The organism is Rhodoferax ferrireducens T118, from assembly GCF_000013605.1.
Classification (GTDB): domain Bacteria; phylum Pseudomonadota; class Gammaproteobacteria; order Burkholderiales; family Burkholderiaceae_C; genus Rhodoferax; species Rhodoferax ferrireducens.
Genome location: NC_007908.1, coordinates 166,740 through 280,289, shown reverse-complemented (window position 1 = coordinate 280,289; position 113,550 = coordinate 166,740). Strand labels below are relative to the sequence as shown.

General features: G+C 60.4%; 111 protein-coding genes, 1 tRNA gene and 2 pseudogenes (2 of these 114 running past the window's edge). 56 read left to right on the top strand and 58 right to left on the bottom strand.

Annotation, left to right across the window (positions count from 1 at the left end):
* Positions 1–35 carry the beginning of a 4-hydroxyphenyl-beta-ketoacyl-CoA hydrolase gene (locus tag RFER_RS01385; RefSeq protein ID WP_011462605.1) on the bottom strand. Its footprint begins 829 nt before the window's first position, so only the first 35 of its 864 coding nucleotides appear in the window; its start codon is at positions 33–35; the stop codon falls past the left edge of the window.
* Between the two features lie 113 nt (positions 36–148).
* On the opposite strand from RFER_RS01385, the gene RFER_RS01380 reads away from it, so the two are divergent.
* The 14 genes from RFER_RS01380 to RFER_RS01315 all read left to right on the top strand — a co-directional run bounded on the left by RFER_RS01380 (position 149) and on the right by RFER_RS01315 (position 19,815).
* Positions 149–931 carry a crotonase/enoyl-CoA hydratase family protein gene (locus tag RFER_RS01380; RefSeq protein ID WP_011462604.1) on the top strand — a complete coding sequence of 261 codons (783 nt, stop codon included), beginning with the start codon at positions 149–151 and terminating at the stop codon, positions 929–931.
* Positions 932–1,013: 82 nt separating this feature from the next.
* Entirely contained in the window at positions 1,014–2,873 is a 1,860-nt protein-coding gene (locus RFER_RS01375) for a feruloyl-CoA synthase (protein ID WP_011462603.1), read from the top strand.
* Positions 2,874–2,886: 13 nt separating this feature from the next.
* On the top strand, positions 2,887–4,137 hold the full coding sequence (locus RFER_RS01370) for a thiolase family protein (RefSeq protein WP_011462602.1): 1,251 nt from the start codon (positions 2,887–2,889) through the stop codon (positions 4,135–4,137).
* A 101-nt stretch (positions 4,138–4,238) separates the two neighbouring features.
* Positions 4,239–5,003 (top strand): SDR family NAD(P)-dependent oxidoreductase, encoded by a 765-nt coding sequence (locus RFER_RS01365; protein WP_011462601.1) that lies wholly within the window; start codon positions 4,239–4,241, stop codon positions 5,001–5,003.
* 9 nt (positions 5,004–5,012) lie between these two features.
* Positions 5,013–5,429: an acyl-CoA thioesterase gene (locus RFER_RS01360; RefSeq protein WP_011462600.1), complete on the top strand. Its 417-nt coding sequence runs from the start codon at positions 5,013–5,015 to the stop codon at positions 5,427–5,429.
* 67 nt (positions 5,430–5,496) lie between these two features.
* Positions 5,497–6,630 (top strand): ABC transporter substrate-binding protein, encoded by a 1,134-nt coding sequence (locus RFER_RS01355; protein WP_011462599.1) that lies wholly within the window; start codon positions 5,497–5,499, stop codon positions 6,628–6,630.
* 89 nt (positions 6,631–6,719) lie between these two features.
* Positions 6,720–7,757, top strand: coding sequence for a branched-chain amino acid ABC transporter permease (locus tag RFER_RS01350; protein ID WP_011462598.1), 1,038 nt, complete (start codon positions 6,720–6,722; stop codon positions 7,755–7,757).
* Position 7,758: 1 nt separating this feature from the next.
* Positions 7,759–9,555 carry a branched-chain amino acid ABC transporter ATP-binding protein/permease gene (locus RFER_RS01345; protein ID WP_011462597.1) on the top strand — a complete coding sequence of 599 codons (1,797 nt, stop codon included), beginning with the start codon at positions 7,759–7,761 and terminating at the stop codon, positions 9,553–9,555.
* Position 9,556: 1 nt separating this feature from the next.
* Positions 9,557–10,306 (top strand): ABC transporter ATP-binding protein, encoded by a 750-nt coding sequence (locus RFER_RS01340; RefSeq protein WP_011462596.1) that lies wholly within the window; start codon positions 9,557–9,559, stop codon positions 10,304–10,306.
* Between the two features lie 129 nt (positions 10,307–10,435).
* A complete protein-coding gene (locus RFER_RS01335; protein WP_011462595.1) occupies positions 10,436–11,557 on the top strand; it encodes a porin in 1,122 nt (373 codons plus the stop codon).
* A gap of 17 nt (positions 11,558–11,574) precedes the next feature.
* Positions 11,575–13,284, top strand: coding sequence for an acyl-CoA dehydrogenase family protein (locus tag RFER_RS01330; RefSeq protein ID WP_011462594.1), 1,710 nt, complete (start codon positions 11,575–11,577; stop codon positions 13,282–13,284).
* 115 nt (positions 13,285–13,399) lie between these two features.
* Positions 13,400–13,855: a MarR family winged helix-turn-helix transcriptional regulator gene (locus RFER_RS01325; RefSeq protein WP_011462593.1), complete on the top strand. Its 456-nt coding sequence runs from the start codon at positions 13,400–13,402 to the stop codon at positions 13,853–13,855.
* 256 nt (positions 13,856–14,111) lie between these two features.
* On the top strand, positions 14,112–16,163 hold the full coding sequence (pta, locus tag RFER_RS01320) for a phosphate acetyltransferase (RefSeq protein ID WP_011462592.1): 2,052 nt from the start codon (positions 14,112–14,114) through the stop codon (positions 16,161–16,163).
* Positions 16,164–16,380: 217 nt separating this feature from the next.
* Positions 16,381–19,815, top strand: a complete 3,435-nt coding sequence (locus RFER_RS01315) for a DUF748 domain-containing protein (protein WP_011462591.1) — start codon at positions 16,381–16,383, stop codon at positions 19,813–19,815.
* Positions 19,816–19,924: 109 nt separating this feature from the next.
* Here RFER_RS01315 and RFER_RS23835 read toward each other — a convergent pair whose 3' ends face one another.
* The 9 genes from RFER_RS23835 to RFER_RS01270 all read right to left on the bottom strand — a co-directional run bounded on the left by RFER_RS23835 (position 19,925) and on the right by RFER_RS01270 (position 30,594).
* Positions 19,925–20,563: a cytochrome c3 family protein gene (locus RFER_RS23835; protein ID WP_011462590.1), complete on the bottom strand. Its 639-nt coding sequence runs from the start codon at positions 20,561–20,563 to the stop codon at positions 19,925–19,927.
* A gap of 88 nt (positions 20,564–20,651) precedes the next feature.
* Complete coding sequence (locus RFER_RS22865; protein ID WP_049765595.1) at positions 20,652–22,409, bottom strand: cytochrome c3 family protein; 1,758 nt, start codon at positions 22,407–22,409, stop codon at positions 20,652–20,654.
* Positions 22,406–23,437 (bottom strand): 6-bladed beta-propeller, encoded by a 1,032-nt coding sequence (locus RFER_RS01300; RefSeq protein ID WP_011462588.1) that lies wholly within the window; start codon positions 23,435–23,437, stop codon positions 22,406–22,408. Before RFER_RS01300 ends, RFER_RS22865 begins: the two co-directional genes overlap by 4 nt.
* A 2-nt stretch (positions 23,438–23,439) precedes the next feature.
* Positions 23,440–25,497 carry a hypothetical protein gene (locus RFER_RS01295; RefSeq protein WP_011462587.1) on the bottom strand — a complete coding sequence of 686 codons (2,058 nt, stop codon included), beginning with the start codon at positions 25,495–25,497 and terminating at the stop codon, positions 23,440–23,442.
* Between the two features lie 58 nt (positions 25,498–25,555).
* Positions 25,556–26,710: an NHL repeat-containing protein gene (locus RFER_RS01290; protein ID WP_011462586.1), complete on the bottom strand. Its 1,155-nt coding sequence runs from the start codon at positions 26,708–26,710 to the stop codon at positions 25,556–25,558.
* Between the two features lie 267 nt (positions 26,711–26,977).
* Entirely contained in the window at positions 26,978–27,667 is a 690-nt protein-coding gene (locus tag RFER_RS23255) for a cytochrome c3 family protein (protein WP_011462585.1), read from the bottom strand.
* Between the two features lie 285 nt (positions 27,668–27,952).
* Positions 27,953–28,765, bottom strand: coding sequence for a tetratricopeptide repeat protein (locus tag RFER_RS01280; RefSeq protein WP_011462584.1), 813 nt, complete (start codon positions 28,763–28,765; stop codon positions 27,953–27,955).
* Positions 28,766–28,767: 2 nt separating this feature from the next.
* Positions 28,768–29,769, bottom strand: coding sequence for a cytochrome c3 family protein (locus RFER_RS01275; RefSeq protein WP_166485626.1), 1,002 nt, complete (start codon positions 29,767–29,769; stop codon positions 28,768–28,770).
* Positions 29,770–29,925: 156 nt separating this feature from the next.
* Positions 29,926–30,594 (bottom strand): cytochrome c3 family protein, encoded by a 669-nt coding sequence (locus tag RFER_RS01270; RefSeq protein WP_166485625.1) that lies wholly within the window; start codon positions 30,592–30,594, stop codon positions 29,926–29,928.
* Positions 30,595–31,029: 435 nt separating this feature from the next.
* Here RFER_RS01270 and RFER_RS01265 point away from each other — a divergent pair, with 435 nt between their 5' ends.
* From RFER_RS01265 to RFER_RS01250, 3 genes are read left to right on the top strand one after another with little or no spacing between them, the layout of a single operon-like run.
* A complete protein-coding gene (locus RFER_RS01265) occupies positions 31,030–31,575 on the top strand; it encodes a hypothetical protein (protein ID WP_011462581.1) in 546 nt (181 codons plus the stop codon).
* Entirely contained in the window at positions 31,562–32,353 is a 792-nt protein-coding gene (locus tag RFER_RS23250) for a cytochrome c3 family protein (protein WP_084795413.1), read from the top strand. Before RFER_RS01265 ends, RFER_RS23250 begins: the two co-directional genes overlap by 14 nt.
* Positions 32,350–32,910, top strand: a complete 561-nt coding sequence (locus RFER_RS01250) for a hypothetical protein (protein ID WP_011462579.1) — start codon at positions 32,350–32,352, stop codon at positions 32,908–32,910. The genes RFER_RS23250 and RFER_RS01250 overlap by 4 nt, the downstream gene beginning before the upstream one ends.
* Positions 32,911–32,941: 31 nt before the next feature.
* Here the strand turns inward: RFER_RS01250 and RFER_RS01245 are convergent, their stop codons facing one another.
* The 4 genes from RFER_RS01245 to RFER_RS01230 form a co-directional block, all read right to left on the bottom strand.
* A complete protein-coding gene (locus RFER_RS01245) occupies positions 32,942–33,949 on the bottom strand; it encodes a Vgb family protein (RefSeq protein WP_011462578.1) in 1,008 nt (335 codons plus the stop codon).
* 22 nt (positions 33,950–33,971) lie between these two features.
* Entirely contained in the window at positions 33,972–35,375 is a 1,404-nt protein-coding gene (locus RFER_RS01240; RefSeq protein WP_011462577.1) for a sigma-54-dependent transcriptional regulator, read from the bottom strand.
* Between the two features lie 6 nt (positions 35,376–35,381).
* Positions 35,382–36,842 (bottom strand): sensor histidine kinase, encoded by a 1,461-nt coding sequence (locus tag RFER_RS01235; protein WP_049765592.1) that lies wholly within the window; start codon positions 36,840–36,842, stop codon positions 35,382–35,384.
* A gap of 69 nt (positions 36,843–36,911) precedes the next feature.
* A complete protein-coding gene (locus tag RFER_RS01230; RefSeq protein WP_049765591.1) occupies positions 36,912–37,676 on the bottom strand; it encodes a Tll0287-like domain-containing protein in 765 nt (254 codons plus the stop codon).
* Positions 37,677–38,004: 328 nt separating this feature from the next.
* On the opposite strand from RFER_RS01230, the gene RFER_RS01225 reads away from it, so the two are divergent.
* Positions 38,005–38,790, top strand: a complete 786-nt coding sequence (locus tag RFER_RS01225; protein ID WP_011462574.1) for a cytochrome c3 family protein — start codon at positions 38,005–38,007, stop codon at positions 38,788–38,790.
* Between the two features lie 161 nt (positions 38,791–38,951).
* The gene (locus RFER_RS01220; protein ID WP_011462573.1) at positions 38,952–39,230 is read left to right on the top strand and encodes a hypothetical protein; all 279 of its coding nucleotides are present in this window, start codon (positions 38,952–38,954) and stop codon (positions 39,228–39,230) included.
* A gap of 120 nt (positions 39,231–39,350) precedes the next feature.
* Here the strand turns inward: RFER_RS01220 and RFER_RS01215 are convergent, their stop codons facing one another.
* Positions 39,351–40,541, bottom strand: a complete 1,191-nt coding sequence (locus RFER_RS01215) for an amylo-alpha-1,6-glucosidase (RefSeq protein ID WP_041789993.1) — start codon at positions 40,539–40,541, stop codon at positions 39,351–39,353.
* Here RFER_RS01215 and RFER_RS23830 point away from each other — a divergent pair.
* A complete protein-coding gene (locus RFER_RS23830) occupies positions 40,540–40,683 on the top strand; it encodes a hypothetical protein (protein WP_166485624.1) in 144 nt (47 codons plus the stop codon). The genes RFER_RS01215 and RFER_RS23830 overlap by 2 nt on opposite strands.
* 11 nt (positions 40,684–40,694) lie before the next feature.
* Here the strand turns inward: RFER_RS23830 and RFER_RS01210 are convergent, their stop codons facing one another.
* From RFER_RS01210 to RFER_RS01160, 11 genes are all read right to left on the bottom strand, one after another.
* Positions 40,695–41,408 (bottom strand): aspartate/glutamate racemase family protein, encoded by a 714-nt coding sequence (locus tag RFER_RS01210; protein WP_011462571.1) that lies wholly within the window; start codon positions 41,406–41,408, stop codon positions 40,695–40,697.
* A 43-nt stretch (positions 41,409–41,451) separates the two neighbouring features.
* On the bottom strand, positions 41,452–42,729 hold the full coding sequence (locus RFER_RS01205; protein WP_011462570.1) for an NAD(P)/FAD-dependent oxidoreductase: 1,278 nt from the start codon (positions 42,727–42,729) through the stop codon (positions 41,452–41,454).
* A 48-nt stretch (positions 42,730–42,777) separates the two neighbouring features.
* Positions 42,778–43,503 (bottom strand): amino acid ABC transporter ATP-binding protein, encoded by a 726-nt coding sequence (locus RFER_RS01200; RefSeq protein WP_011462569.1) that lies wholly within the window; start codon positions 43,501–43,503, stop codon positions 42,778–42,780.
* Between the two features lie 71 nt (positions 43,504–43,574).
* Positions 43,575–44,219: an amino acid ABC transporter permease gene (locus RFER_RS01195; protein ID WP_041789991.1), complete on the bottom strand. Its 645-nt coding sequence runs from the start codon at positions 44,217–44,219 to the stop codon at positions 43,575–43,577.
* A 16-nt stretch (positions 44,220–44,235) separates the two neighbouring features.
* Positions 44,236–44,904, bottom strand: coding sequence for an amino acid ABC transporter permease (locus RFER_RS01190; protein ID WP_011462567.1), 669 nt, complete (start codon positions 44,902–44,904; stop codon positions 44,236–44,238).
* A gap of 82 nt (positions 44,905–44,986) precedes the next feature.
* Entirely contained in the window at positions 44,987–45,781 is a 795-nt protein-coding gene (locus RFER_RS01185; protein ID WP_279587714.1) for an ABC transporter substrate-binding protein, read from the bottom strand.
* A gap of 69 nt (positions 45,782–45,850) precedes the next feature.
* Positions 45,851–46,381 carry an Lrp/AsnC family transcriptional regulator gene (locus RFER_RS01180; RefSeq protein ID WP_011462565.1) on the bottom strand — a complete coding sequence of 177 codons (531 nt, stop codon included), beginning with the start codon at positions 46,379–46,381 and terminating at the stop codon, positions 45,851–45,853.
* A gap of 261 nt (positions 46,382–46,642) precedes the next feature.
* Positions 46,643–47,374: an amino acid ABC transporter ATP-binding protein gene (locus RFER_RS01175; RefSeq protein ID WP_011462564.1), complete on the bottom strand. Its 732-nt coding sequence runs from the start codon at positions 47,372–47,374 to the stop codon at positions 46,643–46,645.
* Positions 47,374–48,027, bottom strand: a complete 654-nt coding sequence (locus RFER_RS01170) for an amino acid ABC transporter permease (protein WP_011462563.1) — start codon at positions 48,025–48,027, stop codon at positions 47,374–47,376. The genes RFER_RS01175 and RFER_RS01170 overlap by 1 nt, the downstream gene beginning before the upstream one ends.
* Before the next feature lie 20 nt (positions 48,028–48,047).
* The gene (locus RFER_RS01165) at positions 48,048–48,794 is read right to left on the bottom strand and encodes an ABC transporter substrate-binding protein (protein ID WP_011462562.1); all 747 of its coding nucleotides are present in this window, start codon (positions 48,792–48,794) and stop codon (positions 48,048–48,050) included.
* Between the two features lie 52 nt (positions 48,795–48,846).
* Positions 48,847–50,130 (bottom strand): NAD(P)/FAD-dependent oxidoreductase, encoded by a 1,284-nt coding sequence (locus RFER_RS01160; RefSeq protein ID WP_011462561.1) that lies wholly within the window; start codon positions 50,128–50,130, stop codon positions 48,847–48,849.
* Positions 50,131–50,276: 146 nt separating this feature from the next.
* Here RFER_RS01160 and RFER_RS01155 point away from each other — a divergent pair, with 146 nt between their 5' ends.
* From RFER_RS01155 to RFER_RS01145, 4 genes are all read left to right on the top strand, one after another.
* A complete protein-coding gene (locus tag RFER_RS01155; RefSeq protein WP_011462560.1) occupies positions 50,277–50,870 on the top strand; it encodes a helix-turn-helix domain-containing protein in 594 nt (197 codons plus the stop codon).
* A 226-nt stretch (positions 50,871–51,096) separates the two neighbouring features.
* Positions 51,097–51,333, top strand: a complete 237-nt coding sequence (locus RFER_RS23825) for a hypothetical protein (protein ID WP_166485623.1) — start codon at positions 51,097–51,099, stop codon at positions 51,331–51,333.
* 129 nt (positions 51,334–51,462) lie between these two features.
* Positions 51,463–52,965, top strand: a complete 1,503-nt coding sequence (gene boxB / locus RFER_RS01150) for a benzoyl-CoA 2,3-epoxidase subunit BoxB (protein WP_011462558.1) — start codon at positions 51,463–51,465, stop codon at positions 52,963–52,965.
* A gap of 142 nt (positions 52,966–53,107) precedes the next feature.
* Complete coding sequence (locus tag RFER_RS01145; RefSeq protein ID WP_011462557.1) at positions 53,108–53,689, top strand: hemerythrin domain-containing protein; 582 nt, start codon at positions 53,108–53,110, stop codon at positions 53,687–53,689.
* A 12-nt stretch (positions 53,690–53,701) separates the two neighbouring features.
* Here RFER_RS01145 and pcaF read toward each other — a convergent pair whose 3' ends face one another.
* From pcaF to RFER_RS01105, 8 genes are all read right to left on the bottom strand, one after another.
* Positions 53,702–54,904, bottom strand: a complete 1,203-nt coding sequence (gene pcaF / locus RFER_RS01140) for a 3-oxoadipyl-CoA thiolase (protein WP_011462556.1) — start codon at positions 54,902–54,904, stop codon at positions 53,702–53,704.
* Positions 54,901–55,356, bottom strand: a complete 456-nt coding sequence (locus RFER_RS01135) for a MaoC family dehydratase (protein ID WP_011462555.1) — start codon at positions 55,354–55,356, stop codon at positions 54,901–54,903. The genes pcaF and RFER_RS01135 overlap by 4 nt, the downstream gene beginning before the upstream one ends.
* A complete protein-coding gene (locus RFER_RS01130; protein WP_041789989.1) occupies positions 55,353–56,861 on the bottom strand; it encodes a 3-hydroxyacyl-CoA dehydrogenase in 1,509 nt (502 codons plus the stop codon). Before RFER_RS01130 ends, RFER_RS01135 begins: the two co-directional genes overlap by 4 nt.
* Positions 56,858–57,655, bottom strand: coding sequence for an enoyl-CoA hydratase-related protein (locus tag RFER_RS01125; protein ID WP_011462553.1), 798 nt, complete (start codon positions 57,653–57,655; stop codon positions 56,858–56,860). The genes RFER_RS01130 and RFER_RS01125 overlap by 4 nt, the downstream gene beginning before the upstream one ends.
* Positions 57,655–58,926, bottom strand: coding sequence for a benzoyl-CoA 2,3-epoxidase subunit BoxA (boxA, locus tag RFER_RS01120; protein WP_011462552.1), 1,272 nt, complete (start codon positions 58,924–58,926; stop codon positions 57,655–57,657). Before boxA ends, RFER_RS01125 begins: the two co-directional genes overlap by 1 nt.
* 14 nt (positions 58,927–58,940) lie before the next feature.
* Positions 58,941–60,368, bottom strand: coding sequence for a benzoyl-CoA 2,3-epoxidase subunit BoxB (gene boxB, locus RFER_RS01115; protein WP_011462551.1), 1,428 nt, complete (start codon positions 60,366–60,368; stop codon positions 58,941–58,943).
* Between the two features lie 72 nt (positions 60,369–60,440).
* Positions 60,441–62,099: a 2,3-epoxybenzoyl-CoA dihydrolase gene (gene boxC / locus RFER_RS01110; RefSeq protein ID WP_041789987.1), complete on the bottom strand. Its 1,659-nt coding sequence runs from the start codon at positions 62,097–62,099 to the stop codon at positions 60,441–60,443.
* A gap of 116 nt (positions 62,100–62,215) precedes the next feature.
* Positions 62,216–63,190 carry a helix-turn-helix transcriptional regulator gene (locus RFER_RS01105; protein WP_011462549.1) on the bottom strand — a complete coding sequence of 325 codons (975 nt, stop codon included), beginning with the start codon at positions 63,188–63,190 and terminating at the stop codon, positions 62,216–62,218.
* A gap of 89 nt (positions 63,191–63,279) precedes the next feature.
* Between RFER_RS01105 and RFER_RS01100 the strand changes: the two genes are divergently transcribed.
* The 10 genes and pseudogenes from RFER_RS01100 to RFER_RS25050 form a co-directional block, all read left to right on the top strand.
* Positions 63,280–63,744, top strand: a complete 465-nt coding sequence (locus RFER_RS01100) for a DUF4863 family protein (RefSeq protein ID WP_011462548.1) — start codon at positions 63,280–63,282, stop codon at positions 63,742–63,744.
* Positions 63,745–63,749: 5 nt separating this feature from the next.
* The gene (locus tag RFER_RS01095; protein WP_011462547.1) at positions 63,750–65,312 is read left to right on the top strand and encodes a 3,4-dehydroadipyl-CoA semialdehyde dehydrogenase; all 1,563 of its coding nucleotides are present in this window, start codon (positions 63,750–63,752) and stop codon (positions 65,310–65,312) included.
* Positions 65,313–65,360: 48 nt separating this feature from the next.
* Positions 65,361–66,959 carry a benzoate-CoA ligase family protein gene (locus RFER_RS01090; RefSeq protein WP_011462546.1) on the top strand — a complete coding sequence of 533 codons (1,599 nt, stop codon included), beginning with the start codon at positions 65,361–65,363 and terminating at the stop codon, positions 66,957–66,959.
* A complete protein-coding gene (locus tag RFER_RS01085) occupies positions 66,956–67,771 on the top strand; it encodes an alpha/beta fold hydrolase (protein ID WP_011462545.1) in 816 nt (271 codons plus the stop codon). Before RFER_RS01090 ends, RFER_RS01085 begins: the two co-directional genes overlap by 4 nt.
* Positions 67,768–68,949: an ABC transporter substrate-binding protein gene (locus RFER_RS01080; protein WP_011462544.1), complete on the top strand. Its 1,182-nt coding sequence runs from the start codon at positions 67,768–67,770 to the stop codon at positions 68,947–68,949. The genes RFER_RS01085 and RFER_RS01080 overlap by 4 nt, the downstream gene beginning before the upstream one ends.
* Before the next feature lie 12 nt (positions 68,950–68,961).
* The gene (locus tag RFER_RS01075) at positions 68,962–69,843 is read left to right on the top strand and encodes a branched-chain amino acid ABC transporter permease (protein WP_011462543.1); all 882 of its coding nucleotides are present in this window, start codon (positions 68,962–68,964) and stop codon (positions 69,841–69,843) included.
* 14 nt (positions 69,844–69,857) lie between these two features.
* The gene (locus tag RFER_RS01070) at positions 69,858–70,871 is read left to right on the top strand and encodes a branched-chain amino acid ABC transporter permease (protein ID WP_011462542.1); all 1,014 of its coding nucleotides are present in this window, start codon (positions 69,858–69,860) and stop codon (positions 70,869–70,871) included.
* Positions 70,858–71,610, top strand: coding sequence for an ABC transporter ATP-binding protein (locus tag RFER_RS01065; protein ID WP_041789986.1), 753 nt, complete (start codon positions 70,858–70,860; stop codon positions 71,608–71,610). Before RFER_RS01070 ends, RFER_RS01065 begins: the two co-directional genes overlap by 14 nt.
* A gap of 1 nt (position 71,611) precedes the next feature.
* Positions 71,612–72,325 carry an ABC transporter ATP-binding protein gene (locus RFER_RS01060; RefSeq protein WP_011462540.1) on the top strand — a complete coding sequence of 238 codons (714 nt, stop codon included), beginning with the start codon at positions 71,612–71,614 and terminating at the stop codon, positions 72,323–72,325.
* A 131-nt stretch (positions 72,326–72,456) separates the two neighbouring features.
* Positions 72,457–72,583 (top strand): annotated as a pseudogene (locus tag RFER_RS25050) (IS30 family transposase); the annotation flags it as partial.
* Between the two features lie 172 nt (positions 72,584–72,755).
* Here RFER_RS25050 and RFER_RS01055 read toward each other — a convergent pair.
* A tRNA-Arg gene (locus RFER_RS01055) sits at positions 72,756–72,831 on the bottom strand.
* Positions 72,832–72,922: 91 nt separating this feature from the next.
* Between RFER_RS01055 and RFER_RS01050 the strand changes: the two genes are divergently transcribed.
* From RFER_RS01050 to pyk, 4 genes are all read left to right on the top strand, one after another.
* Positions 72,923–73,465: a c-type cytochrome gene (locus RFER_RS01050; RefSeq protein ID WP_011462539.1), complete on the top strand. Its 543-nt coding sequence runs from the start codon at positions 72,923–72,925 to the stop codon at positions 73,463–73,465.
* Positions 73,466–73,600: 135 nt separating this feature from the next.
* On the top strand, positions 73,601–74,383 hold the full coding sequence (locus tag RFER_RS01045; protein WP_011462538.1) for a 16S rRNA (uracil(1498)-N(3))-methyltransferase: 783 nt from the start codon (positions 73,601–73,603) through the stop codon (positions 74,381–74,383).
* Between the two features lie 240 nt (positions 74,384–74,623).
* Entirely contained in the window at positions 74,624–75,277 is a 654-nt protein-coding gene (locus RFER_RS01040; RefSeq protein ID WP_011462537.1) for an OmpA family protein, read from the top strand.
* 112 nt (positions 75,278–75,389) lie between these two features.
* Complete coding sequence (gene pyk / locus RFER_RS01035) at positions 75,390–76,820, top strand: pyruvate kinase (RefSeq protein ID WP_011462536.1); 1,431 nt, start codon at positions 75,390–75,392, stop codon at positions 76,818–76,820.
* On the opposite strand, the gene RFER_RS23820 is transcribed toward pyk, so the two are convergent.
* Positions 76,817–76,966, bottom strand: a complete 150-nt coding sequence (locus tag RFER_RS23820) for a hypothetical protein (protein WP_166485622.1) — start codon at positions 76,964–76,966, stop codon at positions 76,817–76,819. The two genes, pyk and RFER_RS23820, sit on opposite strands and share 4 nt — an antisense overlap.
* Positions 76,967–77,125: 159 nt before the next feature.
* On the opposite strand from RFER_RS23820, the gene fba reads away from it, so the two are divergent.
* From fba to RFER_RS01005, 6 genes are all read left to right on the top strand, one after another.
* Positions 77,126–78,190, top strand: coding sequence for a class II fructose-bisphosphate aldolase (gene fba / locus RFER_RS01030; RefSeq protein WP_011462535.1), 1,065 nt, complete (start codon positions 77,126–77,128; stop codon positions 78,188–78,190).
* A 255-nt stretch (positions 78,191–78,445) separates the two neighbouring features.
* Positions 78,446–79,363 (top strand): phosphoribosylaminoimidazolesuccinocarboxamide synthase, encoded by a 918-nt coding sequence (locus RFER_RS01025; protein ID WP_011462534.1) that lies wholly within the window; start codon positions 78,446–78,448, stop codon positions 79,361–79,363.
* Positions 79,364–79,415: 52 nt separating this feature from the next.
* Positions 79,416–80,189, top strand: coding sequence for a FadR/GntR family transcriptional regulator (locus tag RFER_RS01020; protein WP_011462533.1), 774 nt, complete (start codon positions 79,416–79,418; stop codon positions 80,187–80,189).
* A gap of 150 nt (positions 80,190–80,339) precedes the next feature.
* Positions 80,340–81,143: a (Fe-S)-binding protein gene (locus tag RFER_RS01015; RefSeq protein ID WP_011462532.1), complete on the top strand. Its 804-nt coding sequence runs from the start codon at positions 80,340–80,342 to the stop codon at positions 81,141–81,143.
* Positions 81,140–81,814, top strand: coding sequence for a LutC/YkgG family protein (locus RFER_RS01010; RefSeq protein ID WP_011462531.1), 675 nt, complete (start codon positions 81,140–81,142; stop codon positions 81,812–81,814). The genes RFER_RS01015 and RFER_RS01010 overlap by 4 nt, the downstream gene beginning before the upstream one ends.
* On the top strand, positions 81,811–83,244 hold the full coding sequence (locus RFER_RS01005; protein ID WP_011462530.1) for a LutB/LldF family L-lactate oxidation iron-sulfur protein: 1,434 nt from the start codon (positions 81,811–81,813) through the stop codon (positions 83,242–83,244). Before RFER_RS01010 ends, RFER_RS01005 begins: the two co-directional genes overlap by 4 nt.
* A gap of 28 nt (positions 83,245–83,272) precedes the next feature.
* Here the strand turns inward: RFER_RS01005 and trxA are convergent, their stop codons facing one another.
* Entirely contained in the window at positions 83,273–84,181 is a 909-nt protein-coding gene (trxA, locus tag RFER_RS01000) for a thioredoxin (protein WP_041791193.1), read from the bottom strand.
* A 106-nt stretch (positions 84,182–84,287) separates the two neighbouring features.
* Between trxA and purE the strand changes: the two genes are divergently transcribed.
* The 3 genes from purE to RFER_RS00985 are packed head-to-tail and all read left to right on the top strand — an operon-like array spanning position 84,288 to position 87,174.
* Positions 84,288–84,779, top strand: coding sequence for a 5-(carboxyamino)imidazole ribonucleotide mutase (purE, locus tag RFER_RS00995; protein WP_041789984.1), 492 nt, complete (start codon positions 84,288–84,290; stop codon positions 84,777–84,779).
* The gene (locus tag RFER_RS00990) at positions 84,776–85,990 is read left to right on the top strand and encodes a 5-(carboxyamino)imidazole ribonucleotide synthase (RefSeq protein WP_011462527.1); all 1,215 of its coding nucleotides are present in this window, start codon (positions 84,776–84,778) and stop codon (positions 85,988–85,990) included. Before purE ends, RFER_RS00990 begins: the two co-directional genes overlap by 4 nt.
* 14 nt (positions 85,991–86,004) lie before the next feature.
* A complete protein-coding gene (locus RFER_RS00985) occupies positions 86,005–87,174 on the top strand; it encodes an L-threonylcarbamoyladenylate synthase (protein WP_011462526.1) in 1,170 nt (389 codons plus the stop codon).
* 57 nt (positions 87,175–87,231) lie between these two features.
* On the opposite strand, the gene RFER_RS00980 is transcribed toward RFER_RS00985, so the two are convergent.
* From RFER_RS00980 to dacB, 4 genes are all read right to left on the bottom strand, one after another.
* The gene (locus tag RFER_RS00980; RefSeq protein ID WP_011462525.1) at positions 87,232–87,915 is read right to left on the bottom strand and encodes an OmpW/AlkL family protein; all 684 of its coding nucleotides are present in this window, start codon (positions 87,913–87,915) and stop codon (positions 87,232–87,234) included.
* A 26-nt stretch (positions 87,916–87,941) separates the two neighbouring features.
* The gene (locus RFER_RS22855; RefSeq protein WP_011462524.1) at positions 87,942–89,933 is read right to left on the bottom strand and encodes an SGNH/GDSL hydrolase family protein; all 1,992 of its coding nucleotides are present in this window, start codon (positions 89,931–89,933) and stop codon (positions 87,942–87,944) included.
* 153 nt (positions 89,934–90,086) lie between these two features.
* The gene (locus RFER_RS00965; protein WP_011462523.1) at positions 90,087–90,341 is read right to left on the bottom strand and encodes a SemiSWEET transporter; all 255 of its coding nucleotides are present in this window, start codon (positions 90,339–90,341) and stop codon (positions 90,087–90,089) included.
* Positions 90,328–91,797, bottom strand: a complete 1,470-nt coding sequence (gene dacB, locus RFER_RS00960; RefSeq protein WP_041789980.1) for a D-alanyl-D-alanine carboxypeptidase/D-alanyl-D-alanine endopeptidase — start codon at positions 91,795–91,797, stop codon at positions 90,328–90,330. The genes RFER_RS00965 and dacB overlap by 14 nt, the downstream gene beginning before the upstream one ends.
* A gap of 43 nt (positions 91,798–91,840) precedes the next feature.
* Between dacB and RFER_RS00955 the strand changes: the two genes are divergently transcribed.
* From RFER_RS00955 to RFER_RS00940, 4 genes are all read left to right on the top strand, one after another.
* Entirely contained in the window at positions 91,841–92,872 is a 1,032-nt protein-coding gene (locus RFER_RS00955; protein WP_041791184.1) for a DMT family transporter, read from the top strand.
* Between the two features lie 87 nt (positions 92,873–92,959).
* Positions 92,960–93,679, top strand: a complete 720-nt coding sequence (tsaB, locus tag RFER_RS00950) for a tRNA (adenosine(37)-N6)-threonylcarbamoyltransferase complex dimerization subunit type 1 TsaB (protein WP_011462520.1) — start codon at positions 92,960–92,962, stop codon at positions 93,677–93,679.
* On the top strand, positions 93,676–94,143 hold the full coding sequence (gene rimI / locus RFER_RS00945) for a ribosomal protein S18-alanine N-acetyltransferase (RefSeq protein ID WP_011462519.1): 468 nt from the start codon (positions 93,676–93,678) through the stop codon (positions 94,141–94,143). Before tsaB ends, rimI begins: the two co-directional genes overlap by 4 nt.
* A 41-nt stretch (positions 94,144–94,184) precedes the next feature.
* Positions 94,185–95,075, top strand: coding sequence for a uracil-DNA glycosylase (locus RFER_RS00940; RefSeq protein ID WP_011462518.1), 891 nt, complete (start codon positions 94,185–94,187; stop codon positions 95,073–95,075).
* Here the strand turns inward: RFER_RS00940 and RFER_RS00935 are convergent.
* On the bottom strand, positions 95,072–96,241 hold the full coding sequence (locus RFER_RS00935; protein WP_041789978.1) for an MFS transporter: 1,170 nt from the start codon (positions 96,239–96,241) through the stop codon (positions 95,072–95,074). The two genes, RFER_RS00940 and RFER_RS00935, sit on opposite strands and share 4 nt — an antisense overlap.
* 152 nt (positions 96,242–96,393) lie before the next feature.
* On the opposite strand from RFER_RS00935, the gene phnC reads away from it, so the two are divergent.
* The 3 genes from phnC to phnE are packed head-to-tail and all read left to right on the top strand — an operon-like array spanning position 96,394 to position 99,088.
* On the top strand, positions 96,394–97,275 hold the full coding sequence (gene phnC / locus RFER_RS00930; RefSeq protein ID WP_011462516.1) for a phosphonate ABC transporter ATP-binding protein: 882 nt from the start codon (positions 96,394–96,396) through the stop codon (positions 97,273–97,275).
* A 41-nt stretch (positions 97,276–97,316) separates the two neighbouring features.
* Entirely contained in the window at positions 97,317–98,285 is a 969-nt protein-coding gene (gene phnD / locus RFER_RS00925) for a phosphonate ABC transporter substrate-binding protein (protein WP_011462515.1), read from the top strand.
* Positions 98,285–99,088 carry a phosphonate ABC transporter, permease protein PhnE gene (gene phnE / locus RFER_RS00920; protein WP_011462514.1) on the top strand — a complete coding sequence of 268 codons (804 nt, stop codon included), beginning with the start codon at positions 98,285–98,287 and terminating at the stop codon, positions 99,086–99,088. Before phnD ends, phnE begins: the two co-directional genes overlap by 1 nt.
* 13 nt (positions 99,089–99,101) lie before the next feature.
* On the opposite strand, the gene RFER_RS00915 is transcribed toward phnE, so the two are convergent.
* Positions 99,102–99,308, bottom strand: coding sequence for a hypothetical protein (locus RFER_RS00915; RefSeq protein ID WP_011462513.1), 207 nt, complete (start codon positions 99,306–99,308; stop codon positions 99,102–99,104).
* Between the two features lie 211 nt (positions 99,309–99,519).
* Here RFER_RS00915 and RFER_RS00910 point away from each other — a divergent pair, with 211 nt between their 5' ends.
* Positions 99,520–100,962: a dihydrolipoyl dehydrogenase gene (locus tag RFER_RS00910; protein ID WP_041791182.1), complete on the top strand. Its 1,443-nt coding sequence runs from the start codon at positions 99,520–99,522 to the stop codon at positions 100,960–100,962.
* An 85-nt stretch (positions 100,963–101,047) separates the two neighbouring features.
* Here RFER_RS00910 and RFER_RS00905 read toward each other — a convergent pair whose 3' ends face one another.
* The 9 genes and pseudogenes from RFER_RS00905 to RFER_RS00870 form a co-directional block, all read right to left on the bottom strand.
* Complete coding sequence (locus RFER_RS00905; protein WP_011462511.1) at positions 101,048–101,383, bottom strand: type II toxin-antitoxin system HicB family antitoxin; 336 nt, start codon at positions 101,381–101,383, stop codon at positions 101,048–101,050.
* On the bottom strand, positions 101,380–101,673 hold the full coding sequence (locus tag RFER_RS00900; protein WP_011462510.1) for a type II toxin-antitoxin system HicA family toxin: 294 nt from the start codon (positions 101,671–101,673) through the stop codon (positions 101,380–101,382). Before RFER_RS00900 ends, RFER_RS00905 begins: the two co-directional genes overlap by 4 nt.
* Before the next feature lie 229 nt (positions 101,674–101,902).
* Positions 101,903–102,379, bottom strand: coding sequence for a MarR family winged helix-turn-helix transcriptional regulator (locus RFER_RS00895; protein ID WP_011462509.1), 477 nt, complete (start codon positions 102,377–102,379; stop codon positions 101,903–101,905).
* Entirely contained in the window at positions 102,372–102,890 is a 519-nt protein-coding gene (locus tag RFER_RS00890; protein ID WP_011462508.1) for an AAA family ATPase, read from the bottom strand. The genes RFER_RS00895 and RFER_RS00890 overlap by 8 nt, the downstream gene beginning before the upstream one ends.
* 306 nt (positions 102,891–103,196) lie before the next feature.
* A pseudogene (locus RFER_RS24785) lies at positions 103,197–103,307 on the bottom strand (tautomerase family protein); the annotation flags it as partial.
* A gap of 32 nt (positions 103,308–103,339) precedes the next feature.
* On the bottom strand, positions 103,340–103,591 hold the full coding sequence (locus tag RFER_RS00885) for a hypothetical protein (RefSeq protein WP_166485621.1): 252 nt from the start codon (positions 103,589–103,591) through the stop codon (positions 103,340–103,342).
* Positions 103,592–103,613: 22 nt separating this feature from the next.
* Positions 103,614–104,213, bottom strand: coding sequence for a DUF2953 domain-containing protein (locus RFER_RS00880; RefSeq protein ID WP_166485620.1), 600 nt, complete (start codon positions 104,211–104,213; stop codon positions 103,614–103,616).
* A 21-nt stretch (positions 104,214–104,234) separates the two neighbouring features.
* Positions 104,235–104,591 carry a GerW family sporulation protein gene (locus RFER_RS00875; RefSeq protein ID WP_011462505.1) on the bottom strand — a complete coding sequence of 119 codons (357 nt, stop codon included), beginning with the start codon at positions 104,589–104,591 and terminating at the stop codon, positions 104,235–104,237.
* 153 nt (positions 104,592–104,744) lie between these two features.
* Positions 104,745–105,266: a hypothetical protein gene (locus RFER_RS00870; RefSeq protein ID WP_041789974.1), complete on the bottom strand. Its 522-nt coding sequence runs from the start codon at positions 105,264–105,266 to the stop codon at positions 104,745–104,747.
* Between RFER_RS00870 and RFER_RS23815 the strand changes: the two genes are divergently transcribed.
* Positions 105,253–105,423, top strand: a complete 171-nt coding sequence (locus tag RFER_RS23815) for a hypothetical protein (RefSeq protein ID WP_166485619.1) — start codon at positions 105,253–105,255, stop codon at positions 105,421–105,423. The genes RFER_RS00870 and RFER_RS23815 overlap by 14 nt on opposite strands.
* Positions 105,424–105,450: 27 nt before the next feature.
* Here the strand turns inward: RFER_RS23815 and RFER_RS00865 are convergent, their stop codons facing one another.
* The 6 genes from RFER_RS00865 to RFER_RS00840 form a co-directional block, all read right to left on the bottom strand.
* Entirely contained in the window at positions 105,451–106,578 is a 1,128-nt protein-coding gene (locus tag RFER_RS00865; protein WP_011462503.1) for an ABC transporter permease, read from the bottom strand.
* A 1-nt stretch (position 106,579) separates the two neighbouring features.
* Positions 106,580–109,372 (bottom strand): ribosome-associated ATPase/putative transporter RbbA, encoded by a 2,793-nt coding sequence (gene rbbA, locus RFER_RS00860; protein ID WP_011462502.1) that lies wholly within the window; start codon positions 109,370–109,372, stop codon positions 106,580–106,582.
* Positions 109,369–110,445 (bottom strand): HlyD family secretion protein, encoded by a 1,077-nt coding sequence (locus RFER_RS00855; protein ID WP_041789972.1) that lies wholly within the window; start codon positions 110,443–110,445, stop codon positions 109,369–109,371. Before RFER_RS00855 ends, rbbA begins: the two co-directional genes overlap by 4 nt.
* A 446-nt stretch (positions 110,446–110,891) precedes the next feature.
* Positions 110,892–112,208 (bottom strand): enoyl ACP reductase FabMG family protein, encoded by a 1,317-nt coding sequence (locus RFER_RS00850; RefSeq protein ID WP_011462500.1) that lies wholly within the window; start codon positions 112,206–112,208, stop codon positions 110,892–110,894.
* Positions 112,209–112,319: 111 nt separating this feature from the next.
* On the bottom strand, positions 112,320–112,958 hold the full coding sequence (locus RFER_RS00845; protein ID WP_011462499.1) for an MBL fold metallo-hydrolase: 639 nt from the start codon (positions 112,956–112,958) through the stop codon (positions 112,320–112,322).
* 138 nt (positions 112,959–113,096) lie between these two features.
* Positions 113,097–113,550, bottom strand: the 3' end of a protein-coding gene (locus RFER_RS00840) for a M20 family metallopeptidase (RefSeq protein ID WP_011462498.1). Its footprint extends 770 nt past the window's final position; only the last 454 of its 1,224 coding nucleotides appear in the window; its start codon lies beyond the right edge, outside the window; its stop codon occupies positions 113,097–113,099.

Sequence of the window (113,550 nt, the reverse complement as noted above, 5' to 3'; positions counted from 1 at the left end):
TGAATATCGATGGCGACAAGGTTTTTAACGTCCATGAAAGTCTCCTGTGATTTTGGTTGGCTAGGGAAAACACTTAGTAAATTGACCGGCTTCGGGCTTGATTGTAGTTATTAAATATAACCATAATTAGACCCAGAAGGAACCCATCATGGACAAAAAACACATCCACTTTGAACTCTACGGCGAGCAACAGGAAGTCGCCATCATCCGCCTGACTCGTGGCAGCAAGCGCAACGCCTTGAACGACGGCCTGATTCTGGCCCTGCGCGGTCTGTTTGAAAAAATGCCCGCCAGCGTGCGTGCTGCTGTCATCGACGGCGAGGGTGAACACTTCTGCGCCGGGCTTGATTTGAGCGAACTGCAAGAGCGTGATGCCAGCCAGGGCGTGTTCCACTCCCGCATGTGGCATGCCGCCCTGGAACACGTGCAATACGGCCCGGTGCCCGTCATTGCGGCGCTGCACGGCGCGGTGGTGGGTGGTGGCCTGGAGCTGGCCAGTGCCTGCCACATCCGCGTGGCCGACGACACCACCTTCTATGCCCTGCCCGAAGGCTCGCGCGGCATCTTTGTCGGCGGCGGTGGTGCGGTGCGCATCCCGCGCCTGATCGGTACCGCGCGCATGACCGACATGATGCTGACCGGACGCGTGTTCAATGCGCAAGATGGCGAACGCATCGGCCTGGCGCAATACCTGGTACCCGCTGGCACGGCCTTTGACAAGGCTTGTGAACTGGCGGTGCGCATTGCCGGCAACGCCCCCATGACCAACTACGCGCTGACCCACGTGCTGCCGCGCATTGCCGATCAACCCGCTGACCAGGGCTTCATGACCGAAGCCATGATGGCCGCCATTGCCCAAAGCGCACCGGCCGCCAAGGAGCGCGTGCGCGCCTTTCTGGAAGGCCGGGCCGACAAGGTCCGAATAGCCTGAGAGAGTTGCCCCGGAGGGGGCGGCACGGGCTGGAATTGCCGTGACAAGCCAAGCAAAAAAATACATCCGTTGGAGACAAACGATGACAGAGCCGAAATTTCGACCGTTGACCTTTGGGGTGACCCGCGTTGACTTACGCGACGGCGCACCCGGCGTGCATTACCTAAAAGCCGAGCAAGCCTTGCAAGACTACCCCGAGCGCATAACCGACCGGCTGGCACACTGGGCTGCCACGGCGCCTGACCGCATCTACATCGCGCAACGTGAAAAACTGCCGGATGGCAGCAAGGGCGAGTGGAAGTGCATCACCTATGGCCAGGCCTGGCGCCACGCACGGTGTATTGCGCAGGCGCTGATTCACCGCGGCTTGAGCACCAAAAACCCGGTGGTTATCCTGTCTGAAAACGACTTGGAACACGCCCTGTTGGCGCTGGGATGCCTGGTGGCTGGTGTGCCATTTGTGCCGACTTCACCCGCCTATTCGCTGGTCAGCGTTGACTATGACAAGCTGCGTCACGTGATCAAAACCGTCACGCCCGGCCTGGTGTTTGCGGCGGATGCCACGCGATACGCAAAGGCCATCAACGCAGCCCTGCCTGCTGATATTGAAGTCGTGCTGACCCAAGGCCAGATTGATGGCCGCGACCACACGACCTTTGCCGACCTTCTGAACACGCCTGTCACACCCGCGGTTGATGCGGCCATGCAAGCGACCGGTCCAGACACCATCGTCAAATTTTTGTTCACCAGCGGTTCCACCAGCCTGCCCAAGGCGGTGATCAACACCCAGCGCATGTGGTGCGCCAACCAGCAGCAGATGGCCCAATCCATGCCGGTGCTGGCGCAGGAACCCTTGGTGCTGGTGGATTGGCTGCCCTGGAACCACACTTTCGGCGGCAACCACAACTTTGGCATGGTGCTTTACCACGGTGGCACGCTCTACATCGACGACGGCAAACCCACCCCCGCCCTCATGGCGGAAACCCTGCGCAACCTGCGCGAGATCGCACCCACGGTGTACTTCAACGTGCCCACCGGTTTTGAGGCGATTGCCGCCGCCATGCAGACCGATGACGTACTGCGCAAAAACCTGCTCTCGCGCGTCAAGATGTTTTTCTACGCTGGTGCCGCCATGGCTCAGCCGATCTGGGACAGCTTGTTTGAATCCGAAGAAAGAGAAATCGGCGAGCGCATTGTGATGAGCACCGGCCTGGGCATGACCGAGTCCGGTCCGTTCGCGATTTTTGTCACCAACCCCAACGTCAAGGCGGGCGATCTGGGCGTGCCCACACCGGGCATGGACCTGAAACTGGTTGATGTGGATGGCAAGACCGAGGTCCGCTACCGCGGCCCCAACATCACGCCCGGCTACTGGCGCGCCCCCAATGAGACCGCCAAACACTTTGACGAAGAAGGTTATTTCTGCTCAGGTGACGCGGTGAAATGGATCGATGAGACCGATGTGCACCAGGGCCTCAAATTTGATGGTCGTATTGCCGAAGACTTCAAACTGGCCACTGGCACCTTTGTGAGTGTCGGGCCGCTGCGCGCCAAGATCATTGCCGCCGGTGCCCCCTACATTCAGGACGTGGTGCTGACCGGCATCAACTTGAAGGAGGTGGGTGCCATGGTGTTCCCTACCCAGGCGGTACGGGCCTTGAGTGGCCTGCCTGCCAGCACGCCGATGGCCGATGTGCTGACCCGTGCGCCGGTGTTGGATCAGTTCCAGAAGGTGATGAACGAGCTGAACAAGATTGCCACCGGCAGTGCCAGCCGGATTGCCCGCATGTGCCTGCTGGCCGAACCGCCCACACTGGACCGCGGCGAGGTGACCGACAAGGGCTCGATCAACCAGCGGGCGGTGCTGACCCACCGCGCCGAGACCGTGGCGGCGCTGCACGATGACTCGCTGGCTTCGATTTTGAAACCCCAGTCGCTCTGAAAGACACAACACCATGGCAAGCAAAGGATTTTTCAACGCGTTTGATGACATCTGGATGTTGGATGGCATGCGCACCCCCCTGGTGGACTACTGTGGTGCGCTGGGTCACATCTCGCCGACTGACCTGGGCATCAAGGCAGCCCGTGCGGCGCTGGAGCGCGCAGCTGTGCCCGCAGCACACATCAATTCGGTGCTGACCGGCAACATGGCCCCGGGCGACTTTGAGCAATTCATGTTGCCGCGTCACATCGGCCTGTACGCCGGTGTGCCACAAGACGTGCCCGCGCTGATGGCGCAGCGCATCTGCGGCACCGGATTTGAGCTGTTTCGCCAGGCCGGTGAACAAATCGAAAGCAGCTGCGCTGACGTGACGCTGGTGGTGGGCACCGAGTCGATGACACGCAACCCGATTGCCGCCTTTGAGCACCGCACCGGCTTCAAGCTGGGTGCACCGGTCGGCTTCAAGGACTACATGTGGGAAGCGCTGAATGACTCGGCAGCGGGCATCAACATGATCCAGACCGCCGAAAACCTGGCCAAGCAATACGGCATCACCCGCGAGGAGGTGGATGCCTTTGCCTCCAGCTCCTTTGCCAAGGCAGTGGCTGCGCAACAAAGCGGCTTTCACGCCGGTGAAATCGTGCCCGTGGTCAGTGAAAATTTCGCGCTTGAAGGCTACGCCACCCGCGCCATCAAGTTACAGGGCAAAAGCAGCGAAGTGGCGCTTGACACCCATGCCCGCATCTCGCCGGTCGAGGTCTTGGCCAAGCTGCGCAGCGTCTACCCCGGTGGCGTGCAGACCGGTGGCAACAGCGCCGCGCTGGTCGACGCTGCTGCGGCGGTCGTCGTCGCCTCAGGCGGCTATGTCCGCGCTGAAGGCAAGAAACCGCTGGCCCGCGTGGTGGCCGCTGCCGTGGTGGGTGTGCCGCCCGAGATCATGGGCATTGGCCCGGCACCCGCTATCCGCCTGCTGCTGGAGCGCGCCGGGCTGACGCTGGACCAGATCGGCCGCTTCGAAATCAATGAGGCCCAAGGCGCGCAAACCCTGTCGGTGGGGCGTGAACTGGGCCTGGACCTGTCCAAACTCAATGTCAACGGCGGCGCCATTGCGCTGGGCCATCCGCTGGCCTGCACCGGTGTGCGCCTGACGCTGACACTGGCACGCGAGATGCAGCGCAGCCATGTGCGCTACGGCGTGTCCAGCGCCTGCATCGGCGGTGGCCAGGGCATTGCCCTGCTGCTGGAAAACCCGCTGACGGTCTGATCCCGTCTTTATATAAGAAACTGGCCTCTAGCCCTTATAAAACAAGCGCAAGCAGCTATATATTTAATAGCATTCAACTCTAACCCACAAAAGCATTCAACATGAACATTCAAGGACAAGCAGCTCTGGTCACCGGTGGTGGCTCCGGCTTGGGCGAAGCCACCGCCCGCGAACTGGCCCGCCTGGGTGCCAAGGTGGCGATTCTGGACGTGAACCTGGCCAACGCCGAAAAGGTGGCCGCCGAAATTGGCGGCGTGGCCTGCCAGTGTGACGTGACCAGCCCGGACAGCGTGCAAGCCGCCATCGACACCGCCACCGCCGCCCATGGCCCAGCCCGCATCCTGATGCAGATTGCCGGCATCGGCAGCGCCAAGCGGGTCGTCGGCAAGGACGGCAACGCCGCCCCGCTGGAAGACTTTGTGCGCGTGGTCAACGTCAACCTGATCGGCACCTACAACGTGGCGCGCCTGTTCGCCGCCGCCTGCGCCAAGCTTGAACCCATGGAAGACGGCGAGCGCGGTGCCATGGTGTTCACCGCCTCCGTGGCCGCGTTTGACGGCCAGGTCGGCCAGCAGGCCTACAGCGCCTCCAAGGCCGGTGTGGCCGGCATGACGCTGCCCATGGCGCGTGATCTGGCGCAGCACGGCATTCGCGTCTGCACCATTGCGCCCGGCCTGTTCGCCACGCCGCTGATGAAGACCTTGCCTGAAGCCGTGCAGGTGTCGCTGGCAGCCAGCATTCCGTTCCCGCAGCGTCTGGGCAAGCCCGAGGAGTTTGCGCAGTTGGCCGCACACATTGTCAGCAACTGTCACCTCAACGGCGAGGTGATCCGCCTTGATGGCGCACTGCGCATGGCTCCGCGTTAAAGGCACTCCATGAGTAAAACGGTTGTTTATGAAGTGAACGTGATGTTTGGCGACTGCGACCCGGCCGGCATCGTGTTCTTTCCGAACTTTGCCAAGTGGATGGATGCCTCGTCACTGAACTTCTTCATTCAGAGCGGCGTGCCGCCCTGGCGTGAGCTGGTCAAGACCACCGGCATCATCGGCACGCCGCTGCTGGAGATCAACACCAAATTCCTGCGCCCGGCCACCTACGGCGAAACGCTGCAGATTCACACCAGCATCGAGGAGTGGCGCGACAAGGTGTTTGTGCACCGCCACCTGATCAAACGCGGCGATGAGCTGCTGTGCGAAGGCACCGAGGTGCGCGCCTTTTGCATGCGCTTGCCCGACTCAGACCGCATCAAGGCCATCCCCGTGCCCGCTGACATCAAGGCCTTGTGCTGTTGACCCCGTTTAATTGTTTTCCCTTTTTTCCCGCGCTTGCCCTTTTATAAAACCACTTGGAGACAACACCATGAAAGCTTTCAAAACCCTCATCGCCACCGCCGCTGCGGCTCTGGTCACTGGCTCGGCGCTGGCCGACATCACCATCGGCATCAGCCTGCCTTTGAGCGGCCCGGCATCAGGCCTGGGCATTCCGATGGGCAACCAGATCAAGCTCTGGCCTACATCCATCGCCGGAGAAAAACTCAAGGTCATCGTGCTGGACGATGCCACCGATCCGACCAACGGCGTCAAGAACGCCAAACGTTTTGTGACCGAAGACAAGGCCGACATCATCATGGGCTCAGCCGCCACACCGGTGGCCATCCCGATGGCCGCCGTGGCCGCTGAAGCCGAAACCGTGCAGATAGCGTTCTCCCCCGCCGTACTGCCCCCCGGCAAAGATGCCTGGACCTTTCGTCTGCCGCAATCGAACGATGTGATGGCCCACGCCATGGTGGCGTTGATGAAAAAGCAAGGTGTCAAAACCGTGGGCTTTCTGGGCTACACCGATGCCTATGGCGAAAGCTGGCTCAAGGAGTTCACCGCTCAAGCCAATGCCAACGGCATCAAGCTGATTGGCACCGAGCGTTTTGCCCGCTCTGACACCAGCGTCACCGCCCAGGCCCTCAAGCTGGTGGCCGCCAACCCGGACGCCATGTTGATTGTGGCCTCGGGCAGCGGCGCTGCCATGCCCCACATGGCGGTGGTGGATCGTGGCTACAAGGGCAAGATCTACCAGACCCATGCAGCAGCGTCGCGTGACCTGATGCGTGTCGGTGGCAAAGCCGTGGAAGGTGCTTATGTGGTGTCCGGCCCGGCGGTAATTGCCGAGCAGTTGCCCGACAGCCACCCGTCCAAGAAAGTTGCCATCGACTTCGTGCAGCAATACGAAAAGGCCTATGGCCCGGGGTCACGCAACCAGTTCGCCGGCCACAGTTACGACGCGGTGCTGATACTGGAAAAAGTCGTTCCCGTGGCGCTGAAAAAAGGCAAACCCGGCACCAAGGAATTCCGCGCCGCCCTGCGTGACGCCATGGAAACCATGGGCCGCACCGTGGTGTCGCATGGCGTGCTGAACTGGACCCATGACAACCACTGGGGCTTCACCAACGAAACCGGTGTGATGCTCAAGGTGGTCAACGGCGACTGGAAGGTCGAGTAAGCGGCCTCTCGCTCACACCTCCGTTGGTCTGAGGTCAAGGGCAGCCTGGGGCTGCCCTTGGGGCAATCTCTATTTTTTCTGGGCCCATCATGGACTTTTCAATTGCCAGCATTTTGCTGCTCGATGGCATCACCAACGGGGCGGTGTACGCCCTGCTGGGCTTGGCCACGGTGCTCGTGTTTTCCGTAACGCGGGTGATCTTTATCCCGCAAGGTGAATTTGTCGCCTACGGCGCGTTGACTCTGGCCATTTTTCAAACCGGCAAGGTGCCGGGCACGGTCTGGTTGCTGCTGATCATGGCAGTGCTGGCGGCGCTGATGGATGCGCGTTTGAGTTGGCAGCATACCGGTGATGCCAAGCGCGCGCTCAAGGCGGGTTTGAGCGCCCTGGCGGCACCGTTGGTGGTATCCCTCTTGTCGATCTGGGCCGCACCGCACCAATTGCCCTTGCTGGTGCAGGCGCTGCTGACGGTGGCCATCGTCACCGCGTTTGGCCCGCTGGTCTACCGGCTGGCCTACCAGTCGCTGGCCGATGCCAGCTCGCTGGTGCTGCTGATTGTGTCGGTGGGTGTGCACTTTGCCATGACCGGCCTGGGCTTGCTGTTCTTTGGCGCAGAAGGCTTTCGTAACCCCTCGTTCTGGGACGAGCGCCTGAACCTGGGGCCGCTGGCCATCACCGGACAGGCCATCATCATCGTGCTGACATCGCTGGCGATGATTGTGTTGCTGTGGCAATTTTTCAACCGCACCTTATACGGCAAAGCCTTGCAAGCCACGGCGGTGAACCGCCTGGGCGCCCGGCTGATGGGCATCTCCACCCACGGCGCCGGGCAAGCCACGTTTGCCATGGCCGCGCTGATTGGTGCGCTGTCGGGGCTGTTGATCGGCCCGACCACCACGGTGTTTTACGACTCCGGCTTTCTGATTGGCCTCAAGGGTTTTGTGGCGGCGGTGATGGGTGGTCTGCACAGCTACCCGCTGGCGGCGCTGGGGGCGCTGTTTGTCGGCCTGGTCGAGTCCTTTGGCTCGTTCTGGGCCAGCGCCTTCAAAGAGGTGATTGTGTTCACCCTGGTGCTGCCCATTCTGCTCTGGCGCTCGGTCGCAGGCGGAAATGAGGAGGAGCATTGAGATGAGCTTCACCACACAACTTCAACATTGGGCGCACAACGCCAAAATCCAGCGCGTGGTGGTCGTGGCCTGCATGCTGCTGTACGCCGTGTCCCCCGTGCCCGAGTTCTGGATCACCCAGCTCAACTACATCGCACTCTACAGTCTGGTGATTCTGGGGCTGGTGCTGCTCACCGGCATCGGCGGGCTGACTTCATTCGGGCAGGCCGCGTTTGTCGGCATCGGGGCTTACACCAGCGCGTATCTGACGGTTCACATGGGCTGGTCACCCTGGCTCACCGTGTTTGCCGGGCTGTTCATCACCGGCATCAGCGCGCTGGTGGTGGGCTGGATCACGCTGCGCATGTCGGGCCACTACCTGCCGCTGGCCACCATTGCCTGGGGCTTGTCGCTGTATTACCTGATGGGCAACCTGGATGCGCTGGGCAAGTACGACGGTATTCTGGGTGTGCCCGCGCTGACCGTGTGGGGCTGGGACATCAGCCAGGGCCGCAGCTTCTTTGTGCTGGCCTGGGGCATGGTGCTGTTTGCTGCGTTTGCACTGTTGAACCTGATGGATTCACGCACCGGCCGCGCCATCAAAGCCATGCGCGCCAGCACCCTGATGGCCGAGGCCATGGGGGTGGACACGCTGCGCCACAAGGTCGGCATCTTTTTGATCGCGGCCCTGTTTGCCAGTCTCTCGGGCTGGTTGTTTGCGCACTTTCAGCGCACCGTCAACCCGTCTCCCTTTGGCCTGAAGATGGGTATTGAGTACCTGTTCATGACCGTGCTCGGTGGGGCCGGTTATGTGTGGGGTGCCATCAGCGGCGCGGTGATGACCAAGCTGCTGGAGGACGAACTGCAGGTGCTCCTGCCCAAATTGCTGGGCACCAGCGGCAGCTACGAGGTGATTGTGTTTGGCATTGTGCTGGTGCTGGTGCTGAAGTACCTGCCCGATGGCGTGTGGTCGCTGGTGGGGCGTTTTCTTCCCAAGCCCAACCGGGTCGAAGACTGGCACGCTGCTGCTGCCTTGCCTGAGCGCGCCAAACCCGCGCTGGGTGACACCGTGCTGGAGGTGAAAGACATCCGCAAACAGTTTGGCGGGCTGACCGCAGTGAACAACATCGGGTTTTCCATCCAGGCGGGGCAAATCGTTGGCCTGATCGGCCCCAATGGTGCTGGCAAGTCCACCACCTTCAACCTGATCACCGGCGTGCTGGGCCTGAGCTCGGGCGAGGTGAAGTTTCGCGGCCAAACCATCAGCGGCCTGCCTTCGCGCGAGATTGCCCGGCGCGGCATGAGCCGCACCTTCCAGCACGTCAAGATGATCCCGGAGATGACGGTGCTGGAAAACGTGGCACTGGGTGCACAGTTGCGGGGCAGCAAGGGCGCGCTTTCCAGCATGTTGCGCCTGGACCGTGCCGAAGAACAAAGCCTGCTGCGCGAAGCGGCACGTCAGCTGGAGCGCATCGGCATGGGCCATGCGATGCACGAACTGGCCGGCAACCTGGCCATGGGCCCGCAGCGCCTGCTGGAAATTGCCCGCGCCCTGTGCAGCGACCCAGCCCTGCTGCTGCTGGACGAACCCGCCGCCGGTCTGCGCCACAAAGAAAAGCAAGCCCTGGCCGCGGTGTTGCGCCAGCTGCGCAGTGAAGGCATGAGCATTTTGCTGGTGGAGCACGACATGGACCTGGTGATGGACGTGACCGACCACATCGTGGTGATGGAGTTTGGCACCCTGCTGATGCAGGGCACGCCCGAAGAAGTGCAGCAAAGCCCGAAAGTACGTGCCGCCTACCTTGGCGTGGAGCATTGATATGAAACCACCTGTTTTAACCGTCAAAGGTCTGCGCGCCGGTTATGGCCGCGCCGAGGTGCTGCATGGCATTGACTTGCAAGCTTTTCAGGGCAGCGTGATCACCGTGATTGGCCCCAACGGGGCCGGCAAGTCCACCTTTTTGAACGCCTTGATGGGCGTGCTGCCAGCTCAGGGCCAGATCGAGTTTGAGGGCCAGCCGATCAACACCTTGTCGCTGGAAGAGCGCGTCATGCTGGGCATTGCCCTGGTGCCGGAAAAGCGCGAGCTGTTTGGCAGCATGTCGGTGGAAGACAACCTGGTACTGGGCGCGTTTCGCCAGGTGCGCCTGCGCAACCCCAAGTGGCGTGAGCAGATGGACGTGGTGTTTGACTTGTTCCCGCGCCTGAAAGAGCGGCGCACGCAGGCCGCAGGCACCTTGTCCGGTGGCGAGCGCCAGATGCTGGCCGTGGGCCGCGCCATGATGTCACGCCCGACGCTGTTGATGCTGGACGAACCCAGCCTGGGCCTGGCCCCGCTGGTGGTGAAGGAAATCTTTCGCACCATCGACACCTTGCGCAAAACCGGGGTCACCACGCTGCTGGTGGAGCAAAACGCCCGCGCCGCGCTGGAGGCGGCTGATGACGGCTACGTGCTGGAGATGGGTGAAATTGCCCTGCACGGCCCGGCCCAAGACCTGGCCACCGACCCGCGGGTGATCGACACCTACCTGGGCGCGGCGCGCAAAAAAGACACGGCCACCCGGCCCTGATTTCAGCAGCAAACAGACAACCACGCACCAGGAATCGACGAACCCGCTGAAAGGTTCGCTGCCCATCAGGCCGCACGGTTCCCCGAATGGGGTTGTCCATAACTTAGTAAAACCACCTTGGAGACTCTTATGAAAATTTCATCACTCATCACCCTGTCGGGCTTGCTCGCCACGGGCGCGGTGCAAGCGCAAACCCAAAGCGCCACCCTGTACGGCATGATCGACACGGGCGTGGAGGCTGTCAGCAACGTGTCCGGCGCGGGCACCCTCACCCGCATGCCTTCTACCACGGGCATTCTTCCATCGCGCCTGGGCTTTCGTGGCAAGGAAGACCTGGGCGGTGGCTTGAGCGCCGTTTACACGCTGGAAATGGGCTTTGCCCCGGACACCGGCGCGTCCGGGCAGGGCGGTCGCCTGTTTGGTCGCCAGTCCACGGTCGGCTTCAGCGGCGATTGGGGTGCCGTCACACTGGGTCGCCAATGGACGATGCTGTTCTGGTCAATTCTGGACTCCGACATCGTCGGCCCCGCCGTTTATGGACTGGGCTCATTGGACAGCTACATCCCCAACTCGCGTATTGACAACTCGCTGGCCTACAAAGGCAAGTTTGGCAATGTGACGGTGGGCGGCACCTACAGCCTGGGGCGTGACACAGTCAATGCGGGTCCTTCACCTGCGGGCACCAATTGCGCGGGCGAGAGTGGCGCAGACACACAGGCGTGCCGCGAATGGTCTGCCCTGGTGAAGTACGACACCGCGAGCTGGGGTGCCGCTGTGGCTTACGACTCCCTGAACGGACGCACCCCGGCCAGCGGCACTGACGTGGTGTTGCCAGCGGGCCTGACCAGCAGCGCCAAATCCGATGCGCGCTTGATGCTGAACGGCTATGTGAAGTTCTCTGACGTGAAGCTCGCAGGCGGTGTGATTCGCCGCACCAACGACGGCAGTGCCACCAAGCCCAAGAGTGACCTCTGGTACGTGGGTGCGTCTTACCCGCTGTCACCTGCATGGACGATTGACGGAACTTACGCCAAACTGAGCTACAAGGACATTGCCAATTTCGACTCATCCCTGCTGGTGGTGAGGTCGCTTTACAAGATGTCCAAACGCACCACTTTGTACGTTCAACTGGGTGGAATCAGCAATGACAGTTTGGCCAATGTGTCCGTCAGCGGTGGGGCACCCGGTAGCAACCCCGCCTTGGGTGATTCACAAACCGGCGTGATGCTGGGTATGAACCACGCGTTCTAGACAGTTCACTCCTGACCATGCGCTACGAGCCACCTCTTCAAGACATCCAATTTATTCTGCATGAGGTGCTCAACGCGCCTGCTTGTCTGCAGTCCCTGCCCACCTTTGCCGAGGTGGATGCCGACCTGATGCACCAGGTGCTGGACGAAGCCGGCAAATTTGTCGGCGAAGTCATCGCACCCCTGAACCGCAGCGGAGACGAAGTGGGCTGCCAGTTTGCCAACGGTCAGGTCACCACGCCGCCCGGCTTCAAGGCCGCCTACCAGGCCTTCTGGCAGGCGGGCTGGCCCGCGCTGGCCTGTGCTGTGGAGGATGGTGGCCAGGGCTTGCCCGGGTTGCTGGAAGCCGTGTTGTACGAGATGCTCAGTGCTGCCAACCACGGCTGGACCATGGCACCGGGCCTGTTGCATGGCGCTTACGAGTGCGTCAAACACCACGCCAGTGACGAGCTTAAAACGCGTTACCTGGGAAAAATTGCCACCGGCGAATGGTTGGCCACCATGTGCCTGACCGAACCACAGGCGGGCAGTGACCTGGGCCTGGTACGAACCAAGGCTCAGCCACAGGCGGACGGCAGCTGCCGACTTAGCGGCACCAAAATTTTCATTTCCGGCGGCGAACATGACCTGACGGACAACATCGTCCACCTGGTGCTGGCCCGCTTGCCCGATGCGCCGCCCGGCCCCAAGGGCCTGTCACTGTTTCTTTCACCGAAGTTCATGCCAGACGGCGCACGCAACCCGGTGCACTGCGAGCGCATCGAAGAGAAAATGGGCCTGCACGGCAGCGCCACCTGCGTCATGCGTTTTGACGAGGCCACCGGCTGGATCGTGGGCGAGCCAGGGCGCGGTTTGAACGCCATGTTTGTCATGATGAACGCCGCGCGGCTGCATGTGGGCTTGCAAGGCATTGGGCTGTTGGATGCCGCCTGGCAAAAGGCCGATGCCTACGCCAAAGAACGCCGCCAGATGCGCGCACCAGTGCGTGGCACCTCAGCCGCTGAGGCTGACCTGATCGTGGAGCACCCCGCCATGCGGCGCATTCTGGACACCCAGCGCGCCTGGATCGACGGAGGCCGCGTGCTGGCCTACAAAACTGCGCTGGAGCTTGATGTCATCAAACACCACCCCAACAGTAAACGCAAGGCCGAGGCCGAGCGCTGGTGCAGCCTGGTGACACCGGTGCTCAAAGCGGCCTGGACGGCACAGGCGTTCAACGGTGCGAGCGATTGCCTGCAGGTGTTTGGCGGCCACGGCTACGTGCGTGAATGGGGCATTGAGCAGATCGTGCGGGATTCGCGCGTGGCCATGATTTATGAAGGTACCAACGAGATTCAGGCGATTGACCTGCTGGTGCGCAAGGTGTTGCCCGATGGTGGAGCGGGGCTGACCGCGTTGCTGCAGCAACTGTCCGACGACCTGGTTTGCTCTGAGGTTGCAGACAAGGCATTCCAGACGCAGGTCACGGTGCTGTGCGATCTGACGCGCCAGCTGGTTGCGGCCAGTGCGCTGGATCGGCAGTTGCCTTATTGGGTAGCCGATGACTATTTGCACGCCGTGGCCATGACTCTATTGGCTTGGGCCTGGTCGCAAATCAGGCCGGCCGTTCCAGCCGATGTGCAGGGCTCCGATGCTGCACGCTGGTTGCTTCCCGCGGCAGCGTTGCAACTCTGGATCCTACCGGGGTTCGCCATGCGCGTGCAGATAGTCGCAGACAGGCTCCCCTAGTTCGGCATGCTTGGCCAGTCACTGGATACATCTGGAATATGAGACACGTCTGCGCCCAGTCAAGGCGCGAATGGAATAGTTCGGTATCCTCTTCAGTTTTTTGCCGTTGAAATTCATGGACGAGATTACAAAGATATCTTTTGTAGAAGAAGTAGACACCAGTTATCTTGAAACCCTCATGGGCTACAACTCGCGCCGGGCGGCGTTGGCAATCATTGGCGTGTTTTTGGAGCGCATGGCCAAGTATGAATTGCGGCCAGTTGATTTTTCCGTGTTGTCACTTGTTAGCCACAACCCCGGGATCACCTCGCGCCAATTGTGCAATGCACTGGGTGTTTTAGCACCCAATTTGGTGGGCATGGTGACGGCACTTGAGAAAAGAGGCTTGATTACCCGCTGTCCTCATCCGCACGACGGTCGGGCTATGGGCCTGCATCTGACCGAAGACGGAAAGACCTTGCTCAAGGCAGCGGAAGAAACAGCCAGCAAGCTGGAGTTTGACTGCACCCCAAATTTAAGTTCCGCCGAGCGGAAAACCCTGATACGGTTACTGAAAAAAATTTACAAATAGACGACTTGTGCCATGAACGGCTTGTGAGTTTGACCTCTTAAACTTGACGCCAAATCACCCGTTTTTCGGCTTTCCCCGCCGCTAGGCCAATAAATAAGGCCCCTCATTCCGTTTCCAAATCATTTGCGCCTACAAAAATTGAATGTAATTTGGCTCCATGTCAATAAGGTAAATCCCTTAAGCAATTATGATGCATGGCACAAATCCTTTTCTATTTAACCGGGAGGGATGGTGATCAAAAGCGGAGTTTCCCCCTATGCGTACGTATTTCCTGGCGCCGACACAACCTAACGTCGGCCTGACCTCGGTTTCACTCGGTCTCTTGCGGGCGCTGCAGCGGCGCGGACTGAAAGTGGCGTTTGTCAAGCCGATCACCAAGCGCACGGCCGACACCGAACCTTCGGTCCTGTTCGCACGCAGCATCTGTCATCTTCAGAACACGCCCGACCCCTTGCCCATGAGTCTGGTGACACAACGCGTCAGCAGCGGCCAGACGGATGAGCTGCTTGAAGAGATAGTCAGCCTTGCCATGTCCTGCACCAAGGAGGCCGATGTGCTGCTGGTCGAAGGTATTCATGCGGATCCGAGCAGGATATTCATTCCGCGCCTGTCGGGTCAGATCGCCCGAAGCCTGCAGGCCGATGTGGTCCTGGTGGCCAGCGCCGCGGACGCGCAGGGCATCGCCGAGACCAACTACCTGATTGCCCAGATCCGCAATGTCGGTCGCAACGTGGTGGGAGTCATCTTCAACCGTGCTCCTGCGGACTTCGATGAAGCCGCCGCCGCCATGCAATTGGACGGCGTGCCGATCTGGGGCGTCGTCAAAAACAATCCGGCGCTGTCGGCGCCGCGCATGATCGACGTGGCCCGCCATCTGGGCGCTGAAGTCATGATTGAGGGCGACATCGCGACCCGGCGCATGCTTGAAACAGTCCTCTGCGGGCGCTCCGTGGCCGAAGTCATTCCGCGCCTCAAACCCGGCACACTGGTGGTCACTGCCGGCGACCGCGACGATGTGATACTGGCCACTGCGCTGGCGGCCAGCAACGGCGTTGAGCTGGCCGGCCTGATGCTGACCCACCACAGCGCCATCAGCCCGCGGATCGAACGCTTTGCCTCACTCGCCTTTCACAGCGGCCTGCCGGTGTTGCGCACCGACGGCGACAGCTATGAAACCGCCGCCAGTATCAGCCGCTTGCCCCTGGCGGTACCGCAGGACGATCTGGCCCGGATGGATAACGTGATCGAAAGCGTGGCCGAACAGCTTGATGGCAATATGATTTTTGCCGGACTGGAGCGTGCCGCACCGGCGCGCGTGTCGCCACCGGCCTTCCGCCACCAGTTGATTCAGAAGGCTCGGGCCGCCAACAAACGCATCGTGCTGCCAGAAGGCGACGAACCCCGCACGATCCGTGCAGCCGTTATTTGCACCGAGAAAGGTATCGCGCGCTGCGTTTTGCTGGGCAAGCGCAAAGTGATCCATTCGGTGGCTGACGCGCTGGGGATCGAGCTGCCAAAAGGGCTTGAGATACTGGAACCCAGTGAGATCGCCGAACGCTATGTGGCGCCCATGGTGGAACTGCGCAAGAGCAAAGGACTGACGCCCGGGCAAGCCCTGGTTGCATTGGAAGACACCGTCGTACTCGGCACCATGATGCTGGCAGTCGGCGAAGTTGATGGCTTGGTCAGCGGCGCGGTGCACACGACGGCCAGCACGGTGCGCCCTGCGTTGCAGTTGATCAAGACGGCGCCGGGTTCGTCGATCGTATCGTCCTGCTTCTTCATGTTGATGCCCGAGCAGGTCCTGGTTTACGCCGACTGCGCGATCAACCCCAATCCGACGGCCCAGGAGCTTGCCGATATCGCCAAGCAGAGCGCCGACAGCGCACTGGCCTTCGGCATCGAACCCAAGGTCGCGATGATCAGCTACAGCACCGGGGAATCCGGATCGGGTGACGATGTCGAGAAGGTCCGCACGGCCACCGCGCTGGCGCATGCCCGCTGGCCGGAGTTGGTGCTCGACGGCCCGATGCAATACGACGCTGCCGCCGTGCGTGAAGTCGGCGAGCAGAAGGCGCCGGGCAGCGCGGTTGCGGGGCAGGCGACGGTTTTTATATTCCCCGATCTGAATACGGGCAATACCACCTACAAAGCGGTTCAGCGTTCAGCGAAAGTCGTGTCGGTCGGTCCGATGCTGCAGGGCTTGCGCAAGCCGGTGAATGATTTATCTCGCGGCGCATTGGTCGATGACATTGTGTTTACGATCGCGCTCACAGCCATCCAGGCAGAGGCGATGGCTCGGCAATGAGGTGGCTCATCTTGAGCACGGCAAAAAAATCCATTCTCGCTTGACGCTGCATTGGCACAGGGCACCCGCGATGGGTCGATGGGTCTTCCTGTCGCTCATGCGATTGACTCGCGCTCTGGTCCTTCCGTCTGCTTCCAGTTCAGCCGCCAAAGGGGCATACTCACAGCGGCGGCGCTGATTTCCGCCCTCCAGAACAAGAGGCGATCAAGGGGTAACAATGGCCAGACAGAGCTTGCAGTGGACAAACATTCGGTGGAAGCGGTGGGTGGCGGGCGCGGCGGGCCTGCTTGCTGCCTATACGGTGGCCGGGTTTTGGCTGGTTCCGCCGCTGATCAAGCATCAGGTCCCCCAGTTTGGGCAGACCGAACTGGCGCGCCAGGCGACGATCGGCGAGGTTCGTTTCAATCCCTTCACTTTGCGCCTGGAGGCGCAGGATTTGCGCCTGGCCGAGGCCGATGGCACGCCGCTGTTCGCGGTCGGCAAACTCGCCGTGGCACTGCAATGGAAATCCCTGATCCGGCGTGCCTGGAGTTTTTCCGACATCCGCATCACCGCACCGAGCGCGAACCTGGCGATCGCGCCCGACGGCAAATTCAATCTCGCCGAGCTGCTGGCCACGCTTGAGCGTCGACCGCACGAAGCGTCCACCGACGCCAGCCTGCCACGCGTGATCGTCGAGCAACTCGCGCTGGAACAGGGCACGGTGGACATGCACGACCGGCGGGCCGGTTACGACAACACCTTTGCGCCGATCGATTTTTCGCTGAGCAATTTCAGCACCTTGCCGGAGCAGAACGACGCCCATACTTTCACGGCCCAGTCCGCGCGCGGCGGCAAGATGCGCTGGAAGGGCACTGCGTCGGTGAACCCGATCCGCGCCAGCGGCGAAGTGACCCTCGAAAACGCCTCGCTGCCGGAGCTGGCGGTTTATCTCAAGTCGTACACCCGTGCAAGGGTGGCAGCCGGGCAGCTTTCCGCCACCTTGCCGTACAGCCTGTCCTACGCGGACGGCAAGTTTGAAGCCAGCCTGGAAGGCGCCAAGGTGTCGCTGCGCGATCTGGCGCTGGCGCGCGAAGGCGTTACCGATTCCTTCGCCGCGCTGACGCGCCTGGACATCAACGACGTCAACGCCGATCTGGCACGCCGGCAGGTGACGGTGGGCGAGGTGCGCGCCGACGGCGGCAAGCTCAGTGTCAAACGCGACGCCAAGGGCGAACTCGATCTGACGAACCTCATGATCGCCAGCGCGGGTCCGGCGGCCTCGGGGCCGGCTGCCGCGGTGGCTGTCAACAACTGGAAGCTGGCGGTCAAGCAAGTGCTATTCGATCAGATGGCGGTCAGCGCGGTGGACGAAACGGCCAAACCACCGCTGAAGTTGAACGCGGGCAAAGTGCGGCTGCAGCTGCAAGTTGCCGCCGAGCAGGCAGGCGCCAACTTCCAGCTGAAGCTCTCGCAGGCTGCCCTTTCACTCGCTGGCCTGACGCTGGCCAGCGGGGCGCAAGCGCCGTTCAAGCTGGCGCAGCTGGGTTTCTCGGACGGCATGCTTGACCTCGCTGCCCGGCAGGCCAGCATCGGGCGCCTCTATGCCGAGGGCGGGCAACTGCAGCTCGTGCGCGCACGGGACGGAAAACTCAATCTCATGGAGTTATTGCCCCGATCCAGCGCGATCGGACCGCAGGCTGCGGCGGCAGCCGGCAAGCCATGGGTCGCCGTGGCCAAGACCGTGGAATTAAGCAAGTTCGGCGCCGATGTTGCGGATGAGGGCGCCGGCGTCAAGGTTCAGGTCACCGACCTTGCGCTGAAACTCGAAGGCGCCAGCAGCGATCTCAAGCAGACGGTCAAGTTCAACACCGACCTGAAGCTGCGCGAAGGGGGGCAGTTCACGGCACAAGGCAGCGTGGTCCCGGCCAACGGTGAAGTGCAGGCCGATGTGCGTCTCAAGCAGCTCGCGCTGGCGCCCTTGCAGCCCCTCCTGGCCCACTATCTGAAGTTGAAAATCGCCCGCGGCAATGTCTCCGCGCAAGGGCTGCTCACCACCGGCGCGGGCACAGCCAAGAGCCCGAGCCTGCGTTACGTCGGCGCGCTCAACGTTGCCGGGCTGACGCTCAACGAGGAGGACGGTGGCCTGTTCGCCGCGTGGAAGAACGCCAGCGCCGACAAGTTCACGGCCAGCCTCAACCCCAACCGGCTCGACGTCCCGGAATTGCGTATCGTCGAGCCCAACGCCACGCTGATCATCGAAGACGATCGCAGCTTCAATGCGGCCCGCTTGCTGGTGCAGCCCAATGCAGGCGCAAAAGTCGAGGTGCCGACTCAGGCCAAGGCTAAGGCCGACGACGACCCGTTCCCGGTTCGAATCCGGCGCCTGCGCCTGCAGAACGCCAAGCTGGACTTCACCGATCTCAGTTTGCGGCCGCAGTTCAGCGCCAAGATCTACGAGCTCAACGGCGTGATCAACGGACTCTCGTCGAACCGCGAGGCGCGCAGCCAGATCGAGCTTGACGGCCGAGTCGACGAGTTCGGCCTGGCGCGCATCCGCGGCGAGCTCAACCCGTTCGCGCCGCGCAACAACACCGACATCAACGTCGTGTTCAAGAATGTCGACATGGTGCCGGCCTCACCCTACAGCATGAAGTTCGCCGGCTACAAGGTCGCCGAGGGCAAGATTTCGCTGGACCTGCAATACAAAATACGCGACAGCCAGCTGGAAGGCGCCAACCAGATCGTCATCGACAAACTGACCCTGGGCGAGCGGGTCGACAGCCCCGATGCGCTCAAGCTGCCGCTGCAACTGGCAATCGCCATCCTCAAGGACAGCGAGGGCCGCATCGACCTCGGCCTGCCAATCTCGGGCAACCTCAGTGACCCGCAGTTCAGCTACGGCGCCATCATCTGGAAGGCCATCGGGAACCTGCTGACCAGGATCGTCACCGCGCCGTTCCGCGCGTTGGGCAGCCTGCTGGGCGTCAGCGGCGAGAAGCTGGAGTCGATCGACTTCGATGCCGGCAGCGACAGGCTGCTGCCCCCGGAGCGCGAAAAGCTCAAGCAGGTGGCTCAGATTCTGGGCAAGCGCGCGCAACTGAAACTCTCGGTGCCCGCACAGTACAGCGAAACAGCCGATGGCGCCGCCTTGCGGGCGGGCGCAGTGCGGGTCGAGATCGCCCGCCGTGCCGGCATCAAGCTCCAGGCAGGCGAAGAGCCCGGTCCGTTGAACCTGAGCGATCGCGCGGTGCGCGGCGCGATGCGCGACCTGTATGCCGAGCGCTTCGGCGAGGCGGAACTCGACAAGCAGAAAAAGGCAGCGGAAGGCGGCGGCGCTCCCGCTGCTGCGGCGAGTATGCCGGACACCAAGACCGCAGCGGCCCAGGCGAAATTGCCGCTCTGGCAGCGCGTCGGCAAGATGATCCAGGGCGAACCGCAGGTGGCCGATGCCAGTGCCTTCTACAACCAGTTGCAGGAGCGCCTGAACCAGAACCAGCCGCTGGCCGCCGATGCCCTGGCCAAGCTGGGTGCGCAGCGAGCCGAAGCGATTCTGGCAGCGCTCAAGGAAGCCGGCGTCGACCCCGCCCGCGCCGACGCGGCGGCGCCTGAGAAGGTCGAATCCGACATTGGCAAGCCGGTGCCGCTCAAACTGGGGCTGGTGGCGAAGTAACGCTGTGAACTTTTCCCAAGTCTCTGGTGAAAAGCGGCGCGCGCTCCGAGGCCTGCACAGCCATCGCTCACTTTTCATCAGACGCTCCGTCGGAGCCTATTCGTGCGCATCACTTCTCGTGGCATTTCTGGCAGGCAACCATGCCCAAGCCGAAGCGGTTGAGCTTGGGACGTTCCGAGCTGTGGGGCTCGTGACAACTGCCGCAATAGAATTTCTTGCCCGAGCGTAGCGGATCCTTCGCCTCTTTCTTTTCATCGCCCAGAGGATGCCCGGATCGCGTAAATCCGGCGACGACGTGGGGACCCTTCTTGATGTCGGGATGGCAGTCCAGGCACAGCGTCGCAGGCTCTTTCTTCAGGAGTCCAAGGTTGTCCGATGCATGGGGGTCGTGGCAGTCATTGCACTCGCCCGCCGCAATTGGAGCGTGAACTACTTTTCCTTCAAACAACTTCTTGTCATGGCAATTGGCGCACATCGCGGCGTTCTCGGCCGAGCGCTCTTTTGCGGTCTTGCTTCTGGACTTGTGCGGCACTGTGTTCAATTCGACTTCATTATGGCAACTGTTGCAGCCCATATGAACCGCCGCATGCACCACCTTCTTCTGTGCGACGGCGGCGTGACACTCAAGGCATGCTTTGTCTTTGTCTTTGTCCTTGTCCCGGTTCTGAGCCAGGACCGGCAATGCGAAAGTAAAGGTCAGAGCCAACGCCCATGCCAGGCTTGCCTTGAGACTAGGTGTATTTTTCATTCATTTTTCCGACTCGTGATCCTTCAATTACCCGCTATGCCTTTGTGCGCCCCTTGCTTCACGTTGGATGTTCCTGCTTTGTCACACTTTAATAAGACAAGCCGTTGTGGTCTTTCCCATGACAGGACAGGTAGCAGCGACCGCCGGTCGTGCCCACACGCTCCCAGCGAATGGCCTGCGCGCCACTCTTGGTTACAACACCAGTTTGGAAATTGATTAATCGGCTGTTGCTCAGAGCCGTGCCCTGGGTACTGCTGATGCCGTGCGGGTCATGGCAGACGTTGCAAGAGGTCGTCTCGCCAACAATGTGTTTGTTGTGTTCCTTGAAGCTACCCGCGCCAGTGCCAATAATGGCGGTCCGGCTGTGGCATTTGTAGCAAAGCGCATAGTTAGCGGCGCTTTCTGTCGCCGGATCGGTCACCACGTAGGAACGCTCCAGCAACAGTGGATTGGTGGAGCCGTGCGGGCCGTTGGGACCAGTGCCCCCGGTGTTTGGCCCCGCGTTGTTGTTGTGGCAGTCGCTGCAATTCATCACACTCGTTGTCGTCCAGGGCGCAATCAGGCTGGGGACCGTCTTGCCGGTTACCCCGGTCGCCTTACCAACGCCGGCAATCGGATGGTAGGACGGATTGGCAGTATCGAATTCCAGCCGCGTGTTGGTTTGCACGATCACGCGCGCGGTGCGCGATGCCGGCGTCCTGCTGGTGCTGTCACCATGGCAGCGCAAACAAATCTGGTACTCGGCCGTGACTGGGCTAACCGCCGCACCGCTGATGGTGATGCCGCGCACGTTGCTGAGTGAGCCCGGCAACGCAATCGGCGTGGTGCCAGGTGCAGAGCCGGCTGTGCTATTGGCAGAATGAGGGTTATGGCAGTCCTGGCATTCGACGTGAGCGGTCGTCATCAAGTTGGCTTCGCCCGCATCGTGCACATTCAGATAGGCGCCCACGCTGTGTTGGGAAGTTTTATTCAACTCAATCTGGATATTCTTGGCCGATGTCGCCACCGTGCCGCTGTGGCATACCAGGCAATTCGTTTCTTCCGTTGCACTGTTCAGCAGTTGCTGTCTGCCCGGCGCCGTGTGCGGCCGGTGGCAGCTCTCGCAGGCGTTGTTGGTGACGTTTTGGGGCGTATTCGTTGTGTGCAGCCAGGGATTGGTCCCCACGCCATTCCAGGTCTTGGTCGAGGTCTGGTGATCGCTGGCCGCCCAGTAGCTCTTGTTGTGGCAGTTGGTGCACAGTCCCGACTTGATGTTGCTCACCACCAGAAACTTGCCGTTGGCATTGTCGTGCGGACTGTGGCAGGAGGTGCACTGCATCTGCCCGCTGGCGTCGAGCTTCACGGCGCCGGTCGGGGTGCGCAGCTCTGTATTGCTGAGCACGCTCGAATAAAGAAAAGACACCGGATGGTCGTCTGACAAGTCAGTGCCGATGTAGCTTTGATCACCGAGGAGGAAATTATTTTTGCCGCCAGCTATGGCGATGTTGGCGGTGCGGCTGCTGACCTTGCCTAGCGCGATGGTTCCGTCATGGCAGCTCAGGCACAAGAGTGAAGCACCAGTCGGCTGGCCGGGGGCGGAGATTTTGCGTGTGCTGCTGGTGTAGGGCGTGTAGGAGCCGACCGGCTGGTCGCGGTTCCACAGCGGACCGGTGGCCCGTGAATTGTGTGGCACGTGGCAAAACACACAGACTTCGCCTTCAGATGTGGCCTTGATCGTGCCCGGACCCGTAGCCGACAGATTGTGCTTGTTGGCAACTATGCTCGCCGATTGAGCGGGTGCACCCGCCCAGAGCAGCAGGACCATTGTTGCCGCAGCGGCAAGCGCTGCGAACTGGTGCTTGATCACGACGGTCCTCCAATATAGCGAAATACCTGGACCCGCTGGTTGTACGAGTCGGCAATGTAAATCAGGTCGTTTTCATCTATGAAAATTCCGGCAGGCAGCCAGAACTCACCGCGATCATTGCCTATTGAGCCGACCGAGAGAAGGTATCTGCCTAGCACATCGAAAATTTGCAGCGCATTGTGCAACGCGTCGACGACGTAGACGTGCCCATGGCTGTCGGTGGCGACACTCTTCGGGCGTATGTTGTCACCCAAACCGTCACCCACTTGCCCAAAGCCACTCAGGTACTTGCCGTTACGGCTGAACATCTGAATGCGAAAATTGAGAGAATCAGTCACGTACAAGCGTCCGCCGCGATCAAACCAAATCATCGTCGGGTAATTGAACTGCCCGGCACCATCGCCGCGCGCACCGAAACTGAAGACCAAGGTGCCATCCGGCTTAAACACATTGACGCGATGTGCACCAGTATCGACAACATAGAGATTGCCATTGCTCTTGTCAAACGCGATTCCAGTGGGTTGAGCCATGTCCGGCAGCGCCAGCGGCGTCGCCATTGCGGCCCCGGGCTGAATCACCAGCACTTGGGCGCGGTTGGAATCGGTCAAGTACACCTCGCCCGCACTACCCAGTGCCAGGGCCACAGGCGAAGGCAAGGCCTGGCCGCCTTCACCGACGATCAGATCGTAGCGCGCCTTCGTCTGATCGAAACGGTGCACACCATTGGCACCAGGATCGGCGACAAACACCACACCGTTGTTCGTGACCACCGCCAAGGGTCGGATCAGCCGCTCTCCACGGGCACCGAAGAGCAGATCTCCCAGACGTTGGAAAAAACCCTTGCCAATGCTGAAATCATCCGGCTTGGAAAATTGCCTGACGAAGGTAATGCGCGGTGGATTGGGAAGGTCCGGCCACGCCAACGGCGCCTGATCCGCTGGCTTGGGCGGGAGCGGCGCGCAAGCGCCCAACACGCCTAGCGCAAGCAGCAGTCCCAGTGCCATGGCAAAGCGATAAGCGCGCGTCATGATCAAAAGTCTCTCCTTAATAACAGCTGTCCATAGGTGCGCGTTCTTTCGGCCAAGCCCTGGGCATCATGCACACGGGTCAGGTCGAGTGTCCAAAGCAGCTTGCGCTGGCGCCACTGTGCCCTGACCGATGCCGCCGAGCCTTCCCGCAGCTCCGGCGCGCCGGTATCACGGTGGCGACTCGCTTCGGCGGATAGATCGATGCCATAGCCGATGCGCGCCCATAGACGAATATCTACGGCTGTCAGCTTCACCGCTTGCAACGGGCTGTCTTCGTAGTTCACTTGCATTTGCCGAGCGCCTATGTGGATATTGCCGCTTCTGACCAGGGGCAAATCCGTCTGAACATACGCCTCAAGATTGGCGCGTCTGTAGGACGAGATGGTTTCGCGTCGAACTTCGCGCTCGGCACTGCCACCCAGCAGGAATTCCTGCGTTAGCAGCGATAGCGGAATGTCGGTGCGCGCACCGTAGAACGTGCTATTGACCGAGTTGAGCGGCGAAGTCGGCGAGCCGGACTCGAGTCGCGGTGTCGAAGCAAGGTGGCGCACGAAGAAGTTGAGGTAACTCTTGTACGACCAGCTCAGGCTGAGCGTGTTGTCAAGCTGGCTCGCCGCGTAACTGCCGCCACTTGAATAGTCATAGTCGATCAAGACCTCTTGTCCATCGAGAATATTGCCGCCTATCAGCCGCTGAATGCGCAACTCAAGGCCGATTTGGGACAGCAAATAATCGCCGCCTTCGACAAAGGTCTGTGTACGCGTCAGATTGGTGACTACCACTGTGCTGGCTATGATTTGCGGCTTGCTCAATGAAACGAAGCTTGTACTGCCCAAGGTCACATGCTCGCCGAGCATCTTTGTTTGCAGCGATGTTGCCTGCTGGTCGCGTTGACTATAGGAGACGTTGTAGCCCGCAGTCGCCTGGCCCAGTGGCAGCGTTTGCCGGTATTGGGCGGAGCCGTCAATCGCGTAGAAGGTCGAGCTTAGCTGGCTCGCTCTATTGACCTCGCCGCGCACTGCGAGTGCGCCAGACAGGTCGGGATTGACGCGATAGCTGAGCCCGGCGCTCGCCGCATTCAGGGTCATCGACTGACCATCCTGCCGACTGGCATTGACGTTGTATCGCCCGTAGGTCTGCAACTCCTCGGAGTGCCTTCCGCGCAGGTCGAGCCCGAAACTGGCGTCCTTCTGATTCGCCAGCGAGCCTTGGCCGCCCGTAAAGCTGCTCCGATTCAGCGCGACCGCATTGCTGAGCTCGTATTCGTTCGTCGACCCAAACTTCAGGCGCGTATCCAGGTTCGCCCTGTCGCTGGCGGAACGGCTGGCCTGAATCGGCAGGCCGGAGCTGCCGCTGGCAGAGTCCTGGCGCGTACCCACGAATTGAAACGTTGACCCACCCAACTTGCTTATGGTGGCATCCATCTTGATTCGTAACTGATCGATACGGTCATCCATGACCTGTTCAGCTCCTTTTCCCTGGCTCGTGGAGCGGGTGAGTTCCACTTGCATTGGCACCGGGGTAACCGGACTGAGCAGCGAAAAGGTTGCACCATACCTGGTATTTTCGTTGAACATCTGCTGTGCTGGACCCATGCTCTGGGTCTGGTTACTGCGGTCGTAAAAAAATGCTCCGGTATAAGGCTTGTCACGCAGGAATGTTGCACGCCCATTGAGGTTGAACATTTGCCGTCTTGCACTCGTTCCTACCCCGTCACCGCCGTCCTGGCTCTTGTCAATGATCGGGCCACCACCCAGATCGAGCAGCAGCAGGCTGGGGTGATAGATGTAGCTGTGCGTCATGAGGTAAATCTCCTCGCTCAGGTTCGACTGCGTGGCGCGCACCGGCGTGCCGCCGGCTGCCCCAACGCTGCTACTGTCATCGGTCAAATAGCGCGCCTTGACGTAGCCGTCTATCCCTATGATTCGAAACGGCGCAATCTCCGATGCGCTTTTGAGCCGCAAAGGCGCGCTGGCCTGGGCCCAGCAACTGCTCACTACGGGTAACAAGGCGACGCCGATCGCCAGGCGGGTAATGAGGCAGGCTGCCCGGTTGGGCATAGACTGATTCACGTTTGCGACCCGTATTGCGCGGCTGCGGTTCAGGTGGCAGGCGCCGTCACGGGACCGGTTTGGATTCGAGCTTCTCGTCCTGGGGATAGTCAACACCGGCCATTTTTCCGAAACCGAAGACGTCAACCTGGTTGGGCCCAAATTGACTCACGACCAGAATCAGGTGCTCGATGGAAAATTTGGGGTCTGCGAGGCTGCGAAACAGCGCCACGTTGTCGTAATCGATGGCAACACCTGCTGGCAGGTTGAGACCGGGCAAATCCCCCCCTGGCTGCCCGAAAGCCATGAGCACACGCCCCTGACCGTCGAAGATCTGCACATTCTGGAATGCCGCATCGCTGACGTACATGCGACCGGAGCGGTCCATCGCGATCCCCTTGGGCCGTGCAAACTGCCCCGGCGCCTGACCCGCTTCGCCGTAATGGCGCACGAACTTACCCTCGGGCGTGAAACGCGCAACGCGGAAGTTTCCGGTTTCGACAACATAGATGTCCCCGTCGCGGCCAACGGCAAGATTGGTCGGTTGATGCAATGACTTCTCTTTATCAACATCGGACTTGCCAAATTTGAACTGTAGTTTCCCCGATCGCTTGTCCAGCACCTGGACTTCATGGTGCTCGATGTCCACCACATACAGCCGATCGCCGGCAATCGCGACATCGACCGGCTTGAACTCATCCTTGCCGCCATAGGCTGCAAGATAACGGTCGCCCTTGTCATAGACCAGTACCTGATTACGCGCGGTGTCAGTCACGTACTTGGTATCGTCTGCGTCGATGGCTACATTGATGGGGCGCTGCATGCGTCCAGCACCCGACCCCGACATGAGTGAAAATTTTCTGGTTTTGAGGTCAAAAACCGCCAAGCCGGGGCCTCGACTATCGGCGACGTAGATCTTGCTATCGGACATCGCCACGCCGTAAGGACGCACCAAGGCGTCCTCGACTTTTTCTTCGCCGAGCAGAAAATCCTTGAGCCCACCACTTTCTTTGGCGGTTTCCAGATCGCGCGCGCTGGCAAAAGTGGCCAGATGCTGCACGCGCGGCGCATCCGGCGCTCGCGGGTAGAACACGGCCTCTTTTTGCAGCGGTGCTTTGGTAGGCTGCGTGACGCAGCCGGACAGCAGCATAAGCGCGCCGAGCAGTGCACTGAAAAATCGTAGTCGAGTAGGCAGGAACATGGTCGTTGATGAGTTGGGCATGAGCAGATTTATTGGCGGTGTATTCTGAACAAAGCGTGGGCATGCAAAGGAGGCAACATCAGAGGAGTCAAGGTCAAGGGTATGGAAAAGGCAACTAAGGAAGTCCCAAAAAAACCTCTCTTGCGGGGACTGTCAAGCGCTTGGGTAGCGTGTTGCTAGCCTCCCTCAACAGAAGGTTTTGATATCTACCCAACTGCACGGCCTGAGCGGCTTGTTCCGCCTTGGCCGTGCGAGCCGGGTCTAAACGCTTCGCGAGCCGCCTGTTTACTACTTGATGTGGCAAGTTGTGCAGAGCGCGCTACCCACTGTGGTAACTTTCAGCAGCTTGGCTTGCACTGCGGTTCCCGAGGTGCTGTTATGCACATCATGGCAGGAAGCGCACTCCACGGTGGCTGCCCCTGAGGCCCCGAACAGCATCTTGCTTTCAATCGTACCCACATTACCGGTGCCGATGGTTGCGGCAGTGCTAACGGCGCGCAAACCAGGGTCAGCCGTTACGAGTGCAGCGTTATATGGGAACCCGATTGGGTGGTCGTTGCTGAGGTCGGTGCCGAGCAAAGGTGCGCCCGTGACCATTTTGCTTCCGGTGGCGCCGCCAAAACTGTCGATCGCAACGGTGCCGTCATGGCAGGACAGGCAGAGCTTGGAAACGGCACCCGGTTGCCCCGTTGTGGCGTTCATTGTGGAACTGACTGTGGAGCTATATAGAGAGTAGGTTGCACCATTAGTAGCACGATTCCACAATAGCGTAGAACCGGTATTGTGGGGCGCGTGGCAATAGATGCAAACCTGAGTACTTGTGCCTTTGTAGGTCGCGTTGGGGCCTGTGGTGGAGAAATCGTGCACTGAACCAACGATGGTTCCGATGGCCGCCTGCGCCGATGTCGCGCCAAGCGTCAATAGCAGCGATGCGGCTGCCAGCCCGGCCCATTTCAAACATCTCAATTGGGATTTCATTTTGTGTTCCTTTTCCTTTGATCAAAAGTTGTTTCGACTATTTCCGTGGTATCCACTGTCTCCAACGCATAAGCCATGCCAGTAGCCCGCGTATCGGTTGAGCCATATCAACTTCTTCTCGGGATGGGGGACAACTGTTTGCAAATCAATAACTTACAAAGAATCGGAGGTGCAAGCGCGGGAACTAGTCTGATTGCCATGGCACAGGCCAGCTAGTGCCAGCCCCCGTTTTTCCAGGTTTTGGAAACATGGTGAGCTGCTTTCCCGATTTCGGGAACATGCGCGTCAGCGCGCCGACTTGCAGCGTTCCAGGCCGTCCCTGGCAACTGTGCTGGCGCCGTCAAGCAGCAGCGCCTGATTGAATGCGGGGACCGCGTCGGCACAGTTGCCCTGAGCCAGCAGAATCTGGCCCAGCAGGGCATGTGCGGGTGCCAGCAGGGGGTCTTTGGCGAGGCCCTTGCGCACGCTGACGAGTGCTTTGTCGTAATCCTTGTTCTTGAACTGGACCTCGGCAAACGCGCGATAGCGCCGTGCGACCTGTTCGTTGCCGCCCTGCGTAGCCTTGGGTGGATCGAGCACGGCACCCAATTCAGCGTCGGAGATTTCACGCAGCACATGGCGGATACGCGCGCTGATGACGGTGCAATAGTCCAATACCCGAAACGGCTCAAATGCAGCCAGTTTTTGATCGCGACCAACAATAACCACCACTGGATGCAGGTCCAAGCCCAGACTGCCGTAAAGCGCATCCCCATTGTCCAGCAGCACCGGAGCTGCGAAGCTGGTGTCGCGCATCAATGTCATCACGCCTGGCAACGATGCGGAACTGGGGACTACCGCCACCCAACGCACGGACTTGCCAGCGAAATCCTTCTGGCAGCGCGCCAACTCCCGCAGCGCGCCCGCCGAGCGCGGCTGATCCGGGCGAAAGAACACCAGCACGTTGGCCTCGACGTTTCCCATTACCTGGGCTTTCCCACCCTCCAGGGTGGGCATCTCGGTGCTCGCAACCGGGGTTCCGATCGCGGCATGCGCCGCACTGGCCGGTTGGAAGACCGCCACCAGCCCAACCAGCACCAGCAGGGCCGCGATATTCATTGCTAAGGCGCCGTCCGATTGGCGTAGCTTTTCTCCGCGTGACAGGTCTTTTCGCACGAGCCGCCGGTTGCCGTCTTCTTGTAGTTCAGCTTGAGTATCCAGCCGCCCGATCCGTAAGGCACGCCGTCGCGGATAAGGTGATCCTGCTTGGCTGCGTGCACCTCATGGCAGGCACGGCAGGTACGCCCACGACCAGATTGCTGCAGATGAAGGTAATGCAGGTTGGTGGCGCCATTGCGAAAACTGGTGAGCGTGGCCGTCTGCGCGGTAGAGAACGCTTTTTCCCTGTGACAGCCAAAGCACAACCCGTAATTTTTGGCGTCGTATGGGGCATAAAACTCTGGCGGATAGTCTTGGTTGATCAGGCGGAAGAGATCACCTCCGTGGGGCTCGTGACAATCGTTACAGTCCTTGGAAGCCACCGGCCCGTGCTGCTTCGGGTTGTCAAGCAGCCAAGCCTTGATGTTTTGCAGCTTCTTGCCATTGGCATCAGCCATGGTATCGACGCTGTGGCAGTTAACGCACAGGTCAAAAGGCAATTGAATCAGTAGCTTCTCTACCGTGCTGCCATGCGGGTTGTGGCAATTGCTGCAGTATTTACCAGTAGTGAGCGCTTTATGCGGCACTTTGGCACTGTCGTGAAGTTTTCCGATCTTCTCGTGGCAACTGACGCACAGAGCCCGTGGCTCCAGATGTAACAGCTTGGAGAACACCGAATTGTGTGGGTTATGACAGCTAGTACAGTCGGTGCGTGCCGGCGCATGCGTGTGCGCTCGCTTCATCACGCCATTGAATTCCTCATGGCAATCCAGGCACAGGGCCGGCCCCTTTTTAAACACTGGACCAGGGTGCTTGGGGTCTGCGTTCTGATGGCAGATCTTGCAGTCGCCCGCCTCGAACGGCGCGTGGCTTGAAGTCGGTGCCGGTTTGGCCGGCAGCGGCACCAGTGATCGGGGTGCGGACGCACGTCCCGCTGGCGCAGCAGCGGCTTTTTCGGCCAACACGTCGGCACTCGCCGCGCTTGACTTGGGCTGAGTGGTTTGCGCGAAGAGGCCGGTTGAAACCGCCAACGCGAACGAGAACAAAACGGCAAAAGCACCGCGTGTAGGGGTCATTGAACTTCCTTGAGTGAAACGCATGTGGCAGCGGGCTCGCGCTGCTTACTTGGCATGGCAGGTGGTGCACAGAGCACTTGCCGCATTGGACTTGCGCAGGAACGGCGCAAAGTCGTTGCTATGCACATTGTGGCAAGAGCCGCACTCGACCGCCCCGGCGTAAAGCTTCACTTCATTGGGCGATGTTCCGCCCCAGCCTTTCTGGGCGTCGGTGGGTGCTTTGAATGCGGAATCCTGAGCCGCAGTGGGGTAGTCGATGGAGATTGGGTGATCGTTGCTCAGGTCGGTACCAAGCACCAGCGTTCGCTTCTTGCCGCCGTACATATCCGAGTGACACCGTTCACAGTTGGGTTCCGAAGTCATATCGGGGGCGGGGTGGCCTGGCGGTTTCACGAGGTCGTGTTTCGTGCTTACGCTGTTGCCATGAACCACGGTGCTGGCATTCACGCCGTCATGGCAACTCAGGCACAAGCGCGAAGCCACGCGGGGCTGCCCGACAGCGACATTCATTGTCGGACTACCGTACAGCGTAAACACCTGCGTCGTTTCGGCGCGGTTCCACAATGGGGCCTGAAGGTTGGTGTTCGCGCCGTGCGGCGTGTGACAAAACTCGCACACCTGCGGCGTACCTGCTGTGCTCAGGTCATGGCGCGTACCGATGACGCTGCCACCGTATAGGGCTGGCGATAGCAGCAACATGTAGACAATTGCCATCAACCACTTCATAGCGACGTCTCCAGCATATTTTCGGAACGAACGCAATAGCAGTGGATTCGGCCGAACGCAGGAAGAATAGAAGACATTGCTTGCTCATGACTATGACAATAAATGGTTTCAAGCACGATATATGCCAATACAAGCGCGTGTTTCTGGATGCCGTGAGCGTTCCGCTTCAGGTGTGACGCCCGTGGGATTGAGGCGTCATCCGAGATGTCGCCATTCTCAAATACGGGAAAATCGCTCTCAAGAACTGGAAAATCAACATGCAGCTTTGGTACAGCACCAGAGTAGACACATGCGCTGGCAAGGTATTTGCTTTAGCTACACGATGCTCGATCGCATGGAGTTACTTTGAGACTCCTAGCCTCTGTACCCGGTACTGATCCACATTAATCCACGCTTCACGAAAACTGTAAAAAATAATTAGATATGCGCAAGAGCCACCACGTCCATGTTGCGCCAGATGTCAGGATGGTCGCCAAAATCGGTCTACGCGTGGCAGTCGCATCCTTTCTGGGATTGTTGCTAGTGCTTATTTTGGTTAGTGACGGCAAAGCGAGCGGCTATAGGCAAATCATCAGTGCCTTTGCCCTGAGCAAGGTGAGTTTGGGTCCGGCGATGTTGGTCTTCGGCTTCGCGCTGGTCAGTTTCGCAGGTATCACCGCATGGCTATTTTCTATCTACGCCAGCTTTCGCATTGCCGGCCCCTTGTACCGGATATCACGCAATCTGGAACTTCTAATCAATCATGGACTGGTCGCACCGCTGCCAATTCGACATACCGACAGCCTGCAGCGGGAATGGGAAGAGTTCGAAGCCAGCGTTTCGGCTCTGCGCGCGCAACACGAAGAACTGAAACAAGCACTCGGCGAGGTCGAGAATGCATTGGCGCCCATTAGCGAAGCCGAAGACTCAACAGCGTTAGCAACGGGGATTGCCCGCCTGAAAAAAGCAGAACAGCTTGTCAACTTATAAATGGTTCATCGCCGGTTTCGGCGTCGCTGCTTTGGGCATGGCAGCGTTGCTGCATGCGGATGTAGGCCGCGGGAACGGACATCCAGCCAGAACAGACTGTGGCGTCTGTCATCTTGCCGGACCCAATGTCGACCAGGACCAGGCGTCGAAGCTGGTCTCATCCCAAGAGCTACTTTGTGCAAGGTGCCACGCGCGGGCGATTGAGGTCAGCCACCCCAGCGGCTTTGCGCCAAAGAGAAGCCTGCCCGCTGAGTATCCGCTCGATTGGAAAGGAGATCTGACCTGCAGCACCTGCCATTTGCCACACGGCAGGGAGCCTGGCCTGCTGCGTGGCAAAAAACATGGCAAGGATTTCTGCTTGACCTGTCATGATCAAGCATTTTTCCGTAGCATGAAAGATGCAGGAACTTCAATGGTAATTTCGGGACATTTGGATGTGAGTCGCGGGCGCAGCACCATCGACATCGATGTGCATTCCTTGCATTGCCTGGGATGCCACGCAGGCAGTCATTCGGATGGCGGATCAGTCAGCATCGGCAGCAGCGGCGTCCTGCGTCATGCCAGCGGTGCGGCTCCTCACCCAATCGGGCGCAGCTACCGTGACGCGAGCAAGAGAGGCGGCTTCCAACCGGAGAATCAGTTGGCACAAAAGAAAATTTTGTTGTCAGATGGAAGAATCAGCTGCATTTCCTGCCATGAGGCTTATAAGAAAGAACATGGCAAGCTGGTCGTCTCCAATGAGCGTTCGGCGCTCTGTCTAGCCTGCCACGCCAAATGATACCTGTCGCTGCCAGCACCTCCTCTCGGCCCGCTTACCGGCGTCAAATAAATTACGTTGATAAATCCATCCAGCGGTCACTGCTGATCGCTCTGGTGGTTCTTGAGGTAGCTCTGGTGTGCGTGTCGACATGGGTCACATACTGGCACCTCAACAACTTGCTTGAGGAGAGCCTGTATCGAGTTCATCTCGTGCAGACGGAGCCCATTCTGACGCGCCTCGTGACAGAAGGTTTCGCGGTGCTGGGCGTGTTCGCTCTGGTCAACCTGACTGCGCTGATGGTTGCTCAAAAAATTTGGAGCCGCCACGAAAATCTGGTCTTGAAAGATTTCACAAAGCTGATCGCTAAGACACGCAAACTCGATTTTTCAAGCGATCCTTCAAGTCACCCGCAAACTGAAGTGCTGGCGCTTGCCATGGCCTGGAGAGCGCAAGAACGCACTCGTTTCACTGCCATACGCAATCAAGTGGCCAAACTGGAGGCCTCCGTGTCGGCTGGTAAATCGCCGCAGACCTTGCTGCTCGCCGTGGAAGACTTGAATAAACTCTTGTCCTGAAGCGCCTACGCGGCCTTCAGTCGTCAGCTTTTTATTCAATGACACCCAGCTTACCCGCCTGGCTGCCCACATACCAGTAATGCCCCTCGGAATCAATGGCAGCATTGCGTATCCCGGTATTCTTTGTCGGTAGCTTGAAAATCTGAATATCCTCGCTGCGGGGATCGAGCATGATCACGCTGTCGGTTTGGATCTCGCTGACCCAAATGCGTCCGTTTGCGTCTGCGTTTACGGCATAGGGGCCAGCATTCGGCCCGCCTGGAAGCGCATATTCTTTGATCACTCGGCATACGGTGGGATCAATTTTTACCAGCTTACCCGTGCCATAGAGAGAGACCCACAGCATACCGTCCGGCGCCACCGCAGTCCGTCGTGGATGCGATCCTGAACCCAGTAACAACTCAGTGACCTTGCCGGTCTTTGGCTCCAAGCGCACTATCCGGTCGGCGGCCATGCGTGTGACCCAAACATTGCCGCTTTGATCCAATGCCACTGAGTATGGCTTGTCGCCAATCGGGTATTCTGTGATTTTGCCGCTAGCGCGCTCAAGCCTCGCCACTTTGCCGACTTTTCGCAGCGTGAACCAAATGTTGTCCTCACCATCCAATACCAGCGTATAAGGATTGCTGTCAACGGACGGGATAAGGTATATTTTTATCTTGCCGGTGGATGGATCGAGTTCGCCGACGGTGCCGTTGCCGAAACCGCCAAAGAGTACTTTGCCATCGCGCGCCACAACCACGCCCAGCGGCTGCGTTCCAACAGGTACGTTCCAATCTTGGAAGATCTTCAACTTTGGGTCGAAGCGGGCAATTTGGTCACCCGAGCGCACTGCGAAATAAACATTTCCGTCGCGCCCGATAGCCGGATCACGCGCAAATTTCGGCACTGGCACCTGCCACTCGGTTATTTTCCCCGCAACCACCCGCGTGCCCAGTGTCACGCTGGCGTCTGAGCCTACCGCCAGCGACTCAAAAGTAACGATAGCAGTCAGGGCAAGCAGCCCCCATTTCAATACATGTATCAGTTTGAAGTCCATTTTTAGTTCTGGCTCGCCAGGCTTAGGATGGGTGCACTGGCGCAGCGTCTCCGCTGCTCAATGCATCGGGCTGAAACTCGTCGAACTTGCGGTACAGGCTAGACAAGCCGATTCCTAATTTCTGTGCGGCCAGCTTGCGATCGCCCCCCGCACCTTCGATCGCACGCTGCAGGATTTCAAGTTCCAATTTTCGCATCTGATCGCGAAGGGAGCCATTGGAGCCTATCGCCGCACCGGCCAATGTCTTTGGTAAGTTTGTCTGGATAATCGTCGCGGGCAGGTCAGCGACCGAAATGCGGTTGTCTTCCGCCAGGATGCACGCGCGGGTGATTACGTTTTCAAGTTCTCGCACGTTTCCTGGCCATCTATGAGCCAGCAGAATTTCTTCTGCCAAAGGATCAATTTCCATTGTTCCCAATCCGCTCGGGCACAGGTTGTGAAGCAAAAAACGGATCAGTCCGGGCATGTCCGTCTGCCGCTCGTTCAATGGTGGTATCTGAATCTGGAACATGCTGAGCCGAAAATACAGGTCTTCGCGAAATTTACCCTCTTTCACCAGGTTCACAAGATCGGCATTCGTCGCCGCGATGATGCGCGTATCGACATGGCGCACTTGCTCGCTTCCTAGCGCCCTGACCTCCTTGTCCTCGACCATGTGCAGCAGTTTGGTCTGCATGTGCAAGGGTAGTTCGCCAATCTCGTCAAGGAACAAGGTGCCACCGTTGGCCTGCAAAAAAAGCCCCTTGCGGGCATGATCGGCACCGGTAAACGCGCCTTTGGTATGTCCGAAAAACTCGCTCTCCAGCAGGTGTTCGGGCACCGCGCTGCAATTGACCTGCAAAAACGGGCCAGTGCGCCGCTTGCTCTGATCGTTGATCAGTCGCGCCACCACGCCCTTGCCGGTGCCGCTTTCTCCGGTGATCAGGACCGTGCAGTCAGTGGGCGCTACTTTTCCCGCTAGTCTCTCTACTTCGAGCATTCCGGGCGAGGTGAATCGGTACAATTTGGGTGAGCTATCGCTTACAACCTTGCGCAAGGCCTTATTTTCTTCGCGCAAGCCGCGCAACGCGTCGATTTGAGAAAGTCTGTGCGCCACCTCTTCATAGCGTACTGGCTTGGTGATGTAATCCGACGCCCCGGCCTGCAGCGCTTCGACAGCCGTTTCGATCGAAGCAAATCCCGTAACCATGATAAACGTCGTTTCGATACCGGCGGCACGGCAATTGCGTACCAGTTCGATACCGTTGCCGTCGGGCATCTTGATATCGCATAGTGCCACATCGAAGTCCCCGCGGGAAAGCATCGTCGCGGCCTGTTTTACGCCGTTGGCCTGTTCCACCGAATAGCCAGCTTTGATCACTGCGGCAGCAAGAATCTGGCGCAATGCCGGTTCGTCGTCAACAACTAAAACGTTCAGAGATGGCATGCTTGCTTAGGCTCCGGGATGCGACGCCAGCGTGAGACGGACTCGCACTGAAGTGCCAACCCCGAGCGTCGATTCTAGCTCGATGCGATTGCCGCAGCTCTCGAGCAGGGACTTGCACAAAAACAGGCCAAGGCCGCGGCCCTTGTTGGGCGGCTTCGTCGTATAGGCTTCATCGAATGCGTGCGCCAGCACGGAACTGTCCATCCCCTTGCCGTTGTCGCTTACCGTCAATAGCAGCTCACTTTTTGTCGCCAACGTCGCCACCCATATCGTCGGACTGCGCTGATGGACATCCTCCAGCGCGTCAGCCGCATTGATCAATAAGTTCATCAGCACTTGCGTCAGATGATCGGCGATGGCGTTGATTGCGGGTATCTGGGAATCAAGATTAAGAGCCATTTCTATCTTGTCAAAGCGCTTGTCGTAAGCAATGAAATTGCATGTATTGCGCACCAGCGAATTCAGATCGAGCAACTCGTGCTCTGGTGAGTGCGGTGCGGTGAGCTCGGCGATCTGTCGCGAAATGGCAGTGATGCGTTTGGCCTGTTCCAGTATCAGGTCGGATGGATCGATACCGAACTCTGCACACGACGCGTGTCGGCCGGAGTCTTTCAGCGATTGGGCGATTCCCGCTATCGCTGCAATCGGGTTGTTGATCTCGTGCGCAACGGCTGCGGCTAGCGAGCCGATGGCCGCCATCTTTTCCTTGTGAAAGCGCTGTTCGCGCGAAATTTCCAGCTGCCGCTCGCGCAGTCGTAATTCGGATTGCATGCGGTTGATCGCCTTCATCAAATCGCCTACCTCGTCGTCACGCGTGACCTCTACCGGGGGTCCCCGATAGCCGACCACAATATCCAACGCACGCGTTGCAAGCCTCCTGATATCGGATGCCAGTCGCGTGAGAAACAGCGCAATCAGTGCGCCGAAAATTAGCGCGCCTACGAGAGTCATAACTGCCGCAGTGAACGACATGATGTCATACTCGTTGCGGTAGCGTTGCCACAGCAGGCTCTTGCGCTCACGCAATTCCCTGGTAATCTGGTCCAGTTCACTGCTTAGTTCCTTTCCGTGCTCTCGCAGCGAGACCATGCTGCCATGCGAGGGTTCGGTACGCAGTCTGGCCATATCCTGGTCCAGGCGATCATTCCTCTTTTTAAGCCACGGGTAATAGTCCTGCAATCCCATCAGACCCGCCTGGATCAGTTCCACATCGAGCGCAATATGCTCTTCAAACGCTGGGGGCAGGCTGTCATTGGAAAAGAACCTTTCCTCTAACTTGAGCATGGAATGGGAGACGGCATAAGTAGTCTTTCCGAGCGCGCTTTCCGTTGTATAGATACGCTCCATTTCTGAGAAGTAGAGCAACAGATTCGAGCGCTCTTGCGACAGGATGAGATCACCTGCTCCTACGTAAGCCACCAATGCCATGAAAGCCAAGATGCCTTTGGCTCGCAGCGTGAGCTTCACTTTGGTCTGGGCAGGGCAAGACCCTGCTGAAATGGACTCATGTTCACTCTTTTAAAACGAGGCGTTCGATCAAACGCCTCGCTTGATTGAGACGATGCCATATACCTGGCCTATCCTGAAGTCGACGGCCTGGTCAAACGGATAGTCGGTGGCCAATTGTGCCTTTACCGAGTCGGGTCGCTGGTCGCTCGAACCGTGGCATTGCAGGCACAGACGCTCCACCATCATCGCCTTGGCGTAGCGGAAATACCTGCCCTGCGGCTCGCTCACGATTTCGACAAATTCAAGCGTCTCCCCTTTTTCGCCTTTAGCTACACGGCGATCGAAGTCGGCAATCACTTTCTGCTCCCATGCATCGGCCATGCCCAGCGCCGAATTTCGTGGCTTCAGGCTTACCGCTGCCACTCTCCAGCCGGTCTTGCGCGACTGCATGGAAAGAATCTCGGGGCAAGTGTATTTGCACGCCACGAGCGAGCGTAGCGGGCCACTCAACTGCATTTCCCTGATCAGTTGGGTTCTTAAGTCCTGCGACACCTGGAGAGCAACCTTGCGGCTGTCCTGAACCGATCTACTTTCAGTACTCTCTTGTGAATGTGCGGCCGGGGAAAAGCCTGCCATGCTCACCGTTGTCAAGACTCCGGCCAGAAACCGAATTGTCAAAAACAGCAAGATGCCAGTCGTCAGCGGACGTCGATTCTTAGCCCTGTTTTGTACCTCCTTACCGAATTTCCTCGTCTGCAAGGCTCCCCATTTCCTGATTTTTCGAAGCGGCTGCAAAACCGCTTCCAGAGTCTGGAATACCTCGAACGGTGTGAAAGGTTTCAGTTTTTGCATGTTGGGTTACGCCGAGCAAGGTGAATCGTCTGCTTTGTGTCATGCCAGCAAAAGCATAAAAATTGGGCAACATGAAGGGCCGCATTCGGCTTTCTTTCAATTGGTCTTTTTGAAACCTTCATTTGTCGTGGATCGTACCTGCAATATGCTGCCAAAGCTCATCCACTCAGGGCGATTTAATTGGCGCCAGCACCCCGTTACAGCAAAGTGTTTTCCTTGAAACGGGAATGTCGTCAGCCGTTTTTCCATGCTTTGAGAATTCTAGTAAACCGCTTCGCAGCTAACAACTGCCTGGCGCGTAGTTATTCGACCCAAATCACTTTTCTGGATGAACCACAACATCGTGGCGCGAAAAATGCTTTTGCCCTGCGAAAGTAAATGTTGGTTACGGTTATGCGTGGAGATATTTTTTGGGAGAACTGAGTTGATTGATCCAATAAGAATGTTGGTCGGGGCGATGCTGTTTCTGATCTTGGGAGTGGCTACTGCCCAGACTGCAGGCGCGGGGATCAAAGGCACGGCACATGATCCCGGCATTTGGTCTTTTGGGTTTGAGCAACAGGTATGCGTCATGTGTCACGCGCCGCACAATACAAACACGCAAGGCCCGCTTTGGAACCGCGCGGCAAACAACACCAGTTACACGTTGTACGCATCATCCACGATGAATGCAACGCCTGGCCAACCGGGTTCAGTCTCCAAACTCTGTTTGTCCTGTCACGACGGCACGGTAGGGGTCCTTGATTACGGCGGTGCTACAGGCGGTATGACGCTTGCTGAAGCAAGCAGCTGTACCAACCCTCTGGGATGCAGCGGTGTCCTCGGCACCAATCTGTCTAATGACCATCCGATTGGGATCACTTATGACGCCGCCTTGGCGACTGCAGACAAGGGACTGAATGACCCGTCAACAAAGACCGTGACTATTGGCTCCACGGCCAGCAGGTCCGGCACCATCGCCACGATGATGCTGTCCGGCGGTAAAGTGGAGTGCTCTTCCTGCCACGATGTCCACAACATTTATACGGTGGCAGGCAGCACTGGAACTAGCAAGGGTCTGGTGAAGGTAGGCATGGCGGGAAGTTCGCTCTGCCTCCAGTGTCATACGAAATAACTAGGCTGTCCTTGACAGGGTGGCGCTACAAATACTGAAGCATAGTCCATAGGACTATTCTCGAGTGCACCACCTAGTTTGGCGGGGGCTATAGCCTTGTCCCACTTGCTGCTCCCGGTCACCTGCCATGGTGGCCGCGCTGCTGGTGCTCCCAGACGAAATTGCCGCTCTGGCAGCGCGTCGGCAAGATAATCCAGGGCGAACCGCAGGTGGCCGATGCCAGTGCCTTCTACAACCAGTTGCAGGAGCGCCTGAACCAGAACCAGCCGCTGGCCGCCGATGCCCTGGCCAAGCTGGGTGCGCAGCGAACCGAAGCGATTCTGGCAGCGCTCAAGGAAGCCGGCGTCGACCCCGCCCGCGCCGCCGCGGCGGCGCCTGAGAAGGTCGAATCCGATGTCGGTAAGCCGGTGCCGCTTAAACTGGGGCTGGTGGCGAAGTGACGCGGCGAAATTGCCCAAGTCTCTGTGAAGAACGACGCGCGCTCCGAGGGCTGCATCGACAAGATGCATGGGCTAGTCCATTCGCGTCAAACAGCCAGTGCTGGCTTGGTGTGCCAACCGTTATGGCGCTGAAAACGAAGAGACCCCAAGAACCGCGCGCCGCGCGAGTAGAAAGGCAGCCGCATTCCAACTCTGTCCTGCCATTCCCATGGGCTGGAGCGAATGGCCGTGAAACCATTCGGTAAACCGCCAGTCGTCGAGCTCGTTCACACTGGAGAGCCGTGTGAGCTCTTGCCAGGCCAGTTCCCGCAGGCCAAGGCGAACCAGCGCCATGACCCAAAAGCCGCCCACGAACGGCCATATGCCTCCGTTGTGGTACTGGTGCATCAGGTTCTGCTGGTGACGTGCCATGTACGGACGCCAAAGCTCGTGCTGGCGCGACAGCGGATGAAGCACCACCCGAATCGGGTAGGGTTGACTTGCGTTCGCTGCGATGATGGTCTTGACAATGCGATGGCCGGTTGATTCGCTGGCCAAGCCGCACAGGATGGCCAGCAGATTTCCAAAGACATCGCCCTCATTGCCAGCAAAAGAGAGGTTGACGAAACTCAGGTACAGCCCCGGATCACGCTGACCGCGGCGGGCATAGTGCTGCAACAGGCGAGCCCGGTGGTACTCGGGCAAATCGCGCTGGAAGGGATTGAATAGATGGTTGAAGTGGTGATGCGTCGTCTGGATGCTGGTCAGGCCGTAGCGCCGTTTTACTTCGTACCACAGGGCATTGGAGTACAGCACGTAGCCAGAGCGCGGCATGATGTCGGCCCAGTCGCTGGCCTCATTTTGTTGCAACAGCCTGAAGTGCTGGTGCTCCTGGGCCAGCAGCCAGGCGATCGCCCGTTGAACTTCGACCTGCCAGCGCTCGGGATCGATGACGCCCTGACGGTGGACATGGTCTACCGCAATCAGCCACCATAGCGTGGAGTCTATGCACCCCAGGTACCAAAAATCGGCATCCTGGCCCTCGGGGTCCACATATTTTGGAATCTGCCCGTTTCCCGCCTGCTGAGTGGCCAAAACGTCCAGGCTGTCCACCGCGCCCTGCTCCAGCAACTCGTCTCCACTGCCGCACATTGCCAGTACGCAAATGGCTGCATCTCGCGCGAATATACGCGTGTATCTTCGTGCTATTGCGGCCTCGGTCCGGCTGGCCGCGAGAATACCGTGCGGTGTGAGGTTGTGCTGCAGCAGCGCCAACGAGGCTTGCGCGCATGCCTCAATTTTCGCCAGCCCATCTCCGATGAGGTTTGTCATGTTCCTCCGCATAAGCGCCAATGAGCGCGGCAACCGGGAATTCTCGCAGAACCTGAGTCAACCGCATCGCGCCGCCGGCCTGCGCATGGGCTTTGTCAGGCAAGAGCGTCAAGCACATGCCAACCCGATGCGCCCACTATGAGGTCGGCAGAGTCAGAGGGTTGAATGCAGGTAATTGACCATGGTGATGAAATCAAATACCGGCAGGCCGGACTGGCTTCGAATCGCCGCCGAATAAGGTGGCAGATCCGTGCATTCAAGAGCAAAGGCCCGAATGCCGGGATGCTCATCGAGCGCTCGACGCGCCGTGCCGAGAACTTCTTGTTCAATGACGTCGAGATCGATCTCGGCATCTGGTTCGGCGAACATCCTGTTCCACTCCGCACATTGTTCGAGACCCAGGATATGCAAGCCATCCGTGCCTGCAATACCGACCGAGGTCAGGTGCTCCGAGCGCAGAGCCCCCGCGTTGGCAGTGATGATACAAATTTCGCTCTGCAGGCCGCAAATCCGCCTTGCCAAGGGTACTTGCAGGAGACTCGACGTAAATACCGGCACACCAACGGATTCGACCAGTTCCCGCTGGAAGATGGCATTGAATCCACAACTCGTGGTGATGGCCTTGATACCCTCCGATACCATCGTCCTGGCGTCGGCGATCATCGTGCCGAGCACGGTTTGATCCGGGTTTTCAAGTATCGTGTGGACATTGGCACCGCGCACGGGATGGAGCCTGACCGGGTAACCATACGACGCGGGATTGGTGCTGTTGCCACGCAAGGATTCAAGTTGCTGCAGGCCTCTGGGCACCTGCCCTGTTTCCCAGCACAAGATGCCGATCTTTGCGGACTCGGTTTCATTGATCATGATTCACTCCAGCAGGCGCGTTCATTTTTCATCGTGCGGCGGCTCAGAACCTGTCGATTCGATAGGGTGACAGGTCAAAGGGATCTGGACGGCCACTGACCATACCGGCAATCAATTGGGCCGTGATCGCTGCCAAGGTGAGTCCCAAGTGTCCGTGACCAAAAGCATAGAACACGTTCCTGCAGCTTGGCGAGCGCCCAATCACAGGCAAGGAATCCGGCGTTGACGGGCGATAGCCCATCCATTCACGCTGAATCGTCTGCTCGGCAAGGCCAGGTAGCACGCTACGGGCAAAGGGTGCCAGCGCGCGTATGCGTCGGTAGTCTGGCGGCGCGGTCAACCCCGCCAGTTCATCCCCACTGACCAGGGAAATGCCATCATGCATCGGTGACAAAACACAATGTTTTTCAGGGAAACCGACTGGGCGGCGTAACAACTCGTCACCCGTCGAGCCAAACGAAATGTGGTAACCACGCTCCGTGTCGAGGCTGACGCTGTCACCAATTTGTTTCGCAAATTTCTTTGACCACGCTCCCGCAGCGACGACCACGGAATCAAACCGTCGGGAGGTTTTATCCGTCTTGATAGAGATGCCACCACCCTCGCTGGGGCGGACTTCCAGGACGCACTCCTGAATGTATTGCGCCTGACGTTGTCGCGCGCCTTCAAAGTAGGCTTGTGTCAAACCCATGGGGTAGTTGACGAAGCCGCTATCGGGTTGGAACAGGCCACGTGTGTATGAATTTTTGTTGAGCTTGGGTTCAAGATCGGCGACCTCGTCGGCAGTGAGGACGGAAAAATTAACGCCATGTCGCGTCATCAATTCGCGCTCAAGTTCAGTTTCTGAAAACCCGGCATCTGATCCGTAGACTTTCAGCCAACCCACGGGCCGGATGAGATCACGGCTACCGCTCACATCGGCCAATGCAAGGTGCGATTGCATGGCCTTGGAGACGAGCGGATCAAGTGCCCTGGCGATCGTCGAAACGCGTGTCGGGCGACCCGCTTCAATAAAGCGAAGCAGCCAAGGAAGCACCTGAAAGAAGTACGATGGACGCAACACAGCCGCACCGTGCGGGTCAAGGATATACGATGGAATTGATCGAAGAACGCCCGGTGTGGCGGTTGGCGTCACGGCTCCCGTGACGATGCCACCGGCGTTGCCGGAGCTCGTGCCAGCGCCAATTTCGCCATGATCAAAGACCGTGACCAAGTAGCCCTCGGCCGCTAGAGCCAAGGCTGACGCCGCACCGACAACGCCGGCCCCGATGATGGCAATCGAACGTTTGCTCTCTGTCCCAGTGTTACCCGTGTGACTCATCAAATATCTTTCTGAAGTTCTTGTAATTTTCTGGAACGGCTGTGAGACCTAATGCTGAAGAATCTTCCCCAGGAATTCACGCGTTCGCTCATTCTTTGGCGCAGTGAAAAAGGCCTCGGGTTCGGCAACTTCAACAATGACACCCTTGTCGATGAACACCACGCGATCGGCCACCTTGCGGGCAAAACCCATTTCGTGCGTGACAACAATCATCGTCATACCGTCTTTCGCCAGGGACACCATCACATCCAGAACCTCGTTGATCATTTCGGGATCAAGCGCGGAGGTCGGCTCGTCAAAAAGCATGACCTTGGGTTGCATGCACAGGCTGCGGGCGATGGCGACCCGTTGTTGTTGCCCCCCCGACAACTGCTGGGGGTAAGCATCGAATTTGTCGCCCAAACCGACTTTTTCCAATATCTCGCGCCCGCGGCTGATGGCTTCTTTCCTGGGTAACTTTCGAACATGTATCGGCGCAAGTGTCACATTTTCAAGTGCTGTCTTGTGGGGATATAAATTGAATTGCTGGAAGACAAAGCCCAGTTCCATCCGAAGCTGCCTCAGATTTGCCTCGTTGGCGACGCTCAGGCCATCGACGATCAAAGTGCCGCTTTGAAATTTCTCCAGGCCGTTGACACAACGGATGAGAGTGCTTTTCCCAGACCCGCTCGGCCCGCAAACGACCACGACTTCTCCTTTGGCAACCTCAAGATTGATGTTTTGCAGAACGTGATGCGCGCCGTACCATTTGTTGAGCTCGTTGAACTTAATCATGCTGGATATTCCTCGTCGTCTTCGCTGTCGCCATGAGTGGGTCTGATGTGTTTTGAAGGGATGCTGACAGGTCAGGTCTTTTCCATTCGCCGAGACAAATGAAGCAGCGGATAACAGATCAGGAAATACCCGATGCCCACCACAGAAAAAACCAGCATTCCATTGGGGACACTCTGCACGATGATCCAGCCGGACCGCGTCAGATCGAGAAGCCCGATCGCGGAGACAACCGAAGAGTCCTTGACCAGCAAAACGAATTGCCCGACCAGCGAAGGAACAATCATTCTGGTGGCTTGCGGCATCACCACCAGCCTGAGTTGCTGCAAGCGGGTGAGGCCGGCGGATGCGGCTGCCTCTACCTGCCCGATGGGCACCGCCCTGATCCCGGATGCCACTATTTCAGAGATAAAGCAAGCCGCTATATTGGACAGCGCCAGCGCACCCGCAGTGAATGAGTCAAGCTCAATACCCGCTTCAGGAAGTATAAAAAAAACGACAAAGACCTGGACCAGCACCGGTGTGCCGCGAAAAATATCGGTGTAGGCGCCGACTACAAGCGATAGCAACTTGTGGGAACTGGCCCGGCCTATGCCCAGCACGAAACCGATGAGAGTCCCCGCAACAATGCCAATGAACGACAGCGCCAGGGTCACACCAATGCCCTTCAATATCACCGGATAGTACTGGGCGATGCCGTGTATTTGCTCCAAGAACATAGTCATGGTGTGACCCTCAGTGGCGCTCGGATGGATGATTGATGCGCATCCATGCGGCTGCCATCAATTTCAGTCCAAAATAAATGATCAGGTAGCCCACCGCAGTGGTTGCCAAGCCTTCCACCGGCATGAACCGGTCATTGGCCAAGGTCTGCCCGGCACGTGTCAACTCCAAGACTGAAATCAGCGACAGCAACGATGAGTCCTTGACCAGCACGATCGCCTGCCCGATCAGAGGCGACACCATGGGGCGCAGCGCCTGCGGGAGAATGATGAGGCGCATTTGCTGCCAATAGTTCATGCCCGAACTGGCACTCGCTTCAACCTGCCCATGAGGAATCGACATGATTCCGGAGCGGATGATTTCGCTGACATAGGCGCCACTGTTGATCGAAAGTGCGATGATGCCAATCACGGTTTCGGGCATGATCACGCCGAAACTTGGCAAGCCGAAATACAGGAAATAGAGCTGCGCCAGCAAGGGGGTGGCCCGTATGACATCCACATAGGCGACCGCTGGTGCCCGAACCAACCGGGAGGGCTGGATGCTCATCGCACAAGCGATGATGCCAATGGCAATCGCACCGGCAAAAGCAGTCAATGAAATTGACAAGGTGGACACGAAACCCACCCAGAACTCTGGAAGGGTTTCTCCGATGACCCGAAAGTTCAGATTCAATAACATGCAACAGCCAATGATTGAAGGAATTGGGGCATTGGAATCGGCGCGGTGATCACGACGCCGATTCCACGCTCACAGCAGACGCCTAGTGCGCCTCTTTCCATTTCGCCGAGTTGACCCAGTAATCAAGATTTTGTTGAAGGCGACCGTCCAGCGTGGTCTGGTCGATGAACAAATTGATCCAAGTCAAAAGGTCAAGGGAGTCGTAACGGGTTGCATAGGCCAGAGGTTCCTTGGCCAGCAGTTCCGGCATGACTTTGAAGGTTCCCGCGGGATAGCCGGCCGCCTGGCCCGCCACTGCCGAGCTGTCATTGAGCAAGCAGTCTGCCTGTCCATTCTTCACAGCGTCGAGCAGCAAGGTTCCGCCGCCCTTGTAACTCTTGATTTCACCCTTTTCAAAAACGGTTTTTGCCAGCTTCTCGCCGGTGCTGCCAAATAGAACCGCGATTTTTGTACCGGGCGCCTTGCAGGCGGCCGTGGAAGTGAATTTACTCCCTGCCTTTGCCGCAACAACAGGTCCAATGTAAATGAATGGCTTGGTGAAAGCGACCTTGGTGGCGCGCGCCAGTGTGGGCGTCATGTCGGCAGCCAACAAATCGGCTTTACCAGAAATGAGGGCCGGCAAAAGCCCGTCCCAGTCGAGGTCAAGAAAGACCGCCTTGACACCCATCTCCTTGGCCATCAATTTGGCAAGTTCCACCGAACTGCCGGTACGCTCTCCGTTTTTGTCGATCATTGAAAACGGAGGCCCCTGTGTTTGAACTGCAATTCTCAGTTCGCCACGTTTTTGAATGTCATCCAGGGTAGAGGCATGGGCGGTGGCCGCAACGCCCGCAAAGCCTGCGCACGCCAGCAGTATCGCGGGCAAAAAATTCGACATCTTCATTTGCTAACTCCTTTAATAATCTCCACAGAGGACCATCCTCCAGGAGAGAACTCATAAAACCGTTCATCGCTTTTTGGGTTTCGATAAGGTGGTCAGCTGCTCCTCATTGCCACCCTGCTCCCAGCATCCACGCGGGAGGTTGATCCATTTGTTATGCGACTTCATCACCACAAACGTTTCACTGCGGCTGACAACCCCGGGGCCAGCAACCTTGGGCAGAAGTTCGCTCGTGACCCGGTAAAGATCCTGCACATCTCCGGCCACCAGTACCTCCACAATCAAGTCGAAACGACCGGTAACGAGACTCACGGAAGTTACAAATGGCAGTTCTGCGATCTTCTTCATGAGGTCGTCCATGTGCCCCTGCGCATTGGCATTGATGCCCACAACGGCAGCGATCAACTCGGGCCGTTCCGACAGGTTTAGCAAGCCCACGATCTTCAGAACATTTTTCTCGATCAAAGACCTCAAGCGTGTCCGGACCGTTGGCGGACTCAGCTGCAATTTGTCCGCCAGTTGGTTCACGCTGTCCTGCGCGTCGCTGGAAAGCAGCTTGGCTAGGCGCCGATCGGTGGGGTCAATAAATTCACGCACAGGAGTCCAATTGGAAAAAATCAGTTATTAATATTTTCTAAAATAGAAATCATCATGGCAATTTATTCTATTTGGAAAAAAATGACACTCTATCGGTGTTTACACCTACACGTGACAGGCGCACCAGAATGATCTCCCGTGTGACGAGCAGATAGTCCCATCGGGGCGGCGCCCGCGCGAAGCGCGCCAGGGCATCACTTCGAGGGCCTCGTTGGTCATTTCCGGGTCTGGCGCTGGTGTAGGCTCACTGCTGGTTTTTTTCTACATCGGGTGCGTCACGCGCCGCAGAAAATCCTGTGTTCGCTCGTGCTGGGGCGCAGCCAGGACAGCGCGTGCTGGTCCCTGCTCCACAATGTGGCCCCGATCGATGAAGATAACGCGGTCCGCAACCTCGCGTGCAAAGCCCATTTCATGGGTCACCACCATCATGGTCATACCCTGATTGGCCAGCGCCCGCATGACCGACAATACTTCACCAACGAGCTCTGGGTCGAGTGCCGAAGTCGGCTCGTCAAAGAGGATGGCGCGCGGCTGCATCGCCAATGCGCGGGCGATGGCGACGCGCTGTTGCTGACCGCCTGAAAGGCTGGCCGGATAAGCGTCTTCTTTGCCGGCCAGTCCCACTTGTGCGAGTAATGCGCGTGCATTACGCATGGCAGACTCCCGCGACTCGCGTTTGACGTAGATCGGGCCTTCCATCACGTTTTCCAAAGCGGTTCGGTGTGGAAACAGGTTGAACCGCTGAAAGACCATCGCAACCTTCTCGCGAATGGCGACCATCTGGCGGCCAACATGATCGACGCGCTGGCCGTCGACCGTGATGTCGCCTGCATCGTAGGTCTCCAGGCCGTTGACACACCGCAACAGTGTTGACTTTCCCGATCCCGAAGCCCCGATGACACAGACCACCTCGCCTTGACTGACATCCAGCGATATATCGTCGAGCACAAGATTGCTTCCGAAAGACTTGCGTATGTTGCGTATCGATATCATCAGCGTCCAAACCTCTTCTCAAGCCGACCGACAATCATGATCAGCGGTATGCACAGTAGCAAGTAGAACAATGCGACCAAGGTAAAAACTTCGGCATTCTTGAACGTCGACGCGGCGATGACCTTGCTTTGAAAGGTCAACTCAGTCACGGTGATGATTGAGGCTTGCGAGGTGTCCTTGATGAGCATGATGCAGGTGTTGCCGTAGGGTGGCAGCGCAACCTTGAATGCCTGCGGCAGTACCACGCGCCACATTGTCATTGCCCGCCCCATACCGAGCGATTTCGCGGCCTCGACTTGTCCGGGATCGACCGCTTCGATCCCGCCGCGAAAAACCTCAGCCATATAGCAGGAATAGGCGAACCCCAGTCCGATGAAACCGGCCTGGAATGCGCTCAGCTGGATGCCGACGTCGGGAAGCACGAAGTAGATAAAAAACAGCTGCACCAGGATCGGGATGCCCCGAATGGTGTTGATCAATCCCTTCGAGAATACGGCCAGAGCCGCGACTCCTGAAACCCGCATCAATGCCCAGACCAATCCGAGCAACGTGGCCACGATCAGACCGCAGGCAAAGACCTCGACGGTCACAACTGCGCCCTGCGCCAATATGGGCGCGAATTCAATCAGGTCTTTTAACGCGAACGCAGCCATTTGCCTCTAGCTCAAATAGGTTATTTCAGATTCCAGCGGGCCAGGACACGATCGATGGTGCCGTCAGCCTTGAACTTGCGCAGTGCGGCGTTGATCTTGTCGATCGTTGCCTTGTCGCCCTTGCGCACTGCTATGCCAACGCTGCCCACCCACACCGACTTGTAGCCCTTGACCAGACGCGTTTCAGGAAAGGCGCCTTGGCCCAGCTGATAAGCCACGATCGGATAGTCGCCGAAGCCGGCCTTGATCCGGCCCAGGTTGACGTCGCGCATGATGTCGGAGATCGAGTCGTAAACCTTGACCTCCTTGAACAGGCCCGATGCCTGCAGGGGTTTGACGTAGGCCGTGCCAATCTGAACTCCCACGACTTCGCCCTTCAGGTCCTCATAGGTTTTATAGTCCTTGGCGTCACTCGCGGCCACAAACAGGCCCTCGCCGTAGGTGTAGATCGGATCGCTGAAGTCGACCACCTCCTGGCGCGGCGGCGTGATGTACATGGCCGCGGCTATGACGTCAATCTTGTTGCCCTGGAGAGCTGCGATGAGCGAGCCCCATGCCATCGCGTTGATCTCGACGGCAAAGCCCTGATCCTTGCCGATTTCACTGATCAAATCGACCATGACGCCAGATATCTTGTTCGTTTTGGTGTCGAGGAAGGTGAACGGAATTCCGGATGGCGTCGAGCCGACGCGCAGAGGCGCTTGGGCACTGGCGAGCGATCCAATGAAAACAAGGCACAAGGTGAACAGGCGTAGAAGTCTTGACATGATGTTTCCTTTCAGGGGTGAAGCAGGGAGTAGCGGGAATCGTCGCCAGGATCTAGACCGCTTCGAGCTGATCTCGAATACGGTAGTAGCTCACCAGGGCGCGGGCGACCAGGCGAGTAAAGGGGTAGCCCTGAATGGGCCGCATCGAGGTCACCGGGAAGGGGATGTCCTGTGCCGGCACGCCCGAGGCGAGATCGGCCAAATATCGCCCAAAGAGCGTAGCCATGCCCACGCCCCGGCCGTTATAGCCGAGCGCCGCCCAAAGCCCGTTGTCAAGTCGGTTCAGATGCGGAATATGATCTTGTGTCATAGCCACACGGCCAGCCCAATGGAACTCAAAGGGCGTATTCTTGAACTGCGGATACAAGCGGTTGACGGCATTGCGGACATAGTCGGCATCAGCCGCACCGAGATCTTCGCGGTAGGGCGCGCGACCGCCCATGGTGAGCCGCCCGTGAGCGTCACGACGGAAGTACCACAACAAGCGACGCGTGTCTGAAGCGGCATGTCCTTCGGGCAAAATGCTCTTGCCCAAGTCCTCTGAGATCGGGATGGTGGCGGCTTGAAAGCTCATCATTGGCACAACCGTTCTGGCAAGCCCCGGCCAAAGTCCATCGGTATAGCCGTTGGTCGCGAGCAGCACCTGGTCCGCGTCGACTGCCCCTTGGGGGGTGGACACCCGCCACTTCGCGCCCTGACGAGTGAGGGAGAGGGCCGGTGAGTCGATGTGGATCACGGCTCCGGCCCGCTGCGCGGCCCCAGCAAGTCCGCGCACATAGGACATCGGCTGCACATGACCGGCGCGACGGTCTTCCCATCCACCCAGGTAATGGTCGGTGCCAAGCAATCGAGCCATTTCTGATCGACCAACCGGCGCCACATCGGCACCTCGTCGCTGCCAACTGTCACAACGCCGTAGGGCCAAATCCAGGGAACGTGTTGAGAATGCCGGCTGCAGCCAGCCCTTGCGTTGTGCGTCGCACGAAATGGCGTGCTGTTCAATCAAGCCGAAAACTTCGTCTCCGACGCTACCGACCGCATTCACCATGCGTGGACCGAGGTCGGGCCCAAACATGGCCTCGATCTCGTCCGGATCGAATTTCAAACCCGGTATCACCTGTCCGCCGGTTCGGCCCGAGGCACCCCACCCGACAACGTTCGCTTCGAGAAGTCGGACCCGGGCACCGCGCTGTGCCATTGCCAGCGCAGCGGCACAACCAGTGAACCCTGCGCCGACAATAACCACGTCGGCCGGCACTGTCCCCTGCAGCGCGCTTGCTTCAATGTCAGGTGCTGCGGTACTCGCCCAAAGTGACGAACAGTTTGGCTGGGACATGCTGGCTCCAAGTTAAATGTGGCCGCTATATTTTCATTTATATTGAAAATTTGCGTTATTTATTTCATACTACAGACGGGATGTTTTGATGTCAATAGAGGTTCACCCGTGGTCTGTTGACTTGAAAATGGCAAGGAATATTTGAAATGAAGAAGCAAACTACAGCGTCTGCGGACGCCCAAAAAATGGGGCTGGGCATGCAGGTGCGGCAGCGGCGACGTATCAAGGGCCTTACCTTGACTGAACTGTCGCAACAGTCGGGGCTGTCAGTTGGCTTGCTCAGCCAAATCGAGCGTGGCCTCTCGTCACCCTCCTTGAAATCGATGACGCAGATCTGCACCGCTTTGGGGGTCCCGTTGAGTTGGCTCTTTGACAATGGTCCGTTGGAAAACCCGGCTGAAAAGGGCCTGGTTGTCCGGCGAGGCTCACGCCGGCGTCTCGATCTTGGGACTTACGGCGTGACGAAGGAACTCCTTTCGCCTGATCTGGGAGGCGAGATGCAGATTTACCTCGTGTCGATCCGACCGGGCGGACAATCTGGACCGGAGACTTACACACACCGCGGCGAGGAAGGCGGCCTCGTGCTCACCGGCACACTGGAACTCACCGTCGATGACCGCATCGTCCTTTTGTATGAGGGAGACTCCTTTCGTTTCCGCAGTTCCCTGGCGCACCGTTTCGCCAACCCTGGAACCACTCAGGCAAACGTGGTGTGGGCAAATTCACTGGCTTTTTATTGAGGCCTGGATCGAGGCATCCTGGAAGCCAAAATCATGGCTGTGCTTGGCGTTGGTCGCACTGCCGGATGGCGCGCTCGTGCTGCACATTTGCAAGGCGGTGTGGAATTGGCGGTACTCGATGTAAAGCGATCAGAGGGCGTCCGCGCCAGTGCAACACCGATGCCGAGGCGCGCGTGATCGCTTTGGCCCGCGCGTAATCGACTTGCTATGCTTGCCAGCCCCCCCCTTGAAAACCATGGACGCCACGCCTCAGATTCCCTTCATAGACACGATCAACACCCGCTACCTGGAAACGCTGCTGGGGTACAACGCGCGCCGGGATTCACTCGTCGGTACCGCCCAGTCACACCACCGCTGGAAGCATCTGCATTGCGACGTACCGCCGTACATGACACACCCTGCAGCATCCTCCTTGCAACAAACAGGCACTAAAGTGCATATATTTGTCTGCGGAACGTTGTGAATTGCTGTATTTGTTTGCGATAGATCAAACTCATGGGTGATAAAGTGCATCAAAATGCACTTGTCGATTTTAAAAAAAGCATGATACTGCATTAAATCGACTATCCATTCCACCACAGCAGGAGACACCATGAGCGAACCCACACCCACTGAAATCATAGAACCCGTTGAAGCCATCCAGAACGATGCCTTTGTCGCCGTCAGCTACGACGACCTGATCCCCAACAACGTCGATCTATCGTCCGACAAGCAATTGCAACGGGCGCTTGAGGGCTGGCAGCCCAACTACATTGATTGGTGGAAAGACATGGGCCCCGAGGGTTTTCAGAATGCCGATGTCTACCTGCGCACGGCGGTGGGTGTGGATCCCAGCGGCTGGGCCAAGTTCGGCCACGTCAAGATGCCGGACTACCGCTGGGGCATTCTGCTGGCACCCAAGGAAGAGGGGCGCACCATCCCCTGCGGCCGCCACAAGGGCGAACCGGCCTGGCAGGAAGTGCCCGGCGAATACCGCTCGCTGTTGCGCCGCCTGATCGTGGTGCAGGGCGACACCGAGCCGGCCTCGGTGGAGCAACAGCGCTTTCTGGGCGCCACCGCGCCTTCGTTGTACGACATGCGCAACCTGTTCCAAGTCAACGTCGAAGAGGGGCGCCACCTGTGGGCCATGGTCTACCTGTTGGTCAAGTACTTTGGCCGTGATGGCCGCGAAGAGGCGCAGGCACTGCTGGAGCGCCGCTCGGGCCAGCAGGACAACCCCCGCATTCTGGGCGCCTTCAACGAGCGCACACCTGACTGGTTGAGCTTCTTCATGTTCACCTATTTCACCGACCGCGACGGCAAGATGCAACTGGCCGCACTGGCGCAGTCCGGCTTCGATCCGCTGTCGCGCAGCTGCCGCTTCATGCTGACCGAAGAGGCGCACCATCTGTTCGTCGGTGAAACCGGTGTCGGCCGCACCATAGAGGCCACGTGCCTGGCCATGAAGGCCGCCGGCATCACCGACCCCTATGCCAAGGAAGCCATCCGCAAGCTCGGCGTGATCGACCTGCCCACGCTGCAAAAGAAGGCCAACTTTCACATGTCGGTGACGCGTGATTTGTTCGGCTCCGAGATTTCATCCAACGCGGCCAGTGCGTTCAGCACCGGCCTCAAGGGCCGCTTCAATGAAACCGCCCTTGATGACGACCACCAGCTCGAAAACGCCACCTACCCGGTGCAGCGCGTGATCGACGGCCAGTTGGTGACCGAAGAGGTGCCCGCCCTGCGCGCTATCAACAGCCGTCTGCTGGACGACTACATTGCCGATTGCCAGGGCGGTATCGACCGCTGGAACAAGGTGATCGAGAAGTGTGGCATTGCCTTCCGATTCAGCCAGCCGCACAAGGGTTTTAACCGCAGGATAGGCGAGTTTGCCGAGACGCATGTCAGCCCGGCCGGTGAACTGCTGAGCGCGCAAGCGTGGCATGCCGGAAAGAGCGACTGGCTGTGCTCGGACGAAGACCACACATTCATCAACTCCCTGATGAAACCCTGCGTGCAACCTGGCCAATACGCCAGCTGGATTGCACCACCGCGCGTGGGCATCAACAACCAGCCCAAGGACTTTGAGTACGTGCGCATCGAGCACTCCTGATCGGCGCCGGTGGCATTTGGCAATCAGGCCTGACTGGCGTACAAACGTGTTTCCCCCGGATTTTTCCCCGGGGAAGCAGGCACTCTGATCAGGTCTTCTTTAGTTATGATATGTCACTATTTTTCAACCTGGGAGACACTCCATGTCGCGTGAAAGTTTACGAATCATTCACGATGAACACGACGCCTTGTCGGCCATGCTGCGCTCCATTGGCATGATGGTGGATCGCGGCCCCGGCAACGAGCCCGAGAGTTTTTTTGATGTGTTGCGGGCCATGCTGTTCTACATTGACGAGTTCCCCGAGCGGCTGCACCACACCAAGGAAACCGAGCTGTTGTTTCCCCGCGTCGTCCGCCTCGCACCGGAGACCGCGCAGGCTATCGAGCAGCTGGACAAGGACCATACACGTGGCGAATCCGCCGTGCGCGAGTTGCAGCACCTGCTGCTGGCTTGGGAGTTGGTTGGCGATTCCCGCCGGGTCGCGTTTGAAACCGCCGTCAAAGTGTATCTGGCCTTCTACCTGGAACACATGCGGCTGGAAGAAACGGTGATTCTGCCGGTAGCCCAAAAAGTATTGAGCGCCGCCGACTGGGACGAACTCGACGCCGCGTTTGCCACCAACTGCGACCCGCTCACCGGCAAATACCCGCGTGACCCGGCCTATGACCGTTTGTTCACACGCATTGTGTCGCAGGCGCCCGCCCCCATTGGCCTGGGGGCGTAACCAGGCACACAGTCAGACACGCTCAAGCACCAGCGCAATGCCCTGGCCCACACCAATACACATGGTGCACAGCGCGTAGCGGCCAGCGCTGCGGTGTAACTGGTTAACGGCAGTGGTCACCAGCCGCGCACCACTGGCCCCCAAGGGATGACCCAGGGCGATGGCACCACCATTGGGGTTGACACGTGCATCGTCATCGGCCAGCCCCAGGTCGCGCAGCACCGCCAGGCCCTGTGCGGCAAAGGCTTCATTGAGTTCAATCACATCCATCTGCGCCAGGCTCAGGCCGGTGAGCTCCAGCACCTTGCGTGTGGCCGGCGCCGGGCCAAAACCCATGATGCGCGGTGCCACGCCAGCGGCGGCCATGCCCACCACGCGGGCGCGGGGGCTCAATCCATAGCGGGCAGCGGCTGCCTCGTTGGCCAGCAGCAGGGCACAGGCCCCATCGTTGACCCCTGAGGCATTGCCGGCGGTGACCGTGCCATCGGGTCGCACCACACCCTTGAGCTTGGCCAGAGATTCCAGTGTGGTGGCGCGCGGGTGTTCGTCTTGCGTCACCAGCAGCGGGTCGCCTTTTTTCTGCGAGATCGACACCGGGGTGATTTCGACATCAAAAAAACCACTCTGCTGGGCACGTAATGCGTTTTGCTGCGAGCGCAAGGCCATCAAGTCTTGCGCCTCGCGTTCGATGTGGAAATCAGTGGCTACGTTTTCGGCCGTCTCGGGCATGGAGTCCACGCCGTACTGTGCTTTCATGAGCTTGTTGACAAAGCGCCAGCCAATTGTGGTGTCATAAACGGCATTGCTGCGGCTGAAGGCGGCATCCATTTTGGGCATGACAAACGGGGCGCGGCTCATGCTCTCCACACCCCCTGCAATCATCAGTTGCGCTTCACCACTCTTGATGGCCCGCGCCGCCGCGCCGACCGCGTCCAGGCTGGAGCCACACAGGCGGTTGATGGTGGCACCGGGCACCTCTTGCGGCAGTCCGGCCAACAGCGCCGACATACGCGCCACGTTGCGGTTGTCTTCACCGGCCTGGTTGGCACAGCCCAGCAACACGTCGGTCAGGGCAGCCCAATCGACCTGGGGGTTGCGGGCCATCAAGGCACGCAACGGGATGGCACCCAGGTCGTCGGCACGCACGCCCGAGAGCGCGCCACCGTAGCGGCCAAAAGGGGTGCGGATGGCATCACAAATGAAAGCGTGGGTCATGGCGGTATTGATGTGGATGTAGAAAGGTCAAACAGGCTGGTGGCTTCCAGGTCAAGCACCTCGGTGCCTTTGTTATTGAACAGCTGCCAGCGCCAGCGCAGGATGCCCAGATGCGACTTGCCGCTTGAGCGGCGCGACTCCAGCACCGTGGCCGTCAGCGACAAATGGTCACCGGGGCGCACCGGGTGCGGCCATTTCACATAGGCCAGGCCGGGTGAGGCAAACGACTCGGAGCCGTGTAACGCCGCATCCGCCACCAGCCGCATCGCCAAGCCACAGGTGTGCCAACCGCTGGCTATCAGGCCACCAAAACGCCCATGTTGCGCCGCATCGGCATCGGTGTGAAACCATTGGGGATCGTAGGCGCTGGCGAACCCAATCACCTCTGCCTCGCTGACCGCCACCGGCCCGGCCTGGATGATCTGACCCGCATAAAAATCCGCAAACTTCATGATGCTTCGGAGTCCATCCACGGGCGCTGACGCAGCCAGGGGCTGACGCGGTAACGCTCACCCCGGTAGTGGTTATCCAGCGCGTCCAGCACGCCCAACACGGCGGGGGTAGACCACTGCGCCAGCCACTCGAACGGGCCAGCGGGGTAGTTCACGCCCAGCTTCATGGCGGCATCTGCACCGTCTTGGGTGCAAACACCTTGCTGCACCGCGTCGGCAGCTTCGTTGATCAGCATGGCCAAGGTGCGTGCCACCACCAGCGCCGGCGCATCGGCCACACGCTGCGGCTTAAAGCCCAGCGTGGCGAGCCAGCGCGGGGCCGCACGTGTCCAGGCGGACGAGGCCCGCAGCGACGGTGCCCAGGCCAGCGCCGCACCCGATGCCCCGTTCAAGGGCAGGTCAAACACCGCCACTTCCACGCCGAGCTGGGTGGCGGTGCGTCCGTCGGTCAGGCGCAACTGCGCACCTTCCACGCCCAGGCCCACCCAATCGCTGCTGGGTACGCGCAAAAATGCTTGCCCGGCTTGCACCAGCGATGCCGCCAAACGATCCGCCACCGGCCCTTGACCATACACACGCAACAACTGCGCTGTGGGCAACAACACGGGCTCCACCGTCTCGAGTTCCGGGGCACTCACACCTTCAGCGTAGTCGTAAAAGCCGCGTCCCGATTTGCGACCCAGCAGGCCACCATCGACCAACTCACGCTGCACCAGTGAGGGCACGTAGCGTTTGTCATAAAAATTGGCCTCAAACACCGATTGCGTCACCGAGAAATTGGTGTCATGCCCGATCAGGTCCATCAACTCACACGGCCCCATGCGGAAACCCGCTGCGCGCAAGCAGGCATCGAGCACGGCGGGCGCAGCAGCCTGCTCTTGCAACAAGGCCAGCGCCTCAGCGTAGTAAGGCCTGGCAATGCGGTTGACGATAAAGCCCGGCGTGGAGCGCGCAGACACGGGCACCTTGCCCCAGTCTTTGGACAAGTCAAAAATGGCCGCGGCCACTGCCGCTGCGGTTTGCAAGCCCGACACCACTTCCACCAGCTTCATCAGTGGCACCGGGTTGAAGAAATGCATGCCCACCAGCCGCTGCGGATGCTGCAAGCCATTGGCAATGGCCGTGACCGAGATCGACGAGGTGTTGCTGGCCAGCACGCAGTCAGTCGCGATGATGGCTTCCAGTTGCTGGAACAGACCGCGCTTGGCGTCGAGTTTTTCAACGATGGCTTCCACCACCAGGCGCACGCCCGCGGCCGCGTCCAGCGACGCGATGGGCTCAATGCGTGAGAGGGTTTGTGCCGCATCGTCAGCGCTGAGTTTGCCCTTGGCCACCAAGCCCTCGAAGGTCTTGGCAAGTTTCTCCCTGGCCTGTTCGGCGGCACCGTCTCGGGCATCAAACAGCAGCACGGTGTGTCCCGCTTGCGCTGCAACCTGCGCAATGCCGACACCCATGATGCCTGCACCGACGACCAACATCGGCGCGTCCTTGAGTTTGTTCGTCATGCTTTTGGAATCCAGTTGGCGGCTCGCTTGCCCAGAAAGGCGGCAAAGCCTTCGCGGGCTTCGTCGGTGCCACGCACCCGGCTGATGGTTTGTGCCGTCAGCTCGCGCACCTCGGCGCTGACAGGGCCGACCTCCAGTTGCGCATACAGCTGCTTGATCTCGCTTTGTGCCTGCGGGCCGCCGGCCAGTAGCTCGGTGACGCTGGCATCCACGGCGACATCCAGCGCGTCACCTGCAACTACTTGCTGCACCAGGCCCATGACCTGCGCTTGGGCGGCAGTGATGCGGGTGGTGGTCAGCGCCAGCCGTTTGGCCTGGCGCTTGCCAACCGCGTTGACAAGGTAGGGGCCAATCACGGCGGGCAGGATGCCAAACTTGGCCTCACTGACGGCAAAGTAGGCGTTCTCAGTTGCAATGGCGATGTCGCAGGCGCAGGTCAGACCAACCCCACCGCCAAGCGCCGCGCCCTGGATGCGCGCCACGGTGGGCTTGGGGCAATTTTCAATACCGGCCAGCATGGCGGCAAAGCGGCGCGCATCCTGCAAATTCCACTGCGTCGAGGCCGCGCTGGCACGCTGCATCCACTGCAGATCGGCTCCGGCGCTGAAGTGCTTGCCATCACCGGCCAGCACCACCACGCGCACGCTGGCATCATCGGCCAGTTCGGTGAAAACCTCGCCCAACTCGGTGATCATGGTCTCGTCAAAAGCGTTGAACACCGCCGGACGCGCCATCGTGACCTGCGCAACGCCCGGGGCGCGTTGCGACAGCACCAAGGTTTCCCAAACACGCATCAGTAAGTCTCCAGATGCAAGCGACCTTCGGCCTTGAGAGCAGCACCCATCGTCTCCCAGGACAGCCCGGCCTGCTGCGCCACGTCGCGCAGCGCCAGCACCACGCCTTCTTCCATGCTCTTGAGACCACAGACATAGAAGTAGGTATTGGAGTCGGCCAACAAGTCCGCCAGATCGGCGGCACGCTCACGCATCAGGTCTTGCACATAGCGTTTGGGCTGTTCAGGTGTGCGCGAGAAAGCGAAGTTGATGTCGATGAAATCCTTGGGCAGGTTTTGCAGCGGGCCGAAGTAGGGCAACTCTTCCTTGGTGCGGGCACCAAAGAACAGCATCAGCTTGCCACCTTCAAATTTGCCTGACTGGCGCAGCCTGCGCCGCCATTCGGTCATGGCCCGCATGGGTGCACTGCCGGTGCCGGTGCAGATCATCACGATGTGGGAACGCGGCTGGTTGGGCATCAGGAAGCTGGCACCAAAGGGGCCAATCACCTGCACCTTGTCACCCACCTGCAAATCACACATGTAGTTGGAGCCCACGCCACGCACGGCATTGCCCTGGTGGTCTTGCAGCACGCGTTTGATGGTCAGCGACAGGTTGTTGTAGCCGGGGCGCTCGCCGTTGCGTGGGCTGGCAACCGAGTATTGCCGGGCATGGTGCGGGCGGCCACTGGCATCCACACCGCGTGGGATGATGCCAATCGACTGGCCTTCCAGCACCGGGAGCGGCAGGCTGCCGAAGTCCAGCACGACGTGATGCGTGTCGTACTCATGCCCCACGGCGGTCACGCGCACATTGCCGGCCACGGTAGCGGTGATGGTCTTCTCCGCTGCCTTCGGGCCGTACAAGTTGGTGTAGGCGTGCGCCGCCGACCAGGGTGGCAGCGTGGCACCGTACTGGGCGCTGTTGAAGCTGTCCGGCACGCCCGCCGCCGATTGTGGGACAGGCGCTTCAACCGGCGGCGTGTCGGCGGCCACGCCAAGCTCAGCCAGTTGCTCCACCGTCAATTCCGGTGGCAACTCGTCCCACGTCAACTGTTCTTCCACGCTGTAGGCCCCGACACGTGGCATGTTGCGCCAGTTGTCAATGGAGCCGGTCGGGCACGGCGAGATGCAGTCCATACACAGGTTGCACTTATCGGCATCCACCACGTAGTTGCGCGTGTCGTGCGTGATCGCTGCTACCGGGCAAATCGCCTCGCAGGTGTTGCAGCGGATGCAGATTTCGGGGTCAATGAGGTGCTGCTTGATGGCCTGCAAGTCGCTCATATCCATGACAGTCTCCGGGGTCAGTTGAAGCGCACGTACTCGAAGTCCGCTGACTGACGGTTGATGCCCAGCATCGGCGGCGCGATCCAGTTGGCAAACTTGCCGGCTTCCACCACACGGCCCATCAGGCTGCCGACAAAAGCGCGGTCAGTTTCACTGGGCAGCCAGTTGTCCACATTGGCTTTCCACTCGGCATCGCTCAGCACGCGGCCTTCTGGCGATACCTTGACTTGCGCCAGCGCGCCGATGTTGCGGTGGAAAGCCTTGTGCGGCACTTTCAGCTTGAACGGAATGCCGGACTTTTCAATGACTTTGTTCCAGCGCTCAACCCCACCGATGGAGTCCTTGATGTAGTCGTCGCGCAGCACTTCATTGAGCGCGTTGAGCATTGGCACTTCCTTCTCGACCAGCTGGCCGCCTTGCACATTGAGTACCTTGTAGGTGCCGCCTTTGAGCTGGTGGTCATCCATGCGCTTGCCTTCTTCAAAGCGGCCCTTGAGGCCGGTGTTGTAGAAGGTGGCAGCGTTGCTCGATTCGTCGGCACCAAACAGGTCGATGGTGACGCTGAAGTGGAAGTTCAGGTAACGCTGGATGGTCGGCAGGTCAATGACACCGGCGGCGCGCAGCTTGCTCACGTCGTCGGTCTTCATCTCGTTCATGGCCTGGCAGGTGCGCTGGATGATGCGTGAGATGCCGCTTTCGCCCACAAACATGTGGTGAGCTTCTTCCGTGAGCATGAACTTGGTGGTGCGGGCCAGCGGATCAAAACTGCTTTCAGCCAGGGCGCAGAGCTGGAACTTGCCGTCGCGGTCGGTGAAGTAGGTGAACATGAAAAAGCTCAGCCAATCCGGCGTTTCTTCGTTGAAGGCCTGCAGAATGCGCGGGTTGTTCTCCTGGCCGCTGCGGCGCGCCAGCAGGGCTTCGCCTTCTTCACGGCCATCGCGGCCGAAGTACTTGTGCAGCAGGTAGACCATGGCCCACAGGTGGCGCCCTTCTTCCACGTTGACCTGGAACAGGTTGCGCAGGTCGTACTGGCTGGGCGCGGTCAGGCCGAGGTGGCGTTGCTGCTCCACGGACGCGGGCTCGGTGTCGCCCTGCGTGACGATGATGCGGCGCAGGTTGGCGCGGTACTCGCCCGGCACGTCTTGCCAGGCGTCTTCACCCTTGTGGTCACCGAAGTGGATCTTGCGGTCCTTCTCGGCCGGGTTCAGGAAGATGCCCCAGCGGTAGTCGGGCATCTTCACATGGCCGAACTGCGCCCAGCCCTGCGGATCGACGCTGACGGCAGTGCGCAGGTAGACGTCAAAATTCTGCGAATCATCGGGACCCATGTCACCCCACCATTTCAGGTAGTTGGGCTGCCACTGTTCCAGCGCGCGCTGCAGGGTGCGGTCTTCGCTCAGGTTGACGTTGTTGGGAATCTTGTCGCTGTAGGTGATTGAACTCATGCTGATCTCCAGTGAATGTATGCTACAAAAATAATAGCTGTTTGCACAATGAATACGTGGGCTAGATGGGAATCAGACCCGATTCCAGTCAAAAGCCGCCTTGTCACCCTTGCCATAAACCTTGAGCGCACCTTTTTCTCCCACGGCGTTGGGGCGCTGGAAGATCCAGTTCTGCCAGGCGGTCAGGCGGCCAAAAATGCGGGTGCTCATGTTCTCCTGGCCGTTGAAACGCAGGTTGGCTTCCAGGCCGGTCAGCGAATCAGGCGACATGGACACGCGCTCTTCAATGGCAATGCGCACCTCGTCGGCCCAGTCGATGTCGTCGGGGTTGGAGGTCACCAAACCGAGTGCGAAGGCGGCATCGGCATCCAGCGCTTCACCGATCCTGGCGCGTACCGAGTCCAGCGCGGACTGCTCGTCGTAGAAACGGCGGCCCAGGCGGCTCTGGGTCGTGGCCATGGGGTACAAGCCAAAGTTGGTCTCGGTCACCGTGATGCGCGGTGTGCTGGCTTCGTCATTGGGCAACACCAACTGGTAGCTGCGGTCACAGGCCAAGGCCAGCTCCAGCAGGGTACCGGCAAAGCAGGAGCCCGCTTCAATCAGCGCAAACAGGCTGCGCGAGGACACGTCCAGGCGACTGAAGGTGCGGCGCAGCAGGCCAAGGGTTTCGCGCACCAGCCAGTGGTTTTTGTGCGCCAGCAAGGTAGCATCCATTGCCAGCACGGCTTTCGCTTCACCTTCGGTCTTGATCAGCCAGGTGCCGATTTCGGTTTCGTTGGTGCGCATATTCAGGATGGCGTCTTCCAGCTCACGCGCCATGGCCAGCGGGTACCAGGCGGCACCAGCGGCTTCGATGCCGGCGATGTCGCTTGGCTGCACGCCAGTCGGTGCCTTGACGGTGAAGGTGGCGGTGCGCTTGGCACGGTCAATCTCGACGGTGACATGTGTGTAACGCAGCGCATCGGCCTCGATGCTGCGCTCTAACGGCGTCAGGGCCACGCCCTTGGCATCCGCCGGGCGGTCGCTCTGGGCGGCCAGTGCCAGGGCGCGTTCTTGCACTTTCTGGGCAAACACGGCGGGTTTGGCCACCGCATCCACCAGACGCCAGGCCACGGCCTTGTCGCCGCGCACACCTTCGGCGCTGGTGCAGAACAGGTCAGCCAGGTCATGGCGCACATGGCGTTTGTCGGTGATGCGGGTCAGGCCACCAGTGCCGGGCAACACGCCCAGCAGAGGCACCTCAGGCAGGCTCACCGCGCTGGAGCGGTCGTCCACCAAAATGATTTCGTCGCAGGCCAGGGCCAGCTCGTAGCCACCTCCGGCACAGGCACCATTGACGGCAGCAAGAAACTTCAGGCCGCTGTGGGCCGAAGAGTCTTCCAGCCCGTTGCGGGTCTCGTTGGTGAATTTGCAGAAATTCACCTTCCAGGCGTGGCTGCTGACGCCGAGCATGAAGATATTGGCACCGGAGCAAAACACCCGGTCGCGGGCCGAGGTGACCACCACGGTGCGCACTTCAGGGTGTTCAAAGCGGATGCGGCTGATGGCATCGTTGAGTTCAATGTCCACGCCCAGGTCGTAGCTGTTGAGCTTGAGTTTGTAGCCGGGGCGCAGGCCGGCGTTTTCGTCAAAGTCGGCTTTTAATGTGGCCACTGGGCCATTGAACTCCAGTTTCCAGTGTTTGTACTGGGACGGGGTGATTTGGTATTCGACACGGCTGGGGGTGCTCACGTTCTGTTCTCCTCGGGTTAGAAGCATAAAAATGCATTTATCGACATCAGTGCACGCATCATAGTGCATGTACGTGATCGAAGTAAAGCACTTTTGTGCATCTTTTTGGAAAAAATTCAGGCCGGAAGTTGCAGAACCTTGCGCACCATGTCGCGTAAAGCATTAAAAGTGGGGCCCAGCGGCTGGGCGCTGGTATCGAGCTTGAATTGCGCCTTGGAATAGAAGGGGGCGCGGCCATGCAGGATGCCCTTGAGGTCTTCCATGGCCTCCTTGCTGGCCGCCATGGGGCGCAGGTCGCCCTGGGCCGTGACACGTTTCATGTGGTCTTCGGGGTCGGCTTGCAGCCACACGGTGGTGCAATGCGCCAGCAGCTCATTGAAGGTGGCGGCATCCGACACCAGGCCGCCCGGCGTGGCGATCACCGCCTCGGGGTAGATCTGAATGGCCTCTTCCAGCGCGCGCCGCTCATAGCGCCGGTAGGCACTAACCCCGTAGAGCGCCTGGATTTCGGACACGCTGCAACCGGCGAACTTTTCGATCTCGCGACTCAGCTCCACAAAGGGAAAACCCAGGTCGTCGGCCAGCATCTGCCCCAGTGTGGACTTACCGGCACCGCGCAAGCCAATCAACGCAATACGTGGGCTCAAGCCCGCATTGCCACCACCAGTGCCCAGCATTTCACCAATGGCAATGCGCACGCGTTGCAAGGTGGCATCGTCGCGTTGTTCCAGCAATTCGCGGATCATCAACCACTCGGGTGACGAGGTGGTCACATCACCAATCAACTCCCCCAGAGAGCACTGCAAGGCCCCCGCCACCTGCAACAGCACCAGGATTGAGGCATTGCCCACACCGTATTCAAGATTGGCCAGATGCCGCTCGGACACGTCAGCCACCATAGCCAGGGCTTTGCGCGTCATGCCACGACGTGCGCGCAAAGCCCGCACTCTCTCGCCCAATGCGGCCAGAAAAGGGTTTTTTTCACCATCCCCCCCCCCTTCTGCGGGGTTGACAAATGTCGGGGAACTGTCTTGATCCGCTGAGGAGATGCTAGGTGTAAACCCGGATGTATGCAATATAGTGCTTGACATGATGTTAGGGGAGTCTTATGGTTCGTACCTGCACAATAATTCATTGAGCTGAATTGCGCAAGCAAAATAGTAACAACGGAGTCTGCCTCATGCCATCTACCCAATTCCGTGAACAGATCGCGGAACTTAGCGCCCAACTGGCCGGTCGTCCCCTTGATGCCAGCCTGGATGCCTGGCTGAATGCCAAGCACGGCGTTGAAACCCCCACCTTTGAACACCTGAAACAAAGCTGTCAAGCCGGTGTTTCAGAAGGTTGGCTGTGCGACCGCGAAGGCGGCGGCATCCGCTACGGCCGCATTTTCAAACCCGCGCCGGACCTGCATGGCTTCTCGGTCGATGTGGTGGACATGCAAGACATCGCCGGGCCGCACCACACCCACCCGAATGGCGAGATCGACCTGATCATGCCGCTGGACGCGGGCGCCCAGTTTGATGGTCGCCCCGCCGGTTGGCTGGTTTGCCCACCGGGCAGTTCGCACCGGCCAACCGTCACCGGGGGTCGCGCCCTGGTCCTTTACCTGCTGCCAGAAGGCAGCATCACCTTCACACGCTGATCAAGATGACTGAACTGATTCCCAATTTTTTCGCTGGCCAATGGCAAACCGGCAGTGCTGCTGGCACCCCTTTGCTGGACCCTGTGCTGGGCACGGAACTGGTGCGCGTGGATGCCACCGGCCTGGACCTGGCCGCAGGCTTTGCCTTCGCCCGCGAGCAAGGTGGCGCGGCACTGCGCGCACTGAACTACCGTGAGCGCGCCGCCATGCTGGCGGCCGCCGTCAAGGTGTTGCAGGCCAACCGGGATGCCTATTACGAGATCGCCACCGCCAACAGCGGCACGGTCAAGAACGACTCTGCCGTGGACATCGACGGCGCCATCTTCACGCTGGGCACCTACGCCAAGCTGGGTGAAACCCTGGGTGAACGCCACCACCTGCTGGACAGCGAAGCGACCCGCTTGGGCAAAGACCCGCTGTTCCAGTCACAACATGTGCTGGTGCCCACGCGCGGTGTGGCACTGTTCATCAATGCCTTCAACTTCCCGGCCTGGGGCCTGTGGGAAAAAGCGGCACCGGCCTTGCTGTCGGGCGTGCCGGTGATTGTCAAACCGGCCACTGCTACCGCCTGGCTGACCCAGCGCATGGTCAAGGACGTGGTGGATGCCGGCATTCTCCCGAGTGGCGCGCTGTCGGTGATTTGCGGCGGCTCGGCAGGCTTGATGGATGCACTGCAAGCCTTTGACGTGGTGTCCTTCACCGGCTCGGCGGAAACCGCAGCGGTGATCCGCTCCCACCCAGCCGTGGCGCAGCGTTTTGTGCGCGTCAACATCGAGGCCGACAGCGTCAACTCGGCGTTGCTCTTGCCCGATGCCGCCCCCGGCAGCGAAGCCTTTGACCTGCTGGTGAAAGAAGTGGTGCGCGAGATGACGGTCAAGTCGGGGCAAAAATGCACGGCGATTCGCCGCATCTTTGTGCCTGAGGCCAGCTACGACGCAGCGGCGCAAGCGATTGCCGCCCGGCTGGCCAAGACCACGGTTGGCAATCCGCGCAATGAAGCGGTACGCATGGGTGCGTTGGTGAACCGCGCGCAATTGACCAGTGTGCGCCAGGGCCTGGACTACCTGAAGCAACAAGCTGAGATGCTGCACGACGGTGCCACCCACGCCTTGGTCGATGCCGACCCGGCGATGGCCTGCTGTGTTGGCCCCGCCTTGCTGGGCGTGTCTGATGTCGATGGCGCGGATCGCGTGCATGACACCGAGGTCTTTGGCCCCGTCGCCACCCTGCTGCCTTACCGAGACACGACCCACGCCTTGAGTTTGGTACGCCGCGGTCAGGGCTCGCTGGTGGCCTCCCTTTATGGCAGTGACTCCGCCAGCCTGGGGGCGACCGCACTGGAGCTGGCCGACAGCCATGGCCGTGTGCATGTGATCTCGCCCGATGTGGGCCAACTGCACACCGGCCACGGCAACGTGATGCCGCAGTCGCTGCACGGCGGGCCGGGCCGGGCCGGTGGTGGTGAAGAACTGGGTGGTCTGCGTGCGCTGGGCTTTTACCACCGACGCAGCGCGGTGCAGGCCAGTACAGCGGTACTGGCCACACTGCAACCGCCACAAGCCGCATGAACCTGAGAACCCCGAGCTGATTCCTGCAAATAACGAGAGAGACACACCATGAATGCAAGCACCACAACAGACATGCCAGCGGTTACGCCACCTGGGGATAGCTTCAACTTTGCCCAGCACTTGCTGAGCTGCAACAGCCAACGTGCCAGCAAAGTCGCGTTCATCGACGACCAGGGCGCACTCAGCTATGGCCAGTTGAACGAACGGGTACGCCGGGTGGCGGCGGGTCTGCGCTCACTGGGCATCAAGCGCGAGGAACGTGTGCTGCTCTTGATGCACGACTGCAATGATTGGCCGGTGAGTTTTCTCGGTGCCATGTACGCCGGTATCGTGCCGGTAGCTGTGAACACGCTGCTGACCGCCGATGACTACGCCTACATGCTGGAGCATTCCCGCGCGCAGGCGGTGCTGGTGTCGGGTGCGTTGTTGCCCGCCTTGACGGCCGCCATGACCAAGTCGGATCACGAAGTGGGCAAGGTCATCGTGTCACGCCCGGTCGCTCCCTTGCATCCGGCTGAAGTAGAGTACGAGACCTTTGTGCAGGCTCAATCGCCGCTGCTCAAGCCCGCCGCCACCAGCCCCGACGACCCCGGCTTCTGGCTCTATTCGTCCGGCTCCACCGGTCGCCCCAAAGGCGCGGTGCATTCCCACGGCAACCCCTACTGGACGGCCGAGCTCTACGGCAAAGCGGTACTGTCCCTGACCGAACGCGACACCTGTTTTTCAGCCGCCAAACTGTTTTTTGCCTACGGCCTGGGCAATGCGCTGAGCTTCCCGATGAGTGTAGGTGCCACCACGATTTTGATGGCCGAGCGCGCCACGCCCGATGCCACCTTCAAACGCTGGCTGGGGCAAGTGGGTGGCGTGAAACCTACCGTGTTCTACGGCGCCCCCACCGGCTTTGCCGGCATGTTGGCCTCACCGAATCTTCCCGCACGCAGCGACGTGGCCTTGGCGCTGGTGTCGTCCGCCGGAGAGGCCCTGCCAGCCGAGCTGGGTGAGCGCTTCAAACGCCACTTTGGCGTGGACATCGTCGATGGCATCGGCTCCACCGAGATGCTGCACATCTTCCTGTCCAACACCCCACAGAGGGTGCGTTACGGCACCACCGGTTGGCCGGTGCCCGGCTACGACATTGAACTGCGTGGTGAGGATGGCGCGGCCGTGCCCGACGGCGAGCCCGGTGACCTCTACATCCACGGCCCTTCGGCGGCCATGATGTACTGGGGCAACCGCGCCAAGACCCGCGAAACCTTTCAGGGCGGCTGGACCAAGAGCGGCGACAAATACGTTCGCAACAGCGATGGCAGCTACACCTATGGCGGCCGCAGCGACGACATGCTCAAGGTCAGCGGTATCTATGTGTCGCCGTTTGAGGTCGAGGCCACACTGGTGCAGCATCCGTCCGTGCTGGAAGCCGCCGTCATCGGTGTGCCCGATGCCCAGGGTCTGACCAAGACCAAGGCCTTTGTGGTGCTCAAGGCCGGGGCGCAGGCCACCGAGGCCGAGCTGCAGGCTTTTGTCAAGGACAAGCTGGCTCCCTACAAATACCCGCGCCAGATCGCCTTTGTGGACGACCTGCCGAAAACCGCCACCGGCAAGATCCAGCGCTTCAAGCTGCGTGAACTGGAAGCCCACGCCGCATGAGCGAAGCCTTTGCTTTCGTCGAAGTCGATTGGGCCGGGCGCACGGTGTGCATTGAGCACCGATGGATTGCCCCCGAGCGCACCACCGCACCACTGATCGTGTTTCTGCACGAGGGACTGGGCTCGCTGGCGATGTGGAAGGACTTTCCGCAGCGCCTTTGTGATGCGGCGCTCTGCCGTGGCCTGGTGTACTCGCGCCCCGGCTATGGCCGCTCCACGCCGCGCGCGGCACAGGAGGCCTGGGGCCTGGACTTCATGCACCAGCAGGCGCATGTTGTGCTGCCAGCTTTCCTGCACGCGGTGGGCATCGACCCGGTGGCGCAAGCGCCCTGGCTGTTGGGTCACAGCGACGGCGCCTCGATTGCACTCTTGTATGCAGCCCAATTTGCGCAGGCGATTGCCGGGGCTATTGTGGTCGCACCGCACATTCTGGTTGAAGAGCTGTCGCTGACCAGCATCGCGGCGGCACGCACGGCCTACCTGGAAACCGATCTGCGCCAACGCCTGGCCAAGTACCACGACGACCCCGATTCCGCCTTTTGGGGCTGGAACAACATCTGGCTGCACCCGCCGTTCCGTGAATGGTCCATCGAAGCCGAGATCGAAGCCATCCGCTGCCCACTGCTGGCGGCACAAGGCATGGACGACGAATACGGCACGCTGGAACAGATTCATGGCATCGCCCGACGGGTGCCGCAGACCGAGTTGCTTGAATTGAGCGACTGTGGCCATTCCCCGCATCGCGATCAGGCCGAGCGCCTGATCGCTGCTGCCAGCGCTTTCATCACACAACAAACAGGAGACAAACCATGAGCTCATCCCACAAAACCCTGATCAGCCGTGCTGTTGCCACGCTGGCCCTGTCCGCCTTGAGCGCCCTCCCGACCCTGGCCCAGGGTCTGCCCAAGCTTAAAGTTGGGCTGATGCTGCCCTACACCGGCACTTACGCCGCACTCGGCAATGCCATCGAAAACGGCTTTCGCCTGCACATCGCCGAGCAAGGCGGGAAACTCGGCGGGCGCGAGATCGAGTTTGTCAAGGTGGACGACGAGTCCGATCCGTCCAAGGCCACCGACAACGTGAACAAGCTCATCAAGCGCGACAACGTGGACGTGCTGATTGGCTCGGTGCATTCCGGTGTTGCCATGGCCATGGCCAAGGTGGCGAAAGATACCGGCACCGTGCTGATCGTGCCCAACGCCGGAGCGGACGCGGTGACCGGCCCGATGTGCGCCAGCAATATCTTTCGCAGCTCGTTCTCGAACTGGCAACCCGGCTATGCCATGGGTGAAGTGGTGGCCAAGAAAGGACACAAGAAGGTCGTGACCATCACCTGGAAGTACGCAGCCGGCGATGAGTCGATCCGTGGCTTCAAGGAGTCCTTCGAGAAAGGTGGCGGCAAGGTCGTCAAGGAGCTGAACCTGCCCTTTCCCAACGTCGAGTTCCAGGCGCTGCTGACCGAGATAGCAGCCGCCAAGCCCGATGCCGTCTACACCTTCTTCGCCGGTGGTGGCGCGGTCAAGTTTGTCAAGGACTACGCCGCAGCCGGCCTGAAGAAGACCATTCCACTGTACGGTGCGGGCTTCCTGACCGATGGCACGCTCGATGCCCAGGGTGCCGATGCGGCCGACCTGCTGACCACGCTGCACTACGCCGACAGCCTGAACACGCCGCGCGACAACGCCTTCCGCCTGTCCTACGCCAAGGCCTACAAACTGCAACCTGACGTGTATGCCGTGCAAGGGTATGACGCAGCGCAAATGCTGGCGGTTGGCCTGGCCGCCGTGAAGGGAGACATCGGCAAAAAAGCCGAGTTCACTACCGCGATCGAAAAAGCCAAGATCGACAGCCCACGTGGCCCCTTCACCCTGTCCAGGTCACACAACCCGGTGCAGGACATCTACCTGCGCCAGGTCGGCGGCAAGGAAAACAAGCTGGCAAGCATCGCCAGCAAGGCGCTGGCCGACCCCGGCCGCGGTTGCCGCCTGTAAGTCAAGCGGCTCATGGACCTGACCACCTTCCTGATCCAGTGCCTGAACGCGCTGCAGTATGGGCTGCTGCTGTTCCTGGTGGCATCCGGCCTGACGCTGATCTTCGGCATCATGGGTGTCATCAACCTGGCGCATGGCAGCTTCTACATGATTGGGGCCTACATGGCCTATGCGCTGGCTCCGATTGTGGGCGGCACCTTTAGCGGCGGCTTTTTTGCCACGCTGGCCGTTGGCCTGGTGCTGGCGGTGCTGCTGGGCTATGTGCTGGAGTGGGCGTTCTTCAGCTTTCTGTACGAGCGCGACCACCTGCAGCAGGTGCTGATGACCTACGGCCTGATTCTGGTGTTTGAGGAGTTGCGCAGCCTGCTGGTGGGTGACGACGTGCACGGCGTGCAGGCACCCGACTTTCTGGCCGGCACGCTGCCCCTGGGCGAGCTAATGACCTACCCGGTTTACCGGCTCTTTATTTCCGGCGTGTGCCTGGTGCTGGCGCTGGCCATGTATTTTGTGTTCACCCGCACCCGGCTGGGCATGATGATCCGCGCCGGTAGCGCGAACCGTGAGATGGTGCAGTCGCTGGGCATCGACATCAAGTTCCTCTACCGCGTGGTCTTTGCCGCCGGCGTGGCCATTGCCGTCTTTGCCGGCATGATCGCCGCGCCCGTGTCATCGGTGTATCCGGGCATGGGCAACACGGTGCTGATTATCTGCTTTGTGGTGGTAGTGATTGGCGGCATCGGCTCGATTCGTGGCGCGCTCCTGGCGGCGTTGTTGATCGGCGTGGTGGACACCTTTGGCAAAGTGCTGCTACCCCAAGCCTCCGGCGTGCTGGTCTACGTGCTGATGGCGCTGATCCTGCTGGTCAAGCCCGACGGTCTGTTCAAGGCCGGTTGAACCCTGTGAGCCCCATGAAGTCCTCCAAATTTTTCTTCGTCGCGGCCGCGTTTGTGCTGCTGGCGTTGTGGCCCCTGATGGCGGGCCAGTACGGTGTGGACCTGGTCACCAAGATCATGGTGTTTGCCATCTTTGCACTCAGCCTGGAACTGCTGGTGGGCAGCACCGGCTTGGTGTGTTTTGGCCAGGCGGCCTTCTTTGGCATTGGTGCCTATGCCACCGTGCTGCTGACACCGCAGGACGGCGCGCCGTCACTGCTGTGGCTGTTGCCTGCTTGTGTGCTGGCGGCGGCCTTGTATGCGCTGCTGGTCGGCGCGCTGTCGCTGCGCACCAAGGGTGTGTACTTCATCATGGTCACACTGGCCTTTGCGCAGATGGCCTATTACGTGGTGCACGACACGCCGCTGGGCGGCGGGACCGACGGCATCTACCTGATGGCCAAGCCGGTGGTGCTGGGCACACTGCTGGACCTGGACAAGCCGATGGCGTTCTATGGCTTTACGCTGGCCTGTCTGACCGCCGTGTTCGGCTTTCTGACCCTGCTGCTGCGCTCGCGCTTTGGCCGCGCGCTGGCCGGTATTCGCGTCAACGAGCAGCGCATGCGCGCCACCGGTTTTTCGACCTACCCGTACAAACTCGCGGCCTTTGTGATTTCGGGCGGCATGGCCGGGCTGGCGGGTTTCTTGTTTGCAGTGAAGGATGGCTTTGTCAACCCCGAGCTGATCAGCTGGCATTTATCCGGCGAGGTGCTGATCATGATCATCCTGGGCGGCCTGGGGCATTTGCGTGGCGCGCTGATCGGTGCCTTTGCCTTTGCGCTGTTGCAGGAGTTCTTCAAGTCAGAGGCGATTTTTGGCGAGTTTGCCAAGCACTGGCATCTGGGTCTGGGCCTGTCCATCATCGCCTGCGTGGCGCTGCTGCCGCGCGGGCTGGTGGGTGTGCCCGAGCAAGTGATCACACGCCTGCGTGGCCGCTCGGGCAGGGTGCGTGATGATTCGGTTGTGGAAGTGTCCCATGAGTCCGTCTGACATGCTGTTGCGCGGCCACGAGATCACGCGCCGCTGGGGTGGCTTGCTGGCCTTGAACAAAGTGTCGCTGGCGCTGCAACGCGGCACCGTGCACGCCGTGATCGGCACCAACGGTGCGGGCAAGTCCACGCTGATCAACATCCTGTCCGGTGAAATTCAGCCATCCAGCGGAAAAGTCGAGCTGCTGGGCCAGGACGTGACCACCTGGTCGCAACCCCGGCGCGCCCGCGCGGGCCTGGGGCGCAGCTACCAGCGCAACACCATTTACCCCAGCTTCACGGTGCTGGAGAACTGCCGCCTGGCGGCCCAGGCCAATGTGCAAAAGCCCTGGGCCTGGTGGAGCGATGCCCAGCGCTGCAGTGCCAGCATGGACAGTGCCCGCGCAGCGGCCACGCGCGCCGGGCTGGACGACTTGCTGGACCGCCAGGCCGGGCTGCTGTCGCACGGTCAGAAACGCCAACTGGAGATTGCCATGTGCCTGGCGACGAAACCGCAGGTGCTGCTGCTCGACGAACCGCTGGCCGGCATGGGTGCCGAGGAGACCGAGCGCATGCTGACGCTGCTGGCCGAGCTGAAAGCCAGCCATGCCATCCTGCTGGTGGAGCACGACATGGACGCGGTGTTCCGCATCGCCGACTGCATCACGGTGATGGTCAACGGCACCGTGATCGCCTGCGGCTCGCCCGACTTCGTGCGCAACAGCCCCGAAGTGCGCATTGCCTATCTGGGAGAACATTGAAGTGAACCGTGACTTGATCGTCGATGCCCGTGGCATCCACGCCTGGTATGGCTCCAGCCATGTGCTGCACGGCGCCCAGTTGCAGATTGCCCGTGGCCAGACCGTGGGCCTGCTCGGGCGCAATGGCATGGGCAAGAGCACGCTGATCCGCACGCTGCTGGGCCATGTGGCGCAGCGCGACGGCCACATCACGCTGTTTGGCAAGGATGCCTCGCGCTTCAAGCCGCACAAAGTCGCACGTCTGGGTGTGGCTTATGTGCCCGAAGGGCGCGGCGTGTTCCCCAACCTGACAGTGCGCGAGAATCTGGTAATGGCGGCGCGCCGGGGTGTCGATGGCCGCAACGACTGGTCGTTCGAGCGTGTCATGGCCACCTTTCCGCGCTTGAAGGAGCGGCTGACGAATCTGGGCGCGCAGCTCTCCGGCGGCGAGCAACAGATGCTGTCGATTGGCCGGGCGCTGATGACACACCCCGAGCTGATCGTGCTGGACGAGGCCACCGAAGGCCTGGCACCGCTGATCGTGGCCGACATCTGGCGCGTGATTGGCGAAATTCGCAAGAGCGGCATCGCCACGCTGATCGTGGACCGCGACTACCGCCGCGTGCTGGCGCATGCCGACCAGGCCCTGGTGCTGCAAAAAGGGCAGGTGCTGCTGCAAGGCACGGCGGAGGATGTGGCCAACGACCCGGCACTGTCGACCTACCTGGGCGTCTGAAGGCCACCCCTCCTCCACATCCGAACTGCTTCGTTTGTCAAGGACTGGACCGGGAATGACAGCTCTTAACCTTGGATTCAATCGGTCGATGCAACACACTGAACACTGCGTAAGCAGAAGGAGTGCTGCAAATGAAGCAAAAACCACGGATCTATTGCACAAAGCCAGAAGGCTTTAATGTGGAAACGATGGAAGAAAGGCGAATCTCTCGAACAGATAGCTCAGTTGTTTGGTCGAAGTCCTTCATGGGCGCAGAGACAACCCGCCTCGAATCAGCGATGGACGATGAATGGGCCATGGGTTGGCCACAGAAAACGAGATCAAGTCAACCGACTATCAATCCAGACTCACGCGTTTGCTGCGTTTGAGTCATGGCTCAGGCCATATCGGTCTCTTGATGTGAGCACTCAATCGCTGGGAAAGCTGGTGCTGGTGCGGCTGGCGGGGATCGAACCCACGACCCTTGGCTTCGGAGGCCAATACTCTATCCACTGAGCTACAGCCGCTTGCTGGAGCGTGCATTGTAGGTGCTTTCAGAGGGGGCGGCCGCTATAATCGCGACCTGCTTTTCAAGCCCCCCGATTTCCAGAGGACACCATGACCGACAACAGCCCCGCTACTGTTCACGATGAGGCGCATAGCGGCCCCATTAAAAACCCCAAGCAAATGCTGCTTGCCGTCACTTTCTCGTTTGTGGTTCCGATCTTCGCCATCATTGGTTTGGTTTACTACGTGACCATGGGCAACAAACCCGCCGCCACCGAAGCCAACTCGGAACAAGCGGTGGCCGCACGGATCCAGAAAATTGGCCGCATCGAAATTCGTGACGCCAACCGGCCGCTGCGCACCGGTGAAGAGGTGTTTAAAGCCCAGTGCACGGCCTGTCACACCGCTGGCCTCGTCGGTGCCCCCAAATTTGGCGATGCAGCGGCCTGGGCGCCGCGCATTCAGACCGGCTATGACGCACTGCTGAACTCGGCACTCAAGGGTAAAAATGCCATGGTTGCCCAGGGCGGCGGTGAATTTCAGGACCTGGAAGTCGGTCGCGCCGTGGTTTATATGGTGAACGCCGCCGGCGGCAAGTTCGCGGAGCCGCAAGCGGCTGCCGCCCCGGCTGAGGCGGCGTCAGCCGCCAAGTAAGACCCGTCCGCGCGACACCCACGATGCCGACTATCAGTCGGCATTTTTTTATAGTATTTTGGCCTCTAGCCCCCGTGTAATATAGATATATAGCTACTTATTTAGTAGCACAATATAGTTATTTTCAAATTCCCTATGCCCCGTTTTTACTGCCCAACCTCGCTGCGCTGCGGTGACTTGCTTGACCTGCCAGCCAGCGCTGCCCGTCACGTACAAGTACTGCGCCTGCAGCCAGGCGACAGCATCACGCTGTTCAATGGCGGCCCCGGCTGGGACGAACGCGACTCGGAGCACACCCAGGGCGGCGAGTTTGAGGCCAGCGTCACGCGCATGGGCCGCAGCGATGTGCAGGTGAAGGTCGGCGCCTATCACGCGGTAGAGCGCGAAGCAGCGCATCGGGTGCATCTGGCCGTGGGCATGCCGGCCAACGAGCGCATGGACTGGCTGGTCGAAAAAGCCACCGAACTGGGCGTGGCCAGTATTCAGCCCCTGATGACCGAGCGCAGCGTGCTGCGGCTCAACCCGGAGCGAGCCGGAAAAAAGCAAGCGCACTGGCAAAGTGTGGCGGTGGCCGCTTGTGAGCAGTGCGGTGGCAACCGGGTGCCGGTGATTCATGCAGTCATGACCTTGGCAGCTTGGATCAAGGCGCAACCAGCGCAGGCAAGCGATCAGCGCTTGTTGTTGTCGTTGCGCCCGGGCGCGCAAAGTGTTCGTGCCGCCGTGAAGGCCTTCGCCGATCCTGCCAGTGCCGGCGCCCATACCGAAGCCATCACCTTTTTGTCCGGCCCTGAAGGCGGTTTGAGCCCGGCCGAGGAAGATATCGCGCTGGCCTGTGGCTTTGCGCCGGTGACACTGGGTGCACGCGTGCTGCGCGCCGAAACGGCAGCCTTGGCCGCGTTGGCCGCCTTGCTGCTGTAACCGACACAGTTCGCGGCTGGCCGGCAAAATGCCCGCACAGGCTTAAAACGGGTCCCCCGTCGTACCCGCTGTTCAAGATCAAACCGCCAGCGATGATGGGCGACGCCGGGCGAATCGACGGTGTATGGCCTGCGCCCAGATAAGAGCCCACCCATTTTCCTTGTCGGACATGCGGTTTCTCAAAGAATGCTGAGATACGGGTGTTATAAGAAAAGGCAGAACAACTTCCCAGGACGCCATATGAAAACCATCGCATCCAAGACACGCACCTTAGTTTTTGGCGTGAGCGCTGTTGCCCTGCTGGTCAGCGGTTGCGCCAACATGACCGAGACCCAGCGCAGTTCAGCCATCGGCGCCGGTGTGGGCGCCCTGGCAGGCGCCGCCATTGGCGACAGCCGCGAGGCGACCGTGATCGGTGCCGGCGTCGGCGCACTGGGCGGCTATATCTGGTCGACGCAGATGGCCAAGAAGAAGGCAGATATGGAACGCGCCACGGCAGGCACCGGGGTAGATGTCATGCAGACGGCTGACAACCAGCTCAAGCTCAATATTCCGAGTGACATTTCGTTCGACATCAACCGCTTCGACATCAAGCCCAACATGCGGCCGATCCTGGACCAGTTTGCGCAAGGCTTGAGCAGCCAGCCCAACACCGAAATCCGCATCATCGGTCACACCGACAGCACCGGTTCGGACAGCATCAACGACCCGCTGTCGGTCAACCGTGCCGCCAGTGCGCGCGACTACCTGGTTGCCCGCGGCGTGGATGGGCGGCGCATCCAGATCAATGGCCGCGGCTCACACGAGCCCATTGCAGATAACAACACGGAACGAGGCCGCGCCCAGAACCGCCGCATCGAGATATTCCTGGCCGAGCGTTCGGTCGCCCGGTAGTTCTTTCTTCTCTGCGGCACGCTTGGAGGCCGCAAAAGCAGGGTACAGGCTGTTGCTGGCATGTAACTGTTTCCGTGTGAAAATGGAAACTTGATTACAAGGAGACTGCTTCATGCCCCGTCGCGCCACCAAAATTGTCGCCACTCTCGGCCCCGCCTCGAGCGACCCCGCGTTGCTGGAGCAGATGATTCGTTCCGGCGTCAACGTGGTGCGCCTGAACTTCAGCCACGGCACGGCGCAAGACCATATTGACCGGGCAAGGCTGGTGCGTGAAGCGGCCAAGCGCGCCGGACGCGAGATCGCCATCATGGCTGACTTGCAGGGGCCCAAAATCCGGGTTGGCAAGTTTGCCGACGGCAAGGTGTTGCTGGAGCCGGGGCAAAAGTTCGTGCTTGACGCTGCGCGCACCGAACTCGGCGATATTGACGCCGTCGGGCTGGACTACAAGGCATTGCCGAACGAGGTCAAGGCGGGCGATGTGCTGCTGCTCAACGATGGCCTGATCGTTATCACGGTCGATGCAGTCCAGGGCGCGGCGATTCACACCACCGTCAAACTGGGTGGCGAGTTGAGCAACAACAAGGGCATCAACAAGCAAGGTGGCGGCCTGAGCGCACCCGCGCTCACCGCCAAGGACATGGACGACATCCGCACGGCGATGAGCTTTCACGCTGACTATGTGGCCGTCAGCTTTCCCAAAAACGCAACCGACATGGAGATGGCGCGTCAGTTGTGCAACGTGGCAGCCGAAAACGGCCACCGGCCCGGCCTGATTGCCAAGATCGAGCGTGCGGAGGCGATCCCCAAACTTGAAGAAATATTGCTCGCCAGCGACGGCATCATGGTGGCGCGCGGCGACCTGGCCGTCGAGGTTGGCAATGCGGTGGTGCCGGCGCTGCAAAAACGCATGATCAAGCTGGCCCGCGAGCACGACAAGGTGGTGATTACCGCCACCCAGATGATGGAGTCGATGATCAACAACCCGGTACCGACCCGCGCCGAAGTGAGCGACGTGGCCAACGCGGTGCTGGACGGCACCGACGCTGTCATGCTGTCAGCCGAGACGGCGGCGGGAAAATACCCGTTGGAGACGGTCGTTGAGATGGCCAAGATTTGCCATGCGGCCGAGGGCGGTGAAGATTTCAAACTCGAAGCTGACTTCACGGGCAAGACCTTCAAACGCATTGACCAGTCAATTGCCATGGGCGCCTTGTTCACAGCGCATCACCTCGGCGCCAAGGCGATTGTGGCCATGACCGACAGCGGCTCCACCGCGCTGTGGATGAGCCGCCACCTGATTCAGGTGCCGATTTACGCGCTCACGTCCAAAGTGGCGACGCAGCGCAAGATGACGCTGTACCGCAATGTGCGCCCCTTGTTCATTGATACCAGTGCCGACCGGGACACGGCGCTGAACGAGGCGGAGAACTATCTGAAAACCCGAGGCATTGTGCAGGCAGGCGACATTTATGCCATCACCTGTGGTGAGCCCATGGGCTCGCCCGGCGGCACCAATATGCTGAAAATTTGCCGGGTTCGCTAGCGGCCTTCGCCGTCCAAGCCACAGACCGCATAAGCCGCGGGCGTCTTGACGGGCGCTTTGGCCATGGGGCCGCCTGGCACCTGCACCACGCCGGGCCATGGCAACAAAAGCAGCAGGTTCGCGAACCGGGTGACTGCGGGTTTCACGGCGGGCATCGTGTTGTGACAAGACGTGGACGGTGATGGTGAAACATCAAGTCACGCTTAAAGTCGGGCGCCGGCGTCAAAGTGCAGCGCGCAACCGCGCCGCTCCGTTAAAATTCAGGCCAGTTACCAACCAGTTACCAACTTACCAAGGACACCATCATGGCACTTGTTTCAATGCGCGAACTGCTCGACCATGCCGCCCTGAATGGTTACGGCATCCCGGCTTTCAACGTCAACAACCTGGAGCAGGTGCAGGCCGTCATGTCGGCCGCCGATGAGGTCGGCGCACCGGTCATTCTGCAAGCCAGCGCTGGCGCGCGAAAATACGCCGGTGAGCCCTTCATCAAACATCTGATTCTGGCCGCCATCGAAGCCTATCCGCACATCCCGCTGGTCATGCACCAGGACCACGGCCAGAGCCCCGACGTGTGCCAGGGCGCCATCAACCTGGGCTTTAGCTCGGTCATGATGGACGGCTCCCTGATGAGCGACGGCAAGACCATTGCCAGTTACGACTACAACGTCGAGGTGACGCGCAAAGTGGTCGCCATGGCGCACGCCGTGGGCGTGACGGTGGAGGGTGAGCTGGGCTGCCTGGGCTCGCTGGAAACCATGAAAGGTGACAAGGAAGACGGCCACGGCACCGAGGCCACCATGACGCGTGAGCAGATGCTGACCGACCCCGAGCAAGCGGCAGATTTTGTCAAGCGGACCCAGCTTGACGCGCTGGCCATTGCCATTGGCACCAGCCACGGCGCCTACAAATTCACCCGCAAGCCCACCGGCGATATTTTGGCGATTGACCGCGTCATGGCCATCAACAAGCGTATTCCCAACACCCATTTGGTGATGCATGGCTCCAGCAGCGTGCCGCAGGAGTCGCTGGCCATCATCAACCAGTTTGGCGGCAAGATGCGCGAAACCTACGGTGTGCCGGTCGAAGAAATCCAGAAAGCGATCAAGTTTGGCGTGCGCAAGATCAACATCGACACCGACATTCGCCTGGCCATGACCGGTGCCGTGCGCAAATACATGTTTGAAAACCCCGAAAAATTCGATGCCCGCGACTGGCTCAAGCCCGCCCGTGAAGCCGCCAAGGCCCTGTGCAAGCAGCGCTACCTGGAGTTTGGCTGTGAAGGTCAAGGTTCAAAAATCAAGAGCCACTCATTGAGCGTGGTGGCGGGGCAATATGCGCGTGGTGAGCTGGCGCAAGTGGTGAAGTGATCTTTAGCGGGTCTTGGTAGCGTTCAAGAAGCCACCTGCGGGTGGCTTCTTGCATGGGCCTGCCGCCCTGCGGCGTCTTGCTGATGTGCCCTATTTGCTTTCAGCCCCCGTTGCATAAGCTTAGTCAGCTATTGAATTTGATGCATTTTTCAGCGCAGGCGCGGGCTTAAAATTCATGCGGTGACACCTCGCACAACCCAATCTGTCCGGGACACCAACCGCTTTCTGGTTTTTTCTTGACTGGCACCCATCTCCATGAACACTTCACAACCCGCCCTGCACACTTCCATGCTCACCTCTTTGCCGCTGCTGGCGCGTGGCAAGGTGCGCGATAACTACGCCGTCGGCATTGATCGCATCCTGATGGTGGCCTCTGACCGCCTGAGCGCCTTTGACGTGATCATGGGTGAGCCGATTCCGGGCAAAGGCGCGCTTCTGACACAGATGGCGCTGTTCTGGTTTGACAAGCTCGGTCCCAAAGGCCTGAACCTGTGCCCGATTCATCTCACCGGTGACGCGCCCGAAAGCGTGGTCACCGCCGCCGAAGTGCCGCAGGTGACGGGCCGCTCGATGCTGGTCAAGCGCCTGAAGCCCTTGCCGGTGGAAGCCGTGGTACGCGGTTATCTGGCCGGCAGCGGCTGGAAGGAATACCAGCACAACGGGGCCGTGTGCGGCGTCAAACTGCCAGCCGGACTGCAGAACGCCTCCAAGCTGCCCGAGCCGATCTACACCCCGGCGGCCAAGGCTGCGGCGGGCGACCATGACGAGAACATCACGTTTGAGCAAACGGTCGAGATGATCGGCCTGGACCTGGCCACCCGCATTCGCGACATCAGCATTGCCATCTACAAGGCGGCGTCGGAAATTGCACGCGCCAAGGGCATCATCATTGCCGACACCAAGTTCGAGTTTGGACTGGACGCCGACGGTACGCTGACGCTGATGGACGAGGTGCTGACGCCCGATTCATCGCGCTTCTGGCCCGCCGAGAGCTACCAGGAAGGCATCAACCCGCCCAGTTTTGACAAGCAATTTGTGCGTGACTGGCTGGAGCAGGTGCAGGTCAATGGCAAGCCCTGGAACAAAACCCCGCCCGCGCCACGCGTGCCCGACGAGGTGATTGCCAAGACCGCCGCCAAATACCAGGAAGCGCTGACGCGGCTGATCGGTTGACAGTAGGGGCCGTGGCGCTATCATTCAATTGGTCTTACCAATTTAAAACGCCATGCCTGCACGCCGCCCTGCCATCACCCGCCTCGCCGACACCGTCGCTGGCGAGCTTGAAAAAAGAATTCTGGAAGGTTCGCTCAAACCTGGCGATCTGTTGCCCTCAGAGCGCGATCTCGCCGTTGAGCTGGGTGTGTCGCGCCCCTCGCTGCGCGAGGCCATCCAGAAGCTGGTCGCCAAAGGTTTGCTCAGCACGCATCACGGCAGCGGCACCCATGTCACCGACCGGCTGGAGGCGCACTTTGTTGACCCCTGGCAGGACATGCTCAACGGCCACCCCTTGTTGCACCAGGACTTGCTCGAATTTCGCCAAATGCTGGAAAGCCAGGCCGCCTGCCTGGCCGCCGAGCGCGCGCTGGATGTCGACATCCAGCGCCTGGACGCCGTCTATGCAGCGCTGGAGACCACCTTTGCCAGCAACGATCTGCAGGCCTGTATTGATCAGGATGTCCTCTTTCATCAAGTGATCGCGGAGGCGGCCCATAACGTGTTGATCGGGCACCTGAGCGCCAGTCTGATGCGGGTGATCCATGGTCACATTTCCGGCAGCCTGGCGCATCTGCATGCGCAGCCTCAGCGCTGGGAACAGTTGCAGTCGCAGCACCGCGCGATCTGGCAAGCTGTTCGCGAACACCGGCCCGAGGCAGCGGCCCGCGCCGCTCGCAGCCACATCGAATTTGTACGCCAGAGCATGGAAGACAGCGCCCGGCAAGAGGAGCGCCGCCTCAGCGCCATGAGACGTCTGGGAACCTTGGCACCCGTCAGCGTCTGACCTCGCCGCCAGGCAACGGGGCTCGGGAAGGAGGGTCCATCACCAACCAGGGTAAACCCCTATTGTTCGGGTTCATTTGTTTTTTTACAGTCCAATTTATTGGTATTACCAATTTACCAATCAATAAGAACTATCGAGAAAAGAGCCAGCATGGAGCCAACTACCCAATTCCCGCGCCAGTACCCGCCCAAGCCGCGCGACGTCTATCTTTTTGCCACCTGCCTGATCGATCAGTTCACGCCCGAAGCGGGTCTTGACACGGTGCGACTGCTGGAACGCGAAGGCATCAAGGTGCATTACCTGGAGCAGCAAACCTGCTGCGGCCAACCGGCGCACAGCAGCGGCTTTCCAGACGAGGCGCGCGCGGTTGCCTTGCAGCAGTTGAATCTGTTCGTGGAGCCCTGGCCGGTGGTGATTCCATCCGGGTCATGCGGCGGCATGATCCGCAAACACTATCCGCATTTGTTTGCCAACGATCCGGTGTTGCATGCCAAGGCGGTGGATCTGTCCGAGCGTGTTTATGAGCTGAGTGAATTTTTGGTGCACGTGGTCAATTTCAGCCAGCCGGATCTGGGCACACCCTGCACCGTGGCGCTGCATACCTCCTGCCATGCGCGGCGCGAAATGGGCTCGCATGAAACCAGCGCGGCACTGCTCGATAGCCTGGCGCACGTGAATGTGGTCGAGCAGGCGCGGATTGAAGAATGCTGCGGCTTTGGCGGCACGTTTGCCATGCGCTACCCCGACATCTCGGAGGCGATTGCGACCGATAAAGTAGCCGCCATCAAAGACACCGGGGCCGAGCGCGTGGTTAGTGCCGACTGCGGCTGCCTGCTCAACATCACCGGACGGGCTGCCAAACAGGATGAAGTGGCCGGGCGTACAAACCCCACCTTGCCGGGTGAACACCTGGCCAGCTTCTTGTGGCGGCGCACGACACAGGCCGCATCATGAGCGCTCGCGACAGCATCCTCGCCCGCCTGCGCGCCACCTCGATTGCAGAAACGCTGCCGCTGCCCGACGTCAAGACCTGGTTTGATGCGCACCGCCGCAACGAAGATACAGATCAGCGCGTCACCCGTCTGCGCGCCGCACTGCAGGCCGTGAAGACTGAAGTGCATGACGTCAGTGCCACGGACTGGATTGAGGCGCTGCTGCGCATCGCAGCAAGCAAGGGTCTGCGCAACTTGCTGATCGGCACCGGCACAGCGCATGGTGCGGCGCTGCAAGCCCGTCAGCCCGAGCATCTGAAACTCCTGCCTTATGCCGATGCCATCGACTCCTGGCGCGATGTCTTGTTCGACGACATTGATGCCTCGCTGACGCTGGCCCGCAGTGCCATTGCCGAAATTGGCAGTCTGATTCTCTGGCCCAACGCCTCGGAGCCGCGCTTGATGTCCCTGGTGCCCTCGGTGCACTTCGTGTTGCTGGATGTGGCCACCATTCATTCCGATTTTCATTCGGCGATCACGACAGAAGGCTGGAAAGACGGCTTGCCGACCAACGCGCTGCTGATTTGCGGCCCGTCCAAGACGGCGGACATTCAGCAAACACTGGCCTATGGTGCACATGGTCCACGGGAGCTGGTGGTGCTGTTGCGCCACGCAGAAGGAGCAGCGGCATGAGCCAGGTCATCAAAATTCACCCGATGGAAGACTTCAAGGAGCGCAGCCGGGGCGTTCTCAACGATCCGGGCCAGCGCAAGAATTTCCGCGGTGCCATGGATTTCTTGATGGCCAAACGGCGCGCCCAGTTTCCGGATCCGGAGGAACTGCAGGGCTTGCGTGATTTGGGCTCAGCGATCCGGCGCTACAGCCTGGCCCACCTGCCACGTCTGCTGGAACAGTTAGAGGCCAAGCTGACCGCCAACGGCGTCCGGGTGCATTGGGCACAAACCCCTGACGAAGCCAATGCGATCGCGCTCGGCATTGCGCAGCGAGTCAAGGCCAAACGCATCATCAAGGGCAAATCGATGGTGAGCGAAGAGGTGGGTTTCAACCATGCCATGGAAGCGGCCGGCATTGAAGCATTCGAATCCGACATGGGCGAATACATCGTGCAGCTCGCCGGTGAAACACCGTCGCACATCATCATGCCGGCCATCCACAAGACCAAGCAGGAAATTGCCAAGCTTTTTGCCGACGAGATTGCGGGCGTGGCTTACACCGAAGATGTAGATGCCTTAATTCGCATTGGGCGCAAAGTGCTGCGGCACAAGTTTGCCGACGCGGATATTGGGCTCTCGGGGGTGAACTTCTGCGTCGCTGAGACCGGCACCTTGTGTCTGGTCGAGAACGAAGGCAATGGCCGCATGTGCACGACCGTGCCGCGTGTTCACATTGCCATCACCGGCATTGAGAAGGTGGTGGAAAAGCTCGAACACGTGCCCCCGCTTTACAGCCTGCTGTCGCGCTCGGCCACGGGGCAAGCGGTCACGACTTACTTCAACCTGATCAGCGGCCCGCGCCAACCGGGTGAAAAGGATGGCCCCGAAGAAGTGCACCTGATCCTGCTCGACAACGGCCGCACCCAGGCCTATGCCGATGAAGAACTGCGCGAGACCCTGAAATGCATTCGCTGTGGCGCCTGCATGAACCACTGCCCGGTCTATGCCCGCATTGGCGGCCACGCCTATGGCACCACCTACCCGGGCCCGATTGGCGCCATCATCTCGCCGCACATGCTGGGGCTCGATGCCACCTATCCGCTGGCTTTTGCCTCCACCCTGTGTGGTGCCTGCGTCGAGGTGTGCCCGGTCAAGATTCCGATCACCGACATTCTGGTGCGCTTGCGCAACGAGGCCCAGGCGCGGCCCGACAGCATGGAGGCCACCTTGCGCGGCAGTGGTGCCGCGCGCACCACTGCCGGCACGGCCGTCTGGAGTGTCTGGGCGCAGGTTTACAGCCGACTGGGGCTGTACAAGTTGGCATCGTGGTTCATGAGCCGGGGCCGTGCCCTGTCGCCGACCGAACAAGGCGCCTGGACGCGCAGCCGCACGCCACTGATCCCGGCGCCGAAACGCCTGCGGGACCTGTTGAAAGACAGAAAACCGTGAGCGTGTTGATGCAAGCGCCGTCGCCCATTCAGCTCAGCACCACGCTGCTCAGGCGGCGCCGGTAGCTTGCCACCACCGGGTCCACCGGCGGAATCTGGCCGTCGGCGACCTTGACCTTGGGCGGCTCAATGATGTCCAGAATCGCGATATAGGTCTTGCGCGCGAGGTCGTCGGCCCAGCTCTTGTCGCGCATCAAAATTTCCAGCAGTTCGTCCATGGCGTCGGTCCAGTCCTGCGCTGCGATCAAGGATTGGGCTTTGCCAAAGCGGGCATCGAAATCACGCTTGTTCGCCGCAATCTTTGCATCAAATCCACTTATAGCCCCCGTCAAATCTGCGCGATCAGCTACAAAATCAATAGCATCCATCCAGCGCTGCAGCGAATCAAAGCGGCGCACCAAGGCCGTCTTGGCAATCACCGGGGCGAAGGCGACTTTGGCATCGTCCGTGCGCCCCTCTTGCAGCAGCCGTTTGACGTAGTTGAAGCGGGCCTCCTCGTCGTCCGGGTTCTTCAGCACAGCCTGCTGCAGCGCCTCGCGGATGGCGTCCGGGTCGTTCTCATCGGGTGCATCCGACACCGTCTCGGCCGTCACCTCGGCTTCCAGCACCTCACCGGCGGGCAGGTGTTTGTCCAGAAACGCCTTGATTTCTCCCTCCGGCAGGGCGCCCATGAAGCCATCGACCGGCTTACCCTGGAACATCAGCACACAGGTGGGGATGCTGCGCACGCCAAAGGCCTGGCTGAGTTCCTGCTCCTGGTCGGAGTCGATCTTGACCAGCTTGAAGCGCCCGGCGTACGCCGTCTCCAGCTTTTCCAACAGCGGGCCGATGACTTTGCACGGGCCACACCAAGGGGCCCAGAAGTCGACCAGCACGGGAACAGTCATCGAGGCGGCAACCACCTCGGCGTCAAAATTTGCAATCGTTACGTTCATCATGGGGGGCAGTTCGGGTTGGGGGTAAGTAAAATTCAATTTAATCAACTTGCGGGACAGACCGCAGCCGGCCAAGCGTAGCGCACCGGCAAGCACTGTCCTCAACACTATGAAAATTCAAATCGGTGTCGTTATGGGCTCCAGCTCCGACTGGGACACGATGCAACACGCAGTCCACATTCTCCAACAGTTTGGCATCACACACGAGGCCCGTGTGGTTTCGGCCCACCGCATGCCCGACGATATGTTTGCTTACGCCGAAACGGCGCGCGCGCGCGGCCTGCAAGCCATCATCGCCGGGGCCGGTGGCGCGGCGCACTTGCCGGGCATGCTGGCCGCCAAGACGACCGTGCCGGTGCTGGGCGTGCCGGTGGCGTCCAGGCATCTGTCGGGCGTGGACTCGCTGCACAGCATTGTGCAGATGCCCAAGGGTGTGCCGGTGGCGACCTTCGCCATTGGCGCTGCCGGCGCGGCCAACGCCGCGCTGTTTGCGGTGGCCATGCTGGCCAATCACGACACCGCGCTGCGGACCCAGCTTGACGCCTTTCGTGCCGCGCAAACCGAAACCGCCCGCGGCATGACCCTGCCGCCACGGCTATGAGCGGCAAGACCATTCTGCCCGGCACAACAGGCACGGCCGCAACCGCCGGCAGCGGCCAGCAGACGACGCTTGGCGTCATGGGTGGCGGCCAATTGGGCCGCATGTTTGTGCAGGCGGCGCAAGCCATGGGTTACTTCACCGCGGTGCTCGACCCGGACGTGATCAGCCCGGCCGGGCTGGTGAGTCACTACCATATTCAGAGCGACTACCTGGACCAGCAAGGCCTGGCGCAACTGATGCAGCGCTGCGCTGCGATCACCACCGAGTTTGAGAACGTGCCCGCTCCGGCCCTGGTCACGCTGGGCGCGCATCGTCCCGTGGCGCCGGGTGCCGAGGCGGTCGGCATCGCACAGGACCGGATCAAGGAGAAAGCGCATTTTGTGCGCTGTGGCGTGCCGGTAGCACCCTATGCGGTGATTGAATCTGCCGCGCAACTGGCGGCGGTGGCCGACGATTTGCTCCCCGGCATCCTCAAGACTGCGCGCCTGGGCTACGACGGCAAGGGCCAGCTGCGCGTCAGCAGCCGGGCCGAGCTGGCTGCGGCCTGGGATGAACTGAAGAACGTGGCTTGCGTGCTGGAAAAAATGCTGCCTTTGCAGGCCGAATGTTCGGTGATCGTGGCGCGCGGCTGGGACGGCAGCTGCGTCAACTTCGCGCCGCAACTCAACCTGCACCGCGACGGCATTCTGGCAGTCACCCAGGCTTATGAAGGAAATATGCCTTCCGCCCTCGTGCAGCAAGCGGTAGAAGCTACCAAATCAATAGCAAATGAATTGCGGTACGTGGGCGTGCTGTGTGTCGAGTTTTTCTTGCTGCAAGACGACTCAAAAGCGGCGCAGACGCTGGGCAGCTTGATCGTGAACGAGATGGCGCCGCGCCCGCACAACAGCGGCCACTACACGCTGGACGCCTGCGACCTGTCGCAGTTTGACCTGCAAGTGCGCACGCTCACCGGTTTGCCGCTGCTGCAGCCGCGCCAGCACAGCCCGGCCATCATGCTCAATTTGCTGGGCGATTTGTGGATCGATGGCGCGTCGCCGCCGTGGGATCAGGTGCTGGCGCTGCCGGGTGCGCATCTGCACCTGTACGGCAAGCTCAAAGCCAGCAAGGGCCGCAAGATGGGGCACCTGACCTTCACCGGCGCCACCGTGGCCGAAGTGCGCGCCACGGCGCTGGCGGCAGCCCGGCTGCTGGGCATTGAAGCCTTTTGAGTGCAACAGCCAACATGATCCTGGATGGTTTCGCTGCGAGTTCCATCGCGCTTGGTGCCCAACGCATCAGGGCTGGCGGCTTGTTGGGCTTGCCCACTGAGACGGTGTATGGCCTGGCCGCCGACGCTGAAAACGACACGGCCGTGGCACAGATCTTCACGGCCAAGGGCCGCCCGGCTGACCACCCGCTGATCGTGCATGTGCGCGATGCAGTCTGCGTGGGGCACTTTGCAGCCCAGGTGCCGGACTTCGCCGACCGGCTCATGCAGGCCTTCTGGCCCGGGCCGCTGACGCTGATCCTGCCGCGCCGCCCCGGTGTGGCTAGCGCGGCCGCCGGCGGGCAGGACACGATTGGCCTGCGCTGCCCGTCGCACCCGGTGGCGCAAATGCTGCTCCAGGCGCTGCTCCAGAATGGGGGTCAGAATCCCACTCATTCTGAAAGCGCCAAGCCGCAAGCGAAAGAATTGGCATCTCAGCCCCATGGGGTCTGGGGCATCGCCGCCCCCAGCGCGAATCAGTTTGGCCGGGTCAGCCCGACCACCGCCGCTCATGTGCAAAGCGAGTTTGGCCCTGACTTGCTGATTCTGGACGGTGGTGCCTGCACGGTTGGCATCGAGTCCACCATCATCGACTGCACGCGCGGCCAGCCGGTGCTGTTGCGGCCCGGCGCCATCACGCGCGAGCAGGTGCAAGCGGCTTGTGGCTTGAAAGTGCTGTTGAAGGACGAGCTGGCGACAGATGCTGCGCCCGCGCCCAAGGCCTCTGGCACCCTGGAGTCGCATTACGCACCGAAGGCCACGGTACGGCTGATGGATGCGGCTGCGTTGCGGGCCGCGCTCGCTCGGTGGGTGGCTGATGAGGCTGCGATGGGCCCTGCAGCCGGCGTTGCCGTCGCCACGAGGGCGCGGGCGCAGGCCCCAGCGCTGCCGACGATTGCCGTCTATGCCCGCAGCGTCCACCCAAACCAGTCGTCCCGGCTGCTGTCGCAACACATGCCCGCTGACGCGACTGCCGCTGCGCGTGAATTATTTGCCGTGCTGCGCCGCCTGGATGCCCAGGGCGTGCAGCAGATCTGGATCGAGACGCCACCTGCGGGTGCCGAGTGGGACGGCGTGCGCGACCGCTTGCAGCGGGCAGCCAGCCAAGTTGGCAACCCAAGCTGGCGAGATAGACGACAGCCATGAAAAATCCCCTGCGAGTCTCTCGGCTCGCAGGGGATGTCAGGCGTTAGGCTTGGTCGTTTAGAACTTGTAGCCGACGGCGATGCCGTAGGCGGCCGGGTCGAGGTCAGCTGGCATGGTTTGCCCTGACGAGAAGTGTGTCGTCGTGCTGAGCTTGGCCTTGCTGTAGAACACGTCGATGAACCACTTGTCATTCAAAGCCAACGTGGCGCCGATTTGTGGTGTCAGGATGAACTTGGCATCGACCGTAAAGGAAGTCGGCGGACCCCCGGGATTGGTGGTTTGCGTCAAGTGGTAACTGCCTTGTTCGTCGAAGAAGTAGGCATACGTCACCCCCAGGCCAACATAGGGACGGAACTTGGCGTTGGCTTCCAGAAAACGGTATTGCAGGAACACAGTCATGGGCAGCGCCTTCACTTCGCCCAGCTTACCCGCACCTTCCATCGAACCAGCACCGATGACGTCGTGTTTGAAAGGCAATGCCAAGGGCACATCGACCGAAATGTTGTCGGTGTACATGTAGGTGATACCACCGGCAAGCTGCGTATTGGCGCTGACATTGCTGCGGGTACAGCCGCTGCCATCACCATAATCCGGGGCCGTCATGCAGCCGCTCGGGCCAACCGGCGCCAGCCTGGTGGCGCCGGCGCGCACCATCCAGGTACCGGCGGTCTGGGCGCAAACGCTGCCAGCTGCCAGCATGGCAGCGGCGGCAATGGCGAGGAACTTCATTTGATGTTTCATTAAGGGTTCTCCTTGAAGTTCGTTGATTAGAGCCAGCCAGCCTGGATCATGATTTTGTTGACGACTTGGGACAAAAGTTTGTGACTGTACGGTGTTGGGTGGACCTTGTCGGCAAACATGTAATGCGACGTATCACCAGCAATCAGGTTGCTTCCATTGCAAACCAGAGAACTGCCGTCATCGAGCCCCACCGTGGCCAGTGCATTGGCGGGTGCTGTTAAGTTGCATGCAACGTCCTTCGTGTTGGTGAGAGCGTAGTGACCCGGGTCGTTGACGTTGTTCTGCATGTTGGTAAAGAAGTCAACCAAGAGCACGCCATTGGCGGGGACACCCAGGGTGACTCCCAGGTCCTTCTGTAACTCGGCATTAAAAGCTTTGACCAAGGCCAGAACGAGCCGCTGCGAGGAGTTGTCCTTGATGCTGCCGTCCGCGTTATAAATGATCGTGCTGCGCGCACTCGGTGTCAGGCTCATGTCGGGCAGATTCAGCACGACCACATGCTTGGCACCCTTGTTGACCATGTCTTTCACATAGCCCGCCAAGGTGGCGGCCGCCGTGACCACGCCGACGCCGGCATTGGCGGCGCCGGTGGTTGCAACGTATTGATTTCCAGCGGCCGTGCCGGCGGTGGTCGCAGACGCTTGGGCGGAGGCGGCAATGGCGTTGATATAAGTCATGTTCATGACCTTGGTATTGCCCGCGGCTGCAGCTGCCTGCACGGCCGCGGTGACTACCGCCGTGTTAACAGAGTCGGCTGTAGCACCTGGGGCTGCAGACGCGGTCGCTTTTGCCGCAGCCATGGCAGCGCCAATGGCTGGACCTGCGGTGGCGGGCACCGTAGCATCGGCAGCAAGCAAGCCTGCGAGCTTGGTCGCGAAAGCTGTTGCACCCGCTGCTGCACCCGCTGCGTTTGCTGCAGTGGTTGCGTTGGCAACCAGCGTTGGCACATAGGTTGGGTCAGTCACAACTTTTGTATTGCCCTGTCCAGCGGCTGCAGCGGCTGCGGCCCCTACGACCACGTTCATGGCGCTACCTTTAGCTGCTTCAGTCACAAAAGCGGTCTGAATAATCGGTCCGGCAGTTGCAGGGGTGGTCGCATCAGCGGCCAGGGCACCTATCAAGGTCCCGGCAAATGTCTGATTTCCTGCAGCCGTGCCCGCAGCCGTGGCAAAGTCTTTGGCTGTCGTCACAACGCCATTGATATAGGTCATGTCCATGACCTTGGTATTGCCCGCCAGTGCCGCCGCCTGCACCGCACCGGTGACTGCCGCCTGCATGATGGTCGTGGTGGTGGCACCTGCCACCTTCGCGGCGGCCGCCTGCGCCTGGGGCATGGCGGTGCCGATGGCGGTGGCCGCCGTGGCGGGATTGGTCGAATCAGCGGCCAGCGCGCCAACGACGGCGGTCGCAAAAGCGGTGTTGCCAGCGGCGTTGCCGGCAGCCGTTGCATCGACTGTCAACTTGGTGAGTTGTGCAAACAGGTCATTGGGACCGGCCAGTACCGTGATCAGTTCGTTCCCCGTGAAGCCGCCACTGTCCTTGACGTAATTGGCAATCTGCGTCACAACCGGCTCCGTCAGAGCACCTGCTGTTGTGGTTCCTGCCGCGACCGCGCCCCCCGATGCGTTGCCAATCCCGTTCGGATCCGTCACACGGGAGCCGCCTTGCGCGTAATTGGTACATCCGGCGACCGCAGTTTCGGCCACCCCGAAACCACCGACCCGTGCCGAGCAGGAGGTTTTGCCGACGGCCGAGGCGGAAACCAGTTGGGCCCAGTTATCGCTCGGCACGGTATCGGCACCAATAGCGCCAGCAATGCCGTTCACGGTGAACATGCCACCGCCGGCGTTCTTGATTGGGCCAACGTTGTAAGTGCCAGCATCACTCAGACTGTCGCCAAAGGACACCACTGCCGAATACTTGACTGGGGGCGTCTGATCGCCATTGCCACCACCACCGCAGGCGGCCACCAGCAGCGCGGCGGCGAGGGCCGTTGCTAGAACTCTGAATTGCTTCATCTGTTGACTCCCATAAGATAAAAAAGAACGGTCGTGCTATTTGCAAGCCGAATCATAGGGTGCCAGCCCCAAGGCGGGTATTGGGGTAAACCCGTTTTGGCGATTTTTGACGCGACGACCCAAAGGTCGGGGCTCAGGCCAATGGGGAGCGCTTCACCGAAAGCGCAGCTTCATCACCAGAATACCCCCGGCCAGGACGAGCGTGACGACGTTGGCAATCACGATCGGCCAGGCGCCCAGCAACAGGCCATAAATCAGCCAGCAGGCGACGCCAAAGGTAAAGACGCTGTACATGCCCAGCGAGATGCCGCGCACGTCGCGTGTCTTGAAGGTATGCCAGGCTTGCGGCACAAAGCTGATGGTGGTCAGGACGGCGGCGCAGTAGCCAAATAGTTCAGTCAGGGACATGGGCGCCATTGTCTCTCACCGTCCAGTCCAGCAGCGCCTCCAGCGCCGGGCGGGCGGCATTGGCGTTGGGGTGATTGATGAGGGCGACCAGCACGTAACGCCGGCCGCTGGCCGCGTGCACATAGCCGGCCACCGCCACCACGTCGCGCAGGCTGCCGGTTTTGAGATGCGCCCGGCCCTGCGACTGCGCTTGGCTGCGTTTGAGCGTGCCGTCGACACCGGCAATCGGCAGTGAACTCATCAGCTCGGGCATCAGGGGCGACACGTAGGCCGTCTGCAGCAGGCGCGCCAGGGCCTGGGCGCTGATGCGCGCCTCGCGCGACAGGCCAGCGCCGTTGTCCAGCGTCGGCACGTCCGTGGCGCTGATGCGTTGCTGCCACCAACGCTGCACCAGGTCGCGCGAAGCCGCACGCGTGCCCTGACCCTGGGCGTTCAGGCTGAGCGTCAGAAACAGCTGTTGCGCCATCACGTTGTTGCTGTACTTGTTGATGTCGCGGATCACCTCGGCCAGCGGCGGCGAGGCGACTTCAAACTTGGGCGGCAGCCCCAGTGCCTGCGGCGGCACGGAACCCAAGCGCACCGTGCCGCCGAGCTGGCCGCCCATTTGTTGCCACAGGCCTTGCACGGCGCGCGCGTTGTAACTGGCGGGGTCGGCATAGGCGACGGGCCAGGCTTTCTCCAGGCAGCTCGCCGGGTAGCTGCCCGCAAAACGAATGCGCGCCGGGTCGGAGAAATCGGCCTTGAGCGCCGCCCGGTAGTCGCCGCAACTGCCATTCGTGCCCTGGGCCCCCTTTGTGCCATTGGTCCCATTGGCCAGCGGCACGCTGGCCTGCATCTGCACGCCATACAGCGGCGGCTCGAACTGCACCGATGCGCTGTTGGCGACCAGGTCCGGCACGAAGGTCATGACGACGGATTTGAAGTTGAGCAGCAGCGCGTCGGGCGCCACGTTGTAGGGGCGCAGCGGCTCGCCGTCAAAGCTGGCCGGGTCCACGTCCAGCGGCTCGAAGGCGCTGTGATCCAGCACCACGTCACCGGCGATTTTTTGGATCCCCAGGCCTTGCACCCGGCGCAGCAGCAGCCACAGGCGCTCGGCCACCAGCTTGGGGTCGCCCTGGCCCTTGATGTAGAGATTGCCGAACAAAGTGCCGTTCTTCACCGAGCCTTCCACATAGACCGGCGTGCGCCAGCTGTAGGCCGGACCCAGCAGGTCCAGCGCCGCGTAGGTGGTCACCAGCTTCATCACCGAGGCCGGGCTCATGGGCACGGTGGCGCGGTGGCTCAGGCGCGGCGGCAATTTGCCCTCGGCGTCCATCACCAGCAGCGACACGGCATCACGCGGCACCCTGGCGCGCGCCAGCGCCGCATCCACCTCGGGCGGCAGGTTTTGTGCCAGGGCGGGCCACAGCGTCAAGGCCCCAATCAGAATAGCCAGCAAGCGAATAGGGGAGGACATGCACCGATTATCCAGCCACCGCCGCGCCACGGATAATGGCGTGATGCACGCTGCCTCACCCTCGAATTCAAACGCTTTTTCACCACGCACCATCGGCATCGCCGCCGCCGTGGTCACGGTGCTGGTCTGGACCTCGTTCATCCTCATCGCCCGCGCATCCAGCGACCCGGCGCGCGGCGGCACGCTCACCCCCTTCGACCTGGCCTTTTGCCGCATCGTCGGCGCCAGTCTGGTGTTGTTGCCGTGGGGCGCTTTGCTGGTGTACCGCGATCGCGATCGCGGCATCCACCAGTCGTCGCTGCTGGGCGTGTCGCCACTGTCCTGGCGCGTCACCGCCACGGTGGGTCTGTTTGGCGGGTTGCTGTATGCGCTGCTGGCCTACAACGGTTTTGTATTTGCCCCGGCGGCGCACGCCTCGGTGCTGATGCCGGGCAGTCTGCCGCTCTGGACGGCGCTGCTGGCGGCGCTGATTCTGCATGATCACATCACGCCGGTGCGCGCACTGGGGCTGGGGCTGATCGTGCTGGGCGACCTGCTGGTAGGGGGCAGGAGCCTGATCGGCGCCTTCGACGGCGGCGAGGTCTGGAAGGGCGACCTGCTGTTCATGCTGGCGGCTTTGACTTGGGCCTGTTACAGCGTGCTGGCGCGGCGCCATCACCTGAACGCGGTGCGCGCCACCATTGCCATCACGGCGTTTGCGTTTGTGACTTATGTGCCGGTTTACACCGTGCTGCTGCTCGGCGGCTGGGTACATGGGCAGGTGTTTAGCGCGCCGCTGCGCGAAGTGCTGTTCCAGGCTGTCTTTCAGGGCTGGGGCTCGGTGGTGGTGTCGGGCATCACGTTTACCAAGATGATCCAGCACTTTGGCCCGGTGCGCTCGACCATGATCACGGCGCTGGTGCCGGGCTTGTCGGCCCTGGGCGCGGTGCTGCTGTTGGGCGAACCGCTGTACTGGAATCTGGCTGCGGGCCTGGTCCTGGTGACGCTGGGGATTCTATTTGGGATTCGCGTCGCGCTGCCTGTTGCAACTAAAACAATAGCTGCTCAAGCAGGTAGCACGGTGGCTAGAGGCTGATTTGATGAAAATATCTGGACCGTTCACCATTGATCATGGCGCTGCTGTCGCCACCGGCTCAACCCATCGTTCTGCCCGGAGGTGGCGATGAATCTGCTCGCCTTTGACACCAGCACCGACATCATGTCAGTCGCCGTGCAGCGCGCCAACGCAGCAGGCGCAGCCACAGCGCAGCCCTCAGTCTGGCAGCACAGCGGCCCCGGCGGCGCGCAGACCTCAGCGCAGCTGATTCCGACCATCCAGCGCCTGATGGCGCAGGCCGGCCTGCAGTTTGCTGATCTGGACGCGATTGTCTTTGGCCGTGGACCGGGCTCGTTCACCGGCCTGCGCACCGCTTGCTCGGTGGCGCAGGGCTTGGCTTTTGGCGCGAACCTGAAGGTGCTGCCGATCGACACCTTGCTGGCGGTGGCGGAAGAAGCCCGTTTTCAGCAGGCAAGCGCTTTGGCCCACTGGCAGGTGCTGGCCTTGCTGGACGCCCGGATGGACGAGATGTATGCCGCCAGCTACGTTTTTAATAGTGGTAAGTGGAAGCAGATCAAGGACTACAGCCTGATTCGACCTGAAAACTTGACCCAGGATGACGACTGTCCGCTGGCCGGCAATGTGTTTGCCAACTACGGTGCGCGTCTGCCCGGCGTGGCGCCGCGCATCGAGGCCCTGCCCGCTGCCTGCGCGCTGCTGCGCCTGGCGCCCGCCCTGCTGAGCGCCGGCGGTGCCGTCGCCGCGGGACAGGCGCTGCCGCTTTATATCCGCGACAAAGTCGCCAAAACCACGCTTGAGCGCGCCACTGAGAAGGCGGCGCCGTGAGTGCCGTTCCCAAAACCGTCGAGGTCCGCTTCGAGCCCCTGACGCCCGGTCAGCTGGACGCCGTGTTGCACGTGGAGCAGCAGGCCTATGCCCACCCTTGGGGGCGGCGCAACTTCGAGGACTCGCTCAAAGCCGGCAATCAAATCCAGCTCTTGATGGCGCAGGACACCTTGCTGGGCTATTTTGTGGCCATGAAAGGGGTGGACGAAGTGCACCTGCTCAACATCACCGTGGCCCCCGATTACCAGCGCCAGGGCTGGGCGCAGGTGCTGCTGGACGCGCTCACGCTTTGGGCCAGGGGGCAAGGCGCCGAGTGGTTGTGGCTGGAGGTGCGCGTGGGCAATGCGCGCGCCATCAAGGTCTATGAGGCCCACGGTTTTTGCCGCGTCGGTCAACGCAAAAACTACTACCCCGGTGACGACGGCCAGCGCGAAGACGCGATCGTGATGAGCTTGCGGCTTTGAACGCACAAGAAACGTCACGCCAGCTGGGCGAAAATGCACCTATGAGCCTAGCCCTTGATCCCCGCCAGCGCGCCATGTTGCAGGAGATGGGGGTGCGCGTCTGGCTGCCTGCGGCTGCGGCTGATCTGGCGGCGCCGGCGCTGCCAGCCGCCGTGCAGGCAGCGCCGGAAGCGCCCAGCAACGCTATTGAAAACGTAGCTACCAACATAACAACGACGGGGGCTACAGCTCAAAAAATCTTAAAGACTTCAGCACCGCCCGAAACCAGGGGAACGGCTACCGGCTCGGGCGTACCCGCCACTGATGTGGCCGGCCTGGACTGGCCCGCGCTGACGCAGGCCATCGCCACGTGCCAGGCGTGCCCCCTGTGCATTGGGCGCCGCACCGCCGTGCAAGCGGCGCCCGATGCACCGCGCCTGGCCGATTGGCTGCTGGTGGGCGAGCCGCCCGATGACGCCGACGAGCAGGCGGGAGCGCCTTTTGCCGGAGCCGCAGGCCAATTGCTCGACAACATGCTCAAGGCGCTGGGCCTGAGCCGCCACGCCGGCAGTGGCGTTGCCGCCCCGGCGGCTCAAGCGACGACAGCGGCTTACGTCACCCCGATCGTCAAGTGCCGCCCGGCGCAGACGCGCAACCCGACCCAGGCCGAACTCGCCAGCTGCGAAAACTACCTGCGCCGCGAAGTGGCCCTGGTGCAGCCCAAGGTCATCCTGGCCTTGGGCCGGTTTGCCGCGCAGGGCTTGTTGCAGGGCAGTCTGCCCGGTTTGGCCGGCACGCCGCTGGGCCAACTGCGTGGGCAAATCTACCGCTACCAGGGTATTCCCGTCATCGTCAGTTATCCGCCGAGTTATCTGCTGCGCAGCCCGCAGCACAAAGCCCGCGCCTGGGTTGATTTGTGCCAGGCGCAGGAGGCCCTGCGGCGCGGCGGCTAAGCCACCCGCGCCCGCACTTGCCGCAGCCAGAGCCACACCAGCGCCGCAGCCGTGCAGGCCACCGGCAGCAAGGAGCCGACATTGAGCAGCTGCCAGCCGCGGGTCGTGACCAGCACGCCGGAGGCCAACGAGCTCACGGCCAGCGTGGCGAAGACAAAGAAATTCAGGGCGCCCTGGGCCCGGTCTTTTTCCTCGGGCGAGTAGGTTTGCAAGGACAGGGTGGTGCTGCCTGTGAACAGAAAATTCCAGCCCACGCCGAGTAAAAACAGCGCGATCAAAAACTGCTGCAGATCGACGCCGGACAGCGCCACCAGGATACACAGCGCATTGAGCGCCACGCCAACCCCCATGATGGTCAGCGTGCCGAAGCGCTTGATCAGATGGCCGGTGAAGAACCCGGGCGCAAACATGCCGATCACATGCCATTCCAGCACCAGCGCCACGTCGGAAAACGGCAGACTGCACTGCTGCATGGCCAGCGGCGTGGCCGCCATCAGCAGGTTCATCACACCGAAGCTCAAAGCGCCCGCAGCCGCCGCCACGATGAAGACGGGCTGCCGCATGATCTCGCCCAGCGGACGGCCGCTGCCGGTTGACTTTTTTACCGGCGGCGGCGGGAAATTTATGAAGGCCAGCACGAGCATCGCCAGCAGGGCCACGCCGGCCAGCGCCAGGTAGGCGCCAGCGAACGGTACGCTCGTGAGCGTGCGGGTCTGGGCCGCCAGGTTGGGCCCCAGCACGGCGCCAATCAGTCCCCCGGCCATCACCAGCGACACGGCCTCTTCGCGCCAGGCGAGGGTCGTGAGCTCAGCCGCCGCAAAGCGGTACAGGTTGGCGTTGGCGTTGTAGTAGCCCGCCACCACCGTCGCCGAGCACAACAACCAGAAATTCCGGCTGACGGCGGCATAGGCGCACAGCAGGCTTGAGGCCAGTGCCACCAGCAGGCCCATCTGAAACGACACTTTGCGCCCAAAGCGATGCTGCGTCCTGGCCACCAAGCCGGTCGACAGCGCACCGCCGACCACGTAGCCCATGACGGGCAGGGTTGCCATCCAGCCCAGCGGCGCCAGACTCAGGCCCACCAGACCATTGATGGCGATGAAGGTGACGTTGTTGGTCAGGAAAAGTCCCTGGCAAATGGCCAGCAGCCAGAGGTGTCGGTTCATGGGGGTAGAGCCGTAAAAAGAGACCTGCATTTTCACCGCATTGCAGGCGCGCACCCTCAAGCCGCTTGCTGCGCTGGAACAAATAACCGACCCAACCGACATGTGTTTGTCATATTGCGCCGTTAAGTTAGGCGCTTCGAACAGGAGTCACCATGGGCATAGCCATCAGCATCAATGCACTGAACAAGACATTTCGCGGCGGTCGCAAAGCGCTGCACGACATTCATTTGGATATCAAGGCCGGTGAAATGGTGGCGCTGATTGGCGCCTCCGGCTCCGGCAAGTCAACCCTGCTGCGCCACATGGCCGGCCTCATGGCCGGGGACGGTGCGGGCCAGGGGCTGATCCAGATCCACGGCCAGACCGTGCAGCAGAACGGAAGAATCGCAGCCGACATCCGGCGCACCCGCGCGGGCGTTGGCTTCGTCTTTCAGCAGTTCAACTTGGTGGACCGGCTGCCCGTCATCGTCAACGTGCTGGCCGGCACGCTGCACCGCGTGCCTTTGTGGCGCAGTCTGCTGCGCTGGTTCACGCCCAGTGAGGTGGCCCGCGGCGTGGAGGCCTTGCGGCGGGTCGGCATCGCCGAGTGTTGCGCCCAGCGCGCCTCGACCCTGTCGGGCGGCCAGCAGCAGCGCGCTGCCATTGCGCGCGCCATGGTGCAGGGCGCCCGGGTCATCCTGGCTGACGAACCCATTGCCTCGCTCGATCCCGAGTCCTCACGCAAGGTCATGGACATCCTGGCGCGCGTCAACCGGGAGGACCAATGCACGGTGGTGGTGTCGCTGCACCAGGTGAACGTCGCCATCAAGTATTGCCCCCGCACCGTCGCCCTGCACCAGGGGCGCGTGGTGTACGACGGTCCGTCGGTGGCGCTGACGCCCACCTTGCTGCGTGAACTCTATGGCGCCGACGCCGATGACATCCTGGCACTCGGCGACCACATCACCAGCCTGCAGGACAACAAGCCAGTTGCGCCGCACCTGGTCTGGCCTGCTGCGCTGGCAGCGCGCGCCCCGCTCGCCAGCGCGGCCTGAATCCGATTTCTCTCTCTGTCACACTTCAAAAGGAAATTCCCATGATCAAGAAACTGCTCGCCAGCCTGGCTGGCGCCGCGCTCATTGCCATCCATCCCGTGTCGGCCCAGGAATTGAAGGAAATCAATTTCGGCATCATCTCGACCGAATCGTCCCAGAACCTGCGATCGGACTGGCAACCGGTGCTGGACGGCATGGCCAAAAAGACCGGCATGAAGGTCAATGCCTTTTTTGCCCCGGATTACGCCGGCATCATCGAAGGCATGCGCTTCAACAAGGTCCATGTGGCCTGGTTTGGCAACAAGTCGGCGATGGAAGCCGTGGACCGCGCCGGTGGTGAGGTGTTTGCGCAAATGGTCAACGCCGATGGCACGCAGGGCTACTACTCGCATCTGATCGTGCACAAGGACAGCCCGATCAAATCGCTGGACGACATGCTCAAGCAAGGCAAGAACCTGTCCTTCGGCAACGGCGACCCCAACTCCACCTCGGGCTTCCTGGTGCCCAGCTATTACGTCTTTGCCCAAAACAAGATTGACCCCAAGACTTTCTTCAAGCTCACGCGCAGCGCCAACCATGAGTCCAACGCACTGGCAGTGGCCAACAAGCAGGTGGACGTGGCCACCAACAACAGCGAAAACCTGGACAAGCTGAAAGAAAAACTGCCGGAAAAATTCAACGACATCCGCGTCATCTGGACCTCGCCGCTGATCCCGCTGGACCCGCTGGTGATCCGCAAGGATTTGCCCGAAGCCACCAAGGCCAAAGTGCGTGATTTCTTCTACACCTATGGCCAAGGCGGCCAGCAGGAAAAAGACAACCTCTTCAAGCTGTCCAAGCTCTCGGGCTTCAAGGCATCGAGCAACGGCCAGCTCATTCCCATTCGCCAGCTTGAACTCTTCAAGGCGCGCAACAAGTTTGAAGCCGATGCCAATCTGGCCGCTGCCGACAAGCAGAGCAAGCTGGCCGACATCGACAAACAACTGGCTGCGCTGGGCAAGGTGCAGTAATGCGGGCCGCACCTCAACCAAGGCCTGATTTTCTTGAGGTGCAAACACCCCGTACCAACCTGCTGGGCTTGCTGGCGTGGGGCCTTTTGCTGGCCTTGCTGGCCGGCTCCTGGCGGGGCGCCGATATGCGCCCGTTCGACCTGGTGCGCGATGCGGGCAACATGGCCACCTACGCCTTTGATTTCTTTCCGCCAAAATTTGGCGACTGGCGGCTGTACCTGCAGGAAATGATCGTCACGCTGGAAATTGCGCTGTGGGGCACGGCGCTGGCCGTGGTGTTTGCCGTACCGCTGGGCTTGCTGTCATCCGTCAATATCACGCCGTGGTGGATTCACCAGCCGATCCGCCGCCTGATGGACGCGGCGCGCGCCATCAACGAGATGGTGTTTGCCATGCTGTTCATCGTGGCCGTGGGCCTCGGACCTTTTGCCGGTGTGCTGGCCCTGTTTGTCCACACCACCGGCATTCTGGCCAAACTGTTTTCCGAAGCGGTGGAATCGATTGACGCCCAGCCGGTGGAGGGCATCCGGGCAACCGGTGCCCATGCGCTGGAAGAAATTGTCTACGGCATCATCCCGCAGGTGCTGCCCTTGTGGATTTCCTATTCGCTGTACCGGTTTGAATCGAATGTGCGCTCCGCCTCGGTGGTGGGCATGGTCGGTGCCGGCGGCATTGGTGTCATTCTGTGGGAAATCATTCGCGGCTTTCAATACGCCGAAACCTGCGCCGTGATGATCATCATCATCGTGACGGTGACGGTGATTGATGTGATCTCCGCGCGGATTCGCAAATCGTTAATCTGAAATATTGCGGGGGTCAGCGCTTGGGCGTTCCCACCGGCCCGCGCCGCGACTGCGACTGATTGCTGCCGCCCACGTGCGACTCGCGGTCGCTGCGGCTGTCCGGCGTGCGCTGGCCCTGATTCAACTGCGTGGGCGCTTGCTCACCCTGCTTGTTGCTGTCGTTTTCGACCTTGCCGGTATGCGGTGCCTGTTTGTCACGCGGGTTTGGACTGTGTTTCATGGTGATCTCCTTGCAGTGGATAAGCAAAAGCGTTTTCCGATGAGTTCTCACATTACTGGAAGTAGAGGCAGCCTGCAAGCCAAAACCTCAACTGTGGCTGGCTGACTTTGAACTTTGTTCGCTAGCGAACAGACTCATCACACCGGGAGGCCTACATTGCAGCAGTTCAAGAACCGCAACACGAACCCCGGGGGAAACCATGCTGAACGACATGAAACCCATTCACGTCAATGTCGCCGTTATAGGTGCCGGTACCGCCGGCATGGGCGCCTACCGGGCCGCCCGCGCCCATACGGATTCCGTCTTGCTGATTGAAGGCGACGTCTACGGGACGACTTGCGCCCGTGTGGGCTGCATGCCCAGCAAACTGCTGATTGCCGCCGCAGAGGCGGCTCATCAGGCTCGGCATACCGAAGCGTTCGGGGTGCAGGTGAAAGACATCACCATTGACGGCGCGGCCGTCATGGCGCGCGTGCAGCGCGAACGCAACCGTTTTGTCGGATTCGTGCTGGAGACGGTTGAAGCCATTCCGCCGTGTGACCGCCTAAAAGCAAAGGTCAGCTTTCAGGATGCCAATACCCTGGTGACCGAACACGGCCAGTTGATTCACGCCCAGCGCGTCGTCATCGCCACCGGCAGCATTCCCATGCTGCCGCCGGTGCTCAAAGGACTGAGCGCGCACCTGCTCACCAATGAAAGCGTCTTTGACTTGCCCACCTTGCCAACCAGTCTGGCGGTGTTCGGCCCCGGCATACTGGGGATGGAACTGGCCCAGGCCATGAGCCGCCTGGGCGTGAAGGTCAAGGTGTTCGGCGTCGGCGGCGGTATTGCCGGCATTCGAGACCCGGCCATTCGGGACTACGCCAACAAGGTTCTTAACGAAGAGTTCTATCTGGATGCGTCGGCTCAGGTGAAGTCAGTCAAAGAATGGGCTGGCGGGGTCGAAGTCCATTACCTTCATCGGGACGGGGCCTGGCAAACCGAGCCGTTTGAGTATGTGCTGGCGGCGGCGGGTCGGACGCCCAATCTCGCCGGGCTGGTGCTGGAAAACACCGGCTTGCAGCTGAACGAGCGCGGCGTGCCGGTATTTGACCGTTTCACCCAGCAGTGCGGCAGCAGCGCGATCTTTATTGCCGGCGACGCCAGCAACGACATCCCCCTGCTGCACGAAGCCGCCGACCAGGGTCGCATCGCGGGCGAGAATGCCGGGCGTTATCCCGATATCCAACCCGGCTTGCGCCGCACGCCCCTGGCGGTGGTCTTCACCGATCCTCAAATCGCGTCGGTGGGTTTCAACCTGAAACAGCTCAACCAGCAATTCAAGGATCGCTTCGCAGAGGGACTTGTGTCCTTTGAGGACCAGGGGCGCAGTCGGGTCATGCTGCGCAACAAGGGGATTCTGAAAGTCTACGGCGAGCATGGCAGCGGCTTGTTCCTGGGGGCGGAAATGTTCGGCCCCGCCGCCGAGCACACCGGGCATCTGCTGGCCTGGGCGGCGCAACAGCGCATGACCGTGTCAGGCATGCTGGAGATGCCCTTCTATCACCCGGTGATTGAAGAAGGCTTGCGCACCGCCCTGCGGGATCTCAACCACAAGCTGCGTATCGGCCCGCCGGTGATAGAGCGTTGTATGGATTGCGGGCCGGGTGCTTAGTTTGCCGTGATGGCGCGCGGGGGGTTCAGTTCGGCAGGGCCCAGATGGTGAATGGAAGCTGCATCGCAGCCATCGTCGACGAGGCCTATCCCGCGTGCGCGGCCTGGTTTAAAGCTTTTTCAGCCCACTTGTTCAGGCTTTGGCCGCTGCGTGCGCTGGCTTTGGCTGCGGCCGCATGAACGGCAGGGTCAATGCGCAGCATCAAGCGACCACTGGCGGGCTTTTCTGCGCTTTGGCCCAGTTGCTCACAAGCGAAAAGGTAGCCATCGATGGCCGTTTGCATCGCCTTCTCAAACTCAACCACCGATGCACCATGAAACGTGATGATGTCGTCAATGTCGATCACACGGCCCACAATGATTTTGTCTTCCGTATCAAACTCCATTTGAGCCGTATAGCCCTTGTAGGTCATTTTGTTCATGTTGACGCTCCAATTTTTTCTATGAATTCCCGTGCCGCCTTGACGCGATACCTCAATGCCTCTTTTGCGGGGTGCGGGCGGTGAAAATTGGCTCTGCGGCCATTGTGTTCAAACGTCACGGCTGAACCCGGCCCTTCAATCACGCGGCACCCCAGCGCGACCAGCAACGCTTCAATACGTGCCCATTCGATATTGCCGTTGACGGGATCAGCCAGTAGGGCTTCAAGGGTTTTGCGGTGCTTGCTGTTCATCGGCAAGATGATAGCATTATCTTTAGAAAGTGCAAGCATGAAACCATGATAAAGGCAGAGGGATGCTTCATGCCCTCCCTCATGTCTTGCACCTCTTTCGGTACCTGGTGCATTCACATTGCGTGAAGGCCCTTGCCCAATGGATGTCGCGCCTGAGAAAATTTCTCGTCAAGCGATGCTAAAGGCCTCAAAAACGGAAAATGAATTCAGCTTTTCTAGGCCCGTTTAAGACACATTGCTGTCATTCAGTTTTGCGGAAATATTGGCACTAATTGTTCGAGAGATTGATGCCAGCAAGCTCACCCAGCACCAACAAGAACGGGCCAATTTGCTCCGCAGGCACCTTCTGAATTGCTTCTTTGGCGATTGGTTCAATGGACGCCAGCGCATATTTCAGAAGTTGCTGACCAGCATCCGTCAATGACGCATAACCAACCCTGGCATCTCTGGGGTCAGGTTGTCGTGATACCAACCCCAGTTTTTCCATGGGCAATAGACTTCGCGTAACACCCGACGCCGTAACACCTAAACGCTCCGCCAAGTCAATTCGCCGCAGTCTGGAATCCGGTGCGCGGTCGAGGTAATACAAAATCATGAAATCGCTAAAGCTCAGTCCATGCAAGTTGGAAAGCGCATTGTCCAGTCGGCGTGTCAGAGTCGCATAGGCGCGTGTCAGTCGCAAGCAAAATTCAAGACTTTCACTTGAATTCTTGGTTGTGAATTTGACGTTTGTTGGCTTACCCATGTTTGATGTCCTCGGCGATAACGAGTGACCGACCTAGTTCTGCTTGCGATGGGCGCTCGAAATACCTCTCCATGGCATCGAACATGGCTGGCGTTACGTTGAAAGAATAGGTGTCCCCTTTTTCCATATTTCTGTGCAGTACGCGCTGCTTGCGAACCTGAAGGTCTGCATCGACGAAACTGAACGAGGCTTGATGACCAGCCTCTTCGACCATGGCCTGCATACGATCGCGGACTTGTTCCCGCAGCAGACCTAACTCCAGCACCACATCTGTTCCTGTGGCGAGAATTTGCAAGCAGGTGGTCCAAATTCTCGACTGACATCGAGCCACGCGCGACATAACCCACTCCATGCTCATCGCTTCGGGCTTATCTTGACCGTACAAGGAATGCATCCAATCATCGATAGCAAAACGAACAGCGTTTTTTTCAGTAGCAAGGGCCTTCGCGTAGGTAGATTTCCCGGCGGCGGTTGCGCCATAGATTAGATGAACGGTTTGGGAATTTGTCATTTCATTAAGTTGAATAATACTTGTGTAATCAAGTATATATCATCTTTATGATTGACGGTGAACGGCAGCTCCCGCTGCAATGCGGGTCCCCATCCCGCTCCCAAGCAGCCCTTGAAGTTGCCATGCCGACCATTTTCGCGTTGGCCAGCGGCATTTGAGCCCCGCCCGAAGCAATAGCGCGAACAGGCCAAGCGACAGCTCGATGCCACCTCCTTGGAGGTATCGGCACCATCGCCAGTCACTTCATTTTTAATAGCTACTCATGCAGATAAGACGGGGGCTACAGCCAGATTTACCTTAATAAAATCAACGCCCAAGGTTTTCCGCGCTAACGCCAGCAATGCCCCAGCTTTCCTTGGGCACGTCGTGAATCCAGACGCGCATGTTGACCATGGGGGTGCCAGTGGCTTCGACCAGTGGTCGGTCACGACGCCTCAAACCCGAGAAACTCACATGGCCGCCAGCACGGTGTCGAGTTCCGGGACTCTCTGGCGAAGCGCTTCGAGCGAGACCGCCGCGGCGTCCGTGTCGATGGCCCACAGGCCGCCCGCATCTCGCACGATCAGCGCGTACGGCTCCTTGATGGCCGAGAACCACACGCGCGTGCTGCCCCTGTCATCCCCTCGACCCGAGTGCAACACAACACGCTCGATGGGCAGCAGCATCACAGCCCCATGGGTGACGGGTGTACCCGCGCGCACGGTCTCGGTGTGGCGGGTGCGCTCAAGCATGGCGGCCCTTCAGGGTGCGCCAGGCCCGGATCGACGCCGGCGACAGTGCGAAGCCGATGGCCAGGATCAGGAATTGCAGTGGAACCAGCAACAAGCGGCCGCGAGCCTGGAACTCGAACACCGGGTCCAGGTACTCCGCCTCAATCTGCACGTCCGCGTTGCGCAGGTTCTGCGCCACTGCATTCAGTGGCCCCACAAGCGCCCACAGACGACCGGTGTCTGCCGGATCGCCCAGACCCAGCCGCATGCGCAGATGAAGTCGGTGCAGATGGGCGGCACGGACAAGGTCGGTGGCCAGGCGGTAGACCCGGCGGCGAAACGCCGCTTGCCGGAGCACGGCAAGAACGTTAGGACGGCCGCTTCGTTTGTCGGGTTTCACTCGCACCTTGGTGGCTTGCGGCGCGACTTTCGGCGCCCGTGATGACTTGTTGACGCCGGGAATCCGAACGCGAAAACGCACCAAGCCGAACATCCAGCGGATCGCGATTTGCCCATTGAAGGTCTCGATGCCTTCAACCCGAAACGCAAGGTCAATGGGCAGGGCAAGCAACAGTAGCGGCAGCCCGACAATGATGGCGAGGATGACCGGCACCGCGCCCATCGCAGGTAGCGCCTACGCGGCGGTCGGCTTGTTCGGTGCGAATTTGCCAGCGACGTCCGCGATCTTGTCCAGCAGCGAGGCGGCACCGCCCTTCACGGGTTCAACCCGCACGCCGTCCTTGTTGATGATGATCAGTGCGACCGGTTTGACGCCGCCACCGCCAGCCGCGCCACCGCCGGTGCCGGTGCCACCGCCCTTCTTGGGGTCCGTTCCTTCGCCGGCGCCAACGCCGAAGCCAAACCCAACGCTGATCAGCGGGATGAGTGTGTTGCCTTCCACGGTGATCGGTTCGCCGACGACGGTCTTGGTGTTGAGCATGCGCTCAATTTCACTGATCGCCTTGCCAAACAGATTGTCGATATCCGCCATGATGTCCTCCTACGGGTAATGCGTTGACGGGTCACACGCGCAGGCGACATGCGCCAGCATGCGCGATGGGACCAATCACCGCATTGAAGAGGGAAACGCAGTCCACATGCTTGCGTTTAATCAAATCTGGCCAAGAAGGCGTGCGGCGCGGACCTACTGCGCCGGACGACCCGGGCCCTGCGTGCCCTGGGCGCGCGCCGAGAGATAGGCATAGAGATCCATGATATGGGCGCTCGCGACGGGTTCGCCTTGCCATGCCGGCATCGTGAGCATGTATTGCTCCTTGCGCTGCACGATATCTTCGACCAAGGCTTCCCGCGCAGCGCCCTCGCTGCCGGCCTGCGCCGCCGGAAGATTCCAGTCATAGCGCTTGAGCACGAGGCTCACGAATTGGTGCGCGCCCATTTCACGAACGATGGGCAACAGATCGGGAGCGCCCGCGGTACCGGTCGCCACAAAGCCATGGCAGAGCGCGCACCGGCCCTGGAAGACGCGCCAGCCGATATAGACAGAGCCCGGTGGCTTGGAGAGCCGGGCGACCTCCTGGGCCGCCTGCCTGTTCTCCACTTCCACGGCACAGCCGGCCAGCAACAGGGCCGACACGAAGGCAGCGCCGTAAAGGAGCCCGCGGTGTCTGGCCGCCACGCGCTCGAAGGGCGGCTTGAGCGCCAACATTAAAAGCCTTGCCATTGTCATCACCTTTGCGTTTCTCGCGGCCGTGAAACTGCGCCGCGAATCCGGCGTACTGCACAGCCTATTCTGCGTGTACTGCGTGGGATTGTGGCAAGCAGGCTTCGCCATTGCCTTGCCAAAAATCAATGCTTGCTGCTGACGGGTGCTTGCGCAGTCTGCGATGGCTTCAGGCCATCTGCGAAATCGTCTTGCGAAAGCGCGCCAGGGACAGCGCAAACAACGCTGAGCCGATCAGAAGCAGCGCTGCAAATGAAGTCCACACCACAGCCAGCCCTGCGCCCCGGTAGAGAATGGCCTGACTCAGCTCGGTAAAGTGCGTTGTGGGCGCCAGCGACATCACCTGCTGCACCCACACCGGCATGCTCTCGCGCGGGGTCATGCCCCCCGACAGCATTTGCAGCGGCATCATGGTCAGCATCATCAGCAGGCCAAACTGCGGCATACTGCGCGCCAACGTGGCCATGAAGATGCCCATGGACGTGGTCGCAAACAGGTGCAAGGTGGCCCCGATCAGGAACAGCGCGATCGAACCCTCAATGGGCACCTTCAGCACACCCTGAATCACCACAGTGAGTGACACCACCGCGGCCAGCAACACCACCAGGGCCATGGACCACACCTTGGCCAGCATGATCTCAAGGGGTGTCACCGGCATCACCAGCAAATGCTCGACGGTGCCGTGCTCGCGCTCGCGGATCAGCGCGGCACCGGTCAGGATGATGGACAGCATGGTGATGTTGTTGATCACTTCCATCAGGGAGCCAAACCAGGATGGCTGCAGCGCCGGATTGAAGCGTGCACGCGTAGCCAGCTCGACCGGCATCGGGGTCGTGCCCCGGTAGCCCTGCACGAATTCGTTGACTTCGCCCATCACGATCTGCTGGATGGCGCCGTTGCCCGCAAATGCCTGGCTCATGCGCGTGGCGTCAATGTTGAGTTGCAGTTGCGGCGCGTGGCCCCCCAGCACGTCACGCTGGAAGTTGGGCGGTATGTTGAGCACAAAGGTATAGCGGCCCGAGTCCAGACCCGGATCAACCTCGGACAATGTGATGCGCGTTGGCGGGGTAAATTGCGGCGGATAAAACGCTGCCGTGATGCGTGCGGACAGGACCGAGTCGTCTTCGTCCACCACCGCAATCGGCGCGCGGTGCATGGTCTCCGGCATGGCCGTGCCTGCCGTGTAGATGGCCACCGTGAAGGTGTAAACGATGAGAAACAGCATCATCGGATCGCGCCACAGGCTCCACAGTTCCTTGATACCCAAGCGGTAGATGTTGGCCAGATGGTGCCGCATCTCAAGCCTCCTGCTTCTTGAGCAAAACGATGGCCAGGCCCATGATCACCGGCACGGCGACCAGCATGGGCCAGAACGAGGCCTGCAGGTCGGCAAAGCCCAGTGCCTTGCTGAACACCCCCCGGCTGATGGTGAGCATGTGGCTGGCAGGGTAGATTTCGCCAATCCAGCGCCCGCTGCCCTCCAGGGACGAAACCGGATTGATCAGGCCGGCAAACTGCACGGCCGGGAGCATGGTGCCCACCATGGCGAAAAACATCGCCGCAATCTGGCTGCGCGTGACGGTGGAGGCCAGCAGCCCCATGCCGGTCGAGCACACGCTGAAGATCAGCGCCGCCAGCGTCAGGGTGGCAAAGCTGCCGGTCATGGGCACGCCAAACACCGTGACAGCCGCCAGGCACATGAGGCCGTAATTGAACATCGCCAACATCAAATAGGGCAGTTGCTTGCCAATCAGGAATTCAGTGCGGGTGACGGGTGTGACGTACAGGTTGATGATGGAGCCCAACTCCTTCTCGCGCACCACCGCCAGCGCGGTCAGCATGGCGGGCAACATCAGCAACAACAGCGGGATCACGGCCGGCACCATGGCGGGCAAGCTGCGCACGTCCGGGTTGTAGCGGTAGCGTGTCTCCACGCTGATCAGGCTTGATGGTGTGATGCCGGTCTGATCGCGAACCTGTTGTGCGTACCACTGCTGGTGCATGCCCTGGGCGTAGCCGATCACCGTTTCGGCGCGCTGCGGCATGGCGCCGTCAATCCAGGCACCGATCTGCACCGACTGGCCGCGCGCCACGTCGCGTGCAAACCCCGGCGGAATCTCCAGCGCCAGGGACAGCTCGCCGCTGCGCATGCGCCGGTCCAGCTCCGCATAGTCGGTGATGGGCGGGCGTTCAACGAAATAGCGTGAGCCGGCCAGGTTCAGGGTGTAATCGCGACTCAGCGTGGTCTGATCGCGGTCCAGCACCGCAAAACGCAGGTTCCCCACATCCATGCTGATGCCGTAGCCCATCACGAACATCAGCAACAGCGAACCGAGCAAGGCGAGCGCGCCGCGCACGGGGTCGCGTTGTAATTCGAGCGATTCGCGCCATTGGTAGCTGTAAATACGTGCCAGACTGCGGCGCAGCCTGGCCGCAAGCCCTTTGGCTGGGGTCTGCCCAAGCGCTGCACCCACAGGGTCTGGCGCAGGCACAACGGCCGGTGTCTCGGTGCTCAGTGGCGCACCCGTCGTGTCATCAACGGCATCCCCGTCCGCATCCTTTAAATAGCCAATAAAGGCATCTTCCAACGTGGCTGCGCCACGCTTGGCCATGATCTGTGCTGGCGACGCGCTCTCCAACACCTGCCCGGCATGCATCAGCGAGATCCGGTCGCAGCGCTCAGCCTCATTCATGAAGTGGGTCGAAATGAAGATGGTCACCTTGTCGCGACGGGCCAGCTCGATCATCAGGCGCCAAAAGTTGTCACGCGCAATCGGGTCCACACCCGAGGTCGGCTCGTCCAGAATCAGCAGCTCGGGCTTGTGCACCGTGGCCACGGCCAGGGACAAGCGCTGGCGCATGCCCAAGGGCAATTGCTCCGGCAACGCGTCCTGCACCTCCCGCAGCCCGAAGCGTGCAAGCGATTCAGCGACCCTGCTCAGCAAGTCGGCATCGGGCACGTGGAACAAACGCGCGTGCAGCGCCAGGTTCTGTTGCACGGTCAGCTCGCCATAGAGCGAGAACGACTGCGACATGTAACCCACGCGGCTGCGCGTGGCCATGTCGCGTGAGTCCACCAGCTTGCCGAACAGCCAGGCCTGGCCCTCGCTGGCGGGCAGCAGGCCGGTCAGCATCTTCATGGTGGTGGACTTGCCGCATCCGTTGGAGCCGATGAAGCCGAAAATCTCGCCGCGCTGGATGCGAAAACTCACATGGTCCACGGCCACGAAGTCGCCGAAACGCATGGTCAAATCCCGCGCTTCTATCGCGACTTCAGCTTGGTCGTCCAGCGTCAAGGGTACGATCTCCACGCGCTGATGACCGCGCCGCTTTTCCTCTGGCAGCATGGCGATGAAGGCTGACTCCAACGTGCTGTGCCCGGTGCGTGCCAGCAGTTCGGTCGGCGTACCGGTGTCCAGCACGCGGCCATCGTCCATGGCCACCAGCCAATCAAAGCGCTGTGCCTCTTCCATGTAAGCCGTGGCCACCACCACACTCATGCCGGGGTGCTGGCCGCGGATGCGTGTAATCAGTTCCCAGAACTGGGCGCGGGCGAGTGGATCAACACCGGTCGTCGGTTCGTCCAGGATCAGCAGGTCCGGGTCGTGAATCAGTGCGCAGCACAGCCCCAGCTTTTGCTTCATGCCGCCGGAGAGTTTGCCCACCGGTCGCGCCAGAAATGGGTGCAGTCCGGTACTGCGTGTGAGTCCATCAATACGGCGCCGCCGCTCACTGACATCGTGACCGAACAGGCGCGCAAAAAATTGCAGGTTTTCTTCCACCGACAGCGTGGGGTAAAGGTTCTTGCCCAGGCCCTGCGGCATGAAGGCGATGTTCGGACACACCGCTTGCCTGTGCAGGCGCCTCGCCATGTCGCCCCCCAGTACCTCGACACGTCCTAGCTGAACCGCACGGGCGCCTGCCACCAGCGCCAACAGGCTCGATTTGCCGACACCGTCCGGGCCGATCAGGCCCACCATGCATCCGGCGGGAATATCCAGCGTTACGTCATTCAGCGCTGTGTTCTTTTTATAGCGCAGGGTCACCCCCTGAAGGCGTGCCACCGGGGGAGACGCTGGCGCCAGAGTCACGGTTCAGCTTTGACGGTCAGGTGGGATGGCCACTGAGCCTTGGAGTCAAGCTTGAGCCACGCCACCCCGGGCAAACCGGTCTTGACTTGCTCCAGATGCCGTTGCAGCAAGCCCGGATCGATCTGCGCCCGCACCCGGAACATGAGCTTTTGCCGCTCGCTGGCGGTTTCCACCGTCTTGGGTGTGAATTGGGCGGTACTGGCCACAAAAGACACTTTGGCCGGAATCACAAATTGCGGAGCCGCGTCCAACACAATACGCACATCGCTGCCCAGGGCGACACGTCCAGCCACGGTTTCAGGCAAGAAAAAAGTCATGTAAACATCGGACAGGTCAACCAGATTCAGCACACGCCCGCCGCCGCCCAGCACCTCGCCGGGTTGTGCCACCAGGAACTGCACGCGACCGTCTCGCGGCGACTTGAGCTCACTGTCGGCCAGTTCCACGTCAATACGGGCCAGCGTGGCCTCAAGTGCCCGCACATTGGCTTGCGCGCCAGAGATCTGGTTGCGTGCCGCAGAGATGCCGACCTGCGCTGCTTTGGCTTGCGACTTGGCAGCTGATACGCTGGCCTGCAAACTGCGCACTTTGGCACGGTCATCGTCCAGGAGTTGGCTGGAAAAGAAGCCTTCCTGAGCCAGTTTTTCCGAGCGCGGCAGTCGGCGCTGCGCGGTGTCGAGGTCGCTTTCACGCTGGGCCACCACAGCCAGCGTCGCCTGGTAATTGGCCTCTTGCTGGGCCACCTGAACTTCGGCACCGCTGACGGCTTGTTGCGCCTGCTGCAGTCGGGCCAGTGCCTCTTCGCGCTGGGCCTGCAGGCTCTCAATCTGCATCTGGGCGAGGGGCTGACCGGCTTTGACAAATTCCCCCTCGGCCACCAGGATTCTTTCCACGCGTCCGGCCAGCTTGGTGGCGATTGCGATCTCGGTGGCTTCGATGCGCCCGTTGCCGCTGACAAAACCCTCCCCCAAACCCTGTTCACGCCAGGGGCCCCATCCCAGCAGGGCCGCCGCTGCCGCAGCCAGCAACAAGGCGGAAGTGATGGCGGTCTTCAAATTCGTTTTCATTGGCATACCTCAGGATCAGCACCTTAAGCTCGGTCATTGCGCTGACTTCTCGTGTTCAGCTCACGGTAGGCGTTTGAACCCGCCTTTTTGTTAACGACTCCTCGGCCGGCCCGAGATTTCAGGCCCATGAAAATTATCCTCCCACGAATGTCCCGCCAAGCTGTCAAAAATCAAAGTCCGCGTGGAGCATCACGTGCGCGTGCAAGACTGATGGCAGAGACGCGAGTGCCGCTGATCTTGGATACGACCCTGGAAGGATTCGCACGCCATGGTTCAACAATTGGTGCCGGGAGGCGTTGAGACTTTGAACGTAGAAAGAAATGAAGCAAGACCTTGTCGATGTCTTGACCGAGAAATGATCCGGCCGCTTGAAGGACCGGGTCTGTCTGTAGACCTGACCTTCACCTGTACTCTCGCGAACGACTTGGTCGAGCGCGGCGGGTGCAGCGATCTCAGGCGTGAAGCTGATTCAGTTGCCGGGCAATGATGTCATGATTGAGCCACAACACCGGACCAGCAGGCGCAGAAGACTCGCGGAAAATCAGGGGTCCGGTGGCTTCGATCACGAAGCTGCTCAGCAGATCGGTGATCAGGGCTTTGTTGTCTTTGTGCATCTTCAGAATTTCGTCGGATGTGCCGATTGTCAAGTCAGCCTGGGCCGGGCTATTGGGCATGGGCCAGGCGGCAAAGTCACGGAAGCCCTGCATCACTTCACTGCCCTGAAAATCCGCAACCTTCTGCAAAACATCTTCCAGCGTGACCCCCTCAAGCAGGAGTTCACGGCAGGCCTGCCACTGCGCTTCGGCCCAGGCACCGCCCCCTTCTTTCTTCAGCGCGTTGAGGAGCAAGATCAGTGGCAGCTCGACGCCGGCGAAGATATCGGATGAGTTGGTTCGGATTTCCGGGCAGTTGTAGACCGTTGCCTTGATGTTGTGGCTCCACGCCGCCTGCGCAATGCACTCAAGTCGCATCTTGGCCCGACCCTGGGTGTAGTTGGTGTAGGTCTGCCACTCGTAAGAATCGTCGATGAGGACTTCCGTCCCGTGGTAACCATAGGCCGAGTAGCGAACCTGGCCGCCCGAAGTTTCTACCCGCGCGCGGATCGTCTGACTTGCGTCAATGAGGTGCTGGAAGGTGTTGGCCGACACTTCATCGAAGTTCTTCAGAATCAGCTTGCCCAGATCGCTCTCCAGCAGGACCTGGGACGACATGAAGCGGTCCCCGCGCCCTTTGTAGACGCGATTGGCAATGGCCAGGAACACCTTGGCCTTGGGAATGCCACCCGCCATCGTGTGGGCAAAAAAGACATTGCGACCATCAGGGACCATGCCATTAAGAAGGGTCATCACTTCGGCCACCGAATCCCTGAAACGCCTGATGCCGACTTCCCGGCATTTTTCGATATGCGCCCAGTCGAGCTTGTCGTCCATCCAGGTCTTGAGCGTCATGCTGCCGAGCAGATCGGTCGGCGTAGGCTCGCCCGCCGGTGCATCGAGATCGAAGCCGGCCATCAAGGGAACGTTGATGATTTTTCCGCCCAGTCCGGCCTCTGCAGCCGCGAGTTCCTGATCGTTGAGGGGGCGCAGCACATTGTCTGCGTCGCGCCGTCCAACCGTGATGCCGACGATCTGCATTCCCGCCTTGCGCGCTTCATTGACGAGGCCGTTAGCGTAACCACGTCCAAAAAGTTCGCCGAACAGCACGAACACATCATCCTTGTGAAAGATATTTTGCTGAGGAAGTTGATGCAAAGAGGTACGATTTTTCATGTGGGCATTATCTCTTTAGACAAAGGTGTGACTTGGCAACGCGAAGCTGAACGACGGCTCCCTCTGCCAACTCGACGTTGAAATTCCCTTGCCAAAAGGAGGAACGCAGGCTTATGTGTCCCGCACGTAGGGGTTGCTGCGCCGCTCAATCCCGAAGGTGCTCTCGGGTCCATGGCCTGGAACAAATACAGTGTCATTACCCATGGGCCACAGACGCTGCGTGATACTGGCGATCAGGGTGTCATGGTCGCCTTGGGGCAAGTCCGTACGGCCGATCGAGCCCGCAAACAATACATCCCCGACAAAGGCGCGATTGGCTTCACTCGAATAGAACACCACATGCCCCGGCGTGTGGCCCGGACAATGCCGCACCGTCAGGGTGCTATGACCCAGCTTGACCGTATCACCATCGTTGAGCCAACGAGTTGGCGTGAAAGTCTGAACATGCGCAAAGCCGAACATTTTTCCCTGTAGCGCCAAGCCATCGATCAAGAACTGATCCGCTTGATGCGGCCCGATGATGGGCAGGCCAAACCTGAGCGCCAGCTCCGCGGCTCCTCCTGCATGGTCGATGTGCCCATGCGTCAGCCAGATCTGGTCAAGAACCAGGCCTGCGCGCGCGACTTGTGCCAACACCCGTTCCAGATCCCCACCGGGATCAAGTACGGCGGTCTTCATCGTCTGGTCGCACCACAGCAGCGAGCAGTTTTGTTGATAGGGCGTCACGGGGACGGTCAGATAGCGCAGCATAGGCAAGGATTGTCAGCCAATCGAAACAAGAAGGCAGATTCGCAATTAAAACATCACAGGCATCCTGGTCTGCGGTATTTTGGCTGCGTTTGGGAGTGGAGGGGTCGATCATTTCTCATAAGAGGGGTCTTCAAGCGCTTAGCTCAGCAAATCCAGCAGGCTGCGTGCGATGACCTTGGTGGCGCGGCGCAGGTCCTGCAAATCGAGGTTTTCATCGGCACGCTTGGCGTTGGATTCCAGCACCGTGCGCGGGCCGGCGCCATAAATGACGCCGGGAATGCCAGCCTCGCAGAAGATCCGCACATCGGTATAGAGCGGCGTGCCCAGCACGGGGATGGTTTCGCCAAACACCTCGCTGGCATGCTTTTGCAGGACTTGCACCAGCGGCTTGTTTCCCGGCAGCGGCTTCAATGCATTGGCCAGCAGAATGCGCTTTACCTCCACGGTAATGCCTGGGGTTAGCGCTGCGGCATCGGCAATTACCTGGCGAATATTGGCTTCCACTTCTGCCGGGGTTTCCTCGGGGATCATGCGGCGGTCGAGCTTGAGAGTCACACGTGCGGGCACCACATTGGTGTTCGTGCCGCCTTCA

Excerpts from the sequence above, each read along its gene's own strand:
- RFER_RS01380 (WP_011462604.1), top strand. The coding sequence starts at position 149 with ATGGACAAAAAACACATCCACTTTGAACTCTACGGCGAGCAACAGGAA.
- RFER_RS01375 (WP_011462603.1), top strand. The coding sequence starts at position 1,014 with ATGACAGAGCCGAAATTTCGACCGTTGACCTTTGGGGTGACCCGCGTT.
- RFER_RS01370 (WP_011462602.1), top strand. The coding sequence starts at position 2,887 with ATGGCAAGCAAAGGATTTTTCAACGCGTTTGATGACATCTGGATGTTG.
- RFER_RS01365 (WP_011462601.1), top strand. The coding sequence starts at position 4,239 with ATGAACATTCAAGGACAAGCAGCTCTGGTCACCGGTGGTGGCTCCGGC.
- RFER_RS01360 (WP_011462600.1), top strand. The coding sequence starts at position 5,013 with ATGAGTAAAACGGTTGTTTATGAAGTGAACGTGATGTTTGGCGACTGC.
- RFER_RS01355 (WP_011462599.1), top strand. The coding sequence starts at position 5,497 with ATGAAAGCTTTCAAAACCCTCATCGCCACCGCCGCTGCGGCTCTGGTC.
- RFER_RS01350 (WP_011462598.1), top strand. The coding sequence starts at position 6,720 with ATGGACTTTTCAATTGCCAGCATTTTGCTGCTCGATGGCATCACCAAC.
- RFER_RS01345 (WP_011462597.1), top strand. The coding sequence starts at position 7,759 with ATGAGCTTCACCACACAACTTCAACATTGGGCGCACAACGCCAAAATC.
- RFER_RS01340 (WP_011462596.1), top strand. The coding sequence starts at position 9,557 with ATGAAACCACCTGTTTTAACCGTCAAAGGTCTGCGCGCCGGTTATGGC.
- RFER_RS01335 (WP_011462595.1), top strand. The coding sequence starts at position 10,436 with ATGAAAATTTCATCACTCATCACCCTGTCGGGCTTGCTCGCCACGGGC.
- RFER_RS01330 (WP_011462594.1), top strand. The coding sequence starts at position 11,575 with ATGCGCTACGAGCCACCTCTTCAAGACATCCAATTTATTCTGCATGAG.
- RFER_RS01325 (WP_011462593.1), top strand. The coding sequence starts at position 13,400 with ATGGACGAGATTACAAAGATATCTTTTGTAGAAGAAGTAGACACCAGT.
- pta (WP_011462592.1), top strand. The coding sequence starts at position 14,112 with ATGCGTACGTATTTCCTGGCGCCGACACAACCTAACGTCGGCCTGACC.
- RFER_RS01315 (WP_011462591.1), top strand. The coding sequence starts at position 16,381 with ATGGCCAGACAGAGCTTGCAGTGGACAAACATTCGGTGGAAGCGGTGG.
- RFER_RS23835 (WP_011462590.1), bottom strand. The coding sequence starts at position 20,563 with ATGAAAAATACACCTAGTCTCAAGGCAAGCCTGGCATGGGCGTTGGCT.
- RFER_RS01300 (WP_011462588.1), bottom strand. The coding sequence starts at position 23,437 with ATGACGCGCGCTTATCGCTTTGCCATGGCACTGGGACTGCTGCTTGCG.
- RFER_RS01295 (WP_011462587.1), bottom strand. The coding sequence starts at position 25,497 with ATGCCCAACCGGGCAGCCTGCCTCATTACCCGCCTGGCGATCGGCGTC.
- RFER_RS01290 (WP_011462586.1), bottom strand. The coding sequence starts at position 26,710 with ATGCCCAACTCATCAACGACCATGTTCCTGCCTACTCGACTACGATTT.
- RFER_RS23255 (WP_011462585.1), bottom strand. The coding sequence starts at position 27,667 with ATGAAATCCCAATTGAGATGTTTGAAATGGGCCGGGCTGGCAGCCGCA.
- RFER_RS01280 (WP_011462584.1), bottom strand. The coding sequence starts at position 28,765 with ATGAATATCGCGGCCCTGCTGGTGCTGGTTGGGCTGGTGGCGGTCTTC.
- RFER_RS01270 (WP_166485625.1), bottom strand. The coding sequence starts at position 30,594 with ATGGCAATTGTCTACATGTTGCTGCTATCGCCAGCCCTATACGGTGGC.
- RFER_RS01265 (WP_011462581.1), top strand. The coding sequence starts at position 31,030 with ATGCGCAAGAGCCACCACGTCCATGTTGCGCCAGATGTCAGGATGGTC.
- RFER_RS01250 (WP_011462579.1), top strand. The coding sequence starts at position 32,350 with ATGATACCTGTCGCTGCCAGCACCTCCTCTCGGCCCGCTTACCGGCGT.
- RFER_RS01245 (WP_011462578.1), bottom strand. The coding sequence starts at position 33,949 with ATGGACTTCAAACTGATACATGTATTGAAATGGGGGCTGCTTGCCCTG.
- RFER_RS01240 (WP_011462577.1), bottom strand. The coding sequence starts at position 35,375 with ATGCCATCTCTGAACGTTTTAGTTGTTGACGACGAACCGGCATTGCGC.
- RFER_RS01230 (WP_049765591.1), bottom strand. The coding sequence starts at position 37,676 with ATGCAAAAACTGAAACCTTTCACACCGTTCGAGGTATTCCAGACTCTG.
- RFER_RS01225 (WP_011462574.1), top strand. The coding sequence starts at position 38,005 with ATGAACCACAACATCGTGGCGCGAAAAATGCTTTTGCCCTGCGAAAGT.
- RFER_RS23830 (WP_166485624.1), top strand. The coding sequence starts at position 40,540 with ATGTTCCTCCGCATAAGCGCCAATGAGCGCGGCAACCGGGAATTCTCG.
- RFER_RS01215 (WP_041789993.1), bottom strand. The coding sequence starts at position 40,541 with ATGACAAACCTCATCGGAGATGGGCTGGCGAAAATTGAGGCATGCGCG.
- RFER_RS01210 (WP_011462571.1), bottom strand. The coding sequence starts at position 41,408 with ATGATCAATGAAACCGAGTCCGCAAAGATCGGCATCTTGTGCTGGGAA.
- RFER_RS01205 (WP_011462570.1), bottom strand. The coding sequence starts at position 42,729 with ATGAGTCACACGGGTAACACTGGGACAGAGAGCAAACGTTCGATTGCC.
- RFER_RS01200 (WP_011462569.1), bottom strand. The coding sequence starts at position 43,503 with ATGATTAAGTTCAACGAGCTCAACAAATGGTACGGCGCGCATCACGTT.
- RFER_RS01195 (WP_041789991.1), bottom strand. The coding sequence starts at position 44,219 with ATGTTCTTGGAGCAAATACACGGCATCGCCCAGTACTATCCGGTGATA.
- RFER_RS01190 (WP_011462567.1), bottom strand. The coding sequence starts at position 44,904 with ATGTTATTGAATCTGAACTTTCGGGTCATCGGAGAAACCCTTCCAGAG.
- RFER_RS01185 (WP_279587714.1), bottom strand. The coding sequence starts at position 45,781 with ATGTCGAATTTTTTGCCCGCGATACTGCTGGCGTGCGCAGGCTTTGCG.
- RFER_RS01175 (WP_011462564.1), bottom strand. The coding sequence starts at position 47,374 with ATGATATCGATACGCAACATACGCAAGTCTTTCGGAAGCAATCTTGTG.
- RFER_RS01170 (WP_011462563.1), bottom strand. The coding sequence starts at position 48,027 with ATGGCTGCGTTCGCGTTAAAAGACCTGATTGAATTCGCGCCCATATTG.
- RFER_RS01165 (WP_011462562.1), bottom strand. The coding sequence starts at position 48,794 with ATGTCAAGACTTCTACGCCTGTTCACCTTGTGCCTTGTTTTCATTGGA.
- RFER_RS01160 (WP_011462561.1), bottom strand. The coding sequence starts at position 50,130 with ATGTCCCAGCCAAACTGTTCGTCACTTTGGGCGAGTACCGCAGCACCT.
- RFER_RS01155 (WP_011462560.1), top strand. The coding sequence starts at position 50,277 with ATGAAGAAGCAAACTACAGCGTCTGCGGACGCCCAAAAAATGGGGCTG.
- boxB (WP_011462558.1), top strand. The coding sequence starts at position 51,463 with ATGAGCGAACCCACACCCACTGAAATCATAGAACCCGTTGAAGCCATC.
- RFER_RS01145 (WP_011462557.1), top strand. The coding sequence starts at position 53,108 with ATGTCGCGTGAAAGTTTACGAATCATTCACGATGAACACGACGCCTTG.
- pcaF (WP_011462556.1), bottom strand. The coding sequence starts at position 54,904 with ATGACCCACGCTTTCATTTGTGATGCCATCCGCACCCCTTTTGGCCGC.
- RFER_RS01135 (WP_011462555.1), bottom strand. The coding sequence starts at position 55,356 with ATGAAGTTTGCGGATTTTTATGCGGGTCAGATCATCCAGGCCGGGCCG.
- RFER_RS01130 (WP_041789989.1), bottom strand. The coding sequence starts at position 56,861 with ATGACGAACAAACTCAAGGACGCGCCGATGTTGGTCGTCGGTGCAGGC.
- RFER_RS01125 (WP_011462553.1), bottom strand. The coding sequence starts at position 57,655 with ATGCGTGTTTGGGAAACCTTGGTGCTGTCGCAACGCGCCCCGGGCGTT.
- boxA (WP_011462552.1), bottom strand. The coding sequence starts at position 58,926 with ATGGATATGAGCGACTTGCAGGCCATCAAGCAGCACCTCATTGACCCC.
- boxB (WP_011462551.1), bottom strand. The coding sequence starts at position 60,368 with ATGAGTTCAATCACCTACAGCGACAAGATTCCCAACAACGTCAACCTG.
- RFER_RS01105 (WP_011462549.1), bottom strand. The coding sequence starts at position 63,190 with ATGTCAAGCACTATATTGCATACATCCGGGTTTACACCTAGCATCTCC.
- RFER_RS01100 (WP_011462548.1), top strand. The coding sequence starts at position 63,280 with ATGCCATCTACCCAATTCCGTGAACAGATCGCGGAACTTAGCGCCCAA.
- RFER_RS01095 (WP_011462547.1), top strand. The coding sequence starts at position 63,750 with ATGACTGAACTGATTCCCAATTTTTTCGCTGGCCAATGGCAAACCGGC.
- RFER_RS01090 (WP_011462546.1), top strand. The coding sequence starts at position 65,361 with ATGAATGCAAGCACCACAACAGACATGCCAGCGGTTACGCCACCTGGG.
- RFER_RS01085 (WP_011462545.1), top strand. The coding sequence starts at position 66,956 with ATGAGCGAAGCCTTTGCTTTCGTCGAAGTCGATTGGGCCGGGCGCACG.
- RFER_RS01080 (WP_011462544.1), top strand. The coding sequence starts at position 67,768 with ATGAGCTCATCCCACAAAACCCTGATCAGCCGTGCTGTTGCCACGCTG.
- RFER_RS01075 (WP_011462543.1), top strand. The coding sequence starts at position 68,962 with ATGGACCTGACCACCTTCCTGATCCAGTGCCTGAACGCGCTGCAGTAT.
- RFER_RS01070 (WP_011462542.1), top strand. The coding sequence starts at position 69,858 with ATGAAGTCCTCCAAATTTTTCTTCGTCGCGGCCGCGTTTGTGCTGCTG.
- RFER_RS01065 (WP_041789986.1), top strand. The coding sequence starts at position 70,858 with ATGAGTCCGTCTGACATGCTGTTGCGCGGCCACGAGATCACGCGCCGC.
- RFER_RS01050 (WP_011462539.1), top strand. The coding sequence starts at position 72,923 with ATGACCGACAACAGCCCCGCTACTGTTCACGATGAGGCGCATAGCGGC.
- RFER_RS01045 (WP_011462538.1), top strand. The coding sequence starts at position 73,601 with ATGCCCCGTTTTTACTGCCCAACCTCGCTGCGCTGCGGTGACTTGCTT.
- RFER_RS01040 (WP_011462537.1), top strand. The coding sequence starts at position 74,624 with ATGAAAACCATCGCATCCAAGACACGCACCTTAGTTTTTGGCGTGAGC.
- pyk (WP_011462536.1), top strand. The coding sequence starts at position 75,390 with ATGCCCCGTCGCGCCACCAAAATTGTCGCCACTCTCGGCCCCGCCTCG.
- fba (WP_011462535.1), top strand. The coding sequence starts at position 77,126 with ATGGCACTTGTTTCAATGCGCGAACTGCTCGACCATGCCGCCCTGAAT.
- RFER_RS01025 (WP_011462534.1), top strand. The coding sequence starts at position 78,446 with ATGAACACTTCACAACCCGCCCTGCACACTTCCATGCTCACCTCTTTG.
- RFER_RS01020 (WP_011462533.1), top strand. The coding sequence starts at position 79,416 with ATGCCTGCACGCCGCCCTGCCATCACCCGCCTCGCCGACACCGTCGCT.
- RFER_RS01015 (WP_011462532.1), top strand. The coding sequence starts at position 80,340 with ATGGAGCCAACTACCCAATTCCCGCGCCAGTACCCGCCCAAGCCGCGC.
- RFER_RS01010 (WP_011462531.1), top strand. The coding sequence starts at position 81,140 with ATGAGCGCTCGCGACAGCATCCTCGCCCGCCTGCGCGCCACCTCGATT.
- RFER_RS01005 (WP_011462530.1), top strand. The coding sequence starts at position 81,811 with ATGAGCCAGGTCATCAAAATTCACCCGATGGAAGACTTCAAGGAGCGC.
- trxA (WP_041791193.1), bottom strand. The coding sequence starts at position 84,181 with ATGATGAACGTAACGATTGCAAATTTTGACGCCGAGGTGGTTGCCGCC.
- purE (WP_041789984.1), top strand. The coding sequence starts at position 84,288 with ATGAAAATTCAAATCGGTGTCGTTATGGGCTCCAGCTCCGACTGGGAC.
- RFER_RS00990 (WP_011462527.1), top strand. The coding sequence starts at position 84,776 with ATGAGCGGCAAGACCATTCTGCCCGGCACAACAGGCACGGCCGCAACC.
- RFER_RS00985 (WP_011462526.1), top strand. The coding sequence starts at position 86,005 with ATGATCCTGGATGGTTTCGCTGCGAGTTCCATCGCGCTTGGTGCCCAA.
- RFER_RS00980 (WP_011462525.1), bottom strand. The coding sequence starts at position 87,915 with ATGAAACATCAAATGAAGTTCCTCGCCATTGCCGCCGCTGCCATGCTG.
- RFER_RS22855 (WP_011462524.1), bottom strand. The coding sequence starts at position 89,933 with ATGAAGCAATTCAGAGTTCTAGCAACGGCCCTCGCCGCCGCGCTGCTG.
- RFER_RS00965 (WP_011462523.1), bottom strand. The coding sequence starts at position 90,341 with ATGTCCCTGACTGAACTATTTGGCTACTGCGCCGCCGTCCTGACCACC.
- dacB (WP_041789980.1), bottom strand. The coding sequence starts at position 91,797 with ATGTCCTCCCCTATTCGCTTGCTGGCTATTCTGATTGGGGCCTTGACG.
- RFER_RS00955 (WP_041791184.1), top strand. The coding sequence starts at position 91,841 with ATGCACGCTGCCTCACCCTCGAATTCAAACGCTTTTTCACCACGCACC.
- tsaB (WP_011462520.1), top strand. The coding sequence starts at position 92,960 with ATGAATCTGCTCGCCTTTGACACCAGCACCGACATCATGTCAGTCGCC.
- RFER_RS00940 (WP_011462518.1), top strand. The coding sequence starts at position 94,185 with ATGAGCCTAGCCCTTGATCCCCGCCAGCGCGCCATGTTGCAGGAGATG.
- RFER_RS00935 (WP_041789978.1), bottom strand. The coding sequence starts at position 96,241 with ATGAACCGACACCTCTGGCTGCTGGCCATTTGCCAGGGACTTTTCCTG.
- phnC (WP_011462516.1), top strand. The coding sequence starts at position 96,394 with ATGGGCATAGCCATCAGCATCAATGCACTGAACAAGACATTTCGCGGC.
- phnD (WP_011462515.1), top strand. The coding sequence starts at position 97,317 with ATGATCAAGAAACTGCTCGCCAGCCTGGCTGGCGCCGCGCTCATTGCC.
- phnE (WP_011462514.1), top strand. The coding sequence starts at position 98,285 with ATGCGGGCCGCACCTCAACCAAGGCCTGATTTTCTTGAGGTGCAAACA.
- RFER_RS00915 (WP_011462513.1), bottom strand. The coding sequence starts at position 99,308 with ATGAAACACAGTCCAAACCCGCGTGACAAACAGGCACCGCATACCGGC.
- RFER_RS00910 (WP_041791182.1), top strand. The coding sequence starts at position 99,520 with ATGAAACCCATTCACGTCAATGTCGCCGTTATAGGTGCCGGTACCGCC.
- RFER_RS00905 (WP_011462511.1), bottom strand. The coding sequence starts at position 101,383 with ATGAACAAAATGACCTACAAGGGCTATACGGCTCAAATGGAGTTTGAT.
- RFER_RS00900 (WP_011462510.1), bottom strand. The coding sequence starts at position 101,673 with ATGCTTGCACTTTCTAAAGATAATGCTATCATCTTGCCGATGAACAGC.
- RFER_RS00895 (WP_011462509.1), bottom strand. The coding sequence starts at position 102,379 with ATGGGTAAGCCAACAAACGTCAAATTCACAACCAAGAATTCAAGTGAA.
- RFER_RS00890 (WP_011462508.1), bottom strand. The coding sequence starts at position 102,890 with ATGACAAATTCCCAAACCGTTCATCTAATCTATGGCGCAACCGCCGCC.
- RFER_RS00875 (WP_011462505.1), bottom strand. The coding sequence starts at position 104,591 with ATGGCGGATATCGACAATCTGTTTGGCAAGGCGATCAGTGAAATTGAG.
- RFER_RS00870 (WP_041789974.1), bottom strand. The coding sequence starts at position 105,266 with ATGTTGGCGCTCAAGCCGCCCTTCGAGCGCGTGGCGGCCAGACACCGC.
- RFER_RS00865 (WP_011462503.1), bottom strand. The coding sequence starts at position 106,578 with ATGCGGCACCATCTGGCCAACATCTACCGCTTGGGTATCAAGGAACTG.
- RFER_RS00855 (WP_041789972.1), bottom strand. The coding sequence starts at position 110,445 with ATGCCAATGAAAACGAATTTGAAGACCGCCATCACTTCCGCCTTGTTG.
- RFER_RS00850 (WP_011462500.1), bottom strand. The coding sequence starts at position 112,208 with ATGAAAAATCGTACCTCTTTGCATCAACTTCCTCAGCAAAATATCTTT.
- RFER_RS00845 (WP_011462499.1), bottom strand. The coding sequence starts at position 112,958 with ATGCTGCGCTATCTGACCGTCCCCGTGACGCCCTATCAACAAAACTGC.